Annotated in this window: 104 protein-coding genes, 3 tRNA genes, 1 other RNA gene and 2 pseudogenes (2 of these 110 running past the window's edge); 75 read left to right on the forward strand and 35 right to left on the reverse strand. The window is 74.9% G+C overall.

The annotated features are described in order from the left end of the window. On the forward strand, positions 1-712 hold the 3' portion of the coding sequence (locus ENKNEFLB_RS01625) for a VIT1/CCC1 transporter family protein (RefSeq protein ID WP_214057608.1). It extends 8 nt beyond the left edge of the window; only the last 712 of its 720 coding nucleotides appear in the window; its start codon lies off the left edge, out of view; it ends in the stop codon at positions 710-712. Next, positions 709-1,320, forward strand: coding sequence for an RNA 2',3'-cyclic phosphodiesterase (gene thpR / locus ENKNEFLB_RS01630; RefSeq protein WP_214057609.1), 612 nt, complete (start codon positions 709-711; stop codon positions 1,318-1,320). Before ENKNEFLB_RS01625 ends, thpR begins: the two co-directional genes overlap by 4 nt. Here the strand turns inward: thpR and upp are convergent. Beyond that, a complete protein-coding gene (gene upp, locus ENKNEFLB_RS01635) occupies positions 1,302-1,943 on the reverse strand; it encodes a uracil phosphoribosyltransferase (protein WP_214057610.1) in 642 nt (213 codons plus the stop codon). The two genes, thpR and upp, sit on opposite strands and share 19 nt — an antisense overlap. Before the next feature lie 133 nt (positions 1,944-2,076). Here upp and ENKNEFLB_RS01640 point away from each other — a divergent pair, with 133 nt between their 5' ends. Beyond that, the gene (locus tag ENKNEFLB_RS01640; protein ID WP_214057611.1) at positions 2,077-2,580 is read left to right on the forward strand and encodes a tRNA adenosine deaminase-associated protein; all 504 of its coding nucleotides are present in this window, start codon (positions 2,077-2,079) and stop codon (positions 2,578-2,580) included. A gap of 42 nt (positions 2,581-2,622) precedes the next feature. Further along, the gene (locus ENKNEFLB_RS01645; protein ID WP_214057612.1) at positions 2,623-3,057 is read left to right on the forward strand and encodes a nucleoside deaminase; all 435 of its coding nucleotides are present in this window, start codon (positions 2,623-2,625) and stop codon (positions 3,055-3,057) included. A gap of 128 nt (positions 3,058-3,185) precedes the next feature. On the opposite strand, the gene ENKNEFLB_RS01650 is transcribed toward ENKNEFLB_RS01645, so the two are convergent. After that, entirely contained in the window at positions 3,186-4,226 is a 1,041-nt protein-coding gene (locus ENKNEFLB_RS01650; RefSeq protein WP_214057613.1) for a LacI family DNA-binding transcriptional regulator, read from the reverse strand. Between the two features lie 161 nt (positions 4,227-4,387). Between ENKNEFLB_RS01650 and ENKNEFLB_RS01655 the strand changes: the two genes are divergently transcribed. The 16 genes and pseudogenes from ENKNEFLB_RS01655 to ENKNEFLB_RS01730 all read left to right on the forward strand — a co-directional run bounded on the left by ENKNEFLB_RS01655 (position 4,388) and on the right by ENKNEFLB_RS01730 (position 22,891). Then, positions 4,388-5,938: a sugar ABC transporter ATP-binding protein gene (locus ENKNEFLB_RS01655; RefSeq protein WP_214057614.1), complete on the forward strand. Its 1,551-nt coding sequence runs from the start codon at positions 4,388-4,390 to the stop codon at positions 5,936-5,938. Then, complete coding sequence (locus ENKNEFLB_RS01660; RefSeq protein WP_214057615.1) at positions 5,935-6,999, forward strand: ABC transporter permease; 1,065 nt, start codon at positions 5,935-5,937, stop codon at positions 6,997-6,999. Before ENKNEFLB_RS01655 ends, ENKNEFLB_RS01660 begins: the two co-directional genes overlap by 4 nt. Further along, positions 6,996-7,889 (forward strand): ABC transporter permease, encoded by an 894-nt coding sequence (locus ENKNEFLB_RS01665; RefSeq protein WP_214057616.1) that lies wholly within the window; start codon positions 6,996-6,998, stop codon positions 7,887-7,889. Before ENKNEFLB_RS01660 ends, ENKNEFLB_RS01665 begins: the two co-directional genes overlap by 4 nt. Beyond that, positions 7,832-8,056, forward strand: a complete 225-nt coding sequence (locus ENKNEFLB_RS01670; protein ID WP_214057617.1) for a hypothetical protein — start codon at positions 7,832-7,834, stop codon at positions 8,054-8,056. The genes ENKNEFLB_RS01665 and ENKNEFLB_RS01670 overlap by 58 nt, the downstream gene beginning before the upstream one ends. Before the next feature lie 89 nt (positions 8,057-8,145). Continuing rightward, positions 8,146-9,183: a rhamnose ABC transporter substrate-binding protein gene (gene rhaS / locus ENKNEFLB_RS01675; RefSeq protein ID WP_214057618.1), complete on the forward strand. Its 1,038-nt coding sequence runs from the start codon at positions 8,146-8,148 to the stop codon at positions 9,181-9,183. A gap of 63 nt (positions 9,184-9,246) precedes the next feature. Next, complete coding sequence (locus ENKNEFLB_RS01680; RefSeq protein WP_214057619.1) at positions 9,247-9,636, forward strand: L-rhamnose mutarotase; 390 nt, start codon at positions 9,247-9,249, stop codon at positions 9,634-9,636. After that, a complete protein-coding gene (rhaI, locus tag ENKNEFLB_RS01685) occupies positions 9,633-10,796 on the forward strand; it encodes an L-rhamnose isomerase (RefSeq protein ID WP_214057620.1) in 1,164 nt (387 codons plus the stop codon). Before ENKNEFLB_RS01680 ends, rhaI begins: the two co-directional genes overlap by 4 nt. Before the next feature lie 80 nt (positions 10,797-10,876). Continuing rightward, a complete protein-coding gene (locus tag ENKNEFLB_RS01690; RefSeq protein ID WP_214057621.1) occupies positions 10,877-12,913 on the forward strand; it encodes a bifunctional aldolase/short-chain dehydrogenase in 2,037 nt (678 codons plus the stop codon). Next, positions 12,910-14,475: a rhamnulokinase gene (locus ENKNEFLB_RS01695; RefSeq protein ID WP_214057622.1), complete on the forward strand. Its 1,566-nt coding sequence runs from the start codon at positions 12,910-12,912 to the stop codon at positions 14,473-14,475. Before ENKNEFLB_RS01690 ends, ENKNEFLB_RS01695 begins: the two co-directional genes overlap by 4 nt. A 2-nt stretch (positions 14,476-14,477) precedes the next feature. Further along, a complete protein-coding gene (locus ENKNEFLB_RS01700) occupies positions 14,478-14,702 on the forward strand; it encodes a helix-turn-helix domain-containing protein (protein WP_214057623.1) in 225 nt (74 codons plus the stop codon). Between the two features lie 66 nt (positions 14,703-14,768). Beyond that, positions 14,769-17,852 (forward strand): glycosyl hydrolase, encoded by a 3,084-nt coding sequence (locus tag ENKNEFLB_RS01705; protein ID WP_214057624.1) that lies wholly within the window; start codon positions 14,769-14,771, stop codon positions 17,850-17,852. Positions 17,853-17,913: 61 nt separating this feature from the next. Then, positions 17,914-18,642 (forward strand): annotated as a pseudogene (locus tag ENKNEFLB_RS01710) ((Fe-S)-binding protein); the annotation flags it as partial. Between the two features lie 122 nt (positions 18,643-18,764). Further along, positions 18,765-20,258, forward strand: a complete 1,494-nt coding sequence (locus ENKNEFLB_RS01715) for a lactate utilization protein B (RefSeq protein ID WP_214059265.1) — start codon at positions 18,765-18,767, stop codon at positions 20,256-20,258. 18 nt (positions 20,259-20,276) lie between these two features. Next, complete coding sequence (locus ENKNEFLB_RS01720) at positions 20,277-20,906, forward strand: LutC/YkgG family protein (protein WP_214059266.1); 630 nt, start codon at positions 20,277-20,279, stop codon at positions 20,904-20,906. Between the two features lie 110 nt (positions 20,907-21,016). After that, a complete protein-coding gene (locus ENKNEFLB_RS01725; RefSeq protein ID WP_214057626.1) occupies positions 21,017-21,592 on the forward strand; it encodes a TIGR03086 family metal-binding protein in 576 nt (191 codons plus the stop codon). A gap of 78 nt (positions 21,593-21,670) precedes the next feature. Further along, positions 21,671-22,891 (forward strand): MFS transporter, encoded by a 1,221-nt coding sequence (locus ENKNEFLB_RS01730; RefSeq protein WP_214057627.1) that lies wholly within the window; start codon positions 21,671-21,673, stop codon positions 22,889-22,891. A 99-nt stretch (positions 22,892-22,990) separates the two neighbouring features. Here ENKNEFLB_RS01730 and ENKNEFLB_RS01735 read toward each other — a convergent pair whose 3' ends face one another. The 5 genes from ENKNEFLB_RS01735 to ENKNEFLB_RS01755 form a co-directional block, all read right to left on the reverse strand. Further along, positions 22,991-24,274, reverse strand: coding sequence for a D-arabinono-1,4-lactone oxidase (locus ENKNEFLB_RS01735; RefSeq protein WP_214057628.1), 1,284 nt, complete (start codon positions 24,272-24,274; stop codon positions 22,991-22,993). A gap of 156 nt (positions 24,275-24,430) precedes the next feature. Continuing rightward, positions 24,431-25,765, reverse strand: a complete 1,335-nt coding sequence (locus ENKNEFLB_RS01740; RefSeq protein ID WP_214057629.1) for a WD40 repeat domain-containing protein — start codon at positions 25,763-25,765, stop codon at positions 24,431-24,433. Then, positions 25,759-26,283 carry a SigE family RNA polymerase sigma factor gene (locus tag ENKNEFLB_RS01745; protein WP_214057630.1) on the reverse strand — a complete coding sequence of 175 codons (525 nt, stop codon included), beginning with the start codon at positions 26,281-26,283 and terminating at the stop codon, positions 25,759-25,761. The genes ENKNEFLB_RS01740 and ENKNEFLB_RS01745 overlap by 7 nt, the downstream gene beginning before the upstream one ends. 62 nt (positions 26,284-26,345) lie before the next feature. Next, on the reverse strand, positions 26,346-27,908 hold the full coding sequence (locus ENKNEFLB_RS01750; protein ID WP_214057631.1) for a hypothetical protein: 1,563 nt from the start codon (positions 27,906-27,908) through the stop codon (positions 26,346-26,348). Beyond that, complete coding sequence (locus ENKNEFLB_RS01755) at positions 27,905-28,378, reverse strand: RDD family protein (protein WP_214057632.1); 474 nt, start codon at positions 28,376-28,378, stop codon at positions 27,905-27,907. The genes ENKNEFLB_RS01750 and ENKNEFLB_RS01755 overlap by 4 nt, the downstream gene beginning before the upstream one ends. Positions 28,379-28,467: 89 nt before the next feature. Between ENKNEFLB_RS01755 and ENKNEFLB_RS22830 the strand changes: the two genes are divergently transcribed. The 3 genes from ENKNEFLB_RS22830 to ENKNEFLB_RS01765 all read left to right on the forward strand — a co-directional run bounded on the left by ENKNEFLB_RS22830 (position 28,468) and on the right by ENKNEFLB_RS01765 (position 29,840). Further along, entirely contained in the window at positions 28,468-28,599 is a 132-nt protein-coding gene (locus tag ENKNEFLB_RS22830; RefSeq protein ID WP_275955943.1) for a hypothetical protein, read from the forward strand. A 38-nt stretch (positions 28,600-28,637) separates the two neighbouring features. After that, complete coding sequence (locus ENKNEFLB_RS01760) at positions 28,638-29,699, forward strand: aldose epimerase family protein (protein ID WP_214057633.1); 1,062 nt, start codon at positions 28,638-28,640, stop codon at positions 29,697-29,699. A gap of 53 nt (positions 29,700-29,752) precedes the next feature. Further along, positions 29,753-29,840 (forward strand) — tRNA-Ser (locus ENKNEFLB_RS01765). Between the two features lie 269 nt (positions 29,841-30,109). Here the strand turns inward: ENKNEFLB_RS01765 and ENKNEFLB_RS01770 are convergent. After that, positions 30,110-30,943: an alpha/beta fold hydrolase gene (locus ENKNEFLB_RS01770; RefSeq protein WP_246535782.1), complete on the reverse strand. Its 834-nt coding sequence runs from the start codon at positions 30,941-30,943 to the stop codon at positions 30,110-30,112. A 116-nt stretch (positions 30,944-31,059) separates the two neighbouring features. On the opposite strand from ENKNEFLB_RS01770, the gene ENKNEFLB_RS01775 reads away from it, so the two are divergent. The 4 genes from ENKNEFLB_RS01775 to ENKNEFLB_RS01790 are packed head-to-tail and all read left to right on the forward strand — an operon-like array spanning position 31,060 to position 35,505. Next, complete coding sequence (locus tag ENKNEFLB_RS01775) at positions 31,060-31,611, forward strand: MarR family winged helix-turn-helix transcriptional regulator (RefSeq protein ID WP_214057635.1); 552 nt, start codon at positions 31,060-31,062, stop codon at positions 31,609-31,611. Positions 31,612-31,634: 23 nt separating this feature from the next. Further along, a complete protein-coding gene (locus tag ENKNEFLB_RS01780) occupies positions 31,635-32,531 on the forward strand; it encodes an AAA family ATPase (RefSeq protein ID WP_214057636.1) in 897 nt (298 codons plus the stop codon). A 4-nt stretch (positions 32,532-32,535) separates the two neighbouring features. Next, positions 32,536-33,939, forward strand: a complete 1,404-nt coding sequence (locus tag ENKNEFLB_RS01785) for a vWA domain-containing protein (RefSeq protein ID WP_246535783.1) — start codon at positions 32,536-32,538, stop codon at positions 33,937-33,939. A 51-nt stretch (positions 33,940-33,990) separates the two neighbouring features. Then, a complete protein-coding gene (locus ENKNEFLB_RS01790; RefSeq protein WP_214057637.1) occupies positions 33,991-35,505 on the forward strand; it encodes a potassium/proton antiporter in 1,515 nt (504 codons plus the stop codon). An 85-nt stretch (positions 35,506-35,590) separates the two neighbouring features. Here the strand turns inward: ENKNEFLB_RS01790 and ENKNEFLB_RS01795 are convergent, their stop codons facing one another. The 4 genes from ENKNEFLB_RS01795 to eccCb all read right to left on the reverse strand — a co-directional run bounded on the left by ENKNEFLB_RS01795 (position 35,591) and on the right by eccCb (position 40,767). Continuing rightward, positions 35,591-36,085 carry a LytR C-terminal domain-containing protein gene (locus ENKNEFLB_RS01795; RefSeq protein WP_214057638.1) on the reverse strand — a complete coding sequence of 165 codons (495 nt, stop codon included), beginning with the start codon at positions 36,083-36,085 and terminating at the stop codon, positions 35,591-35,593. Positions 36,086-36,088: 3 nt separating this feature from the next. Next, positions 36,089-36,385, reverse strand: coding sequence for a type II toxin-antitoxin system VapB family antitoxin (locus ENKNEFLB_RS01800; RefSeq protein ID WP_214057639.1), 297 nt, complete (start codon positions 36,383-36,385; stop codon positions 36,089-36,091). Between the two features lie 130 nt (positions 36,386-36,515). Continuing rightward, positions 36,516-36,737, reverse strand: a complete 222-nt coding sequence (locus tag ENKNEFLB_RS01805; RefSeq protein ID WP_214059693.1) for a hypothetical protein — start codon at positions 36,735-36,737, stop codon at positions 36,516-36,518. A 190-nt stretch (positions 36,738-36,927) separates the two neighbouring features. After that, entirely contained in the window at positions 36,928-40,767 is a 3,840-nt protein-coding gene (gene eccCb / locus ENKNEFLB_RS01810) for a type VII secretion protein EccCb (protein WP_246535784.1), read from the reverse strand. A 202-nt stretch (positions 40,768-40,969) separates the two neighbouring features. Here eccCb and ENKNEFLB_RS01815 point away from each other — a divergent pair, with 202 nt between their 5' ends. The 6 genes from ENKNEFLB_RS01815 (at position 40,970) to ENKNEFLB_RS01840 (ending at position 49,376) form a co-directional block, all read left to right on the forward strand. After that, positions 40,970-41,290 carry a WXG100 family type VII secretion target gene (locus ENKNEFLB_RS01815; protein ID WP_214057640.1) on the forward strand — a complete coding sequence of 107 codons (321 nt, stop codon included), beginning with the start codon at positions 40,970-40,972 and terminating at the stop codon, positions 41,288-41,290. A 76-nt stretch (positions 41,291-41,366) separates the two neighbouring features. Further along, on the forward strand, positions 41,367-41,675 hold the full coding sequence (locus ENKNEFLB_RS01820) for a WXG100 family type VII secretion target (RefSeq protein WP_160006072.1): 309 nt from the start codon (positions 41,367-41,369) through the stop codon (positions 41,673-41,675). 1 nt (position 41,676) lies between these two features. Then, entirely contained in the window at positions 41,677-43,050 is a 1,374-nt protein-coding gene (locus ENKNEFLB_RS01825) for an EsaB/YukD family protein (protein WP_214057641.1), read from the forward strand. After that, positions 43,047-44,204, forward strand: a complete 1,158-nt coding sequence (locus tag ENKNEFLB_RS01830; protein ID WP_214057642.1) for a type VII secretion protein EccB — start codon at positions 43,047-43,049, stop codon at positions 44,202-44,204. The genes ENKNEFLB_RS01825 and ENKNEFLB_RS01830 overlap by 4 nt, the downstream gene beginning before the upstream one ends. A 120-nt stretch (positions 44,205-44,324) precedes the next feature. Continuing rightward, positions 44,325-47,591: a M14 family metallopeptidase gene (locus tag ENKNEFLB_RS01835; protein ID WP_214057643.1), complete on the forward strand. Its 3,267-nt coding sequence runs from the start codon at positions 44,325-44,327 to the stop codon at positions 47,589-47,591. A 114-nt stretch (positions 47,592-47,705) separates the two neighbouring features. Beyond that, positions 47,706-49,376: an alpha/beta-hydrolase family protein gene (locus tag ENKNEFLB_RS01840; RefSeq protein WP_214057644.1), complete on the forward strand. Its 1,671-nt coding sequence runs from the start codon at positions 47,706-47,708 to the stop codon at positions 49,374-49,376. 18 nt (positions 49,377-49,394) lie between these two features. Here the strand turns inward: ENKNEFLB_RS01840 and ENKNEFLB_RS01845 are convergent, their stop codons facing one another. Together ENKNEFLB_RS01845 and ENKNEFLB_RS01850 are read right to left on the reverse strand one after the other, a co-directional pair. Beyond that, on the reverse strand, positions 49,395-50,384 hold the full coding sequence (locus ENKNEFLB_RS01845; RefSeq protein WP_214057645.1) for an ECF transporter S component: 990 nt from the start codon (positions 50,382-50,384) through the stop codon (positions 49,395-49,397). Between the two features lie 306 nt (positions 50,385-50,690). Next, positions 50,691-50,775: transfer RNA gene (locus tag ENKNEFLB_RS01850), tRNA-Ser, on the reverse strand. Positions 50,776-50,870: 95 nt separating this feature from the next. Between ENKNEFLB_RS01850 and ffs the strand changes: the two genes are divergently transcribed. From ffs to ENKNEFLB_RS01885, 7 genes and pseudogenes are all read left to right on the forward strand, one after another. Next, an RNA gene (gene ffs / locus ENKNEFLB_RS01855) (signal recognition particle sRNA small type) lies at positions 50,871-50,961 on the forward strand. Positions 50,962-51,045: 84 nt separating this feature from the next. Further along, positions 51,046-52,856, forward strand: a pseudogene (locus ENKNEFLB_RS22995) (DNA polymerase III subunit gamma and tau); the annotation flags it as partial. A gap of 627 nt (positions 52,857-53,483) precedes the next feature. After that, positions 53,484-53,930, forward strand: coding sequence for a YbaB/EbfC family nucleoid-associated protein (locus tag ENKNEFLB_RS01865; protein WP_214057646.1), 447 nt, complete (start codon positions 53,484-53,486; stop codon positions 53,928-53,930). Between the two features lie 12 nt (positions 53,931-53,942). Next, positions 53,943-54,539 carry a recombination mediator RecR gene (recR, locus tag ENKNEFLB_RS01870; protein ID WP_214057647.1) on the forward strand — a complete coding sequence of 199 codons (597 nt, stop codon included), beginning with the start codon at positions 53,943-53,945 and terminating at the stop codon, positions 54,537-54,539. Further along, on the forward strand, positions 54,536-55,147 hold the full coding sequence (locus ENKNEFLB_RS01875; RefSeq protein WP_214057648.1) for a DUF5063 domain-containing protein: 612 nt from the start codon (positions 54,536-54,538) through the stop codon (positions 55,145-55,147). The genes recR and ENKNEFLB_RS01875 overlap by 4 nt, the downstream gene beginning before the upstream one ends. 106 nt (positions 55,148-55,253) lie before the next feature. Further along, positions 55,254-56,522 carry an aspartate kinase gene (locus ENKNEFLB_RS01880; protein WP_214057649.1) on the forward strand — a complete coding sequence of 423 codons (1,269 nt, stop codon included), beginning with the start codon at positions 55,254-55,256 and terminating at the stop codon, positions 56,520-56,522. Next, positions 56,519-57,556, forward strand: coding sequence for an aspartate-semialdehyde dehydrogenase (locus ENKNEFLB_RS01885; protein ID WP_214057650.1), 1,038 nt, complete (start codon positions 56,519-56,521; stop codon positions 57,554-57,556). The genes ENKNEFLB_RS01880 and ENKNEFLB_RS01885 overlap by 4 nt, the downstream gene beginning before the upstream one ends. 85 nt (positions 57,557-57,641) lie before the next feature. On the opposite strand, the gene ENKNEFLB_RS01890 is transcribed toward ENKNEFLB_RS01885, so the two are convergent. The 3 genes from ENKNEFLB_RS01890 to ENKNEFLB_RS01900 all read right to left on the reverse strand — a co-directional run bounded on the left by ENKNEFLB_RS01890 (position 57,642) and on the right by ENKNEFLB_RS01900 (position 59,634). Next, positions 57,642-58,418, reverse strand: coding sequence for a hypothetical protein (locus ENKNEFLB_RS01890; protein ID WP_214057651.1), 777 nt, complete (start codon positions 58,416-58,418; stop codon positions 57,642-57,644). A gap of 119 nt (positions 58,419-58,537) precedes the next feature. Beyond that, positions 58,538-58,614: transfer RNA gene (locus ENKNEFLB_RS01895), tRNA-Pro, on the reverse strand. A gap of 63 nt (positions 58,615-58,677) precedes the next feature. After that, the gene (locus tag ENKNEFLB_RS01900) at positions 58,678-59,634 is read right to left on the reverse strand and encodes a metallophosphoesterase (RefSeq protein ID WP_214057652.1); all 957 of its coding nucleotides are present in this window, start codon (positions 59,632-59,634) and stop codon (positions 58,678-58,680) included. Between the two features lie 35 nt (positions 59,635-59,669). Between ENKNEFLB_RS01900 and ENKNEFLB_RS01905 the strand changes: the two genes are divergently transcribed. Next, positions 59,670-60,128, forward strand: a complete 459-nt coding sequence (locus ENKNEFLB_RS01905; RefSeq protein ID WP_214057653.1) for a GatB/YqeY domain-containing protein — start codon at positions 59,670-59,672, stop codon at positions 60,126-60,128. 80 nt (positions 60,129-60,208) lie between these two features. Here ENKNEFLB_RS01905 and ENKNEFLB_RS01910 read toward each other — a convergent pair whose 3' ends face one another. After that, positions 60,209-62,698: a penicillin-binding protein gene (locus ENKNEFLB_RS01910; protein ID WP_214057654.1), complete on the reverse strand. Its 2,490-nt coding sequence runs from the start codon at positions 62,696-62,698 to the stop codon at positions 60,209-60,211. Between the two features lie 201 nt (positions 62,699-62,899). On the opposite strand from ENKNEFLB_RS01910, the gene ENKNEFLB_RS01915 reads away from it, so the two are divergent. Next, complete coding sequence (locus ENKNEFLB_RS01915) at positions 62,900-63,205, forward strand: WhiB family transcriptional regulator (RefSeq protein ID WP_246535966.1); 306 nt, start codon at positions 62,900-62,902, stop codon at positions 63,203-63,205. Position 63,206: 1 nt separating this feature from the next. Here the strand turns inward: ENKNEFLB_RS01915 and bagB are convergent, their stop codons facing one another. Both bagB and bagA read right to left on the reverse strand, forming a co-directional pair. Then, the gene (bagB, locus tag ENKNEFLB_RS01920; protein WP_214057655.1) at positions 63,207-64,361 is read right to left on the reverse strand and encodes an ArsA family ATPase; all 1,155 of its coding nucleotides are present in this window, start codon (positions 64,359-64,361) and stop codon (positions 63,207-63,209) included. After that, positions 64,358-65,356 carry an ATPase BagA gene (gene bagA / locus ENKNEFLB_RS01925; protein WP_246535785.1) on the reverse strand — a complete coding sequence of 333 codons (999 nt, stop codon included), beginning with the start codon at positions 65,354-65,356 and terminating at the stop codon, positions 64,358-64,360. Before bagA ends, bagB begins: the two co-directional genes overlap by 4 nt. A 216-nt stretch (positions 65,357-65,572) precedes the next feature. Between bagA and ENKNEFLB_RS01930 the strand changes: the two genes are divergently transcribed. Together ENKNEFLB_RS01930 and ENKNEFLB_RS01935 are read left to right on the forward strand one after the other, a co-directional pair. Further along, on the forward strand, positions 65,573-66,340 hold the full coding sequence (locus ENKNEFLB_RS01930; RefSeq protein ID WP_214057657.1) for a CoA transferase subunit A: 768 nt from the start codon (positions 65,573-65,575) through the stop codon (positions 66,338-66,340). Beyond that, entirely contained in the window at positions 66,337-66,969 is a 633-nt protein-coding gene (locus ENKNEFLB_RS01935; RefSeq protein ID WP_214057658.1) for a CoA transferase subunit B, read from the forward strand. The genes ENKNEFLB_RS01930 and ENKNEFLB_RS01935 overlap by 4 nt, the downstream gene beginning before the upstream one ends. On the opposite strand, the gene ENKNEFLB_RS01940 is transcribed toward ENKNEFLB_RS01935, so the two are convergent. Further along, positions 66,966-67,580 (reverse strand): hypothetical protein, encoded by a 615-nt coding sequence (locus ENKNEFLB_RS01940; RefSeq protein ID WP_214057659.1) that lies wholly within the window; start codon positions 67,578-67,580, stop codon positions 66,966-66,968. The genes ENKNEFLB_RS01935 and ENKNEFLB_RS01940 overlap by 4 nt on opposite strands. 138 nt (positions 67,581-67,718) lie before the next feature. On the opposite strand from ENKNEFLB_RS01940, the gene ENKNEFLB_RS01945 reads away from it, so the two are divergent. From ENKNEFLB_RS01945 to ENKNEFLB_RS01960, 4 genes are read left to right on the forward strand one after another with little or no spacing between them, the layout of a single operon-like run. After that, positions 67,719-67,874, forward strand: a complete 156-nt coding sequence (locus ENKNEFLB_RS01945; RefSeq protein WP_160010109.1) for a Sp36 family protein — start codon at positions 67,719-67,721, stop codon at positions 67,872-67,874. 3 nt (positions 67,875-67,877) lie between these two features. Beyond that, the gene (locus ENKNEFLB_RS01950; RefSeq protein WP_214057660.1) at positions 67,878-68,339 is read left to right on the forward strand and encodes a RidA family protein; all 462 of its coding nucleotides are present in this window, start codon (positions 67,878-67,880) and stop codon (positions 68,337-68,339) included. Next, entirely contained in the window at positions 68,336-69,220 is an 885-nt protein-coding gene (locus ENKNEFLB_RS01955) for an NUDIX hydrolase (RefSeq protein ID WP_214057661.1), read from the forward strand. Before ENKNEFLB_RS01950 ends, ENKNEFLB_RS01955 begins: the two co-directional genes overlap by 4 nt. Next, positions 69,217-70,053, forward strand: coding sequence for an MBL fold metallo-hydrolase (locus tag ENKNEFLB_RS01960; protein ID WP_338040938.1), 837 nt, complete (start codon positions 69,217-69,219; stop codon positions 70,051-70,053). Before ENKNEFLB_RS01955 ends, ENKNEFLB_RS01960 begins: the two co-directional genes overlap by 4 nt. A gap of 96 nt (positions 70,054-70,149) precedes the next feature. Here ENKNEFLB_RS01960 and ENKNEFLB_RS01965 read toward each other — a convergent pair whose 3' ends face one another. Continuing rightward, on the reverse strand, positions 70,150-70,827 hold the full coding sequence (locus ENKNEFLB_RS01965) for a Crp/Fnr family transcriptional regulator (RefSeq protein ID WP_246535786.1): 678 nt from the start codon (positions 70,825-70,827) through the stop codon (positions 70,150-70,152). 183 nt (positions 70,828-71,010) lie between these two features. Here ENKNEFLB_RS01965 and nth point away from each other — a divergent pair, with 183 nt between their 5' ends. Genes nth through ENKNEFLB_RS22350 form a run of 5 tightly spaced genes read left to right on the forward strand, consistent with a single transcriptional unit; the run spans position 71,011 to position 74,195 of the window. Further along, positions 71,011-71,748, forward strand: coding sequence for an endonuclease III (gene nth, locus ENKNEFLB_RS01970; protein ID WP_246535787.1), 738 nt, complete (start codon positions 71,011-71,013; stop codon positions 71,746-71,748). Then, positions 71,745-72,299 (forward strand): TlpA disulfide reductase family protein, encoded by a 555-nt coding sequence (locus ENKNEFLB_RS01975; protein WP_214057663.1) that lies wholly within the window; start codon positions 71,745-71,747, stop codon positions 72,297-72,299. The genes nth and ENKNEFLB_RS01975 overlap by 4 nt, the downstream gene beginning before the upstream one ends. Continuing rightward, entirely contained in the window at positions 72,296-73,024 is a 729-nt protein-coding gene (locus ENKNEFLB_RS01980) for an NUDIX hydrolase (RefSeq protein WP_246535788.1), read from the forward strand. Before ENKNEFLB_RS01975 ends, ENKNEFLB_RS01980 begins: the two co-directional genes overlap by 4 nt. Further along, on the forward strand, positions 73,021-73,623 hold the full coding sequence (locus tag ENKNEFLB_RS22345) for a CvpA family protein (protein ID WP_246535789.1): 603 nt from the start codon (positions 73,021-73,023) through the stop codon (positions 73,621-73,623). The genes ENKNEFLB_RS01980 and ENKNEFLB_RS22345 overlap by 4 nt, the downstream gene beginning before the upstream one ends. Beyond that, complete coding sequence (locus ENKNEFLB_RS22350; protein ID WP_246535967.1) at positions 73,548-74,195, forward strand: MarP family serine protease; 648 nt, start codon at positions 73,548-73,550, stop codon at positions 74,193-74,195. Before ENKNEFLB_RS22345 ends, ENKNEFLB_RS22350 begins: the two co-directional genes overlap by 76 nt. Before the next feature lie 51 nt (positions 74,196-74,246). Here ENKNEFLB_RS22350 and ENKNEFLB_RS01990 read toward each other — a convergent pair whose 3' ends face one another. The 5 genes from ENKNEFLB_RS01990 to ENKNEFLB_RS02010 form a co-directional block, all read right to left on the reverse strand. After that, positions 74,247-74,651 carry a phage holin family protein gene (locus ENKNEFLB_RS01990; protein ID WP_214057664.1) on the reverse strand — a complete coding sequence of 135 codons (405 nt, stop codon included), beginning with the start codon at positions 74,649-74,651 and terminating at the stop codon, positions 74,247-74,249. Between the two features lie 90 nt (positions 74,652-74,741). Then, positions 74,742-76,136, reverse strand: coding sequence for a Na+/H+ antiporter NhaA (gene nhaA / locus ENKNEFLB_RS01995; RefSeq protein WP_214057665.1), 1,395 nt, complete (start codon positions 76,134-76,136; stop codon positions 74,742-74,744). A 165-nt stretch (positions 76,137-76,301) separates the two neighbouring features. Then, positions 76,302-78,281, reverse strand: coding sequence for an acetate--CoA ligase (gene acs, locus ENKNEFLB_RS02000; protein ID WP_214057666.1), 1,980 nt, complete (start codon positions 78,279-78,281; stop codon positions 76,302-76,304). 193 nt (positions 78,282-78,474) lie between these two features. Further along, entirely contained in the window at positions 78,475-80,091 is a 1,617-nt protein-coding gene (locus tag ENKNEFLB_RS02005) for a solute symporter family protein (protein ID WP_214057667.1), read from the reverse strand. Further along, the gene (locus ENKNEFLB_RS02010) at positions 80,088-80,444 is read right to left on the reverse strand and encodes a DUF485 domain-containing protein (protein WP_214057668.1); all 357 of its coding nucleotides are present in this window, start codon (positions 80,442-80,444) and stop codon (positions 80,088-80,090) included. The genes ENKNEFLB_RS02005 and ENKNEFLB_RS02010 overlap by 4 nt, the downstream gene beginning before the upstream one ends. A 294-nt stretch (positions 80,445-80,738) precedes the next feature. Here ENKNEFLB_RS02010 and nirB point away from each other — a divergent pair, with 294 nt between their 5' ends. The 3 genes from nirB to ENKNEFLB_RS02025 are packed head-to-tail and all read left to right on the forward strand — an operon-like array spanning position 80,739 to position 84,849. Further along, entirely contained in the window at positions 80,739-83,345 is a 2,607-nt protein-coding gene (nirB, locus tag ENKNEFLB_RS02015) for a nitrite reductase large subunit NirB (protein ID WP_214057669.1), read from the forward strand. Continuing rightward, complete coding sequence (nirD, locus tag ENKNEFLB_RS02020) at positions 83,342-83,719, forward strand: nitrite reductase small subunit NirD (RefSeq protein ID WP_246535790.1); 378 nt, start codon at positions 83,342-83,344, stop codon at positions 83,717-83,719. The genes nirB and nirD overlap by 4 nt, the downstream gene beginning before the upstream one ends. After that, entirely contained in the window at positions 83,716-84,849 is a 1,134-nt protein-coding gene (locus tag ENKNEFLB_RS02025; RefSeq protein WP_214057670.1) for a uroporphyrinogen-III synthase, read from the forward strand. Before nirD ends, ENKNEFLB_RS02025 begins: the two co-directional genes overlap by 4 nt. A 21-nt stretch (positions 84,850-84,870) precedes the next feature. Here the strand turns inward: ENKNEFLB_RS02025 and ENKNEFLB_RS02030 are convergent, their stop codons facing one another. The 4 genes from ENKNEFLB_RS02030 to ENKNEFLB_RS02045 are packed head-to-tail and all read right to left on the reverse strand — an operon-like array spanning position 84,871 to position 88,670. Then, positions 84,871-86,403, reverse strand: coding sequence for a sodium/solute symporter (locus ENKNEFLB_RS02030; RefSeq protein WP_214057671.1), 1,533 nt, complete (start codon positions 86,401-86,403; stop codon positions 84,871-84,873). Then, positions 86,400-86,765, reverse strand: a complete 366-nt coding sequence (locus ENKNEFLB_RS02035) for a hypothetical protein (protein ID WP_214057672.1) — start codon at positions 86,763-86,765, stop codon at positions 86,400-86,402. The genes ENKNEFLB_RS02030 and ENKNEFLB_RS02035 overlap by 4 nt, the downstream gene beginning before the upstream one ends. A 7-nt stretch (positions 86,766-86,772) precedes the next feature. Then, entirely contained in the window at positions 86,773-87,561 is a 789-nt protein-coding gene (locus ENKNEFLB_RS02040; RefSeq protein ID WP_214057673.1) for a LytR/AlgR family response regulator transcription factor, read from the reverse strand. Continuing rightward, complete coding sequence (locus tag ENKNEFLB_RS02045; protein ID WP_214057674.1) at positions 87,558-88,670, reverse strand: sensor histidine kinase; 1,113 nt, start codon at positions 88,668-88,670, stop codon at positions 87,558-87,560. Before ENKNEFLB_RS02045 ends, ENKNEFLB_RS02040 begins: the two co-directional genes overlap by 4 nt. Before the next feature lie 39 nt (positions 88,671-88,709). On the opposite strand from ENKNEFLB_RS02045, the gene ENKNEFLB_RS02050 reads away from it, so the two are divergent. Beyond that, positions 88,710-89,507 (forward strand): sirohydrochlorin chelatase, encoded by a 798-nt coding sequence (locus ENKNEFLB_RS02050; RefSeq protein WP_214057675.1) that lies wholly within the window; start codon positions 88,710-88,712, stop codon positions 89,505-89,507. Here ENKNEFLB_RS02050 and ENKNEFLB_RS02055 read toward each other — a convergent pair. Further along, the gene (locus ENKNEFLB_RS02055; RefSeq protein WP_214057676.1) at positions 89,444-90,340 is read right to left on the reverse strand and encodes a class I SAM-dependent methyltransferase; all 897 of its coding nucleotides are present in this window, start codon (positions 90,338-90,340) and stop codon (positions 89,444-89,446) included. The genes ENKNEFLB_RS02050 and ENKNEFLB_RS02055 overlap by 64 nt on opposite strands. A gap of 44 nt (positions 90,341-90,384) precedes the next feature. Here ENKNEFLB_RS02055 and ENKNEFLB_RS02060 point away from each other — a divergent pair, with 44 nt between their 5' ends. Beyond that, a complete protein-coding gene (locus tag ENKNEFLB_RS02060; protein WP_214057677.1) occupies positions 90,385-91,134 on the forward strand; it encodes a Fic family protein in 750 nt (249 codons plus the stop codon). A 273-nt stretch (positions 91,135-91,407) separates the two neighbouring features. On the opposite strand, the gene ENKNEFLB_RS02065 is transcribed toward ENKNEFLB_RS02060, so the two are convergent. Next, positions 91,408-92,238, reverse strand: coding sequence for an HAD family hydrolase (locus ENKNEFLB_RS02065; RefSeq protein WP_214057678.1), 831 nt, complete (start codon positions 92,236-92,238; stop codon positions 91,408-91,410). A 162-nt stretch (positions 92,239-92,400) separates the two neighbouring features. On the opposite strand from ENKNEFLB_RS02065, the gene ssd reads away from it, so the two are divergent. The 7 genes from ssd to ENKNEFLB_RS02100 all read left to right on the forward strand — a co-directional run bounded on the left by ssd (position 92,401) and on the right by ENKNEFLB_RS02100 (position 97,562). After that, a complete protein-coding gene (gene ssd / locus ENKNEFLB_RS02070) occupies positions 92,401-93,552 on the forward strand; it encodes a septum site-determining protein Ssd (protein ID WP_214057679.1) in 1,152 nt (383 codons plus the stop codon). A gap of 17 nt (positions 93,553-93,569) precedes the next feature. Then, entirely contained in the window at positions 93,570-94,766 is a 1,197-nt protein-coding gene (locus tag ENKNEFLB_RS02075; RefSeq protein ID WP_214059274.1) for a TadA family conjugal transfer-associated ATPase, read from the forward strand. After that, positions 94,763-95,593 (forward strand): type II secretion system F family protein, encoded by an 831-nt coding sequence (locus ENKNEFLB_RS02080; RefSeq protein WP_214057680.1) that lies wholly within the window; start codon positions 94,763-94,765, stop codon positions 95,591-95,593. The genes ENKNEFLB_RS02075 and ENKNEFLB_RS02080 overlap by 4 nt, the downstream gene beginning before the upstream one ends. Continuing rightward, positions 95,590-96,381, forward strand: a complete 792-nt coding sequence (locus ENKNEFLB_RS02085) for a type II secretion system F family protein (RefSeq protein ID WP_214057681.1) — start codon at positions 95,590-95,592, stop codon at positions 96,379-96,381. Before ENKNEFLB_RS02080 ends, ENKNEFLB_RS02085 begins: the two co-directional genes overlap by 4 nt. Before the next feature lie 175 nt (positions 96,382-96,556). After that, a complete protein-coding gene (locus tag ENKNEFLB_RS02090) occupies positions 96,557-96,814 on the forward strand; it encodes a DUF4244 domain-containing protein (protein ID WP_214057682.1) in 258 nt (85 codons plus the stop codon). Next, a complete protein-coding gene (locus tag ENKNEFLB_RS22835) occupies positions 96,811-97,182 on the forward strand; it encodes a TadE family type IV pilus minor pilin (RefSeq protein ID WP_214057683.1) in 372 nt (123 codons plus the stop codon). Before ENKNEFLB_RS02090 ends, ENKNEFLB_RS22835 begins: the two co-directional genes overlap by 4 nt. Further along, positions 97,179-97,562, forward strand: coding sequence for an Rv3654c family TadE-like protein (locus ENKNEFLB_RS02100; RefSeq protein WP_214057684.1), 384 nt, complete (start codon positions 97,179-97,181; stop codon positions 97,560-97,562). The genes ENKNEFLB_RS22835 and ENKNEFLB_RS02100 overlap by 4 nt, the downstream gene beginning before the upstream one ends. A gap of 46 nt (positions 97,563-97,608) precedes the next feature. On the opposite strand, the gene ENKNEFLB_RS02105 is transcribed toward ENKNEFLB_RS02100, so the two are convergent. Then, the gene (locus tag ENKNEFLB_RS02105) at positions 97,609-99,954 is read right to left on the reverse strand and encodes a DEAD/DEAH box helicase (protein WP_420830540.1); all 2,346 of its coding nucleotides are present in this window, start codon (positions 99,952-99,954) and stop codon (positions 97,609-97,611) included. A gap of 147 nt (positions 99,955-100,101) precedes the next feature. Here ENKNEFLB_RS02105 and ENKNEFLB_RS02110 point away from each other — a divergent pair, with 147 nt between their 5' ends. The 8 genes from ENKNEFLB_RS02110 to ENKNEFLB_RS02145 all read left to right on the forward strand — a co-directional run bounded on the left by ENKNEFLB_RS02110 (position 100,102) and on the right by ENKNEFLB_RS02145 (position 111,837). Continuing rightward, a complete protein-coding gene (locus ENKNEFLB_RS02110; RefSeq protein ID WP_214057686.1) occupies positions 100,102-100,440 on the forward strand; it encodes an STAS domain-containing protein in 339 nt (112 codons plus the stop codon). 149 nt (positions 100,441-100,589) lie between these two features. After that, on the forward strand, positions 100,590-102,962 hold the full coding sequence (locus ENKNEFLB_RS02115; RefSeq protein ID WP_214057687.1) for a sodium-translocating pyrophosphatase: 2,373 nt from the start codon (positions 100,590-100,592) through the stop codon (positions 102,960-102,962). A gap of 40 nt (positions 102,963-103,002) precedes the next feature. Then, complete coding sequence (locus ENKNEFLB_RS02120) at positions 103,003-103,809, forward strand: metallophosphoesterase family protein (RefSeq protein ID WP_246535792.1); 807 nt, start codon at positions 103,003-103,005, stop codon at positions 103,807-103,809. Positions 103,810-103,846: 37 nt separating this feature from the next. Further along, positions 103,847-105,349: a DUF7059 domain-containing protein gene (locus tag ENKNEFLB_RS02125; RefSeq protein WP_214057688.1), complete on the forward strand. Its 1,503-nt coding sequence runs from the start codon at positions 103,847-103,849 to the stop codon at positions 105,347-105,349. 118 nt (positions 105,350-105,467) lie between these two features. Further along, positions 105,468-108,212 carry a type I DNA topoisomerase gene (gene topA, locus ENKNEFLB_RS02130; RefSeq protein WP_214057689.1) on the forward strand — a complete coding sequence of 915 codons (2,745 nt, stop codon included), beginning with the start codon at positions 105,468-105,470 and terminating at the stop codon, positions 108,210-108,212. Between the two features lie 180 nt (positions 108,213-108,392). After that, positions 108,393-109,073 carry a dTMP kinase gene (gene tmk / locus ENKNEFLB_RS02135; protein WP_214057690.1) on the forward strand — a complete coding sequence of 227 codons (681 nt, stop codon included), beginning with the start codon at positions 108,393-108,395 and terminating at the stop codon, positions 109,071-109,073. Continuing rightward, positions 109,070-110,230, forward strand: coding sequence for a DNA polymerase III subunit delta' (locus ENKNEFLB_RS02140; protein ID WP_214057691.1), 1,161 nt, complete (start codon positions 109,070-109,072; stop codon positions 110,228-110,230). The genes tmk and ENKNEFLB_RS02140 overlap by 4 nt, the downstream gene beginning before the upstream one ends. Next, entirely contained in the window at positions 110,227-111,837 is a 1,611-nt protein-coding gene (locus ENKNEFLB_RS02145; RefSeq protein ID WP_246535793.1) for an alpha/beta hydrolase, read from the forward strand. Before ENKNEFLB_RS02140 ends, ENKNEFLB_RS02145 begins: the two co-directional genes overlap by 4 nt. A gap of 10 nt (positions 111,838-111,847) precedes the next feature. On the opposite strand, the gene ENKNEFLB_RS02150 is transcribed toward ENKNEFLB_RS02145, so the two are convergent. Then, complete coding sequence (locus ENKNEFLB_RS02150) at positions 111,848-112,228, reverse strand: hypothetical protein (RefSeq protein ID WP_214057692.1); 381 nt, start codon at positions 112,226-112,228, stop codon at positions 111,848-111,850. Between the two features lie 232 nt (positions 112,229-112,460). Between ENKNEFLB_RS02150 and ENKNEFLB_RS02155 the strand changes: the two genes are divergently transcribed. Together ENKNEFLB_RS02155 and ENKNEFLB_RS02160 are read left to right on the forward strand one after the other, a co-directional pair. Then, complete coding sequence (locus ENKNEFLB_RS02155) at positions 112,461-112,745, forward strand: pyrophosphorylase (protein WP_246535794.1); 285 nt, start codon at positions 112,461-112,463, stop codon at positions 112,743-112,745. A gap of 156 nt (positions 112,746-112,901) precedes the next feature. Then, a protein-coding gene (locus ENKNEFLB_RS02160) for a DUF6531 domain-containing protein (protein ID WP_214057693.1) crosses the window boundary here: on the forward strand, positions 112,902-113,774 show its 5' end (the start). The gene runs 4,602 nt beyond the window's last position; only the first 873 of its 5,475 coding nucleotides appear in the window; its start codon is at positions 112,902-112,904; its stop codon lies off the right edge, out of view.

Below are 113,774 nucleotides of genomic sequence, written 5' to 3' on the forward strand. Positions count from 1 at the left end.
CTCGGACCTCCCCGCGCACCCCGGTGAGCCGCACGTGCCGGGCCTGGCGCAGCGGCTGAGCTGGGTGCGGGCGGGCGTGCTGGGCGCCAACGACGGGATCGTGTCGACCGCGGGCCTCGTGGTCGGTGTGGCCGGGGCCACGACGTCGCGCTCCAGCCTGCTGGTCGCCGGCGTGGCCGGCCTGGTCGCCGGGGCGGCGAGCATGGCGGCGGGGGAGTACGTCTCGGTGTCCACGCAGCGCGACTCCGAGCGGGCGCTGCTGGAGAAGGAGCGCCGGGAGCTGGCCGAGGAGCCCGCGGCGGAGCTGGCCGAGCTGGCCGGTCTCTACGTCGCCCGGGGCCTCGACCCGGACCTGGCGGAGCAGGTCGCGGTGCAGCTGACCGAGCACGGCGCGCTCGCCGCGCACGCCGAGGTCGAGCTGGGGCTGGACCCCGACGCGCTGACCAGCCCGGTCGCGGCGGCGGTCGCGTCGATGGTGAGCTTCACCGTCGGGGCGCTGCTCCCGCTGCTGACGATCCTGCTGGCCCCCGAGCCGGCCCGGGTGCCGCTGACGGTCGCCGCCGTGGCCGTGGCGCTGGCGCTGACCGGCTGGGCCAGCGCCTCGCTCGCCAGCAGTCCGCGGGGGCGGGCGGTGGCGCGCAACGTCGCCGGCGGCGTGCTGGCGATGGTCGTGACCTACCTGGTCGGTGCGCTCGTGGGGACCCGGCTGTGAGGGTCTTCGCGGCGCTGGTGCCGCCGGTCGCGGCGCGTGAGGACCTCGCGGACTTCCTCGCCCCGCGGTGGGAGGCCGGACGGGCCGACGGGCTGCGGTGGACCGACCCCGAGCAGTGGCACGTGACGCTGGCGTTCGCCGCGGACGTCGACGACTGGCGCCTCGAGGAGGCGGAGGAGCGGCTGGCGGCCGCGGCGGCGCGGTCGGAGCCGCTGGTGGGCGCCGTCGCCGGCGGCGGCGCGTTCCCGGACCCCGTCGGGGCGAAGGTGGTGTGGGCCGGCCTGGTGCTGGACGGTGGGGGTGCGGCCGTGCTGGGGCGGCTCGCGGTCGGCGCCCGCACGGCGCTGGCCACCGCGGGCGCCGAGGTCGACGGTGCGCGGTTCCGCCCGCACCTCACCCTGGCCCGCCGCAACCGGCCCGGTCGGGTCGACGACTGGCTCCGCCTGCTCGACGGCTACCGCGGCCCGGTCGGGGCGTACGAGCACCTCACGCTGGTGGCCTCCCACCTCGGCGAGGGACCCCGCGGCCGGCCGCGGCACGAGGTGCTCGCCGAGCTGCCCCTGGGTGGGAGCCCGCCCGGGGCCGTGGGTCAGCCCGCGACGCCGTAGAGGCGGTCGCCGGCGTCGCCGAGGCCCGGGACGATGTAGCCGAGCTCGTTGAGGCGCTCGTCCATGGCGGCGGTGACGATGGTGACCGGGACCGGGTGGTCGCCGAGGGCGGCCTCAAGCTTGGCGCAGCCCTCGGGCGCGGCGAGCAGGCAGATCACGGTGATGTCGTCGGCCCCACGGCTGGTCAGGAACTCGATCGCCGCGATCAGGGTGCCGCCGGTGGCCAGCATCGGGTCCAGGACGTAGCACTGGCGCCCGGACAGGTCGTCGGGCAGCCGCTCGGCGTAGGTCGACGCCTCGAGGGTCTCCTCGTTGCGCACCATCCCGAGGAAGCCGACCTCGGCGGTCGGCAGCAGCCGCATCATCCCGTCGAGCATCCCCAGCCCGGCGCGCAGGATCGGCACCACGATCGGCTTGGGCGTGGCCAGGCGCACGCCGGTGGTCGGCGCGACCGGGGTGACGATCTCGTGCGGCTCGACGCGCACCGACCGGGTGGCCTCGTAGGCCAGCAGCGTCACGAGCTCGTCGGCGAGGCGGCGGAAGGTGGGCGAGTCGGTGCCGGCGTCGCGCAGCACGGTGAGCTTGTGGGCGACGAGCGGGTGGTCCACGACCTGGGTGCGCATGCGACGGAGCCTAGTGGTCGGCACCGGCGGGTCACGGCGGACGTACGCCCCTCTTGGTCCTCGCGTCCGGACCTGCGACGCTGGTCGCGGCGCCCCCGTCGGTCGCCGTCCCCCACCCAGACGGAGGCCTGCCATGAGCGAGGAACCGCTCGAGCAGCTCGACGCCGTCGACTTCGCCGTGATCGCCTTCCACGTCGACGGTGAGTGGGACGTCGACGAGCTCACGCTCGACCACCTCCTGGACGCCCCGACCCTGGTCGCGGCGATGCGCCGGCTGCCGGGCGAGGACTCGGTCGCGCTGGTCGCGGTGGACGAGGACTGGTTCCTGGTGGCCCGCGTCGTCGAGGGACGGGTCCGGATGCTGCTCTCCGACGCCACCGCGGCCGAGGACTGGGACCTGGCGGCCTCCGTGCTGGACCTGCTCGGCCTGCCCGAGCCCGAGGACGACGACGACCAGGTGCCCGCCGGTGACCTGGGGCTGCTGGCCGACCTCGGCATGGGCGCCGAGGACCTGGGCGCGCTGATCGCCGACCTCGACCTCTACCCGGAGGAGATCCTCTCCGAGGTGGCCGAGGAGATCGGGTTCGGCGACGACTTCGACGACGTCGTCGGGCTGGCCCCGGCCGACCACGCCTGACCGCCGGTGGGCGGGTCGCCGGCGGGAACGTGGGACGCGGCGATGCGGGCCGCGCTGGACGAGGCGCGCGCCGCGCTGCGCTCCGGTGACGTGCCGGTGGGCGCCGTCGTCGTCGACCCCGCCGGCGTGGTCGTGGGCGTCGGGCGCAACGTCCGCGAGGCCGAGGCCGACCCGACCGGGCACGCCGAGGTCGTCGCGCTGCGGGCCGCCGCGCGGGCCCGGGGCGAGTGGCGCCTCGACGGCTGCACCCTGGTGGTGACCCTCGAGCCGTGCACGATGTGCGCCGGCGCCGCGGTGCTCGCCCGGGTGGACCGGGTGGTCCTGGGGGCGTGGGACGAGAAGGCCGGCGCGGTCGGCTCGCTGTGGGACGTCGTCCGCGACCGCCGCCTCAACCACCGCCCCGAGGTGGTCGCCGGGGTGCTGGCGGGGGAGTCGTCGGCGTTGCTGGCGGAGTTCTTCGGCGGGCGACGGGGCTGAGGGGCGGCGCGGCTGAGGCGCGGCTGAGGCGCGGCTGAGGGCGTGGCGCGGGACGTCAGACGGACGGGGGACACGTTTGCCCGGAACGCATGACGTCCCGCGCCGTGGGCCAGCCCGGCCCCGGCGCGTCAGCCGAGCGTCGAGGTCCGGGCGACCAGCTCGGGGGTGAACAGCACCTGCCGGTGGACGTGGTCGGTCTCGGTCGTCTCGGCCAGCAGCAGGTCGGTGGCGGTGCGGCCGAGCTCGCGGCGCGGCTGCCGCACCGAGGTGAGCGGGACGGCCGCCGCCGCGGCGAACTCGATGTCGTCGTAACCCACGATCGCCAGCTCCTCGGGCACCCGGTGACCCCCGGCGATGGCCTGCTGCAGGAGCCCGAGCGCGAGCAGGTCGTTGGCGCAGAACGCCGCGGTGGGTCGCCGGGAGCGGGGTACGCCGGCCAGCCGGTCGCCCGCGGCCCGGCCCTCGGCGACGGTCAGCGCCGAGGTGCCCACGGTGGTGAGGTCTGCCTCGGGCAGGCCGGCGGCGGCCCACGCCTCGCGGGCGCCCGCCAGGCGGTCGCGGACCTGACCGAGGTCCCTCGGCCCACCGACGAAGGCGACCCGCTGGTGACCGAGGTCGACGAGGTGCTCGATCGCGACCCGTCCTCCGTGCCGGTCGTCGACGCCGACCGAGCAGAGCCGGTCGTCGTGGCGGACGCGGTCGACGACCACGACGGGGGTGCCGCGGGAGGCGACCTCGGTCAGCACCGGGGAGTCCGGGTCGACGGGGGTGACCAGGATGCCCTGCACCCGCTGCTGCTCGAGGTGGTCGAGGTAGTCGCGCTCCCGGGCTGCACGCTGGTCGCTGTTGCACAGGAAGACCGCGAGGCCGGCGGCCTCGGCGGCGCCCTCGATACCACCGGCCACGTCGGTGAAGAACGGGTTGCCGGCGTCGAGCACGACGTAGGCCAGGACCCGGCTTCGGCCGGCCCGCAGCTGGCGGGCCGACTCGTTGCGGACGAAGCCGAGGTCGGCCATGGCCTGCTCCACCCGGGAGCGGGTGCCGGCCGAGACCCGGTCGGGCCGGTTGAGCACGTTCGAGACAGTGCCCAGCGAGACGCCGGCGGCGGAGGCGACGTCCTTCACGCCGGGCGCCCGCAGCGGGGACGTGCCCGTGCCGTCCGGCGGCATCCGACCTCCTCGGTTGAAACGTTGTGGACGTGACGGGACGGGAGGATCGACCCCGTTCGCACGCCCTGCGCAGCGGATCCTGCCACACCTCTTGACGCCTGTGACAGCAGTCACCTAGTGTCCGGGACCACAGGTTGAAACCTTTCAATCACGGAGGACCGATGAGCACAGGGCCGAGCACGAGCGCGGGGACGTCCTCCCCGACGCTGGAGCTGCGCGAGGTCACCAAGTCGTTCGGCGCGGTCACCGCGTTGGCGGCGGGCACCCTGGTCGTGGAGCCCGGCTCGATCCACGCCCTGGTGGGGGAGAACGGCGCCGGCAAGTCGACGCTGGTCAAGGTCGTCGCAGGCGTCCACCGTCGCGACGGCGGCACCTTCCGCTTTCAAGGCGAGGACGTCGACTTCGGCTCGACTGCGGACTCCAAGGCGGCCGGCATCGCGGTGATCTACCAGGAGCCGACGCTGTTCCCGGACCTCTCGGTCACCGAGAACCTCTTCATGGGTCGCCAGCCGCTGGGTCGCGGACGCCGCATCGACCAGAAGGCCATGCGCGAGGAGGCCCGCGCACTCTTCGCCCGGCTCGGCGTCGCGATCGACCCCGCCCGCCCCGCGCGCGGACTGTCGATCGCCGACCAGCAGATCATCGAGATCGCCAAGGCCATCTCCTTGGACGCCGCCCTGCTGGTGATGGACGAGCCGACGGCCGCCCTGAGCGGCGTCGAGGTCGAGCGCCTCTTCACCGTCGCCCGCAGCCTGCGCGACGAGGGCCGCGCCCTGGTCTTCATCTCCCACCGCTTCGACGAGGTCTTCTCGCTCTGCGACACGGTCACCGTGATGCGAGACGGGGCCTACGTGGCCACGCAGCCGATCGCGACGACCACCGTCGACGAGGTCGTCGCCCAGATGGTCGGCCGTGAGGTCGGCGAGCTCTTCCCCAAGACCTCGGCGCCGGTCGGCGACGTCGTGCTCGAGGTGGAGGGCCTGACCCGGGCCGGCGTCTTCACCGACGTCTCCTTCTCGGTGCGCGCCGGCGAGATCGTCGGCCTGGCCGGGCTGGTCGGCGCCGGGCGCAGCGAGATCGCCCGGGCCGTCTTCGGCGTCGACGCCTACGACCGCGGTTCGGTCCGCGTCGGCGGGTCCGACCTGCCTGCCGGCAGCCCCCGCGCCGCGATCAGCGCCGGGGTGGCCTTCGTGCCCGAGGACCGACGCCAGCAGGGCCTGGTCACCGAGGGCACCGTGGCCCGCAACGTCGCCGGTGTCATCCGCCGCGGCCTGAGCCGCGGCGGCATCCTGACCTCGCGCGCCGAGAACGCCGCCGCCGGACCGTGGGCGGCCCGGCTCGAGGTCAAGACCAACGCCCTCGACATGCGTGCCGCCACCATGAGCGGCGGCAACCAGCAGAAGGTCGTGATCGCCAAGTGGCTCGCGACCGAGCCCCGCCTTCTCTTCATCGACGAGCCCACCCGCGGCATCGACGTCGGCACCAAGGCCGAGGTCCACCGGCTGCTCTCCCAGCTCGCCGGAGACGGCCTGGCCATCGTGATGATCTCCTCCGAGCTCCCCGAGGTGCTCGGCATGGCCGACCGCGTCCTCGTGGTCTGCGAGGGGCGCATCACCGCCGAGATCGACCGCGACGACGCCACCCCGGAGGTCATCATGCGTGCCGCCACCCGCTCCGAGGCCGCGACCGGCGTGACGGGGGTGCCCGCGTGAGCACCTCCCGAGTCGGCGGCCTGCTGCGCTCCCGCGAGCTCGCCGTCGCCGTGGTCCTGCTGCTGGTCGTCGCCCTGGCCACCTGGAACTCAGACTCGTTCCTGCTCAGCTCCGACGGGTGGCGCAACCTCCTGGTCACCCCGTCGCTGCTGCTGCTCCTCGCCGTCGGCCAGACGGTCGTCATCATCACCCGCAACGTCGACCTGTCGGTCGGCTCGGTGCTCGGCCTGACCGCCTACCTCACCGGCCGGCTCTTCACCGACAACCCCGGCATCCCGGTGGTCGTCGTGTTCCTCGCCGGCATCGCCATGGGCGCCCTGCTGGGGCTGGTCAACGGCGTGCTGGTCGCCTTCGGCAAGGTCCCCGCGCTGGTGATCACCCTGGGGACGCTCTACGTCTACCGCGGGATCTTCCTGTCCTGGGCCGGCAGCGACCGGATCAACGCCAGCGACATGCCGTCCTCGTTCCTGTCCCTGGGCACCAGCAGCGTCCTCGGGATCCCGCTGCTGACCGTCCTGGCCGTCGTGGTGCTGGTCGTCGTGGGCCACCACCTGCGCACCACCCGCAGCGGCCGCGAGCTCTACGCGATCGGCTCCGACCCCGATGCCGCCCGGCTCTACGGCCTGCCCGTCACCCGCCGCGTGCTGACCGCGTTCGTCGTCAGCGGCGCGCTGGCCGGGCTGGCCGGCGTCGTCTACGCCGCCCGCTACGGCACGGTCAGCAGCGGCGCCGGGCTCAGCATCGAGCTCCAGGCCGTCGGTGCGGCGGTGATCGGCGGGGTCGCCATCTTCGGTGGCTCCGGCACGGTCTGGGGCGCCGCGATCGGCGCCTTCCTCCTGGTCACGATCAACCGGGCCCTGCCGGTCGTCGGGATCTCGGACTTCTGGCAGCAGGCCGTGGTCGGCGCGCTGATCCTCGCCGCGATCGTGCTCGACCGGGTCCTGGCCCGGCGCCAGGAGCGCCGGCTCGTCGCCGAGCAGACGTCCGTACGCCTCGACGCCCCACCACCGCCGGGCACCCCGCCGGCCTCGTCCTCCTCCTCGCGGAAGGCCCACGCATGAGCGCCACGCTCTCCCGTACGCCCGCGCAGGCCCCCGCGCGGACCTACCCGGCCTACTCCCGCCCGCTGTGGCAGCGCGCCCTGCTGACCCGCGAGTTCGCGATCATCGCGCTGCTCGGCGTCGTGTGGTTCTACTCGGTCGCCGAGGTCCCCAACTTCGACGGGCCGCTGACGCTCTACTACCTGCTGCTCGACATCATCCCGATCCTGCTGATCGCGCTGCCGATGACGATGGTCATCATCACCGGCGAGATCGACCTGTCGGTGGCCAGCGTGGTCGGGCTGTCGTCGGTGCTGGTCGGCGTCCTGCACCAGGACGCGGGCCTGTCGATCCCGGTCGCCGGCCTCGTCGCGATCGTGGTGGGCGCGCTCTGCGGCGCCCTGAACGGCTTCCTGGTCTCCTACGTCGGGCTGCCGTCGCTGGCGGTGACCATCGGCACGCTGGCGCTCTACCGCGGGATCGCGGTCGGCCTGCTCGGCACGACCGCGGTCACCGACTTCCCCGAGAAGTGGACCGACCTGGCCACCCTGCGCATCGTCGAGGGCGGCAGCATCCCCTGGGTCGTCCTGCCGTTCCTGGTCCTGCTCGGGCTGTTCGTCTGGCTGCTGCACTTCTCCGGCTTCGGCCGCGGCGTCTACGAGACGGGGCTCAACGACGAGGCGGCCCGGTTCACCGGCGTCGACGTGGCCCGCACCAAGTTCTGGCTGTTCGTCCTGGCCGGCGCGGTCTCGGCCTTCGCCGGCATCTACTTCACCCTGCGGTACGGCTCGGCGCGCGGCGACAACGCCACCGGCCTGGAGCTGCAGGTGATCGCCGCCGTCCTGCTCGGGGCGTGTCCATCTTCGGCGGCCGCGGCGCCCTGCACGGCGTCGTCGCCGGCGTGGTCCTGATCGGCGTCGTCTCCAGTGCCATGCGCCTGGAGGGCTACACGGTCAACGTGATCAACATCGTGATCGGGGTCCTGCTCATCGCCTCGGTCATCTCCACCAGCGCGCTGGCCTGGGTCTCGGGACGGCTCCGGGCCCGGCGCACCCGCCGCAGCACCCGGGCGACCTGACCGACCCGCACCACCCGCACCCGCACCTGCACCACCCCGCGCGACCCGCACCACCTCCCGCACGCACCACCCGACGAAAGGCACCACCGATGAAGCTCAGCAACCGACGCGTCCCGGCCCTGGCCGCGATGACCCTGGTGACCGCCCTGTCCCTGACCGCCTGCGGCGGCGACGACGGAGGCTCGGGCGGCGAGGGCGGGGGCGGCGAGAGCGCCGGCGCCGGCGTGACGATGCTGCCCAAGAACCTCGGCAACCCCTACTTCGACGCGAGCGCGACCGGTGCGACCAGAGCGTCGGAGGAGTTCGGCGGCAGCTTCGAGATCGTCGGTCCCGACACCGCCACGCCGGACGCCCAGGTGCCGTTCATCAACACCGCCGCCCAGCAGGGCGTCGACAGCCTGGTGGTCTCCGCCAACGACCCGACCGCCATCTGCGACGCCCTCGAGGAGGCCAGCAGCGCCGGCACCAAGGTCGTCACCTTCGACTCCGACACCGACCCCGAGTGCCGCGACCTGTTCATCAGCCAGGCCGACGCCGAGGGCATCGCCACCTCGCAGGTCGACCTGATCGCCGAGCAGATCGGCGGGGCGGGCGAGGTCGCGATCCTCTCCGCGGCCGCCAACGCCACCAACCAGAACACCTGGATCGAGCTCATGCAGGAGTACGCCGCCTCGGAGTACCCCGACATCGAGATCGTCGACGTGGTCTACGGCAACGACGACGACCAGACCTCCTTCGACCAGACCGCGGCGCTGCTCCAGTCCTACCCCGACCTGGCCGGCATCATCAGCCCGACCACGGTCGGCATCGCCGCCGCGGCCCGCTACCTGTCCACCTCGGACGCCCAGGGGGAGGTCGCGCTGACCGGTCTCGGCACGCCCAACCAGATGCGTGAGTACGTCGAGGACGGCACCGTGCAGTCCTTCGCGCTGTGGAACCCCGAGGAGCTCGGCTACCTCGCCGCGTACGCCGCCGACGCCCTGGTCTCGGAGGAGATCACCGGCGAGGAGGGCGACTCCTTCAGCGCCGGCGACCTGGGCGACTACGAGGTCGGCGCCGACGGCGTCGTCGTGCTCGGCGACCCGACCGTCTTCGACGAGTCGAACATCGACGACTTCGACTTCTGAGTCGTCGACCGGCAGGACCCGCACCACCCGCCCACCCCCACCCGCAGGAACAGGGAGACCGCCGTGCCGCGCTACTGCTTCGAGCTCCGGGTCCGTCCCGAGCGGCTCGAGGAGTACGTCGCGCGCCACCGCGCGGTCTGGCCGGAGATGCTCGCCGCGCTCACGCGCACCGGCTGGCGCAACTACTCCTTGTTCCTGCGGGAGGACGGCCTGCTGATCGGCTACGTCGAGGCCGACGACCTCGCCGCCGCCCAGCAGGCCATGGCCGCCACCGATGTCAACGCGCGCTGGCAGTCCGAGATGGCCCCCTTCTTCACCGGCATCGAGGGCCGGGCCCCCGACGAGGGGTTCGCCCTGCTCCGCGAGGTCTTCCACCTCGAGGACCAGCTCGCCGAGCTGCCCACCGACCGGACCCGTCTCGCGACGGACCGACCAGACGAGAGAGCGACATGACCAGCTTCGCCGACATCACCGGGACCCTCGAGGGCCTCGCGATCGAGGTCCCCTCGTGGGCCTACGGCAACTCCGGGACCCGGTTCAAGGTCTTCGGCACCCCCGGCACCCCGCGCAGCGTCGAGGAGAAGATCGCCGACGCCGCCGTCGTCCACCGCCACACCGGGCTCTCCCCGACGGTCGCGCTGCACATCCCCTGGGACCGGGTCGACGACTACGCCGCCCTGCGCCGCTACGCCGAGGACCAGGGCGTCGGGCTGGGCACGATCAACTCCAACACCTTCCAGGACGACGACTACAGGCTCGGCAGCCTGACCCACGTCGACGCCGGCGTGCGCCGCAAGGCCGTCGACCACCACCTCGAGTGCCTGGAGGTGATGCGGGCGACCGGGTCGCGCGACCTCAAGATCTGGCTCGCCGACGGCACCAACTACCCGGGCCAGGGCGACCTGCGCGGGCGCCAGGACCGGCTGGCCGACTCGCTGGCCGAGATCTACGCCCACCTCGACCCCGAGCACCGCCTGGTGCTGGAGTACAAGTTCTTCGAGCCGGCGTTCTACCACACCGACGTCCCCGACTGGGGCACGTCGTACGCGCAGGTCAGCGCGCTGGGGCCGCAGGCGGTGGTGTGCCTGGACACGGGTCACCACGCCCCGGGCACCAACATCGAGTTCATCGTCATGCAGCTGCTCCGGCTCGGCCGGCTCGGCTCCTTCGACTTCAACTCCCGCTTCTACGCCGACGACGACCTGATCGTCGGCGCGGCCGACCCGTTCCAGCTGTTCCGGATCATGACCGAGGTCGTCCGCGGCGGCGGCCTGGCCCCGGAGTCCGAGGTGGCGCTGATGCTCGACCAGTGCCACAACATCGAGGAGAAGATCCCAGGCCAGATCCGCTCGGTCCTCAACGTCCAGGAGATGACCGCGCGCGCCCTGCTCGTCGACACGGACGCGCTCGTGGGCGCGCAGGAGTCCGGTGACGTGCTCGGTGCGAACGCCGTGCTGATGGACGCCTTCTACACCGACGTCCGCGGCGACCTGGCCACGTGGCGCGAGTCGCGCGGGCTGCCGGCCGACCCCGTCGCGGCGTACGCCGCGTCCGGCCACCGCGAGCAGATCGCCGCCGAGCGCGCCGGCGGCACCCAGCTGTCCTGGACCTGACCGGTCCCGCCCACGGCGCTCACCACCCGTACCCACCCACACCCGTGACACACCCGGCGACCCCGAGGAAGACACCACCCATGACGAACCCGGCAGCAGCCGCCCTGATCGCCCGCTCGAACCGGCTCGGCGCGGACCCCAAGAACACCAACTACGCCGGCGGCAACACCTCCGCCCAGGGCACCGAGACCGACCCGGTCACCGGCGAGGCCGTCGAGCTGCTGTGGGTGAAGGGCTCCGGAGGTGACCTGGGCACGCTGGCCGAGAAGGGGCTGGCCGTGCTCCGGCTGGACCGGATGCGCGCCCTGGTCGACGTCTACCCCGGCGTGGAGCGCGAGGACGAGATGGTCGCCGCGTTCGACTACTGCCTGCACGGCAAGGGCGGCGCCGCCCCCTCGATCGACACCGCGATGCACGGCCTGGTCGACGCCCCGCACGTCGACCACCTGCACCCCGACTCCGGGATCGCGATCGCCACCGCCGCCGACGGCCAGGAGCTGACCTCGACCGTCTTCGGCGACAAGGTCGTCTGGGTGCCGTGGCGCCGGCCGGGCTTCCAGCTCGGCCTCGACATCGCCGAGATCAAGGGGAAGAACCCCCAGGCCGTCGGCTGCGTCCTCGGCGGCCACGGGATCACCGCCTGGGGCGACACCAGCGAGGAGGCCGAGCAGCACTCGCTGTGGATCATCGACACCGCGGCCGCCTACATCGCCGAGCACAGCCGTCCCGAGCCGTTCGGTCCGGCCCTCGACGGGTACGGCGCCCTGCCGGAGGTCGAGCGACGTGCCCGTGCCGCGGCCCTCGCACCCACGATCCGCGGCCTCGCCTCCGCCGACCGGCCGATGGTCGGGCACTTCACCGACACCGCCGAGGTCCTGGACTTCCTCGCCGCCGCCGAGCACCCACGCCTGGCCGCGCTCGGCACCTCCTGCCCCGACCACTTCCTGCGCACCAAGGTCAAGCCGCTGGTCCTCGACCTGCCGCCCACCGCCACCGTCGAGGAGTGCACCGCGCGGCTCGAGGAGCTCGCCGTCGCCTACCGCGAGGACTACCAGGGCTACTACGACCGCAACGCCACCCCGGACAGCCCCGCGATCCGCGGCAAGGACCCGCTGGTCGTGCTGGTGCCCGGCGTCGGGATGTTCAGCTTCGGCAAGGACAAGCAGACCGCCCGCGTCGCCGGGGAGTTCTACGTCAACGCCATCAACGTGATGCGCGGCGCCGAGGGACTCTCGACCTACGCCCCGATCGACGAGGCGGAGAAGTTCCGCATCGAGTACTGGGCGCTGGAGGAGGCCAAGCTCCAGCGGATGCCCGCGCCGAAGCCGCTGGCCACCCGGGTCGCGCTGGTCACCGGGGCCGCCTCCGGCATCGGTCGCGCGACCGCCGAGAAGCTGGCCGCCGAGGGCGCCTGCGTCGTGATCGCCGACCTGTCCCTGGAGAAGGCGCAGGAGGCCGCCGCCGCGATCGGGTCGACCGACGTGGCCGTCGGGGTCCAGGTCGACGTCAGCGACGCCGCGGCCGTGCAGGCCGCCGTCGACGCCGCGGTCCTCGCCTTCGGCGGGGTGGACCTGGTCGTCAACAACGCCGGTCTGTCGCTCTCGCGCTCCCTGCTCGAGACCACCGAGGCCGACTGGGACCGTCAGCACGACGTGATGGCCAAGGGCTCCTTCCTGGTCACCCAGGCCGCGGCCCGGGCGATGATCGCCCAGCAGATGGGCGGCGACGTCGTCTACATCTCCTCGAAGAACTCGGTCTTCGCCGGACCGAACAACGTGGCGTACGGCGCGGCCAAGGCCGACCAGGCCCACCAGGTGCGGCTGCTGGCCGCCGAGCTCGGCGCGCACGGCATCAAGGTGAACGGGGTCAACCCCGACGGCGTCGTCCAGGGCTCGGGCATCTTCGCCGGGGGCTGGGGTGCCAACCGGGCCGAGGTCTACGGCGTGGAGGAGAAGGACCTCGGGGCGTTCTACGCCCAGCGCACGATCCTCAAGCGCGAGGTGCTGCCCTCCCACATCGCCAACGCCGTCTTCGTGCTGTGCGGTCCGGAGATGACCCACACGACCGGGCTGCACGTGCCGGTCGACGCGGGCGTCGCGGCCGCCTTCCTGCGATGAGCGGCCGGCCCGGACCCGGGCCGGGGGCGGGCAGGGAGGTCCGGGTCGCCGCGGTCGACCTCGGCGCGACCTCGGGCCGGGTGATGGTCGGCACGGTCGCGCTCGCTGCAGGACCCGGTGGCGTCGACCGGCTCGAGCTCGAGGAGGTGCACCGGTTCCCGAACGCCGCGGTGCGCGCCGGGGACGGCCTCTTCTGGGACGTCCTCGCGCTGCACCGCGAGGTCGTCCGGGGCCTGCTCCTGGCCGCCCGCGGCGGGCGGCTCGACGCGGTCGGCATCGACTCCTGGGCCGTCGACCACGGCCTGCTCGACCGGGACGGGCTGCTGCTCGGCAACCCGTTCAGCCACCGCGACAAGCGGACCGACGGGGTGGCGGCGCAGGTCGCGACCGTGGTCGGGCCGGCCGAGCAGTACGCCGTGAACGGCCTCGCTGCACTGCCGTTCAACACCGTCTACCAGCTGGTCGCCGCGCGCGGCACGGCCGCACTCGAGTCCGCCGAGACGCTCCTGCTCCTGCCGGACCTGCTCGGCTACTGGCTCACGGGCGCGGTCGGCGCGGAGCGCACCAACGCCTCCACCACCGGCCTGCTCGACATCGCGGCGGGGGAGTGGGCGACCGCGCTCGCGAGCCGCCTCGACCTGCCGTGGAGCATCCTGCCGCCGCTGCGCGAGCCCGGTGACGTCCTGGGTGCGCTGCTGCCGGAGGTGGCCGCCGAGGTGGGTGTCCCCGAGGGAGGGCTGCCGGTCGTGGCCGTGGCCTCCCACGACACCGCCTCGGCGGTCGTGGCCGTCCCGGCGGCCGGGGACGATCCGGGCGGTGACGTGGCCTACCTCTCCTCTGGCACCTGGTCCCTGCTCGGGCTCGAGTTGGACGCACCGGTGCTGACCGAGGACGCGCGGACGGCCGGGTTCACCAACGAGGGCGGCCTCGACGGCACGGTGCGCTTCCTGCGCAACGTGATGGGCCTGTGGGTGCTCTCGGAGTCGCTGCGCACGTGGGAGGCCGCGGGCGTGCCCGGGACCGACCTGCCCACGCTGCTGGCCGGCGCCGCGGACCCGGCCCGGGCGACTCCGCTGCACACCGTCGTCGACATCGACGACCCGCGGCTGCTGCCGCCCGGCGACATGCCGTCGCGGATCGCCGCGATCGCCGCGGAGGCCGGCGAGCCCGTGCCGGGGACGCCGGTCGAGGTGGTGCGGGCCGTGCTGGACAGCCTCGCCCTGGCCTACCGCCGCACGCTGCACGAGGCCGTCCGCCTCGCCGGCCGCGACCCGGCCGTGCTCCACGTCGTCGGCGGGGGCACCCGCAACACGCTGCTGTGCCAGCTGACCGCCGACGCCTGCGGGCTCCCGGTGGTGGCCGGCCCGGCCGAGGCGGCGGCCCTGGGCAACGTGCTGGTCCAGGCCCGAGCCCTGGGCCTGGACCTGCCGGACCGGGCGGCGATGCGCGGCCTGGTCGCGCGGACCCACGAGCTGCTGCGCTACGAGCCGGCGGCCGGGCTGGACTGGGCGGCGGCCGCCGAGCGCCTGGCCGGCGCCGGGCGGCCCGTCGAGGTCGGTTGAGCGTGCCCTCTCCCGGGGTCCCCCGGCACGACCGGGAGCCGGTCGCGCCGGAGGACCTCGCGCTGCTGTCGCTGGTGGCACGCGGCCTCACCACGGCCGCGGTGGCGCGCCGGCTGGACGTCTCGGAGCGCACGGTGCGCCGACGCCTCCAGGGCACCCTGCGCACGCTGGAGGTCGGCACGCCGATCGAGGCGGTCGTGGTGGCCGTGAGGCGCGGGCTGATCTGACGTCCGGACGTGGCCACATCCGGCCAGGCCCCTGACAGTCGGTGTGACGCCCGTTACCTTCGTCCTGTGAATCGATTCAATCGGGCTCTGAAGACCACGTCCCCCTCCTCCCACGCCCCTCTTCCGGCCGTCCCCCCGGCTGCTCCCACGGCCGCCGTCCGGCGCCGCGCCCTGCTCGGCGCCGCCGCGGCCGGAACCGGCGCCACCGCCGTGGCGCGCCCGGCGGCCGCGGCCCGGGGCAAGGGCCCGGCGACCCCGGGTGTCGCGCTCGGCCTGCCGCGGGCGCTGGCGCGCGACTTCGCCCGTCCCGGGCTGGCCACCGCGGCCGGCTTCCGCTGGTGGTGGCCGCACGGCAAGGTCGACCCGGCCGAGATCGCCCGCGAGGTCGACCAGGTGGCCGACGCCGGCTTCGGCATCCTCGAGGTCGCCGACGTCACCCACAGCCTGCGCGCCCGGGACATCGAGATCGACCTCGGCACCCACGGCTGGGGCACCCCGTCCTGGGTGGCCGGGGTCAAGGCCGCCCTGCGCCAGGCCGACCGACGCGGGGTGCGGGTCGACATCACCGTCGGGCCCTCCTGGCCGGCCGCGGTCTCCACGATCACCCCCGACGACGAGGCCGCCTGTACCGAGCTGGTCCACGGCCGGGCCGACGTGCTCGCCGGCGCGACCTTCGAGGGCGCCCTGCCCGAGCCCGTGGTGGAGCCCTCGACCTACGCCACGACCCGGACGCTCCTCGCCGTCCAGGCACTCCGCACGCTCGGCCCGGCCGACCGGAACGGGCAGCCGCTCGACGCGACCTCGCTGGTCGACCTGACCGACGAGGTCGTCGACGACACGGTGACCTGGACCGCGCCGGCCGAGCCGGCCGACGCCACCTGGGTGCTGCTGGCCTACTGGGTCCGCGGCTCCGGCCAGGAGCCCGAGGCGGGGCCTCACACCGACCCCCGCTCCTTCGTCGTCGACCACTTCAGCGCCGCGGGCTCGCAGGCCGTCGTCGACCTGTGGGAGGACCGCATCCTCGACCCCGCCATGCGGCGCCTGCTGGGCAGGGCCGGCGGCTACCTCTTCGAGGACTCCCTCGAGATCGAGACCGACGCGACGATCTGGACGCCGCGGCTGCTCGAGGAGTTCGAGCGGCGCGCGGGCTACGACCTGCGGGCCTACCTGCCGGCGGTGCTCGAGGTGGACGAGAAGTACGTCTTCGTGCTCGACACCCCCACGACCACCCGGGTCCGCGACGACTACAACCAGGTCCTCTCCGACCTCTACCGCGACCACCACCTGCTCGTGCTGCGCGCCTTCGCGCGCACCCTCGGCATGGGTCTGCGCGTGCAGCCGTACGGCCTCGAGACCGACACCGTCGAGCACGCCGCACTGCTCGACCAGCCCGAGACCGAGTCGCTGGGGTTCAAGAACCTCGACGACTACCGGGTGATGGCCGGAGGTCGCGACCTCGGCCGTCGCACGGTCCTGTCCTGCGAGGCCGCGTGCTACTTCGGCGCGGCCTACAGCACCACCTGGGAGCGGGCGCTCAAGACGCTGAACAGCATCATGGCCGCCGGGGTGAACCAGGCCGTCCTGCACGGCTTCGCCTACGCCGACGCCCCCGGCGTGACCTGGCCGGGGTTCGCCGCGTTCTCGCCCTACTACGACGGCGCCGTCGGCTACGGCGAGGCCTGGGGCCCGCGCACGCCCCAGTGGCGGCACATGCCCGACGTCGCCGGCTACCTCGCCCGCACCCAGCTGGTCCTGCAGACCGGGCGGCCGACCTACGACGTCGTGTTCCTGCGCCAGAAGGGGTGGGCCTCCACCGGGATCGGGCCGTTCTGGACCACGCGGGAGGGGGTCCCGATCGGCTGGTCGCACTCCTTCGTCACCACCGCGCTGCTCGACCTGCCCGGGGTCGAGGTGGAGGACGGGGTGCTCGCCCCGGGCGGCCCGGCGTACAAGGCGATGGTCGTCGGCCCGGACCAGTTCCGCGGCCAGGAGCTCACCATCGAGGTCGCGGCCGCCCGTCGGCTGCGCGACTTCGCCGCCGCCGGCCTGCCGGTGGTGCTGCTCGGCGACTGGACGCAGGCGCAGCCGGTCGGGCTGGCCCAGGACGGCGAGACCGAGGAGGTCCGCTCCCTGATGGTCGAGGTCATCGCCGCCTCGACCACGCGGGTCGTGACGGACCAGTACGACATCCCCGGCGCGCTCGCCGACCTCGGCGTGGCCCGGGACGTGGAGCACGAGTTCTCCGACCTGATGCACGTGCGTCGTCGGGTCGGGAAGGGGACGAAGGCGGTCGACCTGTACTACCTGGCCAACGCCAAGCATGCCGAGAACCGGCCGCTGAACCCGCTCGCCCAGGACGTCTGGCTCACCGCCGCGAACCCCGCCGCGGTGCCGGTGCTGCTCGACGCGTGGACCGGGGCGACGACGCCGGTCGCGGTGTGGCAGCGCGAGGGCGACCGGGTGCGGGTCCGGGTCGACCTGACCGGCGGGCAGTCCACCGTCGTCGCGCTGGTGCCTCCGGCGGGACGCAGGCCGGTCGCGGCGGTCGGCACGGACGCCGACGAGCTGTTCGTCCGGGGACGCGACCTCGTCGCCCGGACGACGACGGCGGGCCGGGTCTCGGCGACCCGCGCCGGGGGAAGGGTGCTCTCGTCCCGGGTCAAGCGGGTGCGGGAGCCGGTCGAGCTGACCGGCTGGGACCTCGAGGTCGAGGACTGGCAGCCGGGCGCGACCGCCACGCAGACCACGCGCACCAGGCGCCGGCTGCGGGTCGAGACCCTCGGCCCCTGGAGCACGCTGCCCGGCCTCGAGGACGTCTCCGGTGTCGGCCGCTACACCACCACTGTCGGCCTCGGTCGCGACTGGACCCCGGAGGACGGCGCCGTGCTCGACCTCGGCGCCGTCGAGGACACCTTCCGGGTGACGGTCAACGGCAAGGACGTCGGGCCGTGCGACTGGCTGGACCCGCGGGTCGACGTCGGGCCGTACCTGCGCAAGGGGCGCAACACGATCGAGGTCGAGGTGACCACCACGCTGCTCAACCGCTTGCGCACGGTCACCCCGGACGTCTACGGGGTGGCCCCGCGCCAGGCGTACGGGCTGCTGGGCCCGGTGCGGCTGGTGCCGTACGTCGACCGTCGCCTGCGGTGACCTGCTCCGGCCGGACGACGGCCGGCGCGGGCCCCTTCCGCCGAATGAGAGTGTGGTCACCATGAAGGTCGCCCTGATGGTCACGTGCGTGAACGACGCGATGTTCCCCGACACCGGCAAGGCGGTCGTCCGGCTCCTGCGGCGGCTCGGGGTCGAGGTGGAGTTCCCGGCCGCCCAGACCTGCTGCGCGCAGCCGATGGTCAACACCGGCTACCTCGACGAGGCCGTGCCCGTGGTGCGCACCTACGTCGACGCCTTCGCCGGGTACGACGCGGTCGTCACCCCGTCCGGGTCCTGCGCCGGCTCGGCGCGCCACCAGCACGGGCTGGTCGCCCGACGCTCGGGCGACCCGGCGCTGGAGAGGGCCGTGGCGGACGCGCCGCCGACCTACGAGCTCACCGAGTTCCTGGTCGACGTGCTCGGCGTGACCGACGTGGGGGCGTACTTCCCGCACCGCGTGACCTACCACCCGACCTGCCACTCGCTGCGGATGCTGGGGGTCGGCGACCGGCCGCGCCGGCTGCTCGAGAAGGTGCGCGGGATCCGGCTGGCCGAGCTCCCCGGGGCGGCCGAGTGCTGCGGCTTCGGAGGCACCTTCGCGGTCAAGAACGCCGAGACCTCGGTCGCGATGGGCTCCGACAAGGCCCGCCACGTGCGCGAGACCGGCGCCGAGGTGCTGGTCGCTGGCGACAACTCCTGCCTGATGCACATCGGCGGGCTGCTCTCGCGCCAGCAGGCCGGGGTGCGGGTGATGCACCTCGCCGAGGTCCTCGCCGCGACCGAGGACGACGCCGATCAGGTCCCCACCGAGCAGCCGGCCGACCTGGCCGCGCAGCAGTCGGCAGGGCGTACGGACGCCATCCAGCACGGACTCGAGCAGGGAGCCACCTCGTGAGCGCCACCTTCGTCGGCATGCCGCCGTTCCCGACCGCGGCCCGCCAGGCCCTGGCCGACACCCAGCTGCGCCACAACCTGGCCCACGCCACCGGCACGATCCGCGCCAAGCGCGCCAAGGTGGTCGGCGAGGTCGAGCACTGGGAGGACCTCCGCCTGGCCGGGGCCGCGGTGAAGGCCCGCGCGCTGGCCGACCTCGAGACCAACCTGGTCCGTCTCGAGGAGTCGCTGACCGCACAGGGCGCGACCGTGCACTGGGCGCGCGACGCCGCCGAGGCGTGCGAGGTCGTCGCCCGGGTGGCCCGCAGCCACGACGTCGACGAGGTCGTCAAGGTCAAGTCGATGGCCACCCAGGAGATCGAGCTCAACGAGGCGCTGCAGGCGCAGGGCATCGCCGCCTGGGAGACCGACCTCGCCGAGCTGATCGTCCAGCTCGGCGACGACCTGCCCAGCCACATCCTGGTGCCGGCGATCCACCGCAACCGCGCCGAGATCCGCGAGATCTTCCGCTCCAAGATGGCCGGCTCCGGCCGGCCCGCCCCCGACGACCTCACCGACGAGCCCGCCGTGCTCGCCGGGGCGGCCCGCCAGCACCTGCGTGAGAAGTTCCTGCGCGCCAAGGTGGCGGTGTCCGGGGCCAACTTCGCCGTCGCCGAGACCGGCACCCTGGTGGTCGTCGAGTCCGAGGGCAACGGGCGGATGTGCCTGACGCTGCCGGAGGTGCTGGTCAGCGTGGTCGGCATCGAGAAGGTGGTGCCGACCTTCGCCGAGCTCGACCCGCTGCTGCGGCTGCTGCCGCGCTCCTCGACCGGCGAGCGGATGAACCCGTACACCTCGATGTGGACCGGGGTCACGCCCGGCGACGGCCCGCAGGAGGTGCACGTCGTGCTCGTCGACAACGGGCGCACCCGCGCGCTCGCCGACGAGGTCGGCCGCCAGGCGCTGCGCTGCATCCGCTGCTCGGCCTGCCTCAACGTGTGCCCGGTCTACGAGCGCACCGGCGGGCACGCGTACGGCTCGGTCTACCCCGGTCCGATCGGGGCCATCCTGAACCCGCTGATGCGTGGTCAGGGCGACCCCCAGGTCGACTCGCTGCCGTACGCCTCGTCGCTCTGCGGCGCGTGCTTCGAGGTCTGCCCGGTGCGCATCGACATCCCCGAGGTGCTGGTGCACCTGCGCTCGAAGGTCGTCGACGCCCACCGCGACGACCGGGTGCCGAAGGCGGAGGCCGTGGCCATGAAGAGCACCGCCTGGGCGTTCACCGACGCGAAGCGGCTGGCGGCGGGCGAGCGGCTGTCCGGCCTGGCCGGGCGGGTCCTGACCCGGGTCGGCAAGGCCCGGCTGCCCGGTGGGCGGGCGACCGCAGGCCGGTTGCCGGGCCCCGGTGCCGCGTGGACCGGGGCGCGCGACATGCCGGCCCCGCCGCGCGAGTCGTTCCGGGCGTGGTGGCGCCGTACCGACGGAGGCCGGTCCGAGGGCTCCGGGCAGTCCGAGCAGAAGGGCGGCGAGTGACCGGTGGTCGAGGAACGAGTGCAGCGAGTGTCTCGAGACCAGGCGCGGGAGGAGATCCTCGGCCGCGTCCGTGCGGCCCTGGCCGACGTCTCGCCCGAGGACCGGGCAACGCCGGCGCCGACGCCGCCCCCGGGCGTACGCCTCGAGGGTGACGCGCTGCTGGACCGGTTCGTCGAGCGGGTGGAGGACTACAAGGCGACCGTGCGTCGCTGCGCCCCCGACGACCTCGCGGCCACCGTCGCCGAGGCGCTCGCGTCCCTGGGCGAGGGTGCGCGTGCGGTGGTGCCGGCCGGCCTCGAGGTGGACGTGCCGGGCGCCGTCAGCGACGACGCGCTGACCTCCTACGAGCTCGACGACGTCGAGGCCGTGGTCACCGCGGCCCGGGTCGGGATCGCCGAGACCGGGACGATCGTGCTCGACCACGGACCGGACCAGGGCCGTCGGGCGATCAGCCTCGTGCCCGACCTGCACGTCTGCATCGTGCGCACCGACCAGGTCGTCGCCGACGTCCCCGACGCCGTCGCGGGGCTGGACCCGACCCGGGCGATGACCTGGATCAGCGGCCCGTCGGCCACCAGCGACATCGAGCTCGACCGGGTCGAGGGCGTGCACGGGCCGCGGACGCTGCACGTGGTGCTGGTGGGCTGACGGTCCTCGCGGCGCCGTCTGGGCAGCACCACCCGCCCGTCCCCGCCCGCAACCGGCTCTTGCGTCCCCGGGTGCGGTGAGTCCGCGCGGCGGCCTCGGTCAGCACCGCCATGAGCACCTTCGAGATGACCGGCGCGGCGAGCGCGATGGCGACCGTGGTGAGGGGCGTGCGTGACGACCAGCTGGGCGGGCCGACGCCCTGCCCGGCGTACCGCGTCGGGGACCTCGCCGAGCACGTCGGCGGCCTGACGGTCGCGTTCGTCCACGCCGCCCGCAAGACCGATCTGCCGGGGGAGGCCGGTCCGGGCGACGCCGCCCGCCTCGAGGACGGCTGGCGCGACCGCGTCGTGGCCGACCTGGACGAGCTCGTCGGCGCGTGGCAGGACGCCGACGCCTGGACGGGGACCACGATGGCCGGTCCGGTCGAGATGCCGGCCCCCGCCGCTGCCCTGGTCGTCCTCGACGAGCTCGTGGTCCACGCCTGGGACCTCGCCGTCGCGACCGGGCAGCCCTACGCACCCGACCCGCTCGACGTCGCCGCCTGCCAGTCCTTCGTCGACCAGTTCGACCCGCCCGAGGCCGACGGCGGGTTGTTCGGCCCGCCGGTGCCGGTCGCGCCGGACGCGAGCCCGCTCGACCGGCTCCTCGGCCGGACGGGTCGCGACCCCGCCTGGCGCCCGGCCTGAGACACCCCCGAGCGACAGAGACCCATCTCACGCCTCCGGGCGTGGGGCCGGTGGCGGGCGCGGTGCGAAGGTGGGCCGGTGGCGACCACGACCGACACCCGGACCGGGCACCTGCCCGGGACGCCCGCGTACCGGCGCCTGAACGTCGCGATGGTGCTGGTCGGGCTGGCCGCCTTCGGCATCCTCTACGCCACCCAGCCGATCCTCCCGCAGCTCGGGGACGAGTACGGCGTGGACGCCCCGCGCGCGAGCCTCACCGTCTCCGCGGCGACCGGGGCGCTGGCCCTGCTGGTCATCCCGGCCACGGCCATCGGGCTGCGGATCGGCCGCGTCCGGACCATCCGGTGGGGACTGCTGGCGGCCGTCGCGCTGACCATGGTCGCGGCCGCGGCGCCCACGTTCGGCCTCCTCGTCGCCGCCCGCGGCCTGGCCGGGGCCGCGCTGGCCGGCGTCGTCGCGGTCGCGATGGGACACGTCGCCGCCGAGGTGCACCCCAGCGGGCTGGCCGGCGCGATGGGTCTCTACGTCGCCGGCAACTCCCTGGGCGGGGTCTCGGGCCGGCTGGTGACCTCGGCCGCCGCCGACCTCGGCGGCTGGCGGGTCGCGCTGGCGGTGCTCGGCGTCGTCGCCGCGGTCGTGACCGCCCTGGTCTGGCGCTTCACCGAGGACACCGGGCCCGCGCCCGACGCGGCGCCGGCCCTGACCGCGGACGGCGGGACCGCCGCACGCCCGGGGGTCCTCGCCCTGCTCCGCGAGCCCTCGGTCGTGGCGGTGCTGCTCCTGCCGTTCGTGCTGATGGGCGGCTTCGTGGCCACCTACAACTACCTGTCGTTCCGGCTGGCCGCCGCGCCGTTCGACCTGCCGGCCGCGGTGGTCGGGCTGGTGTTCCTGGCCTACCTCGCCGGCACGGTCTCCTCGGCGGTCGCCGGGCGTGCGGCGCAGCGGTACGGTCGCGCCCGCGTGCTCGCGCTCGGCGTCGTGGTGATGGGCCTCGGCCTTGCCCTGACGCTGCCGGACCGGCTGCCGCTCGTGGTGGCCGGGCTGGTCGTGCTGACCGCCGGGTTCTTCGCCGCCCACGCCGTCGCCAGCGGGTGGGCGCCGGTGCTCGGCGCCGCCGCTCCCGCGCGCGCCTCGGCGCTCTACGTCGCGATGTACTACGCCGGCTCCAGCCTCTTCGGCGCCCTGGTCGGGCTGGCCTGGCACGCCGGCGGGTGGGACGCCACCGCCGCCTCGGTCGGGGTGCTGGTGACGCTGGCGCTGCTGCTGGTCGGCGTGGCCGCCCGCACCCGCCGCGGCTGAGCGGGCACCTGCTCGCGGACCGCGGGACGTCATGCGTCCCGCGCCCGTGCCGAGCGTGCGGACGTATGACGTCCCGGGCCCGCCCGGCCCAGATCGGCGTCAGTCGAGCAGCCGGGCGGTCCAGTCGTTGGTGAACACGTGCTCGGGGTCCCACCGCTCGCGCAGCTCGCGGAACGCGTCTGCCTGCGGGTACGACGCCAGCACGGCGGGGGAGTGGGAGTAGAGCTTGCCCCAGTGCGGGCGGGGGTCGTACGCCGCCAGCGCCCGCTCGACCACCCGGGCGGCGGCCTCGACGCCGGCCTGGTCGCGGACCCAGGTGAAGTGCAACGAGACCGTGTCGCGGCCCTGCATCGGGCTGAGCCACAGGTCGTCGGCGGCCACCGCGCGGATCTCGCTGATCATCAGCAGCGGCGCGATCTCGTCGTGGACGGCGCGGAGCGCCGCGACGGCGGCGGGACCGTGCTCGGCGGGCACGTGCCACTCGCTCTGGATCTCCTCGCCGCTGCTCGGGGTGAACCCCATCCGGAAGTGCGGCAGCCGCTCCGCCCACGAGCCGGGCGCCCCGAGCTGCGCCGTGCAGGCGACCGGGTCCTCGCCCGGCACGGGGTGCTGCGGCGTGGTGGCGGCGCGGGCGCCCAGGAAGTCCGAGGTCGTGCCGGCCAGGGGGTCCGCACCGACGCGACGCTTGACCCAGGCGGTTACCCCGGCGGGGCCCCAGTCGGTGAAGAGGCTGACGGAGTACGCCGCCCCGAGCGCCTCGCGCAGCCGCGGCTCGGCGACGTCCCAGCCGAGCCCGGGGTGCACGGTCTGCGCCACCTCGTAGGCCGGCTCCACGTCGAGGGCGACCCGGTGGACGACCCCGAGCGCGCCGAGGTGGACCACGGCACCGGCGAAGTCGGGCTCGCCGCGGGTGACGGTACGCAGCGCGCCGTCGGCGGTGACGAACGTGAGCGCGCGGACGGCCGTGGCCAGGTTGCCCAGCCCCGCGCCCGAGCCGTGCGTACCGGTCGCGACCGCGCCGGCGACCGAGATGTGCGGCAGGGAGGCCAGGTTGGCCAGGGCCAGCCCGTGCGCCTCGAGCGAGGCGGCGAGCGCGCCGAAGGTGGCGCCGCCGGAGCAGGTCACCGTCCTCGTGTCCGCGTCGACCTCGACGTCGTCGGGGAGCCCGGCGAGGCTGAGCGCCACCTCGCCGTCGGTGATCGCGGTGAAGGAGTGCCGCGACCCGATCACCCGCAGCCGCGGCTCGGCCGCGACCTGCTCCTGGAGCTCGCCCAGGGTGCGGGGACGCAGGTGCCGGGCGAAGCCGTAGCGCAGGTTGCCGGCCCAGTTGTGGGTCGGGGGCGTGGTCTCGGCCGCGGTCGTGGTTCCGCTCGTGGTGGTCACTCCCCGATTGTGGTCCAGGGGGTGCAGAGGTCCCCGGTCGACCGGGGACTTCCGAACATGTCGGCCTTGGCAAAGGCCGACATGTTCGAAGCTCGCCCGACACGTCCCGCCCGGCCGCGTCCGACGCCCGCCGACGCGCGTGCGGCCGTGCCCGCCTCAGTCCAGCAGCTCGCCGAGGTGCTGCGTCATGCCCCGGTTGCCGTTCTCCGGGGTGTTCCACAGGAACTGCCCGTCCTGGGTCGGCCCGCTGGTGCTCCACGACGAGACGCCGTCGGAGATCCGCAGCAGCTCGTCGGTCGCGAGGTCGTAGAGGTAGGTCCCGGCGGCGCCCCGCTCGTACGACGTGACCGTCACGACGCCCTCGCCGTCCACCGAGGTGACCGACCCCTCGACTTCGCTGCCCTGCAGCGTGACCACCTGGTCGCCGCCGGTGTCGAGCACCTGGACGCGGTCGTCGCGGCCGTCGTCGTAGGTGCCGCAGTACTGGCCCATCACGATCCGGTCGGCGACCGCGCCGAAGGTCAGCAGGTTGCAACGCTCCCCGGAACGGGGGTCGAAGGCCGATTCCTCCCCGGTCGCCAGGTCGCGCACGTGCACCTGACCGGCGGCACCGTTCGTGGAGTCGGTCCACACCATCGCGTCGTCGGTGAAGGCGATCGACCCCACGGTCAGGTCCTCGTCCCGGACGTCCGCGGGGTCGGTGAGCGAGACCGACCACAGCCGGTAGGTGTCGCCCTCGGCGTCGGAGTCGTCGGCGTCCCCGCCCGGTGACGTCGGCCAGCCGCCCTCCGGGGGCTGGCCCTGGGTGGCCGGCACCGGCACGTAGAGCCGGCCGTCGGGACCGACCTGCGCGCCGAACCAGTCGTCGACCCTCGGCAGGTCCGGCCAGGTCGTCGAGCTCCACGCGCGGGTCGCGCGGTCGAAGGTGTGCGCGACCAGCGTCATCGACTCCGTCCCGCCCCGACCGGACAGCAGCACGAGCCGGTCCGTGCCCAGCTCGGCCGCGCGGGTCTGGTCCTGGCCGACGTCGAGGTCCGGCAGCCAGTCCTTCTCACCCGTGGCCGGGTCGAGCAGCGCCATGCGCGGGTAGAGCCGGTCCATCCGGGGCCCGTCGCGGAACAGGACGAGGCCGTCGTCGGTCACGCCGTCGAAGTACTGGCCGTTGTCCTGGTTCAGGTTCTCGTTGGTGTGGGACGTCAGCACGCGGTAGTCCTCGCCCTCGGTCGCCGCGGCGGCGTCGGCCAGCCGCAGCGTGGGCGCGTCCGGGGCGGGCACGCCCGCGGCCGCCACCTCCGACGTCGGGGGCGCCGCGCCCAGCAGCGAGGTCGCCGTCACGACGGCGGCGGTGGCCAGCGCCGTCCCGGCGACGACGCCGAGCCGGCGACGCCGGACGCGGCGGCGGCCGCCGACCAGGAGGGTGTCGGTGTCCAGGCGGTCGTCGGGCGCTGACGCCGCGCTCTCGCGCAGCAGGTCGGCCAGGTCGTTCACCACGATGTCGCTCCTTCGGTCGTGAGCCCGCCGGTCGGCGCGGCGTCGAGCATGGTCCGGAGCGAGGCCAGCGCGCGGGACGTCTGGCTCTTCACCGTCCCCTCGGTGCATCCCAGGAGCGCGGCGGTGTCGGCGACGCTGAGGTCCTCGACGTACCGCAGCACCACGCACGCCCGCTGCCGCGGCGGCAGGTCGGCCAGGGCCGCCATCACCGCCGCCCGCTCGGTCACGGACCCCGCGAGGTCGTGGCCCGAGGGCACGTCGCGGTCGTGCTCGGTGAGCACCTCGGTGCTCGAGCGCCGCCGGGCGCTGTCGAGGAACGCGCTCGTCACGGCCTTGCGGGCGTAGGCGTACTCGCCCCCGGCCCTCGTCAGCCGCGGCCAGGCGACGTAGACCCGGATCAGGCCCTCCTGGACGTGGTCCGAGGCACGGTCCCAGTCACCGCACATCAGGTACGCCGTGCGGCGCAGCCGTCCGCGCACCGCCTCGGCGAACTCGACGAACGCCGCCTCGTCACGCATGTGTCGCTCGCTCCATGCATGAGGAACGAGGTGGGCGGCCCATCCGGTTGCCTCGTTCCGGGTCAGGGTGCCGGGGCCAGGCCCCAGAGGCGCACCGGACGGCCTGTCGAGACGACCTCGACCTCGAGGGCGCCCCGCACCTGCTGGGCCAACGGCACCGTGACGACGTCGCGTGCCCGTGCCGCCAGCCCGCCCAGGTCGACCCGCGTTCGCGGACCGTCGACGCCGCCCACACGCAGCACGCCCTGGCCCGGACCGGTCCGCGCGACGAGCGAGACGGTGGTCGTCGCCGGCACCCGGGCGCGGGCCGTGGCCCCCCGTGCCGACGCCTCGGCGTACGAGCGGGGGCCGTACTCGCCGTTGCCCACCAGGTCCCAGCCGCGGTCGGCGAGGGCGCGTGGTCCGCGCGGCACGACGAACGCCCAGCGCAGCACGGCCGAGGTGCCCAGGACGTCGCTCACCGCGACCTGCAGCACGTGCTCGCCCGGGTCGGCGCCTCGCAGCCTCACGGTGGCGCCGTCGACGTCGCAGCGACCCAGGACGAGGCCGTCGTCCACCACGCACGAGCGGTGGACGCCGGGGAGCGAGAGCTCGTGGCCGAACCGCGACACGCGGTCGAGCAGGAGCCCGCCGGCCCGCCGTGGATCGGCTCCCGCGGTGACGGTCAGCGGTTGCGGAGTGACCACGGGCGTACGCACGAGGTCACGGCTCCGGGCGACGCCGTCGTCGGAGGCGATCGTGAAGCTCCGTGCCGAGCCGTTCGGCAGCCGGACCACGCGCCTCTCCCGGCCGGGGTCGAGGGTGGTCTCGTTGCCGGACGGGTACTGGGTGATCACGTCGTGCCAGCGGCCGGGCACCGCGGCCGGGTTCGACCTCCACGTCAGCAGGACGGCGCCGTCGGCCGCCGTCGCACGGACGTCCGTGGGTGGGTCCGGCGCCGGGGCCACGGTCGCGCCCTCGAGGGTGATCCGGTAGCTGCCGTCAGCGAGCGGCACGGCGTCCTCCGCCGCCGCGGTAAACGACCCGAGGCCGTCGGCGTACCGCACGTCGAACCCGGTGAGCCCCTCACCCAGTCCGCGGGGGAGCAGTCCGACGAACCGGCCGTCCTCGTCGGTCCGGCCGTCGAGGAGGTAGGTGATCCGCTCGACCAGCTGCCCGTCGCCGAGCCGGTGTCCGAGGAGTGCGGACCGACGCCGGTCGAGGTCGCCGCCGAGCTCGGCGTGCGGCAGCGCGTCGCCCTGCTCGTTGACGACCTGCAGCGCGACCTCGAGGACCGGAGGCAGGGTCAGCGTGCCGAGGTCCACGTCGTGCGACGTGTCGACGGTCGAGCCGACAAGCACGAACCTCCCCCGTCGCCAGTCCGTGCCGACGTCGATGCTGGGCCGGGACGAGCCGCTCGACGTCGGGAAGGAGAACGTGCCGTCGGCGTCGACCAGCGAGGACGAGGAGCGCAGGTCCAGGCCGACCCTGACCCCGGTCGCGGGGCTTCCCGCGGCGTCGAACAGCCTTCCCGACACCACCGGCTCGGCGGACGCCGGCATCGCGCCGCTCGGCACGGCAGCGGCGAGCACGCCCAGGAGGCCGAGGAGCGCCGCCACGACCCGGTGCCCGACGAGGCCCCTCATCGGGCTCGGACCACCCGCGTGGACGCCGCCATGTCACCGATCCGTTGGTTCTTCGCGCTGGCCAGCACCGCCACGAACGCGACGAGGTAGAACCCGAAGCCGTCGACCACGCGCAGCAGCGTCCGTACGAGCACCTGCCCGGCGGTGCGCTGCGGACCCTTCTCGGAGACCACACGGATGCCGACCAGCTTCTTGCCCAGGGTCTGTCCCCAGGCGAGCTCGCAGGCGAAGAAGTAGACCGCCGCCACCAGGACGGTCAGCAGGAACGGCAGCCCGCTCAGCGACAGGCTCACCGCGCCGTCCCGGGCCCGGCTCTGTCCGAACAGCAGGGCGGAGACCACGAAGAGCGGCACCATCACCAGCAGGGTGTCCAGGCCGAGCGCACCGACGCGCAGCCCGGCCGAGGCGTCCGCGCGCGGCCCCGTCGGGTCGTGGGGCGGTGCCGGGGGCGGCTGCTGGCTGGAGCTCATGGCACCTTCTACCGCACGGCCGGGGGCCGTGCCGAGGTGATCGCGCCACGACCCGCGGTGGGCTGGACCGCCCTGGCACCGTGGAGCGCGTGACCCGCCTGACCGACGAGAGGGCCGACCTGGTGTGGGGTGACGGCGGTGTCCTGTCCTGGCTGGCGCGCACCGACGGCACGGCCCCGCCGGGACCCGAGGACGTCGGCTTCACCTGGCGGTGCGGCTGAGGGGGCGGGCGGCTGACCAGGGCTGTTAGCGTCCTCGGGTGCTCGACACCTTCGGCTCCCTCCCGGACGGCCGCCCCGTCCACCGCATCGTCCTGGGCGGTGGCAGCGGCGTCGGTGACGGGGCCGAGCTGCACCTGCTGACCCTCGGCTCGACCGTCCACCGCCTCGTCGTCACCGGCGGTGACGGGGTGCGCCGCGACGTCGTCCTGGGCTACCCCGACGTCGCGTCCTACGTCGCCGGCGGCGACTACGTCGGCGCCGTCGTCGGGCGGTACGCCAACCGGATCGCGCGGGGACGGTTCGTGCTCGACGGCGAGGTGCACGTGGTCGGCGCGCACGACCGGGGCAACAGCCTGCACGGCGGGCCCGACGGCTTCGACCAGCGGCTGTGGGACCTCGTCGAGGTCGGGCCGGACGAGCACCGACCGACGTACGCCGTGCTCCGTCTCGACAGCCCCGACGGTGACCAGGGCTTCCCCGGCACGCTGCAGGTCGAGGCCCGCTGGGAGGTCGACGGTGACACCGTCCGGCTGACCTTCACCGCCACCACCGACCGGGCGACGGTGGTCAACCTCAGCACGCACGCCTACGTCAACCTCGACGGCGGCGGCAGCGTCGACGACCACGAGCTCCGGGTCCCCGCCACGGCCTTCCTCCCGGTCGACACGACCGGGGTGCCGCTCGGCGAGCACGCCCCGGTGGACGGCACGCCCTTCGACCTGCGCGAGCCGCGCCGGGTCGGCGACGTCGCCCGCGACCCGCACCCGCAGGTCGCCGCCGGGCAGGGTCTCGACCACGACCTGGTCGTCGACGGCGAGGGGGAACGGGTCGTCGCCGAGGTCGTCTCGGCGCGTACGCGGACCCGGCTGCGGGTCCTCGCCGACCGGCCCGGACTGCAGGTCTACACCGGCAACTTCCTCGACGGCAGCGTCGTGGGCCGCGACGGGGCGCTGCTGCGCCAGGGCGACGGGCTCGCCCTCGAGCCGCAGCTGCACCCCGACACCCCGAACCACGAGGGCGAGCCGGGTTGGCCGTCCGCGGTGCTGCGGCCGGGGGAGACGTACCGGACCTCGATCGCGTGGGAGCTCTCCGCCCTCTGAGGGCGCCGGGGCTGATTTCGGGCCTCCCGGCCGGCTCCGGTATGTTCTGCGGCGGTGGCGTGTCCGAGAGGCCGAAGGTGCATCACTCGAAATGATGTGTGGGGAAACCCACCGTGGGTTCAAATCCCACCGCCACCGCCAGCAGATGACGAACGCCCCGTGGACCACGTCCACGGGGCGTTCGTCGTCGGTGGTCGCGGGAGCTCCCCGCGGGGCGGACCGGCGGCGGCGGACCGGCGGCCGCGGCGCCGACCCACCCGCCGCTGTAACGCTGTGTTACTTGACCTGGTGCAGCGTCACGGTGCCGCCCGAGATGAAGTAACACAGCGTTACAGCGCGCCGTGGGCCCGGAGCGCGGCCGGCCCGGAGCGCGGCCGGGCCGACCCGGCCCGGCCGCCGGCGCCGGTGGGTCAGCGGGCGAGGAAGGACAGCACGGTGCTGTTGAACTCCTCGGCGTGGCTGACGGTGAGGCCGTGCGGCCCGCCGGCGACGACGTGCAGCTCGCTGCCCGCGATCGCGTCGGCGGTGCGCCGGCCCGAGGCCTCGAGCGGCACGGTGCCGTCACCGTCGCCGTGGATGACCAGGGTCGGCACGGTGACCTTCGCCAGGTCCTCGCGGAAGTCGGTGCGGGCGAACGCGGCGATGCAGTCGACCAGCGCCTTGTCCTCGGCCTGGGACGCCATCGCGAGGGCGTCCTGACGGTCCTGCTCGGAGACCTTGATCTCCCCGTCGACGGAGAAGAAGCTCGTGGTGAAGCCGTCGAGGAAGCCCGCCCGGTCGTCCGAGGCGGCCTGCTGCATGCCGTCCACGTCGGCGTCGCCGAGGGCGCCGTCGGCGTTGTCGTCGGTCTTGAGCAGGTACGGCGGCACGGCGGCGGCGAAGACGACGCTGCGCAGCCGCTCCTGGCCGTGACGGCTGATGTAGCGGGCGATCTCGCCGCCACCCATCGAGAAGCCGACGAGGGTGACGTCGGTCAGGTCCAGCTCGTCCAGCAGCGCGGCGAGGTCGTCGGCGAAGTGGTCGTAGTCGTAGCCCTTGCCCGGCTTCTCGGACTGGCCGAACCCACGACGGTCGTAGGTGATGACGCGGTAGCCGGCCGCGGCGAACGCCGGCACCTGCTTGGCCCAGGAGTCGCCGCTGAGCGGCCAGCCGTGGATCAGGACGACGGGTCGGCCCTGACCGGTCTCGTCGTAGTGCAGCTCGGTCTTGGACAGCAGCCCGGACTTCGAGGTGATGGTCGGCACGAGGGTTCCTCCTTGATGGGTGGCGGCCCGGCGGCCGGAAGCGCCACCGGACAGGTACTTCGTGCACAACATGGTCGCACGCGAGATATTCCGGTTCCTTCAGTAGGCTGAGGCCCATGGAGACCACCACGGGCGGGCTGGACCCCGCAGGGGCGGACCCGGGCGTCGACGACAGGCTGTGCGTGGCCCTGCACGCAGCGGCCCGAGCCATGGACGCGGTGTACCGCCCCCTGCTCGAGGACGTCGGGCTGACCTACCCCCAGTACCTCGTCATGTCCGTGCTGTGGCAGGACGGCCCGCAGCAGGTCGGCGCCCTGGCGCGCCGCCTCTCGCTGGAGTCGAGCACCATGTCGCCGCTGCTGAAGCGGCTCGAGATGCGTGGCCTGGTCGTCCGTCAGCGGGTGCCGGGTGACGACAGGAAGGTGCTGGTGGGCGCGACGGTCGAGGGCGTACGGCTGCGGGACGCGACCAGCGGTGTGATCCCGCAGGTCTGTGCGGCGACCGGTCTGACGCGCGACGGCCAGGACGACCTGGTGGCCCGCCTGCAGACCCTGGTGGTGTCGTTGACGGGTTCGCGCGACGCCCGCCCGACGAGGGCGGAGCGGCGCGCGGGGGAGACCGGTCCGGAGGACCTCGGGGGCCCCGCGGTGCCCCTGGAGCAGTCCTAGACGCCGTGGGCGAGGATGGCGCCATGCCGGACCTCACGCCGACCCAGGCCCCCACGACGACCTGGTTCTCCTCGCCCGACGACGCGGTGGCCCGGCTGGGGGAGGTCGGCTACCTGGCCGACACCGCCACCGGGACGGTCGGCTTCCTGGCCGGCGCGCTGGAGAAGCCGCTGCTGGTCGAGGGTCCGGCGGGGGTCGGCAAGACCGAGCTGGCCAAGGCCGTGGCCCGGGCCGCGGGGGCCGACCTGGTGCGCCTGCAGTGCTACGAGGGCCTGGACGAGGCCCGGGCGCTGTACGAGTGGAACTACAAGAAGCAGCTCCTGCGCATCCAGTCCAGCAAGGACGACCAGGCGTGGTCGGACACCCACGACGACATCTTCACCGAGGAGTTCCTGCTGACGCGGCCGCTGCTGACCGCGATCCGGCGCGACGACCCGACGGTGCTGCTGATCGACGAGGTCGACAAGACCGACGTCGAGGTGGAGGGGCTGCTGCTCGAGGTGCTGTCGGACTTCGCGGTCACGATCCCCGAGCTCGGCACGGTCTCCGCGACCCGCCGGCCCTTCGTGGTGCTCACCTCCAACGCCAGCCGCGAGCTGTCCGAGGCGGTCAAGCGCCGCTGCCTCTACCTGCACCTGGACTACCCCGACGCCGAGCGGGAGCGGGAGATCGTGCTGAGCCAGGTGCCCGAGCTGGAGGAGAAGGTGGCCGGCCAGCTCGTCGCCGCCGTGGGACGGCTGCGCGAGCTGGAGCTGAAGAAGGCACCCTCCATCGCCGAGTCCGTCGACTGGGCGCGCACCCTGGTGGCCCTCGAGATCGGCGACCTCGACGACGCCGCGATCGACCGCACCCTCGGAGCCGTCCTCAAGCACGCCTCCGACACCGACCGGGCCGTGCGCGAGCTGCGGCTGCGGGCCTGAGGCCGTGACCTCCGGGTCGGGGCTGCTCGCGCGCCACCTCTCCTTCCTGGAGGCGCTGCGCGGGGCCGGTCTGCCGGTCTCGCTGGCCGAGGACCTCGACGCCGTCGCCGCGCTCGGCGCGGTCGGCTGGCACGACCGGGAGACCGTACGGGCGACGTACGCCGCGACCCTGGTGAAGCGGCTGGGCCACCGACCGACCTTCGACACGCTCTTCGACCTGTGGTTCCCCCGGATGATCGGCGGCGGGGTCGCCGAGCAGGAGCGTGCCGCCGCCGACGCGGAGGCGGCGGGCGCCGAGCCGACCTCCCGCGACGGCGCCGCCGCGCTCGCCGACCTGCGCGAGCGGCTGGCCGCCGCGCTCACCTCGGGGGACGAGCAGGCCCTGGCCGCGCTGGCGGCCGAGGCGCTGGGCCGCTTCGGTGCGATGCCGGGCCGCGGGCCCGGGCTGTCGTCGTGGTCGGCCTACACGGCGCTGCAGCGGGTCTCCCCGGCCGACCTCGTCGGCCGGATCGCCGAGGGTCTGGTCGGGGGCGGCCTCGACGGCGAGGCCGCCGAGCGTCGCGCCGGGCGCCGGGTCGGCGACTTCACCCGCCGCGTGGAGGACGACGCCCGCCGACGGATCGCCGAGGAGAAGGGGGCCGAGCACGTGGCGGACGTCGCCGTACGCCCCTCGCTCGACCGGCTCGACCTGACCACCGCCCGGCGTGCCGACCTCGACGAGCTGCGCCGCGAGATCTACCCGCTGGCGCGCCGGCTGGCCTCGCGGCTCACCCAGGAGCAGCACGCCCGACGGCGCGGGCCGCTCGACGTGCGGCGGACGGTGCGCGCCTCGATGTCGACCGGCGGCGTGCCGCTGGTGACCCACCACAAGCCGCGCCGCCCGCACCGCACCGAGCTGGTGGTGCTCTGCGACGTCAGCGGGTCGGTCGCGTCGTTCGCCCGCTTCACGCTGATGCTGGTCTTCGCGCTGCGCGAGCAGTTCACCGCGGTCCGGGCGTTCACGTTCGTCGACACCGTGCACGAGGTCACCCACCACTTCACCCCCGGCGGGGACCTGGTCGACACGATGACCGCGCTCGCCGCCGACACCGACAAGGCCGCCACCTGGGGGCGTACGCACTACGGCCGGGCGCTGAGCCGCTTCGCCTCCGAGCACGCCGACGCCGTGACCTCCCGCAGCTCGCTGCTCGTCCTCGGCGACGCCCGCTCCAACCACGGCGACCTCGCGCTGGACGTGGTCCGCGACCTCGCCGGGACTGCCCGGCACGCGCACTGGCTCAACCCCGAGCGCCGCCGGCACTGGGACACCGGCGACAGCGCCGCGTCGGCGTACGGCGCGATCGTGCCCATGGTCGAGTGCCGCAACCTGGCCCAGCTCACGGAGTTCGTGCACGACCTCGCCCGCTGACGGGCGACGGTAGGCTGCGGGTCCGCGCCCTCCAGCCCCCGCCGAGGTGAGATGAGCTTCGACGTCGAGCAGCTCGACAGCTTCCTGCTGGTCGGCTCGGCCGTCACGCTCCTGGCCATCCTGGCCGTACGCCTGTCCTCGCGCGCCGGCCTGCCCAGCCTGCTGGTCTACCTCCTGATGGGGGTCGCCCTCGGCGAGTCCGGGCTGGGCATCGGCTTCGAGGACGCCCAGCTCGCCCACGCCCTCGGCTTCGCCGCGCTCGCGCTGATCCTGGCCGAGGGCGGGCTGACCACGAAGTGGGACGAGGTACGTCCCTCGATGCGCCTGGGGCTGTCCCTGGCCACGATCGGCGTCGCGGTCTCGGTGCTGGTCGTCGCCGTCGCGGCCCACTACCTGCTCGGGCTGCCCTGGGAGCTGGCGATCCTGCTGGGGGCCGTCACGTCGCCGACCGACGCCGCCGCGGTCTTCTCGGTGCTGCGCGTCGTGCCGCTGCCGCGCCGTCTGGTCGGCAGCCTCGAGGCGGAGTCGGGCCTCAACGACGCCCCCACGGTCGTCCTGGTCACGCTGATCTCCACCGGCGCGGTGGCCGACCACGGCGTCCCGGTGATCGTGGCCATCGTGCTCGGCGAGCTCGCGCTCGGTCTCGCGGTCGGTCTGGCGGTCGGCTTCGTGGGCGCCTGGTCGCTGCGTCGGGCCGCGCTGCCGTCCTCCGGGCTCTACCCGCTCGCGGTCCTCACGTTCACGCTGCTGGCCTACGGCGCGGCCGCCGCCCTGCACGGCAGCGGCTTCGCGGCCGTCTACGTCGCCGCCCTCGTGCTCGGCAACGCCGAGCTGCCGCACCGCGGCACGACGCGCTCGTTCGCCGAGGGCGTGGCCTGGCTGGCCCAGATCGGGCTCTTCGTGATGCTCGGGCTGCTGCTCTCCCCGGGTCGGATCACCTGGTCCACGGTCGTGATGGCCCTGGTCGCCGGGCTCGTGCTCACGGTGGTCGCCCGGCCGGTCTCCGTGCTGGTCTCCACGGTCGTGCAGCCGATGCCGTGGCGCGAGGTGTCCTTCATGTCGTGGGCCGGGCTGCGCGGGGCGGTGCCGATCGTGCTCGCCACGATCCCGCTCTCGGAGGGGGTGTCGGGGGCCGACGACCTCTTCGACGTGGTCTTCGTCCTGGTCGTGGCCTACACCCTGCTCACGGGCCCGACCCTGCCGCTCGTGGCCCGCTGGCTCGGCGTCACCCGGCCGCTCGAGCCGCGCGACCTCGACGTCGAGGCCGCGCCCCTGGAGCGGGTCGCGGCCGACCTGCTGCAGATCACGATCAGCCCGCGCTCGCGCCTGCACGGCGTCGAGGTCGGTGAGCTGCGGCTGCCGCCCGAGTCCTCCATCTCGATGGTCGTCCGCGACGGCCACACGCTGGTGCCCGACCCGCGCACGGTGCTGCGGCACGGCGACGACCTGCTGGTGGTCTGCCCGCGCCGGCAGCGCGAGCAGACCGAGCGGCGGTTGCGCCAGGTCAGCCAGGGCGGGCGGCTGGCCCAATGGCTCGGTGAGGACGACCGCGACCGGCGTCCGTGAGCGGTCTGCCGCCCGTACGACAGCTCGGCCCCCGGGCCCCCGGGCCCCCGGTCGTCCCCGGCGCCCCGGCCCCGTGCGGCGGGCGTCAGCCCGCGAGGCAGGCGGTGGTGTCCTCGCGGACGCCCACCCTGGCCCGGCCGTCGCTGAGCTCCTCGAAGTTGTCGCCGACGACCACGGTGACGCCCTCGCCGACCGCGTCGCGGCGCACGACATTGACGTTCCCCAGGTAGCTGCGCACCAGACGTACCTCGGGGCTGCGGGGGGAGTCGGTCCAGATCTGGACCCGGGTCACCTCGGTGCCGCTGGGTGCGTTCGTCGACCGGCCCTCGACGAAGCCCTGGTCGACGAGGTCGTTGGTGACCCGGCCGGCCAGGCCGGAGCGGGAGCCGGCGTTGAGCACGGTGACCACGACCTGGTCGGTGGTCACCCGGTCGCCGGCCGCGAGCTCGGTGTCGGTGCACGGGCCGCTGGCCGCCTCGCCGACCGGGGAGGTCAACCTGGTCCAGCCCCAGGCCGCGGCGCCGAGCACCACCGCGAGGAGCACGAGCATGGTCAGGGCGGTGCGCAGACGGGGTCCCACTGGTCAGGCCTCCAGGTGGTGCACGCGGGCGTGGAGCACGTGGCGCTGCTGCAACGCGGCGCGCAGCGCGCGGTGCAGCCCGTCCTCGAGGTACAGCTCGTCGCGCCAGGCGACGACGTGGGCGAAGAGGTCTCCGTAGAAGGTCGAGTCCTCGTCGAGCAGGGTGGCCAGCTGGAGAGTGTCCTTGATCGTCACCAGCTCGTCGAGGCGGACCTGGCGCGGCGGCACCGAGGCCCACGAGCGCGACGTCAGCCCGTGGTCGGGGTAGGGCCTGCCCTCGCCCACCCGCTTGAAGATCACGCGGTGACTATAACCACGGCCGACCCCCCTGCCAGGGCGCTGCGCCCGGGCGCAACAGGACTGTGACCTGCGCGCCGACCCGCGTCCTGGAGGGGCCGTGGGGGGTCCGGCCGGGCCCCCGGGGGGTGGGTCAGGCGGTCCAGCGGACGGCGTCGTCGACCAGGTCGGCGAGCGCGTGCACGCCGCGCAGGTCGTCGCGCTGACCCATCAGGTCGGTCAGGGCCCGGGCGTGGCGGGTGCGGAACCGGGCGCGCTGGTCGATCACGCGCTGGTCGCGGGACTCGGCGGTGTCGTCGTGGGCGACGGCCGGCGCGGCGAGCGGGGTGACGGGCGTGGTGGGCCTGCTGGACATGGTGCCTCCCGGGGTGTGGGGATTCGATCGGGTGGTCGCTGCACGGTGAGCAGCGAGGGCTGGAGCGTCGGTGCGTGTCTGACGATGCCTGCGGTTCGTCGCCGGGATGTTGACTCCGGGTTACGGGCGTGTGGCGGCCCGGGGGTTTCTTGTAACGATCCAACGATGACAGTGCGGGGCGTCGTGCGGGTCACACCTGGGGAGGGTCGGTCCAGGCGGTCTGGACCACGGTGGCCGGCCGTGCCGCCGAGACCAGGCGTGCCCGACCCGGCGGGGCGTACGCCGGTCGCAGCCCGAGCAGGCTGCCCTCCTCCGGGCTCGCCGACAGCAGCAGCCCGGCGCCCCCGAGGTCACGCAGGCCCTGGACCAGCGGGTCGTGCGCGGCGCGGGCCGCGCCGCCGGCGCGTCGGGCGACGACGAGGTGGAGGCCGACGTCGCGCCCCCGGGGCAGCAGCGCGACCAGGGGGTCGAGCGGGGAGCCGGTCCGCGACGCCGGCGCGAGCAGCTCGTGGTCGTCGACGAGCACCCAGACCTCCGCCCCGCGCCACCAGTCGCGGCGCCGCAACGACGCGGGGCCCACGTCGCGCCCGGGCAGGCGGGTGCGCAGGAAGGAGGCGAGGTCCGCGACCGCGGCGCGGGCGTGCTCCTCGTCGCCGGCGTGGTCGAGCAGGTGCGGCCCCGGCAGGGTGCCGAGCAGGGTGCGGCGGGGGTCGAGGACCAGCAGCTGCGCCTCCGCCGGCGTGCGGGTCCGGACCACCTCGAGCGCGAGCGTGCGCAGCACGCCGGTGCGCCCGGACCCGCCGTCGCCGAGGACGAGCAGGTGCGGCTCGGTCGCGGGGTCGAGGCCGACCGGGGCCAGCCGGTCCTCGTCGACCCCGAGCCACAGCCGGTCGGTCCGGGGGCCCGCCGCCCGCCGTACCTCCGTCAACGGGACCCGGGCCGGCAGGAGCCGGAGGGCGGGTGCGCCCGCCCCGGGCCACGCGGCGGTGACGCGGTCGCGCAGCGCCACCTCCGCGGCGTCCCGGGTCGCGGCCCCGACCTCGCGGGCCGAGGCCACCGGCAGCGCGACGAGCAGGCGGTGGCCGCTCGGGCCGAGCCCGTGCCCGGGCCGACCGGTCGGTACCCGCGCGGCGGCGCGGCGGTCGATCTCGGAGTCGAGCGGGTCGCCCAGGCGCAACTCGACCCGGTGTCCGAACAGGTCGCGCGCCGACGCCCTCAGGTCGGCCCACCGGGTCGCCGCCGCCAGGACGTGGAGCCCCAGGCCGGGCCCGCGCGCCGCCAGGGAGGTCACCTCCTGCTCCCACGCGCCGTCGCCGTCGCGCAGCGAGCCCCACCCGTCGACGACGAGCACCAGGCGGGGGCGCGAGGTCGTACGAGCACCCGCGGCCTCGCGCTCGTCCAGGCTGCGACGCAGCTCCCTGAGGAGCCGCCGGACCACCTCGGGCTCGGCGCGGGTGGCCACGGCGGCCACGTGCGGGAGCGCGGACAGCGGCGTCAGCGCACCGCCGCCGAGGTCCAGGACGTGGACGTGGGCGTGCGTCGGGTCGGTGGTCAGCGCCAGTGCGGTCACCGCGGTGCGCAGCAGCGTGCTGGTGCCGCTGCGGGGGCCGCCGACGACCAAGAGGTGGCCCCCGGCGACGGCGAGGTCGACGAGCAGGGGCTCACGGCGCTGCTCGCGCGGGCGGTCCAGCACGCCGAGCGGGACCAGGGCGGGCCCGGCGTCGTCCGGCCGGGCGAGGAGGAGGTCGCCGAGGGCGGGCGGGGCGTCGAGCGGCGGCAGCCAGACCTGGTGCGCGGGCGGGCCGAGCCCGGTCAGCCGGTCCACGACGGACTCGAGCAGCGTGGGCCCGGCCGGGCGCGGCGGTCCCGGACCCGGGTCCGGGGAGGCGGGCGTGGTCGTGGCCGCCGGTCCGCCGGACGGCCCGTCGAAGGGCCCGTCGAACGGCAGGACCACCGGCGCGGGCGCCGTGCGCGGACGCCCGACGGTGACCGGCCCGGAGACGTACGCCCCGGTGAAGCGCACCAGCGTCTCCGGCCCGGTCCGCAGGTAGCCGGCGCCGGGCACGGCGGGCAGCGACGCCGCGTCCGGCACGCCCAGCACCGCGCGTGACTCGGCGGCGCTGAAGGTGCGCAGGCCGACGCGGTAGGACAGGTGCGACTCGAGCCCGCGCAGGCGTCCCTCGTCGAGCCGCTGCGAGGCCAGCAGCAGGTGCACGCCCAGCGAGCGGCCCAGGCGACCGATGGCCCCGAAGAGGTCGACGAAGGCCGGCTCGGCGGTGAGCAGCTCGGAGAACTCGTCGACCACCACGAGGAGCGAGGGCAGCCGGGGCAGCGCGGCCGGGTCGGCGGAGGCGGCACGGGCGACCTCGAGGTCGTGCCGGGAGGTGAAGGGCCCCGTGGCGCGGAGCAGCTCCTGACGCCGCCGGAGCTCCCCGGACAGCGCGTCGCCCATCCGCTCGACGAGCACCGCCTCGTCGGCGAGGTTCGTGATCAGGGCCGAGGTGTGCGGCAGCGCCGCCAGCCCCGTGAACGTCGCGCCGCCCTTGTAGTCGACCAGCACCAGGTTGAGGTCGCCCGGGGAGTGCGTGGCGGCCAGGCCGAGCACGAGGGTGCGCAGCAGCTCGGACTTGCCGGACCCGGTGGCCCCGACCACGAGACCGTGCGGACCGCTGCCGCCGTGCGCGGCCTCCTTGAGGTCGAGGTGGACCGGACGTCCGAGCGGGTCGGTCCCGACCGCCACCCGCAACCGGTCGGTGGCGGCACGGGGCCGCCAGGGGTTCGCTGGAGGGTCGGGCACCGGCAGGCCCAGCGCCGCGAGCACCGGGTCGGGGGCACCGGGGTCGACGGCAGGACCCGACGGTCCGGACCCGTACGGCGCGAGCCGGCGCGCCGCCGCCTCGGCCGCAGCCGGCCCGCACCGGTCCGCCTGCCCCCGCACCTCCGCGGCGTGCCCGCGGACGTACCGGTCCTGGGCCAGGTCCTGGGCCTGGTCCTGGGCCCGGTCCGGGGCGAGGAGGACCCGGTCGTGCGGCGACCCCGGGTCGCGCTCCAGCGGGAGCACCAGGGTGACCCCGGGGACCGGCGCCGGCAGTGCGGCGGGCGGTGTCGTGAGGTCCAGGACCACCAGCACGTGGGGGTCCTGGCCCCCGCCGCGAGCGGAGGCCGCGCGCGCGAGGTCGGCCGCCGGGTCGGCCGAGGCGGTGAGGACGAGCGGGACCGGCCCGGTCGCGTCGCGGGTCCCGGGGTCCGCGGCGTGCGGGAGCCACTTGACCCACTCCCACGCGGCGAGCCGTCCGGGGTCCGCGAGGACCACCACGCGCAGCCGCCCCGGCGGGAGGGCGTGCGTGGCCGAGACCAGCAGGGCGGTGACCACGGACGCGGCGTCGACGCCGACCACGCACAGCCGCGGGGTCGCGACGAGGTCCAGCAGCAGCGGCAGCGCGGGCACGTCGCGGTGGGCCACGAGCAGCCGCCGCAGGGCGTCGCCCGCGACGGGGTCGACGTCGCGCTCCGGCTCGGGCGGGGCGGCCGGGACGAGGTCGGGCTCGCCGCGCCCGCACCCCCAGCGCACCAGGAGCGGCTCCCCGCGCCCGGCGCTCCAACCCGCAGGCCGACGGTCGGCGTGGCCGGCCAGCGGCCCCATCCGCGCGGCCACCTGGGCCGGGTGGGGGTGGGTGGTGTAGGACCGCCGCCGCTGACGCGTGGCGGCTTCCCGCAGCAGGCCGCGCACCTGGGCCAGGTGGCGCAGGTACGCGGTGCGCGCGCCGCGTCGCTGGTGGTCCCGCTGGGCGCGCTGCCGGTCGACCTGGACCGCGACGAACCCCAGCGTGGTGAGCACGAACATCCCGCCCGCGACCATCCGCAGCAGGCCGGACCCGCCGACGGACGTGGAGGTGAGCAGCACCACCGAGCCGACGCTGCCCAGCATCGGCAGCGCGTTCATCGCCACGCCGGCGGCGCCGTCGGCCGGGGCGACCGACGGCGGGGGACGCGGTACGACCTGCTCCTGCTCTCGCACGGTGCTCGCCACCTGGCTCCCTCCACGGGGACCTGCCACCCCGTCGGGCGTGAGCGTAGGACCGGAGCCCGGTCCCGTGCCGGGCTCCTCCACAGGCCCTGGGGACAACGCCGGATCGGGTTTGGGACGGCTCCCGCGGGGTATCCCGACAGTGGGTGCGGCACAGGACCCGCCCATCGACCACGCACGGCGCCCCGCGCCGGGAGGAGCAGACATGTCCGTCGCAGGAGAGATGAGCCAGGGCGAGGGCACCCTCGCCGCCGCAGCCGAGCGGGTCGGTGCGTGCCGCGCCGACTTCGACCGGATGAGTGCCCAGCTCACCGACCAGCTCACCGCCCTCCAGGGCCAGTGGCTCGGCCGCGGGGCCGGGGCGTTCGTCGCGCTGCACCAGACCTGGACCGACCGCCAGCGCGTCGTGGTCTCCGCCCTCGACCGCTTCGACGCCTCCCTGCGGGTCACCCAGCGCGACGTCGTCGGAGCCGACGAGCAGCAGGGCTCGACCTACGCCGCGATGGCCGGCCGGCTCGCCGGTTGAGCCGACCCGACCCACGACCGGCCACGACCGACCCACCACCGACCCGACCCTCACCCACCACAGGCAGGAGCAGCAGATGACCCTCGGAGACGGCACCATCCGCGTCAACCACGCGGCGCTGGACCAGGCGGCCGCCGACCTCGGCCGGCAGGTCCGCCAGATCGACGCCCGGCTGGACCAGCTCGAGAGCGAGCTGGCCCCGCTGCGGGCCGGCTGGACCGGCGAGGCCCGCGAGTCCTACGACACCGCCAAGCGGCAGTGGGACGCGGCGATGCTCGACATGCGCACCGTGCTCGACGAGGCCGGGCGCGCGGTGTCGCAGTCCAACGCCGAGTACGCCGCCCGCGACCGCGCCGGGGCGGCCCGGTTCGACGGCGGCCGCTGAGGTGCATGCCGACCCCCTGCGGGTGACGGTGCTCGTCGGGGGTCGGCGCTCCGACATCGTGGTCCCGGCCGGGCTCCCGGTGGCCGAGCCCCTGCCGGAGCTGGTGGGACGTGACCCCGACGTCGCCAGCCCGGACACCACCCGGCACCTCGCCCTGCCCGGCGGGCGACCGCTGGACCCGGAGGTGACGCTCCAGGACCAGGGGGTCCGCGCGGGAGCCGTGCTCGTCCTCACCTCCGCGGCTCCGCTGCCCCCGGTGCCGGACGACCCGGCGGAAGCGCTCGGGGCCGAGGTCGCCCGCGCCGCGCCCTGGACGGGCCGCCACCGCGACGCCGTGCGGCCGGTGGCCTCGTGCGTGCTCGCGCTCGTGGCGGCCGCCGGGGTCGTGGGCCACCCGGACCCGGCTGCGGGCGGTGCGGTCGGTGCGGGCGGGGCCCTGACGCTGCTGGCCCTCGCGGCCTGGTCGTCGCGGTCGGGGCGGGCCCGGGCGGCGACGACCGCCGTGCTGGCCGTGGTGCTGGCCTGCCTGCTCGCCGCGGCTGCGGCCGCCGCAGTCACGGCCGCAGTCACGGTCGCAGTCACGGCCGCAGCTGCGACCGGTGCGCCCGTGCCGGAGCGGTCCTGGCTGGGTCGGGCGGGCCCGCCCGTCGGCGCCGCCGTCGTGGTCACGGCGCTGGCGGGTGCCGCCGCCCTGACCCGGCGCCGCGGCCTGCTGGTGGCCGCGGCCCTGCCCGGCGCGACGCTGACCGTCCTCGGGATGCTGGCCCGGGGCCCCGCGCCACCGGAGGGCCTGGTCGCCGGAGCGGTCGTCGGGCTGGTCCTGCTCGGCGGCGCCGTGCCCGCAGCGGCGCTCGCCGTGGTCGGGCGGGGCGGTGACCCGCTGGTGGACCCGTACGGGGCCGCCGGGGCCGGGGCCGGGGCCGGGGACCCCGACCGCGGCGACCTGGGCACCGACACCGCCCGCGCGGCCGACCTGCTGGCCGGGACGGCGGGCGGGGTGGGGATCGTGCTGGCCGTCGCCGCGCCGCTGCTCGCCGTCACCGGGCGGTCGGCGGCGGTGCTGGCGGCGGTGCTGGCCGTCCACCTGCTCCTGCGCGCTCGCCGTTCCCACGCGACGCTGCTCGTCGCCGCCGACCTCGGGTGCGGGTCGGTGGCGCTCGCGGGCGTCGTCGGGGTGCTCCTGGCGACCGACCCCGCAGCGCGGGTGGCCTCGGCGCCGGCGCTCGTCCTCGCCGTGCCGGTCGTGCTGCTCCTCGGTCCGGTGACGTCCGTGGGCGCCCGCCGCCTCGGCGACCTGGCGGAGACCGCGACCGCGGTGGCGCTGCTCCCGCTGCTGGCCGTGGTGACCGGCCTCCTCGACCTCGTCGGGGGGTGAGCGTGGTCGCGACCCGCGAGCTCGCCGAGGCGCAGGCGTGGTCGCGGCGCCGCCTGGCCCACGTGCTGGTCGAGGGTCCGACGGCGGCGCGGGGCGAGGAGCCGCGTCGACCCGGGCGCGCGGTCCTCGGCGGGGCGCTGCTGGCCGTGCTGCTCGTGGGCGGCAGCGCGGTGCTCGGACTGGCCCGGGGCGTCGGCGCCGCCCCGGCGACCGTCGAGGCGCCCGACCTGGGCGTGGGGGTGGCGGTCGCGGCGGAGACCGGTGCCGCCTACGTCGTCCTCGACGACGTCGGTGAGGACGACGGAGGGACGGGGGAGGGCCTGGTCGCGCGGGCGGTGCTCAACCCCGTCTCCGCCCGCCTGCTCCTCCCGGCCGGTGGCGAGGCCGGTGCGGTCGCGCCGCAGACCGCCCCGGCGGCCGAGCTCGCCGCCCTGGCGGCGCGGGCCCCGGGTCCGGCGGTGGGCATCCCCGACGCGCCCGCGGTCGTCCCGGGCCCGACGGACCTGGCGACCACCGCCTGGACGGCCTGTCCGGACGCGTCCGCCCCTGTCCTCGCGGACCGGCCGCCCGAGCCGCTGGGGGCCGCGACGGCCGTGCTGGTCACCGCCGGCACCGCGTCCTGGCTGCTCGTCGACGCCGGCGACGGGGTCCGTCGCTACCTGCTCCCGACCGACCCCGGTGCGGCCGAGACGACCCTCGCCGCCCTCGGTGCGCCGCCGCTGGCGACCGCGACGCCGGTGCCGTCGGCCTGGCTCGGGCTGGTGCCGACCGGGACCGCCGCCACGCTGCCGCCGCTGGCCGTCCGCGGGGGGCCCACCTGCCTGCTGCTCGAGCCGGGTGTCCCCGGGCGCCGCCCCGACGTCCCGCCGACCGCCCCGGTCACCCGGCTGGCCGCGCAGCCCTCCGGCGCCTCCGCCGTCACGAGGCCCGGTGCCGGCGCGCTGGTCACGACCACCGAGCGGCCGCGGGCGCGGTGGTTCGTCGACGACCGGGGGCGCGCCCTGCCGGTCCTCGGAGCCGGGGCCCGCGCCCGCCTGGGCTGGGAAGGGGTCGTGCCGGTCGTGGTGCCGCCGACGTGGCTCGGCCTCCTGGCACCCGGCCCAGAGCTGTCGGTGCGGGCGGCCGCCCGCACCGTCGACCGACCCGGCTCGTAAATGTTGCGTTACGGAACGGTGCAGGACCGCCGTCGTCGGGCACCCTGACCACTCCTGGGTCCCTCTCCCCTCTGCCTGGGGGGTGCCCCACCTCCCCACCACGACGAAACGAGTCCCTCAGTGAGAAGAACACGCGCCCTCGTCGGCGTGACCGGGGTGGCGCTCGCCGCCACCTCGGCGCTGGTCAGCACCGGCACCACCGCCTCCGCGGAACCCTCCGGACCCGGGGCCGTCAGCCCCGCCGACCCGTCCGCCGCGACCGGCGGCGGCCGTGGCGCGGGCACCGCGACGCGGGTGGAGGAGCCGACCCGTGCCCAGGTGGCGCAGAAGGCGGCCGAGTCGGCCGTCGCCGGCGACCCGATCGCCATGCCGACCTCCTACCCGTACCAGCCCCGGCTGCGGTTCTACCGCGACAACGCCGACGACGCCGCCGCGACGGCCGAGCTGATCACGCACCCGCGGATCGCGCCGCGGCTGACCGAGCTCATGCAGCGCAGCGACCGGGTCTCGGTCCAGGTGGTCGGACAGTCCACCGAGGGACGCGACCTCTACCTGGTGACGCTGACGGCGCCGGAGACCGCCGAGGAGACCGCGCGGCAGACCGCGTGGAAGACCCAGATGAAGGCCGACCCCGAGGCAGCGGCGGCCGATCCCGCGCTGCTGCGCGACTACAAGACCCCGATCTGGATCAGCAACAACATCCACGGCAACGAGTGGGAGGGCACCGACGCGGCGATGGACTACATCGAGCACCTCGCCACCGCGCCGCTGAGCGAGGTCGGCGGGATCCTGGCCAACAACCGGATCTACTTCTCGCCCTCGCTGAACCCCGACGGCCGGACGAACGCCACGCGGGCCACCGCGCTCGGGCTCGACCCGAACCGGGACATGATCACCAACTCCACCCCGGAGACACGCTCGTTCATCCGCCAGGCGCAGGCCATCCAGCCGATCTACGCCGCCGACTTCCACGGCTACACCAACGTCCTGCAGATGGAGCCCTGCGGCCCGCCGCACGGCTCCAACTACGAGTACGACCTGACGATGCCGCACAACTACGCGCTGGCGCTGAAGGTGGAGAAGGACGTCGTCGCGGCCGACATCCCGGGCAACACCTACTACGACACCGCCACCGGCGCGGTCGTGCCGGCCAACACCGGGCCCGACACCGCCCACATCAAGATCCCCTACCGCGACACCCCCGACGGCTGGGACGACTTCCCGCCGATCTTCACCGCGCAGTACGCCGCGTTCTTCGGCGCCGCCTCGGCGACCGTCGAGCTGCCGCTGACGCGGGGTGCGGCCGGTGGGCGCCAGACGCCCGAGCGGGCCGTGGTGAACACCGACGTGGCCTACCAGACGATGGAGAGCATCGTCGGCTACATGAACGTCGGCACCACCGCGCGCGACATGATCTCGAACCAGATCGAGACCTTCCGCCGCGGCGCGGCCGGCGAGGCCAAGGACAACCTGACCACCGAGGACGTCGCGGCGGTGCCGGGACCGAGCCAGTGGAAGCCGCTCTGGGACGTCGTCGACGACCAGGACCCGATCGAGGTGCCCCGCGCCTACGTCATCCCCGTCGGCGAGGGGCAGCGCTCCGAGAGCGACGCCGACCGGCTCGTCGACCAGCTGCTGACCCACGACGTCGAGGTCGGCACGCTGACGTCCGCGACGACGGTGGACGGCACGGACTACCCGGCCGGCTCGTACGTCGTCGACATGCACCAGCCGCTGCGCGGGCTGGCCAACTCGCTGCTCGACCTCGGGGAGGACATCTCCGAGAAGGTGCCCTCGATGTACGACATCTCCGCCTGGAGCTACTCCTACACGTGGGGCGCGACGGTCGACAAGGTCGGTCTGACCGAGGACCCGGCGCCGATCGGTGACGTCGAGCCGATCGACGCGGTGCCGGGCGGCTCGAGCGTCCCGGACGAGGCGACCTACACGACCTTCGACGTCGCGGGCGTGGCCGACCACCGGCTGCTGAACGAGGTCCTGGAGGAGGACGTGCCCGTGGTCATGCTCGAGGACGGCTCCGTCGTGGTCGACGTCTCCGGCTTCGACGTCGCCGCGGCCGCGGCCGAGGACCTCGGGATCACCCTCGAGGCCGCGTCCGACGAGGACCTCGAGGCCCTCTCGGCGGAGACAACGAAGCCGCTCAGCGACCTGACCGTCGGCTACGTCGGCACCCAGGACGACCGTCTCTCGCTGACCGAGCTCGGCTTCGACGACCTCGTCGCGCTGAGCGTCACCAGCCTCAACGCCGATCCCACGCTGCTCGACGGCGTCGACGTCCTCTGGGTCGGCGGGACGTTCAACCCCGCGGTGGGCTCCGCGGCCGAGGGCGCCGTGGAGGCGTTCGTGGCCGACGGCGGGTCCGTCACCGGGCGGGACGCCTCGAACGGTGTCTTCACCTTCGCCAAGCGGATCGGCCTGCTCGACGGGACCGTGACCCCCGGCAACCGGTCGGGCAACGGCATCGTGGACGTGGACACGCCGGAGGGCTCGGTGCTCGCGCCGTACGCCCAGGACTCGGCGTTCATCTACCCGGCGTTCTCCTACGCCGCGCTGGGTGGGAGCACGACGGCGGCGCAGACCTACGGTGCCGACCCGCTGCTCGCGGGCCACTGGCGGGCCACGGACGCCACCAACGGCCCGGCCGGCGCGGCCGGCGCGGCCTCGGCCGTGTCCGCGGTCGACGAGGAGACGGGGTCGCGCACCTTCGTCTTCGGCACCTCGCCGCTCTTCCGCACGCACCCCAAGGGCGGTCTGTCGCAGGTCGCGCGTGCCCTGCAGTGGGCCGGGCCCGAGGGGGCGCCGGTCGTGGCCCCCGGTGACAGCAGCGTGGTCATCGCCCCGGTCGAGCGCGTGGTCTACCCGGGCGACGCCACCGTCGAGGTGACCACGGCCGGGGACGACGAGACCCCGGCGGACGGCACCGTCGAGCTCCTGGTCGGCGACGAGGTCGTCGCCTCCGGCCCGACCACCGACGGGGCGGCCAGCCTGACCGTCGCGGGCCTGACCCCGGGCACCACCTCGGTCGTCGCGCGGTTCATCCCGGCCGCCGGCTCGCCGGCGGTGCTCAGCGCCCCGGCCGACGTCCGCGTGGCCAGGGCGGTCTCGGAGCTGGACCTCGAGGCCACCAAGGCGGTGGGCAAGCGCGCCCGCCTGGTCCTCGACCTGGAGGTTCCCGCGGTCCCCACCACGGGACGGGTCGTGCTGCGCGACAACGGCGCGCTGCTGCGCACCGTCCGCGTCACCGCCGGTGAGCCGACGGTCCTGCGGGTCGCGCTCGGCCGCGGGCGGCACGTGGTCAAGGCCCGCTTCGCGGGCACGGACCTGGTCCGGGGCAGCGCCGACCGGGACCGGGTGCGGATCGGCTGACCGCACCCCGCCCCAGCCGCACGCGCCGGGCCCGAGGCAGGACCTCGGGCCCGGTGCGCGGGGGCGGCGGGCCCGCCACACTGGGGTCACGACGCGTCGGGCGGGAGGTGAGCGGTGGAGGCAGGCACGGAGCCCGACCGCGCCCCGCCCCGCCGTGCCCGGCGCAGCGTCACCGGCGTCGTGCTGGCGGTGCTGATGCTGGGCGCCTCGCTGGACCCGTCCCTGCTCGCGCGGTCCTGGGTCTTCCAGGGTGTCCTGAGCGGTGTCGGGGTGGCGGTCGGGTACGCCCTCGGTGCCGGCGTCGGCGCGCTCGGCCAGCGCCTCGCCGACCGGCTCGGCTGGCGGGGTCCCCGGATGGGCCGCGGTGGCGCCGTGGTGCTGGCCGTCCTGGCCGGAGCCTGGACCGTGTGGGTCGTGGTCGCGGCCGTCGACCAGCACCGCTGGACCTGGGACCGGCTCGGGTACTCGCCGACCCTGACCACGACGGCGTACGCCGGCGCGCTCCTGCTCGCGGTGGCCGTGGCCGCCGTGCTCGCCGTGCTCGGCCTGCTGGCCCGGGTGGTCTGGTCGTGGGTGGCCCGGCTCGGCGCGCGCTGGCTGCCCGCGTCGGTGGCCGCGGTGCTGGCTGCCGTGGTGGTCGGCTGGGCCGTGCTGGCCGCCGCCGACACCTGGGTCCTCCAGCGCACCCTCGACGGGATGAACGCGGCGTTCGAGGCCGACGACCTCGAGGTCGACGCGTCCGCACCGGACCCGCCGCCGGCCGACGCGCCGCGTTCCGGCACGTCGGCCTCCGCGGTGTCCTGGACCGACCTGGGGGACCAGGGCCGCCGCTTCCTGTCCCGCGGTCCCGATGCCGCCGAGGTCGACGACCTCGCCCCCGCCGGCGCGGCCCCGGCGGTCGACCCGGCACGCGTCTTCGTCGGCCGCGCCTCGGCCGGGACGGTCGAGGACCGGGTCGGGCTCGCCGTCGCCGAGCTCGACCGGCTGGACGCCTTCGAGCGGCGCGCGGTCCTGGTCGTCGTGCCGACCGGCACCGGGTGGGTCAACGAGCAGATCGTCGCGCCCGTCGAGCACCTGCTCGGCGGCGACGTGGCCACCGTGGCCGTGCAGTACTCCCACCTGCCCAGCCCGCTGGCCTACCTCGCCGAGCACGACGCGGCGAGCCGGACCGGGGCGGCGACCATCGAGGCCGTCCGGGACCGGATCGCGGCGTTGCCTGCCGCTGACCGGCCGATGCTGCTGGTGGCGGGCGAGAGCCTGGGCAGCTTCGGCGGGGCGCAGGCCTTCGACGACCTCGACGACATGGTCGCCGACGTCGACCGGTCGCTGTGGATCGGCGCCCCCGAGTTCATGCACCTGCGGCGCCAGGCCGAGGCCGACCGGGAGCCGGGGTCGACCCAGGTCCGCCCGGTCGTCGGCGACGGCGAGGACGTCGTCGTGGCCAACCGGCGCTCGGACCTCGACGGCACGAGCCCGCGGTCGGTCTTCCTCCAGCAGGCCGACGACCCGATCGTGTGGTGGGACTGGGGCACCGCCGTACGCAGGCCCGACTGGCTCGCCGAACCGCTCGACCCGGCGGTGAACCCCGCCATGACCTGGCGGCCGTTCTCGACCTTCGCCAACCTCACCGTGGACATGGCCGTCGGCAACGACTTCGACGAGGACCACGGCCACCTCTACGGCACCCAGCCGCTGGCGGCGTGGACGGCGATGCTGGCACCGCCCGGGTGGGAGGCCGCCGACGTGGAGCGCCTGCGCGAGCACCTGGCGCGGCTCGAGCGGTGAGGACCCCGGGCGGGGTCGTCAGCCGTCGTGGACGGGGCGGGCCGGGGCGAGCAGCGGGAGGTCCAGCCGGCGGAGCCCGGCGGGTAGTGCCGAGACGGCGACCAGGGCCACGAACCCGCTGATCAGCTTGTCGCCGACCGAGACGAGCAGGTTGGCCGCCCAGGTGCCGACCGCCGCCTCGCTGGTCAGGGCGGTCACCGTGGCCGCCAGCGTGTCCTGCTCGTGGCCGGTGCTGCCGCCGAGCAGCAGCACCAGGATCGGGACGGCCAGCAGGGTGCAGACCGCGGCGACGAGGAGGTTCAGGCCGAGGAAGCGGGGCAGGGTCCGGCCGAGGCCGAGCCGGCGGACGCCGTACCCCCAGACGAGGGCGCCGGCGACGTTGACCAGCGCGAAGGGCAGCGAGGCCGGCCCGCCCTCGGCCACGCCGAGGACGTTGGTGACCAGGCCGACCCCGGCGCCGTGCCACGGTCCGAGGGCGATCGCGGCCAGGGCGGTGCCGACCATGTCGAGGTGGACCGGCAGGTCGAGCAGCACGATGAGGCCGCGGCCGGCGAGGTTGAGCGCGACGCAGGCCACCAGCAGGGCGAGCAGGTGGGCGCGCGGCGACCGGGGCGGCGGCGGGGGAGCAGGGTCGGGGGTGCCTGCGGTCGCGTCTGCGGTCGCCCCCGCGGTCGCCCCCGCGGTCGGGACCTCCGCGGGTCGGTCCCCGAGGGACCGGGCCACCCAGGCGTCGACCTCGGGGTCGCCGCCTCCGAGGGCGTGCGCGATCTCCCGCACCAGGGGGAGGTTGAGGCGGGTCCGGCCGGTGCGGAACACGTCGTAGACGGTCGTGCGGGCCACCCGTGCGGCGTGGGGGTCGGCGCCGTCGCGGACGCGCTGCTCGGCGACGCGACGCCCGATCTCGGCGTACGACGGGTCCCCCGCGCGGCGGCGCAGCGCACCCAGCTCGGCAGCGACGACGTCCCAGCCGCCGGTGCCGGGCTCGTGGTCGGTGCCCGGCGTCGTCACGGACCGGATCGTAGAGGGCCCCGCCGACACCGGCTGGGGTGTCCGGGTTCGTCCGGGAAGCGTGTCGGCCCTGGTGCGGGCGTGCGGACGGCGGTGGGATCGGGGAGCGGTCGCGCGGCCCCGGGGGGAGTGCCGCGCGGCTGCTGCCCGCGACGGGGCGCCGCTCCGTGGGGGAGTGGCGCCCGGTCGGGGGGCCGGTCGGGGGGCCGGTCGGGGGGCCGGTCGGCGCGGCCCGTCGGCGGGGCCCGGACGAGCACCGGCCCCGCCGGTGAGGGGCGGGGCCGGTGCGTCCGCGTCTCGCGGCGGCGGAGGATAGGGGATTCGAACCCCTGAGGGCGTTAACCCAACCCGCTTTCCAAGCGAGCGCCATAGGCCACTAGGCGAATCCTCCGCGCAGGAGGCTACCGGTCGCCCCGGCGCGGGGTCGACTCGGGCCGGTACGGGCCGGGTTGCGGCCCGCGCGGAGGCCTCGCCTAGACTGCGGGCAACCCCCCGCGTGGCGGCACCTCACCCAAATCCCCCAGGGCCGGAAGGCAGCAAGGGCAAGTGGGCTCTGCCGGGTGCGCGGGGGCCTCTTCGTCCCCGGGACCGGTCAGGTCCCGGCCGCGGGCTCGGGCGGCCTGGTGGGCTGTCGGCGCCGGTGGCTAGTGTCGTCGGCGTGGAGTCACCCCTCGCGTTGTACCGGCGCTACCGGCCCGAGACCTTCGCCGAGGTCATCGGGCAGGACCACGTGACCGAGCCCCTGCGGGCCGCCCTCGCCAGCAACCGGGTCAACCACGCCTACCTGTTCTCCGGCCCGCGCGGCTGCGGCAAGACCACCTCGGCCCGCATCCTGGCCCGGGCGCTGAACTGCGAGCTGGCGCCGGTCGCCGACCCGTGCGGGCAGTGCCAGAGCTGCCGCGACCTGGCCCGCGGCGGGCCGGGGTCGATCGACGTCATCGAGATCGACGCGGCCTCGCACGGCGGTGTCGACGACGCCCGCGACCTGCGCGAGAAGGCGTTCTTCGCCCCGGTCCGCAGCCGCTACAAGGTCTACGTCATCGACGAGGCCCACATGGTGACCACCCAGGGTTTCAACGCGCTGCTGAAGCTGGTCGAGGAGCCGCCGCCGCACCTGCGCTTCATCTTCGCCACCACCGAGCCCGACAAGGTCATCCCGACCATCCGCTCCCGGACCCACCACTACCCGTTCCGGCTGATCCCGCCGCGGCTGCTGTCGTCCTACCTCGGCGAGCTCTGCGCGCGAGAGGGCGTGCCGATCGAGCCCGCCGCCGTCCCGATGGTGGTCCGCGCCGGCGCCGGGTCGGCCCGCGACACCCTCTCCGTGCTGGACCAGCTGCTCGGGGGTCCGGCCCGGCCGGGATCACCTACGAGCTGGCCACCGGGCTGCTCGGCTACACCCCGGACACGCTGCTCGACGAGGTCGTCGACGCCTTCGCCGCCGGTGACGGCCGGGCCGTCTTCGGCGTGGTCGACAAGGTCATCGAGACCGGGCAGGACCCGCGCCGCTTCACCGAGGACCTCCTGCGCCGGCTGCGCGACCTGGTGATCGTGGCCGCGGTGCCCGACGCGCCGGCGACCGGCCTGATCGACGTCTCCGAGGACCAGGGCGAGCGTCTGGTCGCCCAGACCGCCCGCTTCGGCACGGCCGACCTGACCCGCGCCGCCGACCTGGTGGCCACCGGGCTGACCGAGATGCGCGGCGCCACCGCGCCGAGGCTGCTGCTGGAGCTGATCTGCGCCCGGGTCCTCCTGCCCGGCGCCGACCACACCACGCAGGGCGTGCTCGCGCGACTGGACCGTCTCGAGCGCCGCAACGCCATCAGCGGCACGCCCAGCGCGGCCGCCCCGACCGGTGCGGTCGCCCCCCGGGTCACCGCCGACCCGGCGTTGCGGCTGCCGGCCCAGGACCGGCCGGCTCCGGCGCGTGGCCACGACCAGGGCTCGGCCGCGGAGCCGGCTGCCACGGTGGTGCCGCCGCCGGTGCCGCCGGCGCGGGTCGAGCAGAGTCCCGCCCCGGCCCGACCCCCCGCACCCTCGGCCCCCGAACCCTCGACCCCGGAACCCTCGGCCCCCGAACCCTCGACCCCGGAACCCTCGGCGTCGCCGGCCGCCGTCGAGCCGCCCGCGCCCGTCGAGACGCCGGCGCCCGTCGAGCCGCCCGCGACGCAGGAGCCCCCCGTGGTGCGCGCGGTGCCGCGGCTGGTCTCGGACGAGCCGTCCGCGCCCGCACCGGCGGCCCCGGAGCCGAGCGCCCCCGCACCGGCCGCAGGGCCGGCGCCGACCGACGGCCCGGTGCTGTCCCTGATCGACGTCCGCCGGCTGTGGCCCGACGTGGTCGAGGCCACCAAGCACCGGCGCCGGGTGACCTGGATGCACCTCAGCCAGAACTGCCAGGTCGTCGAGGTCGCCGGTCGCAGCGTGACGCTCGGCTTCACCAACGCCGGGGCCCGCAGCTCGTTCGACGCCGGTGGCAGCGCCGAGATCGTGCGCCAGGCCGTCATCGACGTGATCGGCGTGGACTGGAAGGTCGAGACGATCATCGACGCCGGGGCCGACGCGAGCGCCACGGCGCCGCCGGCGCCCAGCGCCGAACCGCTCCCGGCGGCCGAGCCGGCCCGACCGGCCGCGGCACCCCCGGCGGCGGCACCCCCGGCGGCGGCACCCCCGGCGGCGGCGCCCCCGGTCGACGACGCGCCCCCGCCCTGGGCCGTCGAGCCGCCCGCCGACCTCGAGCCCCCCGACTCGCCGCGTCCGGCTCCCGCCCCCGAGCCGCCGACCGACGGGCCCCCGGACCCGGCGGACGCCGCCGACGAGCCGCCGTGGGCACGCTCGACGCCGCAGGAGCACCGCGAGCGCACCCCCGCGGACCTCCGGGCCGCCGACGCCGACGCGCACCCCGACGACGACGACGCCGAGGTCGACGCGGTCGGTGGGGCCGACCTGCTCGCCCGCGAGCTGGGAGCCAGGATGATCGAGGAGATCCGGCACCAGTGAGCCACTCCGGCACGACCGCACGACCCCGCACGACCGCTCGACCTGTCCGGGCACGACCCGTGCCCACCCGCCCCGCACGCTCCGACACCCCGAGGTGACCCCATGACCCAGAACCCCTTCGACGCGCTCGGCGGCGGTGGCTTCGACATGAACGCGCTGCTGCAGCAGGCCCAGCAGATGCAGGAGCAGCTGCAGGCGGCCCAGGAACAGCTCAACGACGCCCAGGTCGAGGGCGAGGTCGGTGGTGGCGCCGTCACCGTCACCGTCAGCGGCACCGGCGAGCTGGTCGGCGTGGCCATCCGCCCCGGCACCGTGGACGGCGGGTCCGAGGAGGACCTCGCCGACCTCGGCGACATGGTCGTCGCCGCCTACCGCGACGCGAAGGCCCGCGCCGACGCGCTCGCCGCCGAGGCGCTCGGCCCGATGGCCGGGGGGCTCGACGGGCTGGCCGGCGGGCTGGGCGGCGGCATCCCCGGTCTCGGCGGGCCCGGCGGGGAGCCCGGCGCGGACCCCGGCCAGCCGGGCGGCCCCGGCCGTACCGGCTTCTGAGCGGGGTCCTCCTTGTACGAGGGGGTCGTCCAGGACCTCATCGACGAGCTCGGCCGGCTTCCCGGCGTCGGGCCGAAGAGCGCCCAGCGCATCGCCTTCCACCTGCTGCAGGCCGACGAGCCCGACGTGCGCCGGCTGGCCGAGACGCTGCTGCAGGTCAAGGCGCGGGTGCGGTTCTGCTCGATCTGCTTCAACGTCTCCGAGGACGACACCTGCCGGATCTGCCGTGACCCGCGTCGGGACCCCACCGCGTTGTGCGTGGTCGAGGAGTACAAGGACGTCGTGGCGATCGAGCGGACCCGCGAGTTCAAGGGGCGCTACCACGTGCTCGGCGGGGCGATCTCGCCCATCGACGGCATCGGTCCCGACCAGCTGCGCATCCGCGAGCTGCTCACCCGGCTGTCCGACGGGGCGATCACCGAGATCATCCTGGCGACCGACCCGAACCTGGAGGGCGAGGCCACGGCGACCTACCTCACACGCCTGATGAGGGACCTCGGCTTGCGCATCACCCGCCTGGCGAGTGGACTGCCGGTAGGCGGTGACCTCGAGTACGCCGACGAGGTCACCCTGGGACGAGCGTTCTCCGGAAGGCGGGCAGCCGAATGACCGTGCACAGCACCGACGCCGACGACCACACCGCGGTCGTCGCGGCCGAGGTCGCGGCCCAGATCGAGGACTTCCTCGCCGCACTGAGGGCGATCGCGGTCGCCCGTGACCCGGGGCGCGGCATCTCCCTGCTGCTGCTCGAGATCAGCCAGGTGCTGCTCGCGGGGGCCCGGCTGGGCGCGCAGCAGGACTTCGTCCCGCGCAGCGACTACCAGCCCGACGTGGGCCCCGAGGCCGACCTCGACGAGATGCGGCTCGCGCTGGCCGACATGCTCGGCGACGTCGACACCTACAGCTTCGTCTTCGACCCGTACGTGCCCGAGGTGGTCGAGAGCCAGCTCTCCGACGACCTGGCCGCGATCGCCACCGACCTCGAGAACGGGTTGCGTCACTACCGCGCCGGCGACTTCGCCGAGGCCCTGTGGTGGTGGCAGTTCTCCTACGTCTCCTCCTGGGGCAACCTGGCCGGCGCCGCCCTGAACGCGCTGCTCTCGGTGGTCGCGCACGACCGCCTCGACGTCGAGATGGCCGGCAGCGTGCAGGCGATCGAGGCCGAGCGGGTCCGTACCGCGGAGGCGCTGCTGGACAGCGGCGGGCCCACCGCCTGAGCCTCGCCTAGACTCGGCACCGCGCCCCCGCGCCGCACGTCTGCCGGTCCACCGCCCGTCGTGCCCGGGGGCCGTCCCCGTCGTCGAGACACCGAGGAGCTGCCCGGTGGGCATGGTCGTGCAGAAGTACGGCGGTTCGTCCCTGGCCGACGCCGCCGGCGTGAAGCGCGTGGCGCAGCGGATCGTGGCGACCAAGCGGGCCGGTCACGACGTGGTCGTGGTCGTCTCGGCGATGGGTGACACGACCGACGAGCTCCGCGACCTCGCCGAGCAGGTCACGCCGCTGCCGCCCCCGCGCGAGCTCGACATGCTGCTCACCGCCGGGGAGCGGATCTCGATGGCGCTGGTCGCGATGGCGATCGCCCAGCTCGGCCCCCGGGCGCGGTCCTTCACCGGGTCCCAGGCCGGGGTGATCACCGACTCGGTGCACGGGCGGGCCAAGATCATCGACATCAGCCCGGGGCGGATCGAGCAGGCGGTCGCCGAGGGCGACATCGCGATCGTGGCCGGCTTCCAGGGCGTCTCGCAGGACACCAAGGACGTCACCACCCTCGGCCGCGGCGCCTCCGACACCACCGCGGTCGCCCTGGCGGCCGCCCTGGGCGCCGAGGTCTGCGAGATCTACAGCGACGTCGACGGCGTCTTCACCGCGGACCCGCGGATCGTGCCGGCCGCCCGCAAGCTGGACCGGATCTCCACCGAGGAGATGCTGGAGATGGCGGCGTCCGGCGCGAAGATCCTGCACGTGCGCTGCGTCGAGTACGCGCGCCGTCACGACATGCCCGTCCACGTGCGCTCGTCCTTCTCCCAGAAGGAGGGCACCTGGATCATCCCCGAGAGCTCAGGAGGAGCAGTGGAGCAGGCGATCATCGCGGGCGTGGCCCACGACCGCAGCGAGGCCAAGGTCACCGTGGTCGGCGTGCCCGACAAGGTCGGTGAGGCCGCCCGGATCTTCGAGGCGCTCGCCGCCGCCGAGATCAACATCGACATGGTCGTGCAGAACGTCTCCGCCGCGGCGACGTCGCGCACCGACATCTCGTTCACGCTGCCGCGCACCGACGGCCAGACCGCGATGAGCGCGCTGGCGCGCATCCAGGAGGTCGTCGGCTACGACCAGCTGCTCTACGACGACCAGATCGGCAAGGTCTCGCTGATCGGCGCCGGGATGCGCTCGCACCCCGGCATCACCGCGAAGTTCTTCGCCGCCCTGGCCGGCGGCGGGGTCAACATCTCGATGATCTCGACCTCGGAGATCCGGATCTCGGTCGTGGTCGACGAGGCACAGGTCGACGACGCCGTGCGCGCCACCCACACCGCCTTCGACCTGGACTCCGACGAGGTCGAGGCCGTGGTCTACGGCGGGACCGGCCGATGAGCCGCCCGCTGCGCCTCGGCGTGGTCGGCGCGACCGGTCAGGTCGGCGTCGCCATGCGCCAGATCCTGCTGGAGCGCGGCCTCGAGCTCGCAGACGTCCGGTTCTTCGCCTCCGCCCGCTCGGCCGGCCAGGTGCTCGCCTTCGGCGACCGCGAGGTCACCGTCGAGGACGCCGCCGCCGCCGACCCGGCCGGGCTCGACGTGGCGCTCTTCTCCGCCGGCGCCACCACGTCGCGCGCCCTCGCGCCGCGCTTCGCCGAGGCCGGTGTCACCGTCGTCGACAACTCCTCGGCCTTCCGGATGGACCCCGACGTGCCGCTGGTGGTCTCCGAGGTGAACCCCGGCGCGATCTCCGAGGCCCGCAAGGGCATCATCGCCAACCCGAACTGCACCACGATGGCTGCGATGCCCGTCCTCAAGCCGCTGCACGACGCCGCCGGCCTGACCCGGCTGATCGCCTCGACCTACCAGGCCGTCTCCGGCTCGGGCGTCAAGGGCGTGGAGGAGCTGGCCGGGCAGGTCGCCGCCGCCGGCGACAAGGCCGCCGAGCTGGCCTACGACGGCTCCGCGGTGTCCTTCCCGGAGCCGACGACCTACGCCCGCACGATCGCCTACAACGTGCTCCCGCTGGCCGGCTCGATCGTCGACGACGGGCTGGAGGAGACCGACGAGGAGCAGAAGCTGCGCAACGAGTCGCGCAAGATCCTCGGGCTGCCGGACCTCGCCGTCTCGGGCATCTGCGTCCGCGTCCCGGTCTTCACCGGCCACTCGCTGGCGATCAACGCCGAGTTCGCCTCGGCCATGACGCCCCGCCGGGCCCGCGAGATCCTGGCCGGCGCCCCGGGCGTGGAGCTCGCCGACATCCCGACCCCGCTGCTGGCGGCCGGCCGGGACCCGTCGTACGTCGGCCGTCTGCGCCAGGACCCGGGCGTCCCCGACGACCGCGGCCTGGCGCTGTTCATCAGCAACGACAACTTGCGCAAGGGCGCGGCGCTGAACACCGTCCAGATCGCCGAGCTGCTCGCCGCCCGCTGAGCCGAGATGACGCTCGCGGACAGCCGAGATGACGCTCGCGGACAGCCGAGGTGACGCTCGCGGCGCGTCGAGGTGACGCGTGCGGTCAACGCAGGAGCGTGTCGTCCCGCACCGGCTCGTCCCACGCGTTGGTCTCGTCGCCGCTGACGGTGGTCAGCCAGTGCGAGCCGAGGAAGGCCGCCACGCTCAGGGCAGGGATCACCAGGAGCATGGTCCAGCTGAAGATCACCGGCACGAGCAGCAGCAGCACCACCACGGCCACGACGCCGACGGCGAGGATGCTGGTACCGCGGGGGTCGGGGACCTGCAGCGCCGCGAGGGCCAGGCCGCCGAGCAGGGCGACCCCGACGACGATGGCGGTCAGGAAGAGGTAGCCGGCGCCGCCGCAGGACGGTGTCCCGCGCACGGCCTCGCAGAGCGCCAGCGAACCGGTGGTGAGGCCGACGATCATCAGGCCCGCGACCAGGCCGACCACGGCGACGGCACGCATGCCGCTCACCGGGGGCGTCCAGGGCACCCGCGGCGCGGCGGGCTCGGCGGGCTCGGCGGGCTCGACGGGCTGGTCCAGGACGACCGTGGGCTGGGCGTCCGCGGTGGGGCGGGGCGGCTCCGTGGGTACGACCGGTGCTGCCCGCCGTACCACCGGTGCCTCGACCGGATGCGTGGTGGGCGCCGGTGGGGCCACCGTGACCGGTTCGGGTGCCGGGGCGGGCTCTGGCTCGGGGGACGGCTCGCTGGCCACCGGCGGCGGGGCGAGCCCCTCGGCGGGGGGCGCGGGGTCCTTCTTCCTCCGACGCGGGAAGAGGGAGGGCTTGGCGAGGCTGAGCTTCTCCAGCTCGCGCTCTCGGTCCTGGTCGGCCATGGGGCCAGTCTGGCACGCAGCAGCGGGGCGGGGGCCGGGTCGAGGTGGCCCGATGACCGGGTTGTCCGGCGGGGACGACGAAGGGCCAGGCCCCGGCGTACCGGAACCTGACCCTTGCGTGGTCGGGCTGACAGGATTTGAACCTGCGGCCTCCTCGTCCCGAACGAGGCGCGCTACCAAGCTGCGCCACAGCCCGATGTGGGTTGTGCCCACGACCTCGGGGAGCATACAAGAGGTCGGGGGGCCGACCCCAATCGGGTCAGTCCACCGTCGACGGGTGCCCGGTCGGGACGAGGGTCAGCAGGGTGGCCTCGGGCCGGCAGGCGACCCGCAGCCGGACGTACGGGCTGGTCCCGAGGCCGGCGGACACGTGCAGCCAGGACGACCCCGGGTCCCCCGGTCGCGAGTCGGCCGGGTGGCGGTGCAGGCCCTTGGCCCGGGCGGCGTCGAGGTCGCAGTTCGTCGTCAACGCCCGGGCGGGACGCCCCGGCAGTCCCGGCAGGCAGACCTGCCCCCCGTGGGTGTGGCCGGCCAGGACGGCGTCGTAGCCGTCGGCGGCCATCTGGTCGAGGACCCGCAGGTACGGCGCGTGGGCGACGCCGAGGCGTACGTCGGCGCCGGCGTCCGCGGGCCCGGCGATCGCGTCCAGGCGGTCGTATCGCAGGTGTGGGTCGTCCACGCCGGCGAACGCGATCCGGGTGCCACCGACCTCGAGCGTGTCGCGGGTGTTGGTCAGGTCCCGCCACCCGGCGCCGGTCAGGCGTCGGGTCAGGTCGCGCCAGGGCAGCTGGGCGACGTCGGTGTGCCGTTTGCCGTCGTCGGGCAGCAGGTAGCGCAGGGGGTTGCGCATGGTCGGCTCGAAGTAGTCGTTGGAGCCGAGCACGAACACGCCCGGCACCGTGAGCAGCGGGCCGAGCGCGTCCAGCAGCGGGCCGACCGCGTGGTGCGACGACAGGTTGTCGCCGGTGTCGACCACGAGGTCCGGGGCGAGGTCGGCCAGCCCCCGCAGCCAGGCGAGCTTGCGGTCCTGCCCGGGGGTCAGGTGCAGGTCGGAGAGGTGCAGCACCCGGAGCGGGCGGTGCCCGGCAGGCAGCAGGGGGACGGTGACGCGCCGCAGGGTGTAGGCGCGCGCCTCGGCCGCGGCGTACGCCGTCAGGCCCGCCCCGGCGCTCGCGAGGGCGGCGGTGCTGGCGGCGAGCAGGGGGAGCGGGCGCACGCGGCCAAGGGTCCCACGGCTGCCATGATGAGCGCATGAGTGCTCTGAAGGACCGCCTGCGCGCCGACCTCGTCACGGCCATCAAGGCGCGGGAGGAGATCCGGTCCTCGACCCTGCGGATGGTGCTCTCGGCGATCACGAACGCCGAGGTCGCCGGCAAGACCGCCCGCGAGCTCTCGGACGCGGAGGTGGTCGACGTGCTGTCGAGCGAGGCCAAGAAGCGGCGCGAGGCCGCGGTCGCCTTCGACGAGGGCGGGCGGGCCGAGATGTCGGCCAAGGAGCGGGCCGAGGCCGCGGTGATCGCCGACTACCTGCCCGAGCAGCTCTCCCCGGCCGAGATCAGCGCGATCGTGACCGAGGTGGTCGAGGCGACCGGGTCCGCCGGCGCCGGGATGAAGGCGATGGGTGCGGTGATGGGCGCCGTCCAGCCGCGGGTCAAGGGCCGCGCCGACGGCGCCGCCGTGGCCGCCGAGGTACGCCGCCAGCTGGCCTGACGCCCCACCGGCTGTCCGCGAGCGTCACCTCGACGCGCCGCAACCGTCATCTCGGCTGTTTGCGAGCGTCACCTCGACGGTCAGCCGTTGCCGCCACCGCCACCGCCGCCGCCGCCGCCGCCGTTGCCGCCGCCGTTGCCGGAGTTGCCCCCGCCACCGCCACCGCCGCCGCCGTTGCCGCCGCCGCCGTTGCCGGAGTTGCCCCCGCCGCCGCCGCCGTTGCCGCCGCCGTTGCCGCCGCCGTTGCCACCGCCGTTGGAGGGGGAGGGGGCAGGGGGCGGCGGGGCCGGGGCGGGCCCGGCGGAGGTGTAGATGGTGATCGAGCCGCCGCTGCCCAGCGCCGTGCCGCCGCCGGGGGAGGTGTAGGCCACGGTGCCCTCGGTGTAGCCGGAGTAGACCGACGTGCCCTGGGTGACCACGAAGCCGGCCGCCTCGAGCTGCGCCTGGGCCGCGGACGGGTCCTGGCCGCCGACGTCGGGGATGGTCACCAGGACGCCCTCGATCTCGGTGACGGAGGGCGCGGTGAAGGTGGCGTCGGGCAGCCACTGCTGCACGACCTGCATCGCGTTGCCCCACACCGGACCGGCGGTGCCGGAGCCCGACGCGGTGTCGACGTAGGACCCGCCGACGGTCTTGCCGACCAGCGTCTGCGGCTCCCCCTGCTGGTTGGCGCCGGCGATCATGGCCGCGGCGGCCAGGTTGGGGGTGTAGCCCGCGAACCACACGGACTTGGCGTCCTGGGTCGTCCCGGTCTTGCCGGCGCTCTCCTGGGAGAGGCTGATGCCGGCGTTGTAGCCGAAGCCGCCGGGCTCCTGCACGCCGCGCAGGACGTCGCTGACGGCGTCGGCGACCGGGGCGTCGAGGACCTGCTCGCAGGTCGGGTCGTAGCTCTTGACCACGTTGCCGTTGGCGTCCTCGATGGAGGTGACCGGGCGCGAGTCGCAGTGCAGGCCGCGGCCGGCGAAGGTGGCGTACGCCTCGGCCATCTCGACCGGGCTCACGTTGGCCACGCCGAGGGTGAAGATCGGGACCCGCTCGGCACCGGGGCCGGTCGGGTTGTCGAGACGCACGCCCAGCTGCTTGGCCAGGTTGTACGGCTCGCACACCCCGGTGCGGCGCTCGAGCTCGACGAAGAACGTGTTCACCGACTGCTGGGTGCCGCTGTAGAGGTTGAACGTGCCCGCGCCGGTGGAGTTGCCGACCGGGAAGGTGCCGGCGAACGGCGGCTGTCCCGGGCAGTTGGCGAACTCGGACTGGTTGAAGGTCCTGGTCTGGGGCGACGCGATCTGCGTGCTCAGCGGGATGCCCTGCTTGATCGCGGTGGCCAGCACGAACGGCTTGAAGGTCGACCCGGCCTGGAAGCCGGCCGAGTCGCCGTACTCCTGCGGGGTGACGTAGTTCAGGAACGTCTCGCCGGGGCCGTTGCCCATCGGGCGGGACTGGGCGATGGCCTTCACCGCGCCGGTGCGGGGCTCGACCATGGCCAGCCCGCCGATGGCCTGGTCGGTGGGGTTGACCTGGCTCTGCACCGACTGGGTGGCGGCCTGCTGGAAGCGGAGGTCGACGGTGGTCTTGATGGTCAGGCCGCCGGCCTCGATCAGGCGCTGGCGCTCCGCGCGGGTCTTGCCCAGGGCGGGGTCGGCCATCAGGTAGGAGTAGGCGTAGTCGCAGAAGAACGGTGCGGCCGAGTACAGGCACCCGTTCTTGGCGTCCTGCACGTCGAGCCCGAGGTCGGTCCTCTTCACCTTGGTGGCCCGGCGGTCCTTGACCGCGCCGAGCTCGGCCATCCGGTCGAGCACGACGTTGCGGCGCTCGAGCGCGCGCTCCGGCGCGTTCGTGGGGTCGTACGCCGAGGGGTTCTGCACGAGACCGGCCAGCATCGCCGACTGGCGCAGGTTCAGCTCGCTGGCGTTGACGTCGAAGAAGTGCTTCGCAGCGGCCTGGATGCCGTAGGCCCCGTCGCCGAAGTAGGCGGTGTTCAGGTAGCGCTCGAGGATCCAGTCCTTGGAGTGCTGCTGCTCCAGCGCCACCGCGTAGCGCAGCTCGCGCAGCTTGCGGGTGTAGGTCTGCTCGGTGGCCGCGCGCTCCTCGGCCTTGGTGTCGGCGGCGTTGAGCAGGCTCAGCTTGACCAGCTGCTGGGTCAGCGAGGACCCGCCCTGCTGGACCGACGAGCTCGCCGAGTTGGTGACCAGGGCGCGCAGCGTGCCCCGCACGTCGATCGCGCCGTGCTGGTAGAACCGGTAGTCCTCGATGGCCACGATGGCCTTGACCATCCTGCGGTTGATGTCCTTGAGCTGGACGTTGACGCGGTTCTCGTCGTAGAGCGTCGCGATCACCTCGCCCTGGCTGTCCAGCATGGTCGTCTTCTGCGCGAGCGGGACGTCCTCCAGCTCGGTGGGCAGCTCGTCCATGCTGTCGGCCGCGGTCTGCGTGGCCATCCCGGCGACCCCGATGAACGGCACCGTGAGCCCCGCCACGACCACGCCGAGGGCGACGGAGGCAGCGAGCATCACGCCCAGGGAGGTGATCACCCGGGAGAAGGTCGGTCGTTCGGAGGGGGGCCTGGCCATGACACGCAGAGTACGGGAGCATCCCAGGCCCCAGCGAAACGTGACGAGGCGGGCCTAGTCACTTGTGACTAGAGAATTTGGGTCGTTGGGGTCTGGTCTAGAACGTTGACAATTCTTTACCTTCTACACAGGAGAGAGAAGAGCCGCCCCACGGGACAGCGGGATCCGGTCACTTCTCCACAAGGCGTGATGGGGAACGACATGTGGGTTGAGGACTGGGCCGCCGACGCGGCCTGCAAGACCGTGCGTCCGGACGAGCTCTTCGTGCGCGGCGCCGAGCAGAACAAGGCCAAGCAGGTCTGCTCCGGCTGCCCGGTGCGCACCGAGTGCCTGGCCGAGGCGCTCGACAACCAGATCGAGTGGGGCGTGTGGGGCGGGATGACCGAGCGCGAGCGCCGGGCCCTGATCAAGCGTCGCCCCAACGCCTCCTGGCGCGCGGTGCTCGAGGCCGCCCGCACCCAGGGCACGCCGGCGGCGCAGCCGCAGCCGGTCGGCACCTCCGCCTGACTCACCCGGCGAGCAGGTCGCCCACGCGGCGGAGCCCCACGAGGTCGTGCACGTCCCCGGCGAGCGCGGCGACCACCGTGGTGGCCACCTGCGGGTGCGCCGCGGCGAACCCGTCGCGCAGCCGCGTCTCGCGCTCGACCAGGCGCACCTGGTCTGCGTGCAGCCGGAGCAGCCCCGCGGTCGGGGCGTGGTCGTCGACGCCCCCGCCGCCGCGCTGCAGCCGTTCGGCCGCCCCGGCGGCCTCGTCGGCCGACAGGTCGCCCGCGGGTGCTACCGAGGCGCGGTTGACGACGAGGCCGGCGAGGGGCATCCGGTCCTCGCCGAGGCGCTCGACGAAGTACGCCGCCTCGCGCAGCGCGTCCGGCTCCGGCGCCGCGACGACGAGGAACGCCGTCTGCTCGTCCTGGAGCAGCGCGTAGGTGCGCTGCGCCCGCTGGCGGAACCCGCCGAAGACGGTGTCGATCGCGGCCACGAACGTCTGCAGGTCCCGCAGCACCTGGGCGCCCAGGATCCGGGTGAGTGCCGAGGTCACGATGCCCAGCCCGGCGGTCATCAGCCGCGCCGGACCGCGTGCGGGGGCCAGCATCAGCCGGATGAAGCGGCCGTCGAGGAACCGCGAGAGCCGCTCGGGGGCGTCGAGGAAGTCCAGGGCCGAGCGGGAGGGCGGGGTGTCGACGACGATCAGGTCGTAGGTGCCGTCGGCCTGCGCCGCGGCGTGGATCTGGCCCAGCTTCTCCATCGCCATGTACTCCTGCGTCCCGGCGAAGGAGCTGGAGAGCACCTGGTAGAACGGGTTGTCCAGGATCTGCCGGGCCTTCTCGGGGCTGGCCTGGCTCTCGACCACCTCGTCGAAGGTGCGCTTCATGTCCAGCATCATCGCGTCGAGGCGACCGCCCGCGGCCGGGTCGACGCCCTCGACGGGGCGCGGGGTGTTGTCCAGCTCGGCGATGCCCATCGACTGCGCGAGGCGGCGTGCGGGGTCGATGGTGAGCACCACGACGGTGCGGCCGCGCTCGGCGGCCCGCAGCGCCAGCGCCGCGGACGTGGTCGTCTTGCCGACCCCGCCCGCGCCGCAGCAGACGATGATGCCGGTGGCCCGGTCGTCGATCAGCGCGTCCACGTCGAGGACGGGTGCGGGCACGCGTGCGGCGCTCATGCCATCCCCTGCTCACGCAGCGCGCGGGCGAGGTCGTGCAGGGCGCCGAGGTCGACGCCGCCGGTCAGGCGCGGGAGCTCGTACGAGGGCCGGCCCAGCCCCGCCACGCGGGTGCGCTGGGTCTCCTCCAGCTCCCGTCGGTCGGCGTGGTCGCGGGCCAGCCCGAGCAGGTCCTCGACCAGCGCGTCCTCCGTCCCGAGACCGGCGCCCTCGAGGTCGGCGCGCACCGCCTCGGCGTCCAGGGTCCCGGAGCGGGCCGCGGCCAGCGCGGGCGCCGGGAGGTCCTGGGGGCGTAGGAGGTTGGTCACCACCCCGCCGACGGGCAGGTCGGCCGCCATGAGCTCGGCGATGCCGTCGCCGGTCTCCTGCACGGGCATCTCCTCCAGGACGGTGACCAGGTGGACCACGGTGCGCGCGGAGCGGAAGAGCCCCATCATCGTGTCGGCCTGCGAGCGGATCGGCCCCACCTTGGCCAGCCCGGCGACCTGCTCGCTGACGTTGAGGAACTGCACGATCCGGCCGGTGGGCGGGGCGTCGAGGACCACCGCGTCGTACGTCGTGGCGCCCTTGTTGCGGGAGTTCCGGTCGACGGCCTCGTAGATCTTGCCCGTCAGCAGCACGTCCCGCACCCCGGGCGCGATGGTGGTCGCGAACTCGATGATCCCGAACCGGTCGAGCGCGCGGCCGGCCCGGCCGAGCTTGTAGTAGAGGGCGAGGTACTCCAGCAGCGCGGACTCGGGGTCGATGTGCAGCGCGTGCACGGCGCCCGCGCGGCCACCGGCGTCGGGGAGCCCGGAGGTCAGGCGGCGTTCCTCGAAGGGCAGCGGGTCCACGTCGAACATCCGCGCGATGCCCTGCCGGCCCTCGACCTCGCAGAGCAGCACGTTCTTGCCGTGACCGGCCAGGGCCAGGGCCAGGGCGGCGGCCACGGTGGACTTGCCGGTGCCGCCCTTGCCGGTCACCACGTGCAGACGCGCCTTCGGCCAGTCGCTCACGCGGCGAGCGTAGGGGGTCCGGACGGGTGGCGGGCGCCCCCGCGCGACCGCGTCGGCCGACCCCGCGCCGCGAAGGTCACCTCGACGCGCCGCGAGCGTCATCTCGGCTGTCCGGGAGCGTCATCTCGGCGCGTCCGGCGAGCCGCGTTTGACGTGGGTCACACCGGACCCGTTGGATCGCGGGTGACCTGCAGTCGAGGCGTGAGGAGCAGCGGCATGGACAAGGTGGTGGAGTCGGCGGCCGGAGCGGTGGCCGACATCCCGTCCGGGGCACGACTGGCGGTCGGGGGCTTCGGGCTCTGCGGCATCCCGTCGGTGCTGATCGACGCCCTGCTGGAGCAGGGCGCCGACGACCTCGAGGCGTACTCGAACAACTGCGGGGTCGACGACTGGGGCCTCGGCCGGCTGCTGATGGCCAAGCGCCTGCGGCGCATGGTGGCCTCGTACGTCGGGGAGAACAAGGAGTTCGCCCGGCAGTACCTCTCGGGCGAGCTCGAGGTCGAGCTCACCCCGCAGGGCACCCTGGCCGAGCGGATGCGCGCCGGCGGGTCCGGGATCGCGGCGTTCTACACCGCGACCGGCGTCGGCACCCAGGTCGCCGAGGGCGGGCTGCCCTGGCGCTACGACAGCGACGGCAACGTCGTGGTGGCCTCGCCGGCCAAGGACACCCGCACCTTCGAGACGCACCGCGGTGCCCAGGAGTTCGTGCTCGAGGAGGCGCTCGTGGCCGACTTCGCGCTGGTCCGGGCCTGGAAGGGCGACCGGCACGGCAACCTGGTCTTCCGGCAGTCCTCGCAGAACTTCAACCCGCTCGCCGCGATGTGCGGGCGGATCACGGTGGCCGAGGTCGAGGAGCTCGTCGAGCCCGGCGACATCGACCCGGCCGAGGTGCACCTGCCCGGCGTCTACGTGCACCGCGTGGTGCCGCTGACGCCCGAGCAGGCGGCCGACAAGCGGATCGAGAAGAAGACGGTGCAGGCATGAGCTGGTCGCGTGAGGAGATGGCCGCCCGGGCGGCCTCGGAGCTGGAGGACGGCTCGTACGTCAACCTCGGGATCGGGCTGCCGACCCTGGTGCCCAACTACGTCCCCGACGACGTCGAGCTGGTCCTGCAGAGCGAGAACGGGATCCTGGGCGTGGGGTCCTACCCCGTCGACGGCGAGGAGGACGCCGACCTCGTCAACGCCGGCAAGGAGACCGTCACCGTGCGCCGGGGCGCGTCGTTCTTCGACTCCGCCACGAGCTTCGGGATGATCCGCGGCGGCAAGATCGACGCCGCGATCCTCGGCGCGATGCAGGTCAGCCGGGCCGGTGACATCGCCAACTGGATGATCCCCGGCAAGATGGTCAAGGGCATGGGCGGCGCGATGGACCTCGTCCACGGCGCCCGCAAGGTGGTCGTGCTGATGGAGCACGTCGCCCGCGACGGCTCGCACAAGATCGTCGAGGAGTGCTCGCTGCCCTACACCGGGCGCGGCGTGGTGCAGCGGATCATCACCGACCTGTGCGTGCTCGACGTGACCGACGCGGGCCTGCGCCTGGTCGAGCTGGCGCCCGAGGTCACGCTGGAGGAGGTCCGCGAGAAGACCGGGCCCGAGGTGCTCGCGGACTAGGTCGCGGGCCGGGGAGTCACGCGCAGCGGGACGGTCGGGGTGTGCACCGGCAGCGCGGACAGCTGCGCGCGGACCCGGTAGTCGCCCGGCGGCAGCCGCTCGACGTCGTAGGTCGTCCAGCGCAGCGGCAGCCACACGTCCCCGGCCGCGTCCGGCGCCGCCGCGGGTCCCAGGCCGGCGAAGGCCTGCCGGGCCTGGAACGGCAGCGGCTCCTCGGTGGTCGGGTCGAGGACGTGACCCACGACGTGGGTCCCGTCCTCGGGGTCCCAGTCCAGCGGCAGGCGGGTGCCGTCGTCGGCGTAGCGGCCGATCCGGACCTGCAGGTCGGGGACGGCCGCGGCGGGCAGCTCGAGGGAGGACGACGGCCAGTCCAGCCGGAGCCCGGCCCCCCGCTCGCTCCTGGCGGGGCGCTCCGGCTCGGCCCAGGAGACGTGGGCGCGCCAGCCGTCCTCCGTGCGGTCGAGGCCGGCCCGCCACCAGTGGTGGGGTCGCCGGGACGACGGGGCGAGCAGGACGACCTGCCGGGGGTTGCCGCGGTCGACGACGCGCCACCCGGTCCGGGGCACGGGCCCGTCCTCCTCCTCGTCCTGCCCGCCGCGGTCCGCGACCACGGCGAGCCCGTCCTACGACGTCGGGAACGGGCCGCCGTCGGCGGCCAGGAGGCTCCGTCCGACCTCGAGGCCGTGGACCGTGACGAGGGGGGACATGGGACGACCCTAGGAGGGCCGCTCCCGAGTAGGGTTCCGCGCATGACCAAGTGGGAGTACCTGACCGCGCCGATCCTCACGCATGCGGCGAAGCAGATCCTGGACAACTTCGGGGCCGACGGCTGGGAGCTGGTGCAGATCGCGCCGGGGATGAACCCGGAGAACCTGGTGGGCTACTTCAAGCGTCCGGTCGGCTGAGCCGTGGCGCACCCGGAGGAGGTCCTGGCCGGGCTCGGGCTGAGCGTGCCCGAGGTCGCGGCGCCGGTGGCGGCCTACGTGCCCGCGGTCCGCACCGGCGACCTGGTGCTCACCGCCGGGCAGCTGCCGCTGCGCGCCGGCGAGCTGCTGGCCACCGGCAAGGTCGGCGCCGGCGTGAGCGAGGAGGAGGCGTACGCCTGCGCGCAGCAGTGCGCGCTGAACGCGATCGCCGCGGTGAAGTCGGAGATCGGCGACCTCGCGCTCGTGCGCCGGGTGGTCAAGGTCGTCTGCTTCGTGGCCTCGAGCCCGGACTTCACCGGCCAGCCGCGGGTCGCCAACGGCGCCTCCGAGCTGCTCGGCCAGGTCTTCGGCGAGGCCGGCGTGCACGCCCGCTCGGCCGTCGGCGTGCCGGTGCTGCCCCTCGACGCACCCGTCGAGGTCGAGATCATGGTCGAGGTCGGGTGAGGATCCCGGTCCCGCCCGTCCGGCTGGGCCAGGACGTGGTCGACCTCGCGGCGGAGTACGCCGACGGTCGCCGCGAGCCGGTCGAGCCGCGCGACGCCGCCACGGTGGTGCTGACCAGGGACGGGTCGCGGACCGGGGCCGGACCGGACGTCTACCTGCTGCGGCGGCAGACCTCCATGGAGTTCGCCGCGGGCATGTGCGTCTTCCCCGGGGGCGGCGTCGACCGCCGCGACTTCGACACCGAGGTCGCCTGGGCCGGCCCGACGCCGCAGGAGTGGGCGGCGCGGCTGGACTGCGACGAGGACCTCGCCCGTGCCCTGGTCTGCACCGCGGTGCGCGAGACCTTCGAGGAGTCCGGCGTGCTGCTGGCCGGTCCGTCGCACGACGAGGTCGTCGCCGACACGACGGGGGAGGACTGGGAGGCCGACCGGGTCGCGCTGGAGACCCGCGAGCTGGCGATGACCGACTTCCTGACCCGGCGGGGCCTGGTCCTGCGCACCGACCTGCTCGGGGTCTGGGGCGCCTGGCTGACGCCCGTCTTCGAGCCCCGGCGCTACCGGACGTGGTTCTTCACCGCGGTGTTGCCCGCGGGGCAGCGCACCCGCGACGTCTCCTCCGAGTCGTCCTCGGTGACCTGGCTTCCGGCGCTGGGCGCGGTCGAGCAGGTGGAGGCCGGGGAGATGCTGATGATGCCGCCGACCTACCTGACCTGCCTCGAGCTGGCGCAGCACGCCGACCCGGGCGAGGTGCTGGCCGACGCCGGCGGTCGCCGCGTCGCCATGCACACCCCGACCGTGGTCGAGCACCCCGCCGGCGGTCACACGCTGTCGGTCCCCGAGCACCAGCGGGCGGTGCTCCAGGCCCGTCACGGGGACGCGTGAGCGCCTCGTCGGGTCCCGGCTGGGCCGGAGGCCCGTTCGGCGCACGCGGACGCTGCGTGCTCGCGCCGAACGCCGACGTGATGACGCTCGACGGCACCAACACGTGGGTGCTGCGCGAGCCGGGCGCCCGGCGCTCGGTGGTCGTCGACCCCGGCCCGTCGATGCTGGCCCACCTGGACGCCGTGGCGTCGTTCGCGCAGGTCGACGGCGGCCCGGGCGAGGTCGCGGCCGTGCTGCTCACCCACCACCACCTCGACCACAGCGAGGCCGCGCGCGAGTTCGCCGAGCGGGTCGGCTGCGGGGTCCGCGCGCTCGACCCCGCGCTGCGGCTCGGGTCGGAAGGGCTCACCGACGGCGACGTCGTCGAGGTCGACGGTCTCGAGGTACGCGTGGTCGCCACGCCCGGCCACACCGCCGACTCGCTGTCGTTCTGGCTGCCCGCCGAGGACGCCGTGCTCACCGGCGACACCGTCCTGGGTCGTGGCACCACGGTCGTCGCGCACCCCGACGGGCAGCTGGGGGCGTACCTGGACTCCCTGGACCGGCTGCACGCCGTCGCCTCCGAGCACGGCATCACCCAGGTGTGGCCGGGCCACGGGCCCGTGCTCGACGACGCGCTCGGGGTGCTCGAGCACTACCGGGCCCACCGCCACCAGCGCCTGGCGCAGGTCCGTGGCGCGCTCGCCGACCTCGGCCGCGCTGCCGGCGACGTGCACGAGGACGACGGCCTGCCCCGCCAGGTGGTCGAGACGGTCTACGCCGACGTCGACCCGGTCCTGTGGGGCGCGGCCGAGCTCTCGGTCCGCGCCCAGCTGGCGTACCTCGCCGGCTGACCAGGCGGGCTGTGACGCTGTGTTACGTCCTCTGGTGAGGCGTCGTGGCGCAGCGCCAGACGACGTGACACAGCGTGACAGCTGAGTGGGTCGGCGTCAGCGGGCGCGGCGGCCCAGTCGCTCGATGTCCATGATCACCACGGAGCGGGGCTCCAGGCGCAGCCAGCCGCGGGAGGCGAAGTCGGCCAGGGCCTTGTTGACGGTCTCGCGGGAGGCGCCGACCAGCTGGGCGAGCTCCTCCTGCGTGAGGTCGTGGTGGACGTGGATGCCGTCGTCGGCCGAGCGGCCGAAGCGGTCGGCGAGGTCGAGCAGCGCCTTGGCCACGCGGCCGGGGACGTCGGAGAAGACCAGGTCGGCCACCACGTCGTTGGCCTTGCGCAACCGGCTGGCGAGCTGGGTGAGCAGCCCCCGGGCGACCGTGGGGCGGCCCTCGAGCCAGCGCAGCAGGTCGTCGTGGGAGAGCGAGGCGAAGCTGGTGTCGGTCACCGCGGTGACCGTCGCCGAGCGCGGGCCGGGGTCGAAGAGCGACAGCTCGCCGAACATCTGGCCGGGACCGAGGATGGCCAGCAGGTTCTCCCGGCCGTCCGCGGAGGTCCGGCCGAGCTTCACCTTGCCCTCCATGACGATGTAGAGCTTGTCGCCGGAGTCGCCCTCGTGGAACAGCACCTCGCCCCGGCGGAGACGGCTCTCGGCCATCGAGGTGTGCAGCGCAGCGGCTGCTTCGTCGTCGAGCGCGCTGAACAGCGGCGCCTGGCGCAGTACGTCGTCGTCCACGTGGTCCTCCTGACGCTCCCGGACATTCCGGCCGAGCATATCGAGTGCGGCATCTCACACGCGAATGCAGGGGCGAGCGGTGCCAGTGTGGCGCAGGTGACCCCGGCGGCGCCGACCGGTCCGCGACCCGGCCCCGTCAGGTGCGGCGACGGGCCGTCGGCACCGCGCCGTAGTCTGGCCACCGTGAGTGCTCCCTCCTCGTCGGGCCCCCCGTCGGCCGCCGGTGGGCGACCGTCGACCGCGCTGGTCCGGCGTGCCCGCAAGGTCGACCGCGCCCTCGCCGCGGCCTACCCCGAAGCGCGGTGCGAGCTGGACTTCGCCGACGCCTTCGAGCTGCTCGTGGTCACGGTGCTCAGCGCGCAGACCACCGACCGGCGGGTCAACACCACCCGGCCCACCCTCTTCGCGGCCTACCCCGACGCGCCGGCCATGGCGGCCGCGGACCGGGCCCACCTCGAGCAGATCCTCGGCCCGCTCGGTTTCTTCCGGGCCAAGACCGAGTCGCTGCTCAAGCTCTCCGCCGCCCTCGTCGCCGACCACGACGGCGAGGTCCCGCCCCGTCTGGAGGACCTGGTGAAGCTCCCCGGGGTCGGCCGCAAGACCGCCAACGTGGTGCTCGGCAACGCCTTCGACGTCCCGGGGATCACCGTCGACACGCACTTCGGGCGCCTGGCGCGCCGGCTGGGGTGGACCGAGGAGACCGACCCGGTCAAGGTCGAGCACGCCGTCGGTGCGCTGTTCCCGAAGCGGGACTGGACCATGCTCAGCCACCACCTGATCTGGCACGGGCGGCGCCGCTGCCACGCCAAGAAGCCGGCGTGCGGCGCCTGCCCGGTCTCGCACTGGTGCCCGTCCTTCGGCGACGGCCCCACCGACCCGGTCGCCGCGGCCGCGCTGGTCAAGACCCAGGGTCCCGCGTGAGGACCCGGACGACCCGGCGCGCGGCCGCGCTGTCGGCCGCCGGCGCCGTCCTGGTGCTGGCCGGTGGCTGCACGTCGGCCCCCGCCGAGGAGGCGGTCGAGACGCTGCCGGAGGTGACGCTGCAGACCTTCGACGCGCCGGGCCGGCAGGCCGGCGAGCAGCAGGGCGAGGTCTACCTGCCCGAGGTGGAGGGGCCTGCGGTGGTCAACCTGTGGGCGTCGTGGTGCACCCCGTGCCGCGAGGAGCTGCCCGTGGCCGAGCAGTTCGCCCAGGACCACGGCGACCGGGTGCGGGTGCTCGGCGTGAACTACCTCGAGAGCCAGCCCGAGGAGGCGCGGTCGCTCGCGGAGGAGAGCGGGCTGACCTTCCAGCTGCTCCAGGACCCCGACGGCGAGCTCGACGGCGCCTCGCCCTTCCCGACCCTGCAGGGCCTGCCGTTCTGGGCCTTCGTCGACGCCGACGGCCGCGTGGTGCACCGCGAGTTCGTGGTCGTCGAGTCCGAGCAGCAGCTCGTCGACCTGGCCGAGGAGCACCTCGGGGTGCGCCTGTGAGCACGCACGCGGGCCGCGCGCCCGAGGTCCCCGCGGGGATGCCGGAGTGGCTGCGCCCGGTCGCGGAGCGCGCCGGCGGGATCACCGTGCACGACCTGACCCGCTTCCTGCCGCCCGAGGACGCCGAGCCCCGCCGTGGTGCGGTGCTGATGCTGTTCGGCGAGGGTGAGCGCGGCCCCGAGCTGCTGCTGACCGAGCGTGCCCACGGCATGCGTTCCCACCCGGGCCAGGTCTCCTTCCCCGGCGGCGGGATCGACCCGGGCGAGACCACGGCCGAGGCCGCGCTGCGCGAGGCGTGGGAGGAGACCGGGCTCGACCCGACCGGCGTCGAGGTCTTCGCCGAGCTGCCCGAGCTCTGGCTGCCGCCCTCCAACTTCGCCGTCACGCCGGTGCTGGCGTGGTGGCGCGAGCCGGGCCCGGTCCATGTCGCGTCGCCCGAGGAGGTGCACGCCATCCACCGGGTCGTCCTGCGCGAGCTGGTCGACCCGGAGCACCGGATCCGGGTCCGCGGGCCGTCGGGCTGGGTCGGCCCCGGCTACCTGATCGGCGACGACAAGGACGTCATCTGCTGGGGGTTCACCGCCGGCATCATCAGCCGGCTCTTCGACGTCCTCGGCTGGACCGAGGAGGTGGACGACGCCCCGATGCACGACCTGCCCGACTACATGCTCGTCGGGCGCCGCGTCGACCGCGAGCCGGTGCGCGAGTCCCTGGAGGACGGATGAACCTGCTCGACTGGCTGCTGGTCGTCCTCGTCCTGGTCTACGCCCTCAGCGGCTACTGGCAGGGCTTCGTCACCGGGGCCTTCGCCACCGGCGGGCTGCTCCTCGGCGGTCTGCTCGGCGTCGTCCTGGCCCCGCTCGCGCTGGGCGACGCCGACCCGTCGCTGCTGGTCTCGCTCGGCGCGCTGTTCATCGTCATCCTGGCGGCCTCGCTGGGCCAGGCGCTGTTCCAGTACGCCGGGGCGAGGCTGCGCGACAAGATCACCTGGCAGCCCGCGCGCGCCCTGGACGCGGTCGGCGGAGCCGCGCTCAGCGCGATGGCCGTCCTGATCGTGGCGTGGGCGCTCGGCGTCGCGGTCGCCGGCTCACGGATCGGCTCCGTGACGCCGCTGGTGCGCGACTCCGCGGTGCTGGAACGGGTCGACCAGGTCGTGCCGGCCCCGGCGACGGCGGCGCTGCAGGCCTTCAACAACGTGGTCGGGGCCAGCTTCTTCCCGCGCTACCTCGAGCCCTTCGCCCCGAGCGGATCGTCGAGGTCGGGCCCGGGCCGAGGCGGCTGCTGCAGGACCCCGACGTCGTGGACGCGGAGCGGAGCGTGCTGAAGGTGCGCGGCGACAACGTCTGCGGCCGGGGCGTCGAGGGCAGCGGAGTCCTGTACGCACCGGGGCGGCTGATGACCAACGCCCACGTGGTGGCCGGCGTCTCCCAGCCGACGGTCGAGATCGGTGGCACCACGGTGGGGGCCAGCACGGTCTACTACAACGCCGACCTGGACGTGGCGGTGCTCGCCCTCGACAGCGGGCAGACGCCGACCCTCGACCTCGAGGAGGGCGCCCGGCCCCGCGACGGCGTCGCCATCGTGGGCTACCCCGAGGACGGCCCGTACGACGTGCAGCCCGGCCGGATCCGCTCCGAGCAGAGGCTCCGCTCGCCCGACATCTACGGCGAGGGCGCGGTGATCCGCGAGGTCTACTCGCTGCGCGGGCTGGTGCGCCCCGGCAACTCCGGCGGCCCGGTCCTCGACTCCGAGGGCGACGTGGTCGGCCTGGTGTTCGCGGCGTCGGTGACCGACGCCGACACCGGGTACGCCCTGACCGCGGCGCAGGTGACCCGCAGCGCCGAGCTCGGCACGCAGAACACCGAGGCCGTCAGCACCGGCGACTGCGCCGCCTGAGACCACCGGTCGGCCCTGGTCAGGGCTGGTCGGCGGTCCGTCGGCGGTCCGTCAGCGCTTGCCCTTGAGAGCCTTGGGGATCTCGCGGCCCTGGGCGATCGCGCGCTCAGGGGGCCCGACCTTCTGGAGCTTCTTGTACCCGATCAGGCCCAGGCCGCCGGCGACCAGCAGGTAGAAGCCGAAGACGATCAGGAAGGCCCAGTGCAGGGCCAGGCCGTCGCCGTTCCAGTTGATGAAGAACGCGATCGCGATCGAGAGCATGATGATCGCCAGCACGCCGACGAACGCGGCGGCGGCGAACATGGCGACGCCGATCCCGCCCGAGCGGACGGTGACCTTCAGCTCCGACTTGGCCAGGGCGATCTCCGAGGAGATCAGGCCCGAGATGTCGCGGCTGGCGTCGGAGACGAGGCGACCGATGGTCGGCTCGGTGTCCTTCACCGGGGTGTTGGCCATGCTGTGCTCCCAGGTCGTGCGCGGCGGGTGTGTCGTGCGGTCCGGACAGACCCTATCCAAGCCGGGCGGGGTCGGCGCCCACCCCGGCCGTCAGGCCGGGGGAGTCGCGGGGTCGGCGTCCCCGGTCTGGTAGACGTCGGGGATGCCGTCGCGGTCGTCGTCGCGGGTCTCCTTCTCCTCGACCCGCTTGTAGACCTTGTTGCGCGCACGCAGCACGACGGTGGCCAGCAGCGCCGCGGTGACCGAGCCGAGCAGGACGCCGACCTTGACGTGCTCGTCGCGCTCGCTGCCCTGCCCGAAGGCCAGCTCGCCGATCAGCAGGGAGACGGTGAACCCGATGCCGGCGAGCATCGAGACGCCGATGACGTCGACCCAGGACAGCTCGTCGTCGAGGTCGGCCTTGGTGAAGCGGGCGAAGAGCCACGAGGCGCCGGTGATGCCGACGGTCTTGCCGACCACGAGCCCGGTCAGGATGCCCAGGGCGACGGGGTCCTTCAGCGACTCGACCAGGCCGGACAGCCCGCCGACGGTGACCCCGGCGGCGAAGAAGGCGAAGACGGGGACCGCGATCCCGGCCGAGATCGGGCGGACGAGGTGCTCGAGGTGCTCGGCCAGGCCGGGGCCGTCCTGACCGTCCTTGCGCAGGACCGGCACGGTGAAGCCGAGCAGCACCCCCGCGACGGTGGCGTGGACACCGGACTCGTGCACCAGCACCCACGCGACCAGGGCCAGCGGGACCAGCAGCCAGACCTGGCGGAAGCGCTTCTGCACCAGCAGGCCGAAGACGGCGATCGGCACCAGCGCCAGCGCCAGGAACAGCGGCTGCAGCTCGTCGGTGTAGAAGATCGCGATGATCGTGATGGCCAGCAGGTCGTCGACGACGGCGAGGGTCAGCAGGAAGGTGCGCAGGCCCGTGGGCAGGTGGGTCGAGATCACCGCGAGGATGGCGACGGCGAAGGCGATGTCGGTCGCGGTGGGGATCGCCCACCCCTCGAGGGCGCCGTTCGAACCGAGGTTCCAGGCCACGAAGATCAGGGCCGGGGCGATCATGCCGCCCACGGCCGCGGCGATCGGGAGCGCGGCCCGCTTGGGGTCGCGCAGGTCGCCGGCGACGAACTCGCGCTTCAGCTCGAGACCGACGACGAAGAAGAAGATCGCCAGCAGCCCGTCGGCTGCCCAGGTGCCGATGCTGAGGTCGAGGTGCAGCGACTCCGGACCGATCACGTAGTCGCGGGCGGCGGTGTAGTACTCCGCCCAGGGGGTGTTCGCCCAGATGATCGCGACGAGGGCACCGGCGATGAGCAGCATCCCACCGGTGGTCTCGGCCCGGAGGACTCCGGCGATGCGGGAGCTCTCCAGGAAGGACCCGCGGGAGAACAGGCGGTCCTGCTCGGCGTGGTGCTCGGACTCGGCCTGGGCGTGGTCCGGTCCGGGGGCCGGCTCCCGCCGGGCGGCGGGGGAGAGATCGGGCTGGTCGGGGCTCATGACTGCTCCTACGGGGTCGATGACGACGTTGCCGACCAGACTTCCCGGCGCACCGCGGACCATCCTAGGGTGCCGGGCCTCACCCCGGGGACGACGAGACCGCGGGGGCCGGTGCCCCCGCGGTCCGTGTCCGTGCCGCGTCCGTGCGCCGTGCGGCGCGGTGCCTCACTCGTCCGAGGAGGCCTTCGAGCCCTTGCTGATCAGGTCCATCACCGAGGAGTCGGCCAGCGTGGTGACGTCGCCGACCTCCCGGTTCTCGGCCACGTCCTTGAGCAGGCGGCGCATGATCTTGCCCGAGCGGGTCTTGGGCAGCTCGGCCACGACCATCACCTGGCGCGGCTTGGCGATCGGCCCGATCTCCTTGCGGACGTGGTTGCGGAGGTCCTCGACGATGTCCTTGCCGCCGTCGCCGGCCTCGTCGGTCAGGATCACGAACGCGCACACCGCCTGGCCGGTGTCCTCGTCCTGGGCGCCGACCACGGCCGCCTCGGCGACCTTCGGGTGCGAGACCAGGGCGGACTCGATCTCGGTCGTGGACAGCCGGTGCCCGGAGACGTTCATGACGTCGTCGACGCGACCGAGCACCCACAGGTCGCCGTCGGTGTCCTTCTTGGCGCCGTCGCCGGCGAAGTAGTAGCCCTGCTTGCGGAAGCGCGACCAGTAGGTGTCGACGTAGCGCTCGTCGTCGCCGTAGATGGTGCGCAGCATCGAGGGCCACGGCTTGGTCAGCACCAGCAACCCGCCCGACCCGTCGGGGACGGGGTTGCCCTCGTCGTCGACGACCTCGGCCGAGATGCCCGGGATCGGGATCATCGCCGATCCCGGCTTGCCGTGGGTGACGCCGGGCAGCGGGCTGATCATGATCGAGCCGGTCTCGGTCTGCCACCAGGTGTCGACCACGGGGGTCTTGTCGGCGCCGATGACGTGGCGGTACCAGACGTACGCCTCGGGGTTGATCGGCTCGCCCACCGAGCCGAGCAGCCGCAGCGAGGACAGGTCGCGCCCGTCGGGGATCTCGCGGCCCTGCTTCATGAAGGAGCGGATCGCGGTCGGGGCGGTGTAGAAGAGGGTGACGCCGTACTTCTCGATGATGTCCCACCACCGGCCCCGCTCGGGGCTGTCGGGGGTGCCCTCGTAGAGCACCTGGGTGGCGCCGTTCGCCATCGGGCCGTAGGTGATGTAGCTGTGCCCGGTGATCCAGCCGATGTCGGCGGTGCACCAGTAGACGTCGGTCTCCGGCTTGAGGTCGAAGACCGCCCAGTGGGTGTAGGCCGAGCCGGTCAGGTAGCCACCGGTGGTGTGCAGGATGCCCTTGGGCTTGCCGGTGGTTCCGGAGGTGTACATGACGAAGAGCGGGTGCTCGGCGTCGAAGAACTCGCAGGCGTGCTCGGTGGAGGCCGAGCCGACCGCGTCGTGCCACCAGACGTCGACGTCGTCGTCCCACGTCTCGAGGTCCTGGCCGGTGCGCTGCACGACGAGGACCTTGCTCACGTCGTGGCCGTTGCTGGCGGCCTTGGCGCGGGCCTCGTCGACGGCGGGCTTGAGGGCCGAGGGGGCGCCGCGGCGGTAGCCGCCGTCGGCGGTCACGATCGCCTTCGCCTTGCAGTCGGCCAGGCGGGTGGCCAGGGCGTCGGAGGAGAAGCCGCCGAAGACGACGGTGTGCGGGGCGCCGATCCGGGCGCAGGCCAGCATCGCGATCACGGCCTCCGGGATCATCGGCATGTAGATTGCGACGCGGTCCCCGGTCTCGACCCCGAGCGCCGTCAGCGCGTTCGCGGCCTGCGAGACCTCGTCCTTCAGCTGGGCGTAGGTGAGGTCGCGGGTGTCGTCGACGGGCTCGCCGACGAAGTGCAGGGCGACGCGGTCGCCGTGGCCGGCCTCGACGTGGCGGTCGACGCAGTTGTAGGCGGCGTTGATCCGGCCGCCGACGAACCACTTCGCGAAGGGGGCGTCGTCCCAGTCCAGGACGCGCTCGAAGGGCGTCTCCCAGGACAGCCGCCCGGCCTGCTCGGCCCAGAAGGCCTCGTAGTCGGCGTCGGCCCGCTCGTAGGCCTCGGCGGTGAGGTTGGCGTGCTCGGCGAGGTCGGCCGGCGGCTCGAACCGCCGGTCCTCCTTCAGCAGGTTGGACAGGGTCTGCTCGCTCACGTTCTTCTCCCCGGTGGGTCGTGGGTGGGTGGTGCTGACGGGTGGCGCGGGGCCGGCAGGTGGTCCCGCCCGTCCTGGGACGCTGTGTCGTCCGACACTGTGTCGGTGCCCAGGTTGCTCCGGGGTTGTCCCCCGGTGCCACCCCCGCCCCGGACCTGACGGCCCGGGGCGCGGGTGGAGCGGTGCCGGTCGGTCAGTGGCTGATCGCCTTCTCGGAGCCCGCGCCGGTCAGCGCGCGCACCTCGAGCTCGGTGTAGCGGTCCTCGGCGGCCGGCTCGCGGCTGCTGAGGGCACCGATGATGCCGAAGAGGAAGCCGAGCGGGATCGAGACCAGGCCCGGGTTCTCCAGCGGGAACCAGGAGATGTCGATCCCGGCGGGCAGCAGGGAGAGGTTCTCGCCCGAGGTCGGGTCGGTCTTGCCCGACATCACCGGGGAGAAGATCACCAGCCCGATGCTGGCGACGAGCCCGCCGTAGATGCTCCACAGGGCGCCCCGGGTGTTGAACCGGCGCCAGAAGATGTTGAGCAGGATCGTCGGCAGGTTCGCCGACGCGGCGACGGCGAAGGCCAGCGCCACCAGGAACGCGATGTTCAGGTTCTGGGCCGGGATGGCCAGGAGGATCGCCACCAGGCCGATGCCGGCCGCAGCGATCCGGGTCACCCGGATCTCCTCCTTCTCGGTGGCCATCCCCTTCTTGAACACGTTGTTGTAGACGTCGTGCGCCACCGACGCCGACGACGTCAGCGTCAGGCCGGCGACGACGGCCAGGATGGTGGCGAAGGCGACCGCCGCGATCAGGGCGAGCAGGATGGCGCCGCCGGTCGTGCCGGCTCCACCGCCCACCTCCTCGGCCAGGCGGGGTGCGGCGAGGTTGCCGGCCGGGTCGAGCGTGCTGGTGTCGAGCAGCGCCGCGGCGCCGAAGCCCAGGATCAGGGTGAAGAGGTAGAACACGCCGATCAGCCCGATGGCCCACAGCACCGACTTGCGGGCGTCCCGCGCGGTCGGGACCGTGTAGAAGCGGATCAGGATGTGCGGCAGACCGGCCGTGCCGAGCACCAGCGCGAGGCCGAGGCTGACGAAGTCCAGCTTGCTGGTGAGGCTGCCGCCGTACTTCAGGCCGGGCTCGAGGAACGCGGAGCCGGCGCCGGAGTTCGTGGCGGCCTGGCCGAGCAGGTCGGAGATGTTGAAGCTGAACTGGGCCAGCACCAGCACCACGATCAGCGCGGAGCCGACCATCAGCAGCACGGCCTTGATGATCTGCACCCAGGTCGTGCCCTTCATGCCGCCGACGGTGACGTAGAAGATCATCAGGGCGCCGACGCCGAAGATGACGATGTTCTTGATCGCCTGGTTGTCGACGCCGAGGAGCAGCGCGACGAGCGTGCCCGCACCGACCATCTGGGCGAGCAGGTAGAAGATCGAGACCACGACCGTCGACGTCGCGGCGGCGAGGCGGACCGGGCGGCGACGCATCCGGAAGGCGAGCTGGTCGGCCATCGTGTAGCGACCGGAGTTGCGCAGCATCTCCGCGACCAGGAGCAGCGCCACCAGCCAGGCGACCAGGAAGCCGATCGAGTAGAGGAAGCCGTCGTAGCCCGACAGCGCGATGATCCCGGAGATGCCCAGGAAGGACGCCGCCGACATGTAGTCGCCGCCGATGGCCAGGCCGTTCTGGATCGGGGAGAAGCTGCGGCCGCCGGCGTAGAAGTCCGAGGTGCCCTCGGTGGAGCGGCTGGCGCGGATGGTGATGAAGATGGTGAGCGCCACGACGCTCAGGAACAGGACGGTGGTCAGGACCTGGTCGTTCATGCGCGCTTGCCCTTCTCGTACTCGGCGTTCAGCTGCTCGGCCAGCGGGTCCAGCTTCGCCACGGAGAACCGGGCGTAGAGGAACGCGATGCCGAAGGTGGTCACGAACTGGAGGAGCCCGAAGACGAGGGCGACGTTGATGTTGCCCACCAGCCGGTGGGCCATGAAGCCGGACGCCCAGTTCGACATCACGACGTAGAGCAGGAACCAGGCCAGGAAGACCACCGTGGCGGGCAGCACGAAGCCCCGGTAGCGCTTGCGCAGCTCGATGAACTCGGGGCGGTCGTGGATCTCGTCGTAGACGGGGTCGTGCCGGGCGGCTGTGCCCGGTGGGGTGTCGGCTTCTTGGCTCATCGGTGCGCCTCTCGGTGCGGGAGTAGTGACCGGCGTCACGTTAGGGGCGCCGCTCCGCGCCGACGAGGGCTGACCGGCGGTGCTGCGGCGAGCGGTCGGCCCGGCACGGCGAGCGGTCGTGCCGGCGGTGGTGCGCGTGGTCGCGCGCACCGCCGTGAGCCCGTGAGCCCGTGAGGGGGCCGTGACAGAAGTCCCGCTCACCGGACACAGCCGGGCAACCCCGGCGTCGGACGCTGGAGCGAAACCTGCGTGACACACGCCCGCCCTAGGTTGGGCCGGGAGAGGGAGACAGTGATGGATCAGCGTCAGCGCCTGGTGGTCGTCGGCCACGGGATGGTCGGCCACCGGCTCGTCCAGGCCGCCGTCGAGCGGGGCCTCACCGCCACCCACGACGTCGTCGTGCTCGGCGAGGAGACCCGCGCCGCCTACGACCGCGTCGCCCTGACCTCCTACTTCGGCGCCGACGGGCCCGACGCGCTGTCGCTGCTTCCCGGCGGCGTCTACGACGACCCCGCCGTGACGCTGCGGCTGGCCACCACCGTCACCGGGCTCGACCGGCAGGAGCGCACGGTGACCCTCGGCGACGGCGAGGTGCTCGGTTACGACCAGCTCGTGCTGGCCACCGGGGCGGCGCCCTTCGTGCCGCCCGTGCCCGGCCACGACCGCGACGGCTGCTTCGTCTACCGCACCATCGACGACCTCGACGCGATCCGCGAGGCCTCGCTGACCGCGACCGGCGGGGTCGTGGTCGGCGGTGGGCTGCTCGGCCTCGAGGCGGCCAACGCCCTGGTCCAGCTCGGGCTGCGCACCCACGTCGTCGAGATGGCGCCGCGGCTGATGCCGGTCCAGCTCGACGCCGCCGCCGGCAGCACCCTGGTACGCCACGTCGAGCAGCTCGGCGTCACCGTGCACGCCGGGGTGCGCACCGAGGCCGTCGAGGCCGGCCCCGACGGCACCGGCGTGGGTGGGCTGCGGCTGGCGGGCGCCGGCGACGAGCCGGGCCCGCTGGTCGAGGCCGAGGTCGTCGTGTTCTCGGCCGGCATCCGGCCGCGCGACCAGCTGGCCCGCGCCAGTGGCCTCGAGGTGGCCGAGCGCGGCGGCGTCGTGGTCGACGAGCAGTGCCGCACCAGCGACCCCCGGATCTGGGCGGTGGGCGAGTGCGCGGCACCGGGCGGTCGGATGTACGGCCTGGTCGCCCCCGGTTACGCCATGGCCGAGGTCGTCGTGGACGCGCTGCTCGGCGGTGCCGGGCGGTTCCTCGGCGCCGACATGTCGACCAAGCTGAAGCTGCTGGGCGTCGACGTGGCGTCGTTCGGCGACGCGTTCGCCACGACCGAGGGCGCGCTCGAGCTGGTCTTCTCCGACGCGGTCGCCGGGACGTACAAGAAGCTGGTGGTGACCGAGGACGGCACCCGCCTGCTCGGTGGGATCCTGGTCGGGGACGCCGCGGCGTACGGCGTGCTGCGTCCGATGGTGGCCAGCGGCATCGCGCTCCCCGAGAACCCCGAGGACCTGATCCTGCCGGGCCGGGGCGTCCCGGCGACGGGGGTCGGGGCGCTGCCCGAGGAGGCTCAGGTCTGCTCGTGCAACGACGTCAGCAAGGGCGAGATCGTGGGCGCGGTGCGCGACGGCGTGACCGGGCCCGACGGCGAGCCGCACCGGTGCGAGGACGTCGCCGACGTCAAGCGCTGCACCGGCGCAGGCACCACCTGCGGCTCCTGCGTCGGGACCGTCAAGGCGCTCGTCGAGGACCACCTCGCCTCCGTCGGCAAGGAGGTCGACCGCAGCCTGTGCGAGCACTTCGCGCTGTCCCGGCAGGACGTCTTCGACCTCGTGGTCGTGCACGACTACCGCACCTTCGACGCCCTGGTCGAGGCGCACGGATCGGGTCGCGGGTGCGACGTCTGCAAGCCGGTCGTCGCCTCGGTGCTGGCCAGCCGCTTCCACGGCCACGTCCTCGAGGGCGCCACCGGCAGCCTCCAGGACACCAACGACGCGTTCCTGGCCAACATCCAGCGCAACGGGACGTACTCCGTCATGCCCCGGATCGCGGGCGGTGAGGTCACTCCGGAGAAGCTGATCGTGCTCGGCGAGGTGGCGCGCGACTTCGGGCTCTACACCAAGATCACCGGGGGGCAGCGGATCGACCTGTTCGGAGCCCGGGTCGAGCAGCTGCCGGTGATCTGGCGGCGTCTCGTCGACGCCGGATTCGAGTCCGGTCACGCCTACGGCAAGTCGCTGCGAACCGTGAAGTCCTGCGTCGGGTCGACCTGGTGCCGCTACGGCGTGCAGGACTCCACGTCGATGGCGATCGCCCTGGAGCTGCGCTACCGGGGGCTCCGCTCGCCGCACAAGATCAAGGGCGGGGTCAGCGGCTGCGCCCGCGAGTGCGCCGAGGCGCGCTCCAAGGACTTCGGGGTGATCGCGACCGAGAAGGGCTGGAACCTCTACGTCGGCGGCAACGGCGGCGCGACGCCCGTGCACGCACGGCTGCTCGCCGGGGACCTCGACGACGAGACGCTCGTGCGCTACCTGGACCGCTACCTCATGTACTACATCCGCACCGCCGACCGGCTCCAGCGCACCGCACCGTGGGTGGAGTCCCTCGACGGTGGTCTCGACCGGGTCCGGGCCGTGGTGGTCGACGACGAGCTGGGTCTGGGCGCCGAGCTGGAGGCCGACATGGCCGAGCACGTCGACGCCTACTTCGACGAGTGGAAGGCCACCCTGGAGGACCCCGAGAAGCTCGCCCGCTTCGTCTCCTTCGTCAACGCCCCCGACCTGCCGGACCCGAGCATCTCCTTCGACGTCGAGCGCGACCAGGTCCGACCCCGCGACCCTGCGGCCGCGGCGGCGGGGCCGGTCGACCTCGGCGCCACGATCCCGGTGGGCGTCCGGTGACGGGCGGCACGGCCGTGCCGGACGGTTGGGTGCCGGTCTGCCGGATCGAGCAGATCCGTCGGGAGACCGGCGTCGCGGCGTGGGTCCACGGCGAGGCCGTGGCCGTCTTCCGCACCCACGACGACCAGGTGCACGCCCTGGGCAACCACGACCCGCGTACGGGCGCCTCGGTCCTCGCCCGGGGCATCGTCGGAAGCCGCGGGGACGAGCCGTTCGTCGCCTCGCCGCTGCACAAGGAACCGTTCGGGCTGCGCGACGGGGTCTGCCTCGACGACCCGACGGTGCGGACGCCGTCCTTCGAGGCGCGCGTGGTCGACGGGGTCGTCGAGGTCGGCGCCCGGCGGCTCGTGCCCGCGGTGGCGGAGGTGCCGTGACGGACGCCCCGACCGGGTCGACGGCGCCGCTGGCCGGCTACCACGTCGGCGTCACGGCGGCCCGCAAGGTCGAGGAGCAGGTGGCCCTGATCGAGCGTCGTGGGGCGGCGGTGCACTGGGCGCCGGCGCTGTCGCTGGACCCCAACCAGGTCGACGACGCCCAGCTGCGGCCGGCCACCGAGCAGGTGATCGCGGACCCGCCCGACATGGTGCTGGTCACCACCGGCATCGGGATGCGGGCCTGGCTGGCCGCCGCCGCCGAGTGGGGGCTGCGCGAGGACCTCGTCGCCGCGATCAAGCCCGCCGAGATCCTCGCCCGGGGGCCCAAGAGCGTCGGCGCGCTGCGCGGTGCCGGCCTGCGCGAGCTGTGGTCGCCCGAGTCGGAGCTGTTCGAGGACGTGCTCGACCACCTGCGCGGACGCGACCTGGCCGGGCTGCGGATCCTGGTGCAGGAGCACGGGCAGTCGCTGTCGATGGTCGCCCACGCGCTGCGCCGCCAGGGCGCGGAGGTCACCGTGGTCACCGTGTACCGGGTGGCCGGCGCCGAGGACCCCACCCCGATGTTCCAGCTCGTCGACCGCGTCGCCGACGGGGAGCTGGACGCGGTCACCTTCACCTCCGCACCGGCCGTCGCGGCCCTGATGGAGGCCGCCGGCTCGACCGGGCGCCGCGACGAGCTGATCAGCGCCTTCCAGGCCGACGTCCTCGCGGTCTGCGTCGGCCCGGTCACCGCGGCGGCGTTCGAGATGTGGGGCGTGCCGACGGTCTACCCGGAGCGGTCCCGGCTCGCGGCGATGGTCAAGCTGCTGGAGACCGAGCTGCCCTCGCGTCGCGAGGGGTTGCTGCTCGACCTCGAGACCGGCCAGCAGCTGCTGCTCCACGGCGACGCGGTGCTGCTCGACGGCGCCGAGGTCAAGCTCTCCCCGGCGCCGGCCGCGGTCCTCCAGGCGCTGGTGGCCAACCCCGGCAACGTCGTCCCCCGCCGCGCCCTGCTGGCGATGCTGCCCTCCGGGACCGCCGGCTCCGAGCACGCCGTCGAGATGGCGGTGGCCCGACTGCGTGCCACGATCGGCACCCGCAGCGTGCAGACGGTGGTCAAGCGGGGCTACCGGCTGGGCGTCCCCCGCTGAGGGGCGCCGCCCGGCGGCAGGTCAGCCCCGGTCGACCTCGAGCGCCTCGGGCGTGTGCAGCCGGACCAGGAACCGGCGCGCGTGGGCCGGGCGGCGGCTCCGCGTCGCCAGGCTGACCAGCACCATCGTCGCGAACGCCAGCGGCACGCTCCAGGCCGCGGGCTGGCCCAGCAGGGTGGCGGTCCAGTCGGTGGTCACCGGGCCGGGGGAGGTGCCGTCGACCAGGGTCCACGCCACCGCGGCGGCCGAGCCGAGGCCGCCGGTGACCAGGCCGGCCACCGCCCCGGGCGCGGTGAGGCCGGTCCACCAGATCCCCAGCACCAGCAGCGGGCAGAAGGTGGACGCCGCGACCGCGAAGGCCAGCCCGACCGCCCGGGCGACGCCGAGGTCCGGCAGGGCCAGGGCCGTGGCCAGCGGCACCGCGACCGCCGCGACGACGGCCAGCCGGAATGCCGCGGCGTCCGGCAGCCGGAGCCCGCCGACCCGGGCCCGCGCCGTCACGTCCTGGGTCAGGACGCCGGCCACCGCGATGGTCAGGCCCGAGGAGGTCGACAGGAAGGCCGCGTACGCCCCGGCCGTCACCAGCCCCGTCAGCAGCTCGCCCCCGAGCCCCGGCACCATCAGCCGCGGCAGGTCGAGCACCAAGGAGTCCGCCCGCGCCGGTGCCGCGCCGTAGACCCGGCCGAGCGCGGCGTACACCGGCGGCAGGACGTAGAAGGCTCCCAGCAGGCCGAGCACCACGAGCGTCGTACGACGCGCGGCCCGGCCGTCGGGGTTGGTGTAGAAGCGGACGACCACGTGCGGCAGGCCCATCGTGCCCAGGAACGTGGCGACGATCAGCGAGTAGGTCGAGTACAGCCCCTGGCCCCCGCCCTCGGCCAGCGGCAGCGACCAGCTCCCGCCGCCGGCGGCCTCGCCCCCGGCCCCTGGGCTGCCGTCCCCGAACCAGACCACGAGCAGCACGGCCACCGGGACCAGCAGCGCGGTGAGCTTGAGCCAGTACTGCACCGCCTGGACCAGCGTGATGCTGCGCATCCCGCCCGTCCCCACGCTGACCAGCACCACCGCGCCCACCGTCACCGGGCCCACCCACCGGGGGGCGCCGAGGGCGGCGGCCAGGGTGATCCCCGCGCCCTGGAACTGGGGCAGCAGGTAGAGCCAGCCGATCGTCACCACCAGCAGCGAGCACGCGGACCGGGCCCCGCGCGAGCCGAGCCTCGCCTCGGCGAAGTCCGGCAGCGTGTAGGCGCCCGAGCGCCGCAGGGGCGCAGCCACCAGCACCAGCAGGACGAGGTAGCCCGCGGTCCAGCCGATCGGGTACCACGCCATGTCGGCGCCGAAGGTGAGCACCAGGCCGGCCACGCCCAGGAACGAGGCGGCGGAGAGGTACTCGCCGGCGATCGCCGAGGCGTTCATCCCGGGCCCGACCGTCCGGGACGCCACGAGGAAGTCGCTGGTGGTGCGCGAGAGCCGCAGCCCCCAGGTGCCGATGACCAGCGTGGCCACGGCGACCAGGACGACGGCCACGGCGCCGGGCAGGGACTCCAGCCTCACCGCGCCCGCCGGTCGGTGAGCTCGGCGAAGTCCCGCTCGTTGCGCTCGGCCCGGCGCACGTAGCGCCACCCGAGCAGCACCAGCCAGGGGTACACCAGGCCGCCGAGGAGCACCCAGGCCAGCGGCACCCCGGCCACCTCCGCCCCCGCCACGCCGTCCACCAGGAACAGCAGCGGCAGCGAGCCGACGCTGACCGCGAGCAGGAGCAGCACCCGCGCGGCCAGCGCGAGCTGGGCGCGCAGCAGGGAGCCGAGGTAGACCGCCTCGAGGGAGGCCTCCTCCTCGAGGTCGGAGGAGCGGGGCCGGACGGCCGTACGCCGCTCGGGGCCGGTGACCCGGACCCGCGGCGGGACCTCGCTCACGCCCGGCTCATCGGGCGGTCCGTCGCACCAGCAGGTCGCGCAGGGCGCGGGTGTGGCGCCGGCTGACCCCCAGCTCGACAGGGTCGTGGGCGCCGACCAGGACCGTGCAGCGCCCGGCGTCCATCCGGACCTGGGTGACGTGGGCCAGCGACACCAGCAGCGAGCGGTGGACCCGGACGAAGCCGGACGGCCCCCACTCGGCCTCGAGGGTCGAGAGGGGCACCCGCACCAGGTGGGAGCCGGTCGGGGTGAACAGCCGGGCGTAGTCGCCCTGGGCCTCGACGTGGGTCACCTCGGCGCGGTCGACGAACCGCGTCACGCCGCCGAGCTCGACCGGGATCAGGGTGTCGGCGCCGGACGCCGCCGGGCCCTCGGCCTCCCGGGCCTCGGTGCCGCGGCCCTCGACCACGCGGCGCACGGCCTCGGCGAGGCGCTCGGCGCGGACGGGCTTCAGGACGTAGTCGACGGCGTGGAGGTCGAACGCCTCGACCGCGTGCTCCTCGTGCGCGGTCACGAACACCACCGGCGGCGCCGGGACGGCCCGGGCCAGCGCCTCGCCGAGCTCCAGCCCGCTACGCCCGGGCATCTGCACGTCGAGGAAGACGCAGTCGACGTCGTGGGTGGCCAGCACGACCAGCGCCTCGGCGGCGTTGCCGGCCGTCAGCACGTCGGCGACCCGGCCGTCGCGCGAGAGCAGCCACGCCAGCTCGTCGAGGGCGGGCCGCTCGTCGTCGACGACCAGGGCGGTCAGGCCGGTCGGTCCGGCCTGCCCGGCCGGAGCCCCCGCGCCGCTCATGCCTGCACCCCGGGGGCGAACTTCGGAACCCGGAGGACGACCTTCGTGCCGGCACCCGGGGCGGTCTCGACGACGAGACCGTACTCGTCTCCGAAGGCGGCCCGGAGCCGGGCGTCGACGTTGCCGAGCCCCACGGAGTCCAGGCTGGCGTCCCCGGCCAGTGCGCGACGGACCCGCTCGGGGTCCTCGCCCGCGCCGTCGTCCTCGACCTCGATCACGCAGTCCTGCCCCCGGTCGTGGGCCGTGATGGTGATGTGCCCGACCCCGTCGTCGGCGCCGAGCCCGTGCTGCACGGCATTCTCCACCAGCGGCTGCACGCACAGGAAGGGCACCGTGACCGGCAGCACCTCGGGCGCCACGCGCAGGGTGACCCTCAGCCGGTCGCCGAAGCGGGCCTGCTCGAGCAGCAGGTACCGCTCGATCGAGCGCAGCTCCTCGGCCAGGGTGGTGTAGTCGCCGTGGCGGCGGAACGAGTAGCGGGTGAAGTCGGCGAACTCCAGCAGCAGCTCCCGGGCCCGGTCGGGGTCGGTACGCACGAAGCTGGCGATCGCGCCGAGGGAGTTGTAGACGAAGTGCGGGCTGATCTGGGCCCGCAGCGCGCGGACCTCGGCCTCCATCAACCTGTTCCGCGAGGCGTCGAGCTCGGCCAGCGCGAGCTGGCCGGAGACCCACCCGGCCACCTCGTCGGCGGCCCGGGCCAGTCCGGCGGTGCTGCGCGGGGCGTAGGCCTGCAGGGTCCCGACGATGACGTCGTCGACCACCAGCGGGCTGACCACCGCCACCCGGACGGGGCAGCCGCCCTCGTCGCAGGTGACGTCGGCGCCGCTGACGACCCGGGTCTGGCCGCGTTCCACGGCCAGGCGCGCGAGCCGGGCGGAGCGGCCGAGGTGGTGGCGGCCCTCGCCGTCCCAGGCCAGCGGCTGCTCGGTGTCGGTCAGGGCCAGGGCGGGGGTGCCGAGCAGGATCCGCAGGTGCCGGATCGACCGCTCGCTGCTCGCCGTGGTCAGACCCTCCCGCAGTGCGGGCGCGGCCAGCGAGGCCCGGTGCAGGGTCCAGAACGTCGCCCGGTCCGCCTCGGTGCCGAGGTGGGGTCGCCGCCAGCCACGCATGGGGGCATGGTGCCCTACGTCGCCGACTACGCTGGGACGGTGACCGACCACGCCCCGTCCCGCCCCGCGACGGGTCCGGGGACCGCCCCGGCCGGGGACGTCGTGACGGTCGCGCACGGCACCCGTACGCCGGCCGGCAACGAGGTCGCCCTGACCCTCGCGGCGACGCTGGCCGGACGCTCCGGGCGCCGGGTGACCGGGGCGTTCGTGGAGCTCGCGGACCCCCTGGTCACGGATGTGCTGGCCGGGCTCGCGGAGCCGGCGGTCGTCGTGCCGCTGCTGCTCACGACCGGGATGCACGTGCGCCAGGACGTCCCGCGCGCCGGTGCCGGCGCCCGGGTGCCGGTCCGGGTCGGCCGCTCGCTGGGCCCGCACGCCCGGCTGGCCACCGCCCAGGTCGACCGGCTCCGGGAGGCCGGCGCCGAGCCCGGCTGCCCCGTGGTGCTGGTCGCTGCCGGCTCCAGCGACCCGCTCGCCCAGCGCGACCTCGCGCGCGCCGCCGAGCTGCTCGGCCGCGCCTGGGGAGGCCCGGCGCGGTTGGCGGTGATGTCGGGGATCGGGCCCCGCGTGGACGAGGTCGTCCGCCCCGGCGACGCCGTCTCGCCCTACCTCCTGGCCCCGGGCTTCTTCGCCCGGAAGGTCGCCGAGCAGGCCCGGGCCGCCGGCGCGACGGTCGTCGCCGACGTGCTCGGGGCCCACCCCGAGGTCGTCGCCCTGGTGGGTCAGCGTGCGGGCGCGCTCGAGGCGGCCCGTCGCTGGCCGGCGCCGGAGAGTCAGCGGAAGTCGATGAGCAGCGTGCCGGTGTCGTCGTCGGTCGGCGGGTCCACCGCGTCCTGACCGGGTCCCGCCTGCTCCGCGGGCGCGTCGTCCGCCGGGTCCTTCGCGCCGGTCGCCAGGTCGGCACCGCGGCGGGGTACGACCGCCGCGCGGAAGCAGCGCGCGCTCCAGGGCAGCTGGAGGCCCTCCCACCCGCGGCCGAAGCCGTCGTAGAGGGCGAGCGCCTCGGCCAGGACCCGCTCGCGCTCCTCCTCGTCCTGCACCCGCACGTGCGACCGGGACAGCACCATGTCGCGCAACCGGTCGCGGTCGAGGGTCTGCCAGGACCCGAACGACGTCTCGTCGACGAAGCCGAACAGCCCCGAGGTGCTCAGCAGCGTCGTCCAGTCGCGCGGCTCGCCGGTGCCGCCGAGGATCCGGCCCAGCCGGCGGACCCACGGGATCCGTTCGTCCCGCTCGTTCCACACCATCGCGACGTGCCCGCCGGGCCGCAGCACGCGCACGATCTCGGGCAGCGCCCGGTCGAGGTCGAACCAGTGGAAGCACTGCGCGCCGACCACCACGTCGACCGAGCGGTCGGGCACGGGCAGCTCCTCCGCGGCGGCCTCGCTGACCCGCACGTCGGGCAGGCGCAGCGACAGCCGCGACAGCATGTCCTGGTCGGGGTCGGTGGCGTGGACGTCGTGACCCAGCGCGACCAGCTCGGCGGTGAGCTTGCCGGTGCCCGCGCCGAGCTCGAGGACCGACAGCGGCCGGGTGCCGGTCAGCCAGGTCGCGGCCTCCCGGGGGTAGCCGGGGCGGCCCCGGTCGTAGGCGTCGGCCACCGCGCCGAAGGCCTGTGCGGGTCGTCCCGGCGCGGGGACGGCCTCCGGCTGCTGCTGCTCGTCGTTCATCCCGGCGAGGCTACCGCCGTGGCCGTCTCCTAGGCTCGACCGCTGTGCCAGTCCCGCCCGCAGCGCCCGCCGCCGACCCTCTCGCCTGGCTGGCCTCCGCCGAGGGCGTGCCGAGCGCCTTCGCCTCCGCCCGGGACGGCATCGACGTCATGCTCCGCGACCGTGGCCTGCGCCGGACCAGCCCGGAGACCACCGCCGAGTCGCTGCTGCGCGGTGCGCACGCGAGCGCCGTGCTCGCCGGGTCCGGCTCCACCCTGGCCGAGGTCCGCGACGGCGAGGGCGACGCCGCCGCCGGCGACGCGGTCCGGGTGGCCACCGAGCTGCTCGGACTCGCCCCCACCCTGCGTACGGCGCCCCTGCAGGCGCTGGCCCGTCTCCACACGCTGGCCGCGACCGCCTCGCAGCCCGCCGACCGGCGCGGTCGCCCCCGTGACGGCGACGGCGCGCGCCGGCTGCGCGGGGTGGCCGACCTGCTGACCACGCCGACGTCGGCCCCGGCGCTGCTCGTGGCCGCCGTGGTGCACGCCGAGCTGGCCACCGCGGCCTGCTTCGGCAGCCACGACGGCCTGGTGGCCCGCGCCGTCGAGCGGCTGGTCGCCGTGGCCCGCGGGGTGGACGAGAAGTCGCTGGTGGTCCCGGAGGCCGGTCACCTGGCCCTGCGCGCGGAGTACGAGTCGAACCTGCGCGGGTACGCCGAGGGCGGCCGCGCCGGCGTGCACGCCTGGGCGCTGTACGCCGCGGAGGCCTGGGTGGCCGGGGCCGAGGCGAGCCCGCTGCGTCGCGAGGCGCTGTAGCCCCGGAAGCCGGCCCGGGTCGGGCACGGGCGGGTCCGGACGTAGTGGTGGCACCCGGGCAGGGCCCGGATGCCACCGATGCACATGAACCTAGGGCTACCAGGCGTGCAGTTGTCTGCTGCCGCGGTCTTGCCGGGGTCAGCGCCCTGTCGGAAGGGTGGTTCGCCGCGTGGGTACCCGGTCATGTGCCGTCTGTGGAGTTGTGTCCTCAGTTGTACGCCGATGTGACCTGGGACACAAGGGCGGCGGGCCGCCGGGCGGGGGGATCGGAGGTCACGACACCTGGCGACGACGGGCCCCGGCCCACACGACGCCGCCCACCGCGACCGCGCCGCCCACGGCGAGCGCCGCCAGCGTCGGCCGGGTCGAGGGCAGGTGCAGCCGGGAGCGCAGGGTGACCGGCCGGCTGAAGTTCAGCACCGGCCAGCCCCGGGCCGCCGCCGTCCGGCGCAGGTCCCGGTCGGGGTTGACCGCGTGCGGGTGGCCCACCGCCTCGAGCATGGGGACGTCGGTGACCGAGTCGCTGTAGCCGAAGCTCCGGTCGAGGTCGTAGCCGTGCTCGACGGCCAGCGCGGTGATCGCGCGGGCCTTCTCCTCGGCGTAGGCGTAGTACGAGATCTCCCCGGTGTAGCGGCCCTCGACGACCTCCAACCGGGTGGCCACGACGTGGTCGGCGCCGAGCATGGCGCCGATCGGCTCGACCACCTCGGAGCCCGAGGTCGACACGATGACGACGTCCCGCCCGGCCCGGTGGTGCTCCTCGATCAGCGAGACGGCCTCGTCGTAGACGAGGGGGTCGACCACGTGGTGCAGGGTCTCGGCGACGATCTCGCGCACCGTCGCGACGTCCCAGCCGGCGCACAGCTGCGACATGAAGGCGCGCATCTTCTCCATCTGGTCGTGGTCGGCACCGCCCACGAGGTAGACGAACTGCGAGTACGCCGAGCGCAGCACCGCGCGCCGCGAGATGAGCCCACCGGCCTGGAAGGGCTTGGAGAAGGCCAGGGTGCTCGACTTGGCGATGATCGTCTTGTCGAGGTCGAAGAAGGCCGCGGTGGGCGCGGGCGGGGTGGTCGGCGCCGGCGGGGGCGTCGGGTCGGCCATGGGGGCATCGTAGGCCGGTGACGCTGCCGGCGGGGTGGGTGCGCTGCGTCGCGGGGCCGGCGGACCGGCCACCGGTCGTCCACAGCCGTCGCCGTACGCGCCGCGTCCACAGGTCGCCGCCCGGGCCGTGCGGCCGCACGCGGACCGGGGAAGCCTCGGGTCATGGACGCCGACGACCACGACCCCTCCCGCCCGCCCGTGCTGGTGCTGACCCGCGACGCGGGGCTGCGCGAGCACCTGCTGCGCCTGGCCGCCGCCGCGGGGTCGGCGGTGGCGGCCCCGGCGGAGCCGGGCGCCGCCCTGCGCGGGTGGGCGGGCGCCGGGCTGGTGCTGGTCGGCACCGACGCGGCGCCCGAGCTGGTGTCGTTGAGCCCGGCACGGCGCGCGGCCGTGCACCTGGTCACCTGGCCGCCGGTGCCGGACGACGCCTACCGCGACGCCCTCGCCCTCGGGGCCGAGGACGTCCTCGACCTGCCGCGCTGCGACGCCTGGGTCGGCGACCTGGTCGCCGACGCGGCCGAGCCGCCCGGCGGCGCCGACCCCCCGACCGGGCACGGCGCGGCGGGCGCGCCCGGTCGGGCCGGGGTGGGTGCCGCGGACGGCCCCGGCGTGGTCGTCGGGGTGGTGGGCGGCAGCGGTGGTGCGGGGGTGACGACGCTGGTGGCCGCGCTCGGCCAGGTCGGCTCGGGCCGGGGCCGCACGCTGCTGGTCGACCTCGACCCGCACGGCCCCGGCCTGGACCGGGTGGTCGGCCTGGACGACCGGCCCGGGGTCGGCTGGGACGACCTGGACCGGAGCGCGGGTCGGCTCGGGGCCCGCGCCCTGCGGGAGGCGGTACCCCGGCAGGGCGACCTCGGGGTGCTCACCTGGCGGGACGGAGCCCGTACGGACGTGCCGCCGCCCGGCGCCGTCGGCGCCGTCCTCGACGCCGCCCGGCGGGGCCACCGGCTGGTCGTGGTCGACCTCGCCCGGCAGGTCGCGACGGGGGGTGACGTGCTGGCGCGCCTGGACCGGTTGCTGGTGGTGGCCCGACCGGGCCTGGCGCCCGCCGCCTCGGCGGTCCGGCTGGTCGACGCCCTCAGCGGTCGGGCTGCGCCGCTGCTGGTGGTCCGGGGGGACCCCGTGGCCGCCGGGCGGTTGGAACGGGCCACCGGGGTGCCGCTGCTGCTGAGCATGTCCGACCAGCGGGGCCTGGCCGAGTCCGTCGACCTGGGCCTGGGACCGGTGCGGCACCGCCGCGGCGCGCTGGGTCGGGCCGCCGCGGAGGTGCTGGCGCTGCTGGCCGTCCGTGGGCCGTCCGGGCTGGTGGCGTGAGCCCCCCGGCCGCCGGGGTGGCCGGGCTCGTCGGGGTCGCCTCCGGGGGTGCGTCGTGGGCGGCGGAGGTCGAGCGGGTGCGCGACCTGCTGGCCGGGGAGCCCGGGGAGCTGACCCCCCACCGCGTCGCGGCGGCCCTCCGGGCGACCGGCGGCCCGGTCGGCGACGCCACGGTGCTCGCGGTGTTCGAGGACCTCCGTCGCGACGTCGTCGGGGCGGGCCCCCTGGAGCCGCTGCTGCGCCTCGACGGCGTCACCGACGTCCTGGTCAACGGGTGCGAGCCGGTCCGGGTGGACCGTGGCCGGGGCCTGGAGACGACCGACGTGGTGCTGCCCGACGAGGCGGCCGTCCGGCGCCTGGCGCAGCGCCTGGCCGCCCTCGGGGGCCGCCGTCTCGACGACGCCACGCCGTACGTCGACGTCCGGCTGCCCGACGGCACCCGCTGCCACGCGGTGCTGGCACCGCTGGCGCGGCCCGGCTCGGCGATCTCGTTGCGGCTGCCGCGGCGCGAGGCGCCGGACCTGGCCGGACTGGTGGCGCTGGGGATGATGGACGCCGAGGTGGCCTCGCTGCTGCGCGACGTGGTGGCGCGGCGCCTGGCCTTCCTGGTCACCGGGGGGACCGGCACGGGCAAGACCACGCTGCTCGCGGCGATGCTGGGCGAGGTGGACCCGGCCGAGCGGCTCGTGGTGGTGGAGGACTCCTCGGAGCTGCGGCCCCGCCACCCGCACGTCGTCGGTCTCGAGGCCCGGCTGGCCAACGCCGAGGGGGCCGGTGCGGTCGACCTGCGCACCCTGGTGCGGCAGTCGCTGCGGATGCGACCCGACCGGGTCGTGGTCGGCGAGGTGCGGGGCGGTGAGGTGGTGGAGCTGATGGCGGCGCTGAACACCGGCCACGAGGGCGGCTGCGGGACCCTGCACGCCAACACGGCGACCTCGGTGCCGGCCCGGGTGGAGGCCCTCGCCCTCGCGGCCGGGCTGGGACGGGAGGCCGCGCACAGCCAGCTGGCCTCCGCGCTCGACGTGGTGGTCCACCTCTCTCGGGGCGGCGACGGTCGGCGGCGGGTGGCCGAGATGGCGCTGGTGGGTCGGGACGCCACCGGGATGGTGGAGTGCCGGTGCGCCCTGCGGGTCGGGCCCGACGGCGTGCTCGCGCGCGGCGTGGCGGCCCGCGAGCTGCTCGACCTGCTCGACGGCGTGCCGGCCGGGGCGTGAGCACCACCGCGCCGCTGGTGGCGGCCGTGCTGCTCGCGGCCGCTGCGGTGGCGGTGCTGGTGCTGGTGCCGGGCCCGGCGGGCGGTGTCGCGGCACCTCGTGACCGGTCGGACACGGGTGTGCGGTCCGGCCGGCCGGCGGCCGTCGCTGCGGTGGCGGTCGCCACGGCCGGGGCCGGGGCGGTCGGGTCGGGCGCCCTGGCGCCACGTCGTCTGGCGCTCCTGCTGGTCCTGCTCGGGGTGGCGCTGGCCGCGGCACGCCTGGCGGCGGGCCGGCGGCGACGTCGGGAGGCGGCGGCGACGCGGGGGCGGGTCCTGGAGGCGTGCGAGGAGCTGCGGGCCGAGCTCGTCGCGGGGCGCACCACCGGTCACGCCCTGGCCCGCGCCGCCGCCGAGTGGGCGCCGCTCGGGCCGGTGGCCGAGACCGACCGGCTCGGCGGGGACGTGCCCGCCGCGCTGAGGGCCGCCGCGCGGCGACCTGGTGCCGAGGACCTCGTGCCGGTGGCCGCGGCCTGGCACGTCGCCCACCGCACCGGCTCCGGTCTGGCCGACGCCCTCGGCCGGGTGGCCGAGGACCTGGTCGCGCAGCGGTCGCTGCGCCGCGTGGTGGAGGGCGAGCTGGCCTCGGCCCGGGCGACGGCCAGGCTCGTGGCCGGTCTGCCGCTGCTCTCCCTGCTGATGGGGACCGGGGCCGGGGGCGACCCCTGGGGCTTCCTGCTCGACTCCCCGGCCGGGTTGGCCTGCCTGGCCCTCGGAGCCGCGCTGGGTGCGCTCGGACTGGCCTGGATCGAGGCCATCGCCGCCGGGGTGGAGCGGACCGGTCCGTGACTGCGACCTCGTTCGGCCCGGGACTGGCCGTCGTCGCCGCGCTGGCGACCTCGCTCGCCGTGCTGCTGCTGTCCCCGGGTGGCCACGCGCCTGGCGTGCCCGGTCGGGAGGAGGCGCCGGGCCGGGCCGGGACCCCTCCCGCCGCCAGGCGCGGCCACGGGGGCGACGGCGACCGGCGGGACGACCGTGGCCCGTTGCTGCGGCACCGGGCGGTCCTGGCGCTGCTGGCCGGCAGCGGCGTCGTCGCCGTCCTGGGCGGTGCCACCGGCGTGGCGCTGGGTGCCGCCGCCGGCGCGGGCTGCTGGTGGGCCGCCGGGCGGGTCGAGCCGGCCGGTGCCCGTGCCCGGCGCGAGGAGGTCCGCCGTCGGGCGCCCCACGTCGTGGCGCTCTTCGCCGCGGCGCTGCGCGCCGGGGCCGCCCCGGCCTCCGCGCTGCTGCTCGTGGCCGACGCCCTGCCCGGCCCGGCGACCGACCCCGTCCGCGCCGTGGCCTCGCGGCTGGCGCTCGGCGCCGACCCCGCCGGCGCGTGGCGCGGGCTCCTGGCCGAGCCAGGGCTCGAGGCGTGGGGACGGGCGATGGCGCGGGCGCACGAGAGCGGCGCGTCGGTCGTCGACGTCGTGGAGCGTCTCGCCGACGACCTGGCCGACACGGCCCGGGTCGAGGTCGAGGACCGGGCGCGCACGGTCGGCGTGCGCGCCGCCCTCCCGCTCGGGCTCTGCCTGCTCCCGGCGTTCCTGCTGGTCGGGATCGTGCCCCTCGTCGCCGGGCTGCTCAGCTCGCTGTGGTGACCGGCCCGCCGGTGGTGACGGCCCGCCTGTGGTGACCGGCCCGCCGGCCTCCACGGGCGGCTCCCCGACCACGCCGTCCCCAGGTCGCCGTCGGCCCGTGGCCGTGGGTGGTGGCTGCGCGAGAGGTTCGTCCGACCGGGCCGCGCCGCGGCCCACGAGGCACCAGGGAGACCCGATGGACCGCACCACCGACCCGTCCGACCCGACCGGCCCGACCCTCGACCCGACCCTCGACCCGATCCGCGACCTGGCCCGCGACCCGGGTGGGCGCGCCCGCGACGAGCAGGGCATCACCACCGCCGAGTACGCGGTGGGCACCGCGGCGGGCGCCGGGCTGGCCGGGCTGCTGTACGCCCTGCTGACCGGTGGCTTCGGCGACCGGCTGCTGCGCACCCTGTTCGACCACGTGCTGGGCCTGCTCGGGATCGGGTGACGGTGCCGCGGCGGCCCGAGCGTGGCGCCGTCACGGCCGAGGCCGCCCTGGTCCTGCCGCTCCTCGTGGCGGTGACCGCCGCGCTGTGCTGGCTCCTGGCCGTGGGTGCCGCGCAGGTGCGCACGGTCGACGCCGCGCGCGAGGCGGCGCGGTCCGCGGCCCGGGGCGACGGCCCGGGGGCGGCCCGCGACCTGGCCCTGCGGGTCGCGCCGCCCGGGGCGAGGGTCGACGTCGCCCTCGGCTCCGCGGAGGTGGTCGTCACCGTGACCGGCCGGGTGGAGGGGCCGGGCGGTCTCGTCTCCTGGCTGCCCGGTGCCACGGTGGAGGCGCGGGCGGTCGCCCGGGTCGAACCGGGTGCGGCCGGGTGAGCCCGGGCCGGGCCGGGTCCCGGGGGCGCGGGTCCGAGCGGGGCGCTGCCACGGCGTACGCCGCCGTCGTGGTCGGGGTGGTGCTGCTCCTGGGGTGCGTCCTGGCGGTGGTGGCCGCCGTGGTGGTCGACCTGCGCCGCGCCCAGGCGGCCGCCGACCTCGCGGCCCTGGCCGGGGCGGTGGCCGCAGGGACGGGCGAGGACCCGTGCGCGGCGGCCGGCGCGGTCGCGGCGGCCAACGGCGCGACCCTGACGTCCTGCGCCCCGGCCGGGCGCGAGGTGACGCTCGAGGTCCGGGTCGCCGGCCCGCGGTGGCTGGGGCTGGCCGCGGACCCGACGGCGCGGGCACGCGCGGGCCCTGCCGCCGCGCCGGCCCCGTGACGGCCCCGTGACGGGGCCGGACGCGGCGCCGTGCGCAGCGCCGGGCTCAGTCGGGGGTGGCGCCGGCCAGCAGCACGTCGAGCAGCCGGACCGCGCCGTCCTTGTCCAGCGGGTTGTTCTGGTTGCCGCACTTGGGCGACTGCACGCACGACGGGCAGCCCTCGAGGCACTCGCAGTCGGCGATCGCCGCGCGCGTCGCCCCGAGCCAGGCGCGGGCGGAGGCGTACCCCCGCTCGGCGAAGCCGGCCCCGCCCGGGTGGCCGTCGTGGACGAAGACGGTCAGCAGCCCCGTGTCGGGGTGGCGGGCGGTGGAGACGCCGCCGATGTCCCACCGGTCGCAGGTCGCGAAGAGCGGGAGCAGCCCGATCGAGCAGTGCTCGGCGGCGTGGGCCGCGCCCGGAAGGTCGACGGCCGCGAGCCCGGCCGCGGCCAGCACCTCGTCCGGGACGGTCCACCACACCGCGGCGGTGCGCAGCCGGCGCTCCGGCAGGTCCAGCGGCTCCTCGCCGAGGACCTCGCCGCCGGGGACCCGGCGGCGCAGGAAGGCGACGACCTGGTGGGCCACGTCGACCTCGCCCACCGACAGCCGGCACGGGCCCCACCACCGGTGCTCGCGCTCGGTGACGATCGTGATGTCGGTGAGCTCGCGCGCCGAGGTCGAGTAGTCGACCGGCGTGCGGGTCATCGTGGCGACGTGGTCGTCCAGGTCGAGGTCGTCGACGTGCCAGGTCTCCCCGCGGTGGACGTAGACCGCACCGGTGTGGACGTCGCCGTGCGCGCGGCCGCCGTCGACCGTGCCGACGACCCGGCCGGTGCCGGCCTCGACCAGGGAGACCGCGGCGCCGCCCGAGGACCGGATGTCGACGAGGTCGCTGGGGCGACGTCGGTCGGTCCAGAACCAGCCCCGCGGCCGGCGACGCAGCAGGCCGGCGTCGACCAGGCGGACCAGCACGTCGGCGGTCGCCGGCCCGAACAGCGGGAGGTCCTCGGTGGTCAGCGGCAGCTCGGCGGCCGCCGCGCACAGGTGCGGGCCCAGCACGTGCGGGTTGTCGGGGTCGAAGACCGACGCCTCGACGGGACGACCCAGCAGGGCCTCGGGGTGGTGGACCAGGTAGGTGTCCAGCGGGTCGTCGCGGGCTACCAGCACCCCGAGCGAGCCCTGCCCGCCGCGCCCGGCGCGGCCCAGCTGCTGCCAGAGCGCCGCGCGGGTGCCGGGGAACCCGGCCATCAGCACCGCGTCCAGGCCGCTCACGTCGATGCCGAGCTCGAGGGCGTTGGTCGCCGCCAGCCCGCGGAGGTCGCCACGGCGCAGCGCCTGCTCGATCTCGCGCCGCTCCTCGGGCAGGTAGCCCCCGCGGTAGGCCGCCACCGTGCGCGACAGCGAGGGGTCGACCTCGGCGAGCAGGCCCGCCGTGGTCATCGCGACGTGCTCGACACCGCGCCGGGAGCGCACGAACGCCAGCGTGCGCACGTCGTCCAGGACGAGGTCGGTCAGCAGGTCGGCGACCTCGGAGGAGGCGGCCCGGCGTACGGGGGCGCCGTTCTCGCCGCCGCCCGGGGTCAGCGGCGGCTCCCACAGCGCCAGCGACACCTCGCCGCGCGGCGAGGCGTCGTCGGTGACGGCCGTGACCGGGAGCCCGGTCAGCCGGCGCGCCGCCACCTCGGGCTCGGCGACCGTGGCCGAGGCCAGCACGAACGTGGGGGAGGCGCCGTAGCGGGCGCAGATGCGGCGCAGCCGCCGGAGCACCTGGGCCACGTGGGCCCCGAAGACGCCGCGGTAGTGGTGGCACTCGTCGACCACGACGTAGCGCAGGGCCCCGAGGAAGCGCGCCCACCGCTCGTGCCCGGGCAGCAGCGAGCGGTGCAGCATGTCGGGGTTCGTCAGGACGTACTCGGCGTGGTCGCGCGCCCAGTCGCGCTGCTCCTGGGGGCTGTCGCCGTCGTGCGTGGTCACCCGGACGCCGAGGGCCAGGAAGTCCAGGGCGGCGAGCTGGTCCTGGGCCAGGGCCTTGGTGGGGGCGAGGTAGAGCACGGTGGCGCCGCGCTGCAGCCGCGGGCCGCGGGCGGCGAGCACGTCGGAGAGCGCCGGCAGCTGGTAGGCCAGCGACTTGCCCGAGGCCGTCCCGGTCGAGAGCACCACGTGGCCGCCCTGGTGGGCGGTCTCGGCCGCGGCCACCTGGTGCGCCCAGGGCGTGGCCACGCCGCGGGCCGCGAAGGCCGTCACGACCTCCGCCGGCGCCCAGGCCGGCCACGGTGCGTGACGCGCGGCGCGGGGGGCCAGCGTCTCCAGGTGGGTCAGCCGGTCGGCGCGACCCGGGAGCGCCACCAGCCGGTCCAGGGCCGCGCGACCGCGCGGCGGGGCCACGGTCACGGCGGGCTGGGGCGGGGGCACGGACACCCCGCCAGTGTGCCAACCGGCGCCGACACGGGCCGACAACGCACCGCGGCGGGTGCGGCGAGGCCCGGCGAGCCGTGGTTTCATAAGGCTGCCGCGACCCGTGGCACCGCCGTCCCGGCGGGATCGACCGGAGGAGGCGCCGTGGACCTCAGCCTCGAGACGCGCGAGGTCGGCAACCGCACCGTCGTCGCGGTCGGCGGCGAGATCGACGTCTACACCGCGCCGAAGCTGCGCGACACCATCTCCGACCTGGTCGCCTCCGGGCACTACCACCTGGTCGTGGACATGCGGGGTGTCGAGTTCCTCGACTCCACGGGGCTGGGCGTGCTGGTCGGCGGGCTGAAGAAGGTCCGCGCCCACGACGGCTCGCTAGAGCTGGTCTGCCACCAGGACCGGCTGCTGAAGATCTTCCGGATCACCGGCCTGGCGAAGGTGTTCGTCATCCACGACGACGCCGACCAGGCCCTCTCCGCCGGCTGAGCCACCTCCGCCCGCCGTCCCCGGACGGCCGATCCGCCGCGCCGCAGGCCGCGCGGCCGATGACGCGCGCCCCGGACCGTGCGTACACTCCCGCTTGACGTGACCTGGGTCACACGACCGGGTCCTCATGCTCGTGAGCAGGAGGAAGCATGCGCGCTGTCCACCCCGCCGTCGTGGAGGTCTCCGGCGGCAACCTCGTCTGGGTCCTGCTGGTCCTGCTGATCTCCTGCGGCGCGCTCGCGATGGCGTGGATGTTCCGCCAGGAGGTGCTGCGGGCGCCCGAGGGCACCGAGAACATGCGCGCCATCGCCCAGGCGGTCCAGGAGGGCGCCAACGCCTACCTGCAGCGACAGTTCCGCACCCTGGCGGTCTTCGCCGCGATCGCGTTCGTGCTGCTGCTCTTCCTGCCCGCCGACGACACGGTCGTGCGGATCTTCCGCTCGGTGTTCTTCCTGGTCGGCGCCGGGTTCTCCGCCGCCATCGGCTACCTGGGCATGTCCCTGGCGGTGCGCGCCAACCTGCGGGTCGCGGCCGCGGCCCAGGACGAGGGCCGCGACCCGGCCATGCACATCGGCTTCCGCACCGGCGCCTTCGTCGGCATGGGCACCGTCGGCCTCGGCCTGCTCGGCGCCTCGCTGGTCGTGCTGCTCTTCCAGGACTCGGCGCCCGACGTGCTCGAGGGCTTCGGCTTCGGCGCGGCCCTGCTGGCGATGTTCATGCGGGTGGGCGGCGGCATCTTCACCAAGGCCGCCGACGTCGGCGCCGACCTCGTCGGCAAGGTCGAGAACAACATCCCCGAGGACGACCCCCGCAACGCCGCGACCATCGCCGACAACGTGGGCGACAACGTGGGCGACTGCGCCGGCATGGCCGCCGACCTCTTCGAGTCCTACGCCGTCACGCTGGTCGCCGCCCTGATCCTCGGCTCGCAGGCCTTCGGCAACGCCGGCCTGGTCTACCCCCTGCTGATCCCCGGGATCGGCGCGCTCACCGCGGTCGCCGGGGTGTACCTGTGCAAGCCGCGCGCCGGCGAGAACGGCCTGACCACCATCAACCGGGCCTTCTACCTCTCCGCGGGGATCGCCGCGATCGCCTCCGTGGCGCTGTCCTTCCTCTACCTGCCGACCACGTTCGCCGAGCTCGATGGTGCCGAGACCAGCCCCCTGGACCTGCTCGCCGGGTTCAGCGCGCCGACCGGCAACCCGGCCCTGATCGCCTCGGTCGCGGTGCTGATCGGGATCGTGCTGGCCGCGGTGATCCTGGCGCTGACCGGCTACTTCACCGGCACCGACTTCAAGCCCGTCAAGGACGTCGGGCGCACCTCCATCACCGGCCCGGCGACCGTCATCCTCTCCGGGCTCTCGGTCGGCTTCGAGTCGGCGGTCTACACCACGCTGGTGATCGGGGCGGCCGTGTACGGCGCGTTCCTGCTGGGCGGCGGCTCGCTGTCGATCGCGCTCTTCGCCGTCGCCCTGGCCGGCTGCGGCCTGCTGACCACGGTCGGGGTGATCGTGGCGATGGACACCTTCGGCCCGGTCTCCGACAACGCCCAGGGCATCGCCGAGATGTCCGGCGACGTCAGCCCCGAGGGCGCCCAGATCCTCACCGAGCTGGACGCCGTCGGCAACACCACCAAGGCGATCACCAAGGGCATCGCCATCGCCACCGCGGTGCTGGCGGCCTCGGCGCTCTTCGGCTCCTACATCGGCACCGTGCTGGAGTCGCTGGCCGACATCGTCCCGGCCGAGGACGACGTGCTCACCTTCTTCGTCTTCAGCCCCGACGTGCTGGTCGGGATGCTGCTCGGCGTCTCGGTCGTCTTCCTCTTCTCCGGCCTGGCCATCAACGCCGTCGGCCGGGCCGCCGGCGCCGTGGTGATGGAGGTGCGCCGGCAGTTCCGCGAGATCCCCGGGATCATGGAGGGCACCGGTCGCCCGGAGTACGGCCGCGTGGTCGACATCGTCACCCGCGACTCGCTGCGCGAGCTGGCCACGCCCGGCATCCTGGCCATCCTCGCCCCGATCGCGGTCGGTTTCGGCCTGGGGGTCGGGCCGCTCGCCGGCTTCCTGGCCGGCGCGATCGCCTCCGGCACCCTGATGGCGGTCTTCCTGGCCAACGCGGGCGGGGCCTGGGACAACGCCAAGAAGCTGGTCGAGGACGGCCACCACGGCGGCAAGGGCTCGCCGGCGCACGAGGCCACGATCATCGGTGACACCGTGGGCGACCCGTTCAAGGACACCGCCGGCCCGGCGATCAACCCGCTGCTCAAGGTGATGAACCTGGTCTCCCTGCTGATCGTGGGCGCGGTGGTCTCCCTGACCCTCGGCGAGGACGCCAACCGTGGCGCCTCGATCGCGATCGGGGTGCTCGCCGCCGCGGGGATCGTGGTGGCCGTCGTGCTCTCCAAGCGCCGCTCGACGGTGATCGGCGACGACGACGCGGGTCCCACCACCCCGCCGCCCCCGCCGCCGGCGGCCAGCTCGGGCGACCCGTCGCCCACCCAGCCGCTCAGCACGCCGTAGCCGTCCCGGGGCCGCCCCGGCACGGTGGCATGCTCGGGGTGTGAGCGGGCTGGAGCGGATCGCGGTCGTCTCCGACGTGCACGGCAACCTGGGCGCCTTCGAGGCCGTGCTGGCCGACGTCGGGGCCCGCGGGATCAGCCGGGTGCTCAACCTCGGCGACCACGTCGGCAAGGGCCCGCGCGGGCGGGAGGTCGTCGACCTGGCCCGGGAGCGGTGCGAGGTCAACGTCCTGGGCAACTGGGACGACTTCCTGCCCGACCCCGACCGGACCTACGACGACGAGGCACTGGCCTGGTGGCGGGCCCAGCTCGCACCGGGGCAGGGGGAGTGGCTGCGGGCGCAGCCGTTCTGCCACGACCTGCTGCTGAGCGGACGGCGGGTCCGGCTGATGCACGCCTCGGCGCGCAGCGTCCACCGCCGGGTCCGCTACGACCACGACGGCGCGGAGTTCCTCGGCCAGTTCGCCGCCACCGACGCGACGCGGGCGGCGCTCGGCGAGGTCCCCGACCCCGACGTCGTCGTCTACGGCGACAGCCACGACCCGTTCTACGAGACCCAGTTCGGCCGGACCCTGGTCAACGCCGGCAGCGTCGGCAACTGCGTCTACGACCCCACCCCGGTCTACGTCGTGCTCGAGGGCGTCGTCGACGCCGGGGACCCGGCGCCGTTCGGGGTCTCCTTCGTCCGGGTGCCCTACGACGTCGAGGCCGAGCTGGCCCACGCCCGCGCGGTGGGGATGCCGGCGTACGACGGGTGGGCCGCCGAGCTGCGCCACGGCGTCTACCGCGGGGTCGCCCAGGCCTGGCGGGACGGGACCTGGTCCACCGACGACTACCACCACCGCTGACCCTGGCGCCGGGAACCGGGTCGGGCAGGATGCACGGGTGACCGACCTGCCGTACCGCCTGCGCGACGCCCTGCTCGCCGCCGACTTCGACTACGAGACCGTCGCGGACCTGCTCGGCCCGCTCGCGCACGCCGCGCTCGGCCGCAACGAGACCACGCCGGGGCTGATGGCCACCCGGGGCGGGACGCCGGCCGAGACCCTGGTGCGGCTGTTCCTGCTGCAGACCGCCGTGACCACCGACGCCGCGGAGGCCGCGCTGCCGGGCGTGGTCGACCGGCTCGCGGTGGAGGGCGTGCTCGAGCAGTCCGTCGGCGAGGTCGCCGCCCGCCTCGACGTCCGGCCGTACGCCTCCGAGGACGACGCGTTCTGGGTGGTCAGCGACCTCACCCCGGGACTGGACGGGCTGGCCCAGCGGGTCGGCGCCGACCACGTGCTCGGGATCAGCGCCGCCTCCGCCTCGCTGGCCCAGCTGACGCTGCGCGAGGAGGTCGGCAGCGCCCTCGACCTCGGCACCGGCTGCGGGGTCCAGGCGCTGCACCTGGCCCGGCACAGCCGCCGGGTCGTGGCCACCGACGTCAACCGCCGTGCGCTGCGGATCGCCCGCTTCAACGCCGCCCTGAACGACGTCGAGGACACCGTCGAGGTCCGTGACGGGTCCTACTTCGAGCCGGTGGCCGGCGAGCGCTTCGACCTCATCGCCACCAACCCGCCGTTCGTGATCTCCCCTGCCACCGGCGAGCGGCTGGTCTACCGCGACTCCGGGCTGCCCGGCGACCGCGTGGTCGAGGACATCGTGCGGGCCGCGCCGGCCCACCTCGCCCCCGACGGCTGGTGCCAGGTGCTGGCCAACTGGGTCGTCACCCGCGACCAGACGTGGGACGAGCGCCTCGGCGGCTGGCTCGACCCCGGCTGCGACGCGCTGGTGGTGCAGCGCGAGGTGCTCGACCCGGCCGCCTACGTCGAGCTGTGGCTCAAGGACGAGGGCGCCCACCCGGCCACCAACGGCGGCGACCCGGCCTCGGCCGCGGCCTACCGCCGCCGCTACGACACGTGGCTCTCGTGGTTCGACGAGCAGGGCGTCGAGGGCGTCGGGTTCGGGTGGGTCAACCTGCACCGCCGGCCCGACGACGCCCCGTCCGCCGGTCCCGGCACGGGCGGCGCTGTGCACACTCTGCTCGACTGGCCCTTCGACCTCGAGCAGCCGATCGCGCCCGCGATCGCCTCGTGGGGGCGCGCCGTGCGTCGCCCGGTCGGCCCGGACGACCACCTGGTGGCGCGGGCCGACGTACGCCAGGAGACGGCCGGTGCTCCCGGGGCGGAGGACCCCGAGGCGATCGTGCTGCGCCAGCAGCTCGGCTTCCGCCGCGCCCGGCAGGTCGACACCGTCGAGGCCGCCCTGGTGGGGGCCTGCGACGGCGACCTCAGCGTCGGCCAGGTCCTCGACGCGCTGGCCGTGCTGACCGACCGGGCGCCCGAGGACCTGCGCTCGCGCTACCTGCCGGTCGTGGCCGACCTGGTGGCCGAGGGCTTCCTGACCTGAGCCCCTGGGAGGGGCGCCGCGACGGCGGGCGGCGGGCGGGGTGGCCACCACGCGCTACCGTGACCGCCGGGTGCCGGTCTGCGGTGCCCCACCCCCTCCGCGAAGGAATGACGCCCCCGTGTCCCACAAGCTGGTCATCGTCGAGTCGCCGGCCAAGGCCCGCAACATCGGCGGGTTCCTCGGCGACGGCTACGTCGTCGAGTCCTCCATCGGTCACATCCGTGACCTGCCGATGTCGGCCGCGGACACCCCGGCCGAGATCAAGGACAAGCCCTGGGGCCGGCTGGCGATCGACGTGGACAACGAGTTCACGCCGTACTACGTGGTGCCGCGCGACAAGAAGCAGCACATCGCCAAGCTGAAGAAGCTGCTGAAGGACGCCGACGAGCTCTACCTGGCCACGGACGAGGACCGCGAGGGCGAGGCCATCGCGTGGCACCTGCTCGACGAGCTGAAGCCCAAGAAGGGCGTCCCGGTGCACCGGATGGTCTTCCACGAGATCACCAAGCCCGCGATCCAGGCCGCCGTGGCCAACCCGCGCACCATCAACGACGACCTCGTCGAGGCCCAGGAGACGCGGCGCATCCTCGACCGCCTCTACGGCTACGAGGTCAGCCCGGTGCTGTGGAAGAAGGTCATGTCCGGCCTCTCCGCGGGGCGCGTGCAGTCCGTGGCCACCCGCCTGGTCGTCGACCGCGAGCGCGAGCGGATCAAGTTCAAGGTCGCCTCGTACTGGGACCTCGAGGGCACCTTCGACGCCGGCAGCAAGCACGAGCAGCGGATGTTCGGCGCCCGGGTGCACTCCGTCGACGGCGCCCGCGTGGCCCGCGGCTCCGACTTCGGTCCCGACGGGCTGCTGAAGTCCTCGGCCCAGGGCAAGGTCGTCCACCTCGACCGTGGCCGCGCCGAGGCGCTGGTCTCCGGGCTGGCCGACTCGACGTACGACGTCCGCTCGGTCGAGGCCAAGCCCTACCGCCGCTCCCCGTACGCGCCCTTCCGCACCACCACGCTGCAGCAGGAGGCCAGCCGCAAGCTCGGGATGGGCGCCTCGGTGACGATGTCGGTGGCGCAGCGGCTGTACGAGAACGGCCACATCACCTACATGCGGACCGACTCCACGACCCTGTCCAGCGCGGCCGTGGACGCGGCGCGCGCGCAGGTCCGGGAGCTCTACGGCGCCGAGTACGTCCCCGACGCCCCGCGCGTCTACGCCTCCAAGGTGAAGAACGCCCAGGAGGCGCACGAGGCGATCCGGCCGGCCGGCGACACCTTCCGCACCCCGGCCCAGACCGGGCTGACCGGCGAGCAGTTCCGCCTCTACGAGCTGATCTGGATGCGCACCGTCGCCTCGCAGATGCGCGACGCCACCGGGCAGAGCGTGACGATCCGCCTCGGCGGCGCCGCCTCGACCGGCGAGGACGTCGTCTTCTCGGCCAGCGGCCGCGTGATCAGCTTCCACGGCTTCCTCAAGGCCTACGTCGAGGGCACCGACCACGGCGCCGCCACCGACGACCAGGAGAGCCGGCTGCCCGCGCTCGAGCAGGGCGATGCCGTCTCGGCGGCCTCGCTGAGCGCCGACGGCCACGAGACCAAGCCGCCGGCCCGCTACACCGAGGCCACCCTGGTCAAGGAGCTCGAGGAGCGCGAGATCGGTCGCCCCTCGACGTACGCCTCGATCATGAAGACCATCGTCGACCGTGGGTACGTCTACAAGAAGGGCACCGCGCTGGTCCCGGCGTGGCTGGCCTTCTCGGTCACCCGGCTGCTGGAGGAGCACTTCCCCCGCCAGGTGTCCTACGAGTTCACCGCCGCGATGGAGGACGTCCTCGACGACATCGCCGGCGGCCGCAAGGACCGCAGCACCGAGCTCGCGGAGTTCTACTACGGCGCCGGCGAGGTCACCGGCCTCAAGCGGCTGGTCGACGAGCTCGGCGACATCGACGCCCGCGAGCTGGCGACCTTCCCGATCGGCGGCCCCGAGTCGGGCATCAACCTGCGGGTCGGGCGCTACGGGCCGTACCTCGAGGGTCCCGACGACGAGGGCAACGCGCTGGCCAAGCGGGCCAACGTGCCCGACGACCTGCCCCCCGACGAGCTGACCCTGGAGAAGGCCGCCGAGCTGTTCGCCAGCCCGGCCGGCGAGGAGATCCCGCTGGGCGCGCACCCGGAGACCGGGCTCGCGGTGGTCGCCAAGAACGGCCGGTACGGCCCGTACGTCACCGAGCAGCTGCCCGAGGACGCGGCCAAGTCCGCCAAGCCGCGCACGGGTTCGTTGTTCAAGTCGATGTCGCTGGACACGATCACCCTCGACGAGGCCGTCACGCTGCTCTCGCTGCCCCGCGTGGTCGGCACCGACCCGGAGTCGGGCGACGAGATCACCGCCCAGAACGGCCGCTACGGCCCGTACCTGAAGAAGGGCACCGACTCGCGGTCGCTGACCACGGAGGACCAGCTGCTGACGATCGGCCTCGACGAGGCGCTGGCGATCTACGCCCAGCCCAAGCAGCGTGGCCGCGCCGCCGCGGCCCCGCCGCTCAAGGAGCTCGGTCCGGACCCGGTCTCGGGCTTCCCGGTCGTGGTCAAGGCCGGCCGCTTCGGCGAGTACGTCACCGACGGCGAGTACAACGCCACCCTCCGCAAGGAGGACTCGGTGGAGAAGGTGACCATCGAGCGCGCCGCCGAGCTGCTGGCCGAGCGCCGCGCCAAGGGCCCGGCGAAGACGGCCAAGAAGGGCGCGAAGAAGGCCCCGGCCAAGAAGACCGCCGCGAAGAAGACGGCGGCCAAGAAGACGGCGGCCAAGAAGACCACCGCCAAGAAGACGGCGGCCAAGAAGACGACGAAGGCTGCGGCGAAGAAGGCGTAGGCCGGCGGTCCGGGTGCGGAAGTCCCCGGTCGGCCGGGGACTTCCGAACATGTCGGCCTGTGCGAAGGCCGGCATGGTCGAAACCTGCCCGTCAACCCCGACCCGGCACGCCGGCCCGCGGACAGGCCGCCCGCCGCCCGCCCCGGGCGGCCGTCGGCACCGCCCCGTAAGTTCTGGGGCGTGAGCACAGGGACCTGGCCCGGGCGGTGGACCGAGCGCGGCGTCCTCGTCTGCTTCGAGGGCGGCGAGGGGTCGGGCAAGTCCACGCAGTCGCGGCTGCTCACCACCTGGCTGCGCGAGCAGGGGTACGTCGTCCGGCCGACCTTCGAGCCCGGTGACACCCCGGTCGGGGCCGAGCTGCGGCGGATCGTGCTCAGCCCCGACACCGGGGCGCTGGCGGACCGCACCGAGGTGCTGCTCTACGCCGCCGACAAGGCCGAGCACGTCGAGACCCTCGTGCTCCCGGCGCTGGCACGGGGCGAGGTGGTGGTGACCGACCGCTACGTCGACTCCACGCTGGCCTACCAGGGCGCCGGCCGGGCGCTCGAGGTCGCCGAGGTCGCCGACGTCGCGCGCTGGGCCACCGGCGACCTCCGCCCGCACCTGACCGTCGTGCTCGACCTCGAGCCGGCCGCCGGCCTCGGCCGCTTCGAGGGGCGGGACCGGATCGAGGGCGAGTCGCTCGACTTCCACCAGCGCGTGCGGGCGGCGTTCGTCGCGATGGCCGCCGAGGACCCCGAGCACTACCTCGTCCTCGACGCCCGGGCCGGGGTCGACGAGATCGCCGAGCAGGTGCGTGCGGGCGTGCGCCCGTGGCTGGCCGCCGCCGCGCGCGCGACCACCGTCGAGGCACGCCCGTGAGCGTCTGGGACGACCTCGTCGGCCAGCGCCGGGCCGTCGCGGTGCTGCAGGAGGCCGCACAGAACGCCGCCGACGGCCGTGGGGTCGGCCACGCCTGGCTCTTCACCGGCCCCCCGGGCTCGGGCCGGTCCAACGCCGCGACCGCGTTCGCCGCCGCGCTGCAGTGCGAGCGGGGCGGCTGCGGGGAGTGCCACGCCTGTCACACCGTGCTGGTCGGCAGCCACGCCGACGTGCAGGTCGTCCGGACCGCGAAGCTCTCGATCGGGATCGCCGAGGCCCGTGACCTGGTCCGCAAGGCCGCCCTGGCGCCCAACGGCCGCCGCTGGCAGATCATCGTCGTCGAGGACGCCGACCGGTTGACCGAGGGTGCGTGCAACGCGCTGCTCAAGGCCATCGAGGAGCCGACCGACCGCACCGTGTGGATGCTCTGCGCCCCGACGGTCGAGGACGTCCTGACCACGATCCGGTCCCGCTGCCGGCTGGTCACCCTGACCACGCCGGCCACCCCCGACGTCGCGGCGTTCCTCGAGCGGACCCTCGGGGTGCCGGAGGCGCTGGCGCTGCACGCCGCCCGCGCCAGCCAGGGCCACATCGGCCGCGCCCGCGCCCTCGCCACCGACGAGGACACCCGGACCCGGCGGCGCGAGGTCGTCGGGCTGCCGGCCGCCCTGGTCTCCCTCGGCGCCGCGATGCGCGCCGCGACCGGGCTGGCCGAGCGGGCCAAGGCCGAGGCGGAGGCGCTGACCTCGGCCCTCGACGCGCGCGAGAAGGCCGACCTGGACGCGGCCTACGGCGTCGTCGAGCGTGGCCGTCGCCCCCGGGAGTACGCCCCCGCGCTGGCCGAGATGGACAAGGCGCAGAAGACCCGGGCCAAGCGCCGGGTGCTCGACGTGGTCGACCGCGGGCTGATGGACCTCGCGTCGGTCTACCGCGACGCGATCACGGTGGGGCTCGGGTCGCCGCAGGCGCTGGTCAACGAGGAGATCCGCGGCGAGGTCGAGGACCTCGCCCGGCACTCCACGCCCGAGGTCAACCTGCGTCGGATCGACGCGATCTTCACCGCCCGCGAGCAGATGATGGAGTTCAACGTGCCGGTCGCCCTGGCCCTGGAGTCGATGACGGTGGCGCTGCTGGTGCCCGAGGAGGTCCGACCGTGAGCTTCGGGATGCGCCAGCGGCGCGCCGTGGTGGTCGTCGTGGCCGGGCTCCTGGCGCTCGCCCTGCTGCTCAGCGCCGGCCTGGCCGCCGGCCTGGTCGTGCTGGGCGACGACGACCAGGACGACGCGCCGGCCGACACCCCGACCCGCACCGCCGCGCCCCTGGACGCCGACGCCGCCGACGCGCGGACGCCTCCCGACGACTCGCTCGCCCCGTTCTACGACCAGGAGCTCGCCTGGGAGGCCTGCCCGCCGGGGGACTACGAGGACGACGCCGCCGAGTGCACCACGCTCACCGTCCCGGTCGACTACGCCGAGGCCGGCGGCGACACGATCGACCTCGCGCTGCTGCGGCTGCCGGCCGAGGGCGAGGCCGTAGGGTCGCTCGTGGTCAACCCCGGCGGGCCCGGCGCGCGGGGCACGTCGTACGCCGCCGCCGCGGGCCGCATCCTCGGCGGCGACCTGCTGGCCAACCTCGACGTCGTCGGCTTCGACCCGCGCGGGGTCGGCCGCTCGGCCCCGGTCGACTGCCTCACCGACGCCGAGCTCGACGCCTTCACCGAGGCCGACCCGTCGCCCGACGACCCGACCGAGGCCGCCGCCTACGCGAGCGCCCAGGAGGACTTCTTCGCCGGGTGCGCCGCGCGCACCGGCGACCTGCTCGGCCACGTCTCGACCGTCGAGGCCGCCCGTGACATGGACGTGCTGCGCGCCGCGCTCGGCGACCCGCGCCTGGTCTACCTCGGCGCCTCCTACGGCACCGACCTCGGCGCGACCTACGCCGAGCTGTTCCCCGAGCGGGTCGGCCGGATGGTCCTCGACGCCGGGGTCGACCCCAGCCTCGGCGCCGTCGACGAGGCGATCGGCCAGGCCGGTGGGTTCGAGACCGCGCTGCGCTCCTACGTCGGCAACTGCACCGAGAACATCTCCGGTTGCTACCTCGGCGACGACCTGCAGGGCGGCCTCGACACGATCTCGGACCTGCTCGACCGGGTGCAGGAGGAGCCGCTGCCGACCACCGGCGACCGTGAGCTGAGCGGCGGCCTGGCCTTCTACGGCCTGGTGTTCCCCCTCTACAGCGAGGACCTCTGGCCGCTGCTCGACCAGGCGCTGCGCGCCGCGCTCGACGGCGACGGCACCGCGCTCGCGACGCTGGCCGACCTCTACCTGTCCCGCACCGACGGCAGCTACGCCGACAACAGCGCCGAGGCCATCTACGCCGTGCGGTGCCTCGACGACCCGACCTCGGTCCCGGTCGAGGACGTCCCCGACCTCGTCCCCGCGTTCGAGGAGGCCTCGCCGACCTTCGGCGAGACCTTCGCCTGGGGCATGGTCGGCTGCCAGGGCGTCACGGTGGAGGCGGCCGAGCCGCGTCCGGAGATCGACGCCGCCGGCGCCGCACCGATCATGGTCGTGGGCACCACCCGGGACCCGGCCACGCCGTACGAGTGGTCGGTCGCGCTGGCCGAGCAGCTGGAGTCCGGCGTGCTGGTGACCCGGGACGGCGACGGTCACACCGGGTACGGCCAGGGCGACGCCTGCGTGGACGCCGCCGTCGAGGACTACCTGCTCGACGGCACGGCGCCGGAGGAGGACCTCAGGTGCTGAACCGCGGCGCTCACCGGTGCCCGCGGGCTCCGGCGACGTGGCGGACCGCGCTGCGCACGAGGAAGGCGCCCATGGCCAGAGCGACCAGCGTCGGCAGCAGGGTCCACCACCAGGCCTGGCTCGGCGCGGTCACGGACGGGTCGCCCGCGTCGTAGTAGACGGTGACGGGGTCGCCCGGGTCCCGGTCGAGGCAGCTGGCCTTGTAGACCGTCACGTCGACGCTGCGCTCGACGCCGTCCGGCCCGGTGAAGACGGCGGCGTTCACGCAACCGGGCTCGCCCTGCCCGACGGCCTGCACCGCGGTGTCGGCCCGGACCCGGTCCAGCGTCCGACCGGCGCCGACGACGGCGACGGCAGCGACCACGAGCAGCGCGACGAGGACGACGGGCATTGACGTTCCGCGCGGTGACGACGTACCGGCCTGGCGGGGGCTCCTCACGGAGGGAGTCTGCCAGCGTCAGACCACCGCGGAGCGGCTGGTGCGCGGCCGGGTCTCGGGTACTGGACCGGAACTGTCCAGGATCCTGGACACGGTGAGACACCGGGTAGGACCTTCGACATCATGACCGGGTCCGTACGACCAGCACCTGCCGGCCCGCGTGGTCGGCGAAAGGCAGGCACCCGTGTCCGACCGCGTTCTCTCCTCCGCCACCGCCAAGTCCGCCATCCAGCAGATGTCCTCGATCATCAACGGCGGCCTGACCGACCAGATCAACCAGCTCGACACCAAGGGCCAGCAGCTCTCCGACCCCAACAACTGGGACGGCCCCCTGGCCGAGCGGTTCCGCTCCGCGACCTGGCCCGAGACCAAGGCGGCCCTGGACAAGGCCAAGACCGAGCTCGAGGAGCTGCGCGTGCAGCTGGACCAGATCAGCCAGAACATCATGACCGCCGGCGGCGGCGCCTGAGCGGACTGCCCGCTGACCGTCCGTCACCCGGGTCGCCGTCGCGCTGACGGCGACCCGGTGCCGGGCGGTGGGTGTGCAGCCCGTGCTGTGCAGCCCTGTGTCGAGTCGAGACGAACGTGTCGCGGGGCCCGACCCCGCGGGTAGGAGTGGTGTGCGGTGGGCGACGAGCTGTCCGGTATCGAGCAGGACGTCCCGTTCGACTTCGGGGCCGCGGAGGCGCTGAGCGCGGCGGCCGACGACGCCGCCGGCACCGTCGACGGCCAGCTCGGCTCGAGGAACGTCTTCGTCTCGGTGGCGATGCAGGAGTTCCGGGGCTTCTTCTCGACGCTGTTCCAGGACAACGCCAGCACCGCTGCCGCGGACGCGCGCGAGCTCGCCGACCGGTTGCGCGAGGTCGCCGAGGGCGCCCGGCGTCTGGCGGAGGAGGCGCAGAAGGAGCAGGAGCGCCGGGAGACCGCGCGTGCCTGGAAGGCCGAGCAGGACAGCCGCAGCGGGCTGGAGAAGGTCGGTGACGGCATCGGCGACTTCTTCACCGGCGAGGACGAGCCCCCGGTCGGCCCGCCCGCCAGCCCGATCGAGGTGCCCGTCGCGGCCCCCCGCAGCACCCCCCGGCAGACGCCGGCCAGCGGGACGGGCGGCGCGGGCGGCACGTCCTCGGCCAGGCCCGCGGACCTCACGTCCTTCGCGACCTCCTCGGCGGCCGCCGACGACCGCGCCCGCACGCCGCTCTCGGCGGCCCGGGCCCGGTTCTGGACCTTCCGGTCCACCTGCCACTGGGGGTCCCTGTCCGCGGACGGCGTCTTCACCGGCGCCGACCGCTGGCTGGAGGCGAACGACAACGACGTCGCCTGGGCGAACACCGTCGCCGCCGCCTTCACGGCCGCGGGCGGGGACGGCGAGGTGTCCACCCTGTCCGACGCCTCCGTCGCCGCAGCGCTGCAGTCGGCCGGGGTCGACGCCGCCCGGCAGGACCTCGTCATCGAGCCGGCCCAGGCCGTGGGCGCGATGCCGACCTCCGGCTACGCCGAC

Source organism: Nocardioides aquaticus, from assembly GCF_018459925.1.
Taxonomy (GTDB): Bacteria; Actinomycetota; Actinomycetes; order Propionibacteriales; family Nocardioidaceae; genus Nocardioides; species Nocardioides aquaticus.

Bases quoted from the DNA above. Each gene is read 5' to 3' on its own strand.
- ENKNEFLB_RS01905 (WP_214057653.1), top strand. From the start codon at position 59,670: ATGAGTGCTCTGAAGGACCGCCTGCGCGCCGACCTCGTCACGGCCATC.
- ENKNEFLB_RS01790 (WP_214057637.1), top strand. From the start codon at position 33,991: ATGAGCTTCGACGTCGAGCAGCTCGACAGCTTCCTGCTGGTCGGCTCG.
- ENKNEFLB_RS01815 (WP_214057640.1), top strand. From the start codon at position 40,970: ATGTCCGTCGCAGGAGAGATGAGCCAGGGCGAGGGCACCCTCGCCGCC.
- ENKNEFLB_RS01775 (WP_214057635.1), top strand. From the start codon at position 31,060: ATGGAGACCACCACGGGCGGGCTGGACCCCGCAGGGGCGGACCCGGGC.
- ENKNEFLB_RS02055 (WP_214057676.1), bottom strand. From the start codon at position 90,340: ATGAACGACGAGCAGCAGCAGCCGGAGGCCGTCCCCGCGCCGGGACGA.
- ENKNEFLB_RS01725 (WP_214057626.1), top strand. From the start codon at position 21,017: ATGAGCACCTTCGAGATGACCGGCGCGGCGAGCGCGATGGCGACCGTG.
- ENKNEFLB_RS01890 (WP_214057651.1), bottom strand. From the start codon at position 58,418: ATGGCCGACCAGGACCGAGAGCGCGAGCTGGAGAAGCTCAGCCTCGCC.
- ENKNEFLB_RS01820 (WP_160006072.1), top strand. From the start codon at position 41,367: ATGACCCTCGGAGACGGCACCATCCGCGTCAACCACGCGGCGCTGGAC.
- ENKNEFLB_RS01990 (WP_214057664.1), bottom strand. From the start codon at position 74,651: ATGGCCAACACCCCGGTGAAGGACACCGAGCCGACCATCGGTCGCCTC.
- ENKNEFLB_RS02045 (WP_214057674.1), bottom strand. From the start codon at position 88,670: ATGCGTGGCTGGCGGCGACCCCACCTCGGCACCGAGGCGGACCGGGCG.
- ENKNEFLB_RS22345 (WP_246535789.1), top strand. From the start codon at position 73,021: ATGAACCTGCTCGACTGGCTGCTGGTCGTCCTCGTCCTGGTCTACGCC.
- ENKNEFLB_RS01945 (WP_160010109.1), top strand. From the start codon at position 67,719: ATGACCAAGTGGGAGTACCTGACCGCGCCGATCCTCACGCATGCGGCG.
- ENKNEFLB_RS02010 (WP_214057668.1), bottom strand. From the start codon at position 80,444: ATGAGCCAAGAAGCCGACACCCCACCGGGCACAGCCGCCCGGCACGAC.
- ENKNEFLB_RS01655 (WP_214057614.1), top strand. From the start codon at position 4,388: ATGAGCACAGGGCCGAGCACGAGCGCGGGGACGTCCTCCCCGACGCTG.
- ENKNEFLB_RS01745 (WP_214057630.1), bottom strand. From the start codon at position 26,283: ATGCGTGACGAGGCGGCGTTCGTCGAGTTCGCCGAGGCGGTGCGCGGA.
- ENKNEFLB_RS01780 (WP_214057636.1), top strand. From the start codon at position 31,635: ATGCCGGACCTCACGCCGACCCAGGCCCCCACGACGACCTGGTTCTCC.
- ENKNEFLB_RS02090 (WP_214057682.1), top strand. From the start codon at position 96,557: ATGGACCGCACCACCGACCCGTCCGACCCGACCGGCCCGACCCTCGAC.
- ENKNEFLB_RS01875 (WP_214057648.1), top strand. From the start codon at position 54,536: ATGACCGTGCACAGCACCGACGCCGACGACCACACCGCGGTCGTCGCG.
- upp (WP_214057610.1), bottom strand. From the start codon at position 1,943: ATGCGCACCCAGGTCGTGGACCACCCGCTCGTCGCCCACAAGCTCACC.
- ENKNEFLB_RS01645 (WP_214057612.1), top strand. From the start codon at position 2,623: ATGCGGGCCGCGCTGGACGAGGCGCGCGCCGCGCTGCGCTCCGGTGAC.
- ENKNEFLB_RS01650 (WP_214057613.1), bottom strand. From the start codon at position 4,226: ATGCCGCCGGACGGCACGGGCACGTCCCCGCTGCGGGCGCCCGGCGTG.
- ENKNEFLB_RS01715 (WP_214059265.1), top strand. From the start codon at position 18,765: ATGCCGCCGTTCCCGACCGCGGCCCGCCAGGCCCTGGCCGACACCCAG.
- ENKNEFLB_RS01885 (WP_214057650.1), top strand. From the start codon at position 56,519: ATGAGCCGCCCGCTGCGCCTCGGCGTGGTCGGCGCGACCGGTCAGGTC.
- rhaI (WP_214057620.1), top strand. From the start codon at position 9,633: ATGACCAGCTTCGCCGACATCACCGGGACCCTCGAGGGCCTCGCGATC.
- nhaA (WP_214057665.1), bottom strand. From the start codon at position 76,136: ATGAGCCCCGACCAGCCCGATCTCTCCCCCGCCGCCCGGCGGGAGCCG.
- ENKNEFLB_RS01910 (WP_214057654.1), bottom strand. From the start codon at position 62,698: ATGGCCAGGCCCCCCTCCGAACGACCGACCTTCTCCCGGGTGATCACC.
- ENKNEFLB_RS01930 (WP_214057657.1), top strand. From the start codon at position 65,573: ATGGACAAGGTGGTGGAGTCGGCGGCCGGAGCGGTGGCCGACATCCCG.
- ENKNEFLB_RS01915 (WP_246535966.1), top strand. From the start codon at position 62,900: ATGTGGGTTGAGGACTGGGCCGCCGACGCGGCCTGCAAGACCGTGCGT.
- nirB (WP_214057669.1), top strand. From the start codon at position 80,739: ATGGATCAGCGTCAGCGCCTGGTGGTCGTCGGCCACGGGATGGTCGGC.
- bagB (WP_214057655.1), bottom strand. From the start codon at position 64,361: ATGAGCGCCGCACGCGTGCCCGCACCCGTCCTCGACGTGGACGCGCTG.
- ENKNEFLB_RS01805 (WP_214059693.1), bottom strand. From the start codon at position 36,737: ATGTCCAGCAGGCCCACCACGCCCGTCACCCCGCTCGCCGCGCCGGCC.
- ENKNEFLB_RS01750 (WP_214057631.1), bottom strand. From the start codon at position 27,908: ATGAGGGGCCTCGTCGGGCACCGGGTCGTGGCGGCGCTCCTCGGCCTC.
- ENKNEFLB_RS01935 (WP_214057658.1), top strand. From the start codon at position 66,337: ATGAGCTGGTCGCGTGAGGAGATGGCCGCCCGGGCGGCCTCGGAGCTG.
- ENKNEFLB_RS01690 (WP_214057621.1), top strand. From the start codon at position 10,877: ATGACGAACCCGGCAGCAGCCGCCCTGATCGCCCGCTCGAACCGGCTC.
- ENKNEFLB_RS01865 (WP_214057646.1), top strand. From the start codon at position 53,484: ATGACCCAGAACCCCTTCGACGCGCTCGGCGGCGGTGGCTTCGACATG.
- ENKNEFLB_RS02005 (WP_214057667.1), bottom strand. From the start codon at position 80,091: ATGAACGACCAGGTCCTGACCACCGTCCTGTTCCTGAGCGTCGTGGCG.
- ENKNEFLB_RS02065 (WP_214057678.1), bottom strand. From the start codon at position 92,238: ATGGCCGACCCGACGCCCCCGCCGGCGCCGACCACCCCGCCCGCGCCC.
- ENKNEFLB_RS02040 (WP_214057673.1), bottom strand. From the start codon at position 87,561: ATGAGCGGCGCGGGGGCTCCGGCCGGGCAGGCCGGACCGACCGGCCTG.
- ENKNEFLB_RS02150 (WP_214057692.1), bottom strand. From the start codon at position 112,228: ATGCCCGTCGTCCTCGTCGCGCTGCTCGTGGTCGCTGCCGTCGCCGTC.
- ENKNEFLB_RS02115 (WP_214057687.1), top strand. From the start codon at position 100,590: ATGCGCGCTGTCCACCCCGCCGTCGTGGAGGTCTCCGGCGGCAACCTC.
- ENKNEFLB_RS01665 (WP_214057616.1), top strand. From the start codon at position 6,996: ATGAGCGCCACGCTCTCCCGTACGCCCGCGCAGGCCCCCGCGCGGACC.
- ENKNEFLB_RS01755 (WP_214057632.1), bottom strand. From the start codon at position 28,378: ATGAGCTCCAGCCAGCAGCCGCCCCCGGCACCGCCCCACGACCCGACG.
- ssd (WP_214057679.1), top strand. From the start codon at position 92,401: ATGGACGCCGACGACCACGACCCCTCCCGCCCGCCCGTGCTGGTGCTG.
- rhaS (WP_214057618.1), top strand. From the start codon at position 8,146: ATGAAGCTCAGCAACCGACGCGTCCCGGCCCTGGCCGCGATGACCCTG.
- ENKNEFLB_RS01640 (WP_214057611.1), top strand. From the start codon at position 2,077: ATGAGCGAGGAACCGCTCGAGCAGCTCGACGCCGTCGACTTCGCCGTG.
- ENKNEFLB_RS01695 (WP_214057622.1), top strand. From the start codon at position 12,910: ATGAGCGGCCGGCCCGGACCCGGGCCGGGGGCGGGCAGGGAGGTCCGG.